This is a genomic window from Roseobacter sp. AzwK-3b (assembly GCF_000170875.1).
GTDB classification, from domain to species: domain Bacteria; phylum Pseudomonadota; class Alphaproteobacteria; order Rhodobacterales; family Rhodobacteraceae; genus Roseovarius; species Roseovarius litoreus.
This window is the reverse complement of sequence record NZ_ABCR01000001.1, coordinates 342,858-452,823: the sequence shown is the minus strand read 5'-3', so window position 1 is coordinate 452,823 and position 109,966 is coordinate 342,858. Positions and strand designations below refer to the sequence as shown.

The following is a 109,966-nucleotide window of genomic DNA, read 5'->3' as shown; positions in this document are numbered from 1 at the left end:
GAGGTGCAGGTCAACACGAGATCGCCAAACCCGGACAAGCCTGAAAGCGTGTCCGGGCGCGCTCCGAGTGCCGTGGCCATCCGGCACATCTCGGCGAAACCACGGGTCATCAGGGCCGCGCGCGCACTTTCTCCAAGGCCCGCGCCCATCACAACACCGCTGCCGATCGCCATGACGTTCTTGAGCGCCCCGCCAAGTTCGGCCCCGATCACGTCGGTCGTCCTATAAAGCCGCAGGGTGCCGGTGCTGAGCAGGGGCTGCAACGCGCGGCCGATTGCGTCATCCGTGCAAGCCAGCGTCAGCGCCGTGGGCAAACCCTTGGCGATATCGGCGGCAAAGGAGGGACCGGTAAGGATCGCTGCAGGCGATTGCGGCAGGATCTGTGCGATGATCTGCGTCGGGCCAAGCCCCGTGGTCAATTCGATGCCCTTGCAACAGGCCACGAGCGGCGGGCCGGCAAGCGCTGCGCCATGATCCTCGAGCAGCGCACGCAACCTCTGCATAGGCACTGCCAGAAGCACGGCATCGGCGGTCTTTACAGTCTCTATTTCAGCGCAAACGCGGATATTTTCGGGCAAGGTCACTCCCGGCAGGCGCCGCGCATTTTCCCGTGTGCCCTGCATCTCCGCGGCATGTTGGGGATCGCGCGCCCAGAGTGTCACCGCATGGCTGCGCGCGAGCGTTATCGCCAACGCCGTCCCGAACGCGCCAGCACCCAGAATGACGATCATGCCTTGGCCCCCTTCTTGCCACCGCCGATCAGGGCCGGACTGCTGCGATCGAGCGGCCATCGCGGTCGCGCGGCCAGTGTCATATCGTCCCGGTGCCCGGCGGCAAAAAGTTCGGCCCCAGCATAGGCGATCATCGCCGCATTATCCGTGCAAAGCGCCAGGGGCGGCGCGACAAACCCGGCCCCTTCGGCGGCACAAACAGTCTCTAAACTGGCCCGAATGGCAGAGTTTGCTGCAACACCGCCCGCGACTGCAAACATCGGCATCGGGGGCGCCTCGGCCAGATAGACCGCCAAGGCGCGGCGGGTCTTCTCGGCCAGAACATCCGCGACGGCGGTTTGAAACCCTGCGCAAAGATCGGCCCGATCCTGGCGCGTCAGACCGCCTTGCGCGGCAATCAGCGTATCGCGTGCTCTCAAAAGCGCAGTTTTGAGACCCGAAAAGGACATGTCGCACCCTGGCCGGTCCAGCAAAGGGCGCGGAAAGCGAAAGCGCGTGGGATCGCCATGTTTGGCCTCCTGCTCGACATGCGGACCACCGGGTTGTGGCAGACCGAGAAGCCGCGCCGTCTTGTCGAACGCTTCGCCGGGGGCGTCGTCGATCGTGCCGCCAAGCCGGGTGAATTCCTCGCAGCCGCGCACGATCAGAAACTGACAATGCCCGCCCGATACAAGCAACATCAGGTATGGATAGGCGATAAGGTCCGTCAGCCTCGGGGTCAGCGCATGACCTGCCAGATGGTTCACCCCGATCAGCGGGAGACCTGTCGCAACGGCGATCCCCTTGGCGCACATCACCCCTGAAAGCACCCCTCCGATCAGCCCCGGGCCTGCGGTGACAGCCACGGCGTCCAGCGCCGAAAGCGTCACATTCGCCTGTGTCAGAGTCTGTTTCACGCAGATATCAAGCTTTTCCGCATGGGCGCGCGCGGCGATCTCGGGCACCACACCGCCATAGGCTTCGTGCAGCGCTGCCTGACCATGCACCACCGACGACAGGATGTTGGGCATGCCATCCTCAACCCGCAGCACCGCGGCTGCCGTATCGTCGCAGCTGCTTTCGATCCCGAGAATGGTGAGGCTGGTGCTCATGAGCCGCCCGTTGCGTGTTGGTCCACAGGCAGGTAACACCTGCGGTGAGTGCAAACAACTCCGGACAGCCGATGGCGCCTGCGATCCTGATTACGCGGCCCGACCCTTCGGGTGCTGCCTTCGCCGATCACGTGCGGGCGCGGATTGGCTGTGCCCCCGAGATTGTTCTGTCTCCGATCATGCGGATCGAGCATTTCGGCGATCTGCCCGACATAAGCCGCTACAAAACCCTGATTTTCACGTCCCGCCACGGGGTTGAGGCGTATCTGGCGCAGGATGGGCCGTGCGACATTCCCGCTTATGCCGTTGGAAATGCCACCGCCGCCGCCGCCCGGCAGGCGGGCATGGACGTGATCTCCTGCGATGGCGATGCAGGCGATCTGATCGCGCGCATCCTTGCCGACAGCCCGACAGCCCCCTGCCTGCATCTGCGCGGCGAACATATCGCTTCGAACATCGCGCAGGCTTTGACTTTGGGCGGAACAGAGACACATGAAGCGACGATCTATCGCCAAATCGAAGGGCAGCTCACCGCGCAGGCCCTTTCTCTTTTGCAGAATGGACAGCCTGTGATCGTCCCTCTTTTCTCGCCAAGAAGTGCGCAGCTGTTTTTCGAGCAGACAGCCGCTGCGGGACCGATACTTGTGGCAGCGATCAGTGATAACGTGCGCCATGCCGTGCCCAACGGCGCTGCGCAACGGATCGATACGGCTGAAAAACCGACGGCAGAGGCGATGCTCGAGGTGATTGTGACACTTTGGAACAGCGCCAAGCGGCTTGAGGGCGGAAACCCGGCAAAGTAAGGTCGTCGGGTGTGTGCCGATGGCAAGATTCGAAAAGGTCGACAGGGGTGGTGAAACGTGGCTGAGAAAAAGCGCTCAAGAAACAAGTCGGACAAGCCGATCGACACATCGGCCGCTGACACCGCGACCGATGCCACAAACACCAACACCCCCGAGTCGGCACCCGAGCACGATCACGATACGGCCGTATCGCAGAGACCGGAAACATCACCTGACGCCACCGACGCCGCGACCCCGGAAGACAGCCAGCCTGCCGAACCCGAACGCGAGCCTGACGCGGACCAACCTTCGGATCCTGAGCCAAAAGGCGATGAGACCGATCTTGGGGATGCAGCGCCGGACCCCACCGACACAGTGGACCAACAGCCAGAGGAAACGCCCGACGCGACCGACGACACCCGTGACAGGGTTGAAAACCCCATGCCTGTCGCTCCCCCTCCCGAACAAGTCGTTGTCCGGAAGGGCGGATTTTCCGCGATGCTTTTGGGCGGTGTCGCGGCAGCGGCCATCGGCTTTGGTATGGCGCGCTATGTCTTGCCGCAGGATTTTCCGTTTCCCGCAAGCGGCGGTGACAGTGCTGCCATCCAGGACCTGACCCAAAGAATCGAAGCGCAATCGCAGGACTTCGCGCAACTGTCCAGCCGCATTGACACGCTTGCCGACGGCTCGGAGCCGGGCGCAATAACCGCCGAGATGGACAGCCTTTCAGCAGCGATAGACACTGTGTCGGGCCGAGTGAACGAGATTGCGACCCGGCTTGACGCGTTCGACGCGCGCCTGTCCGATGTTGAAGCGCGTGGAGCGTCCGGATCCGGCGACTCGCAAGCCGCACTTTCCGCCTATGAACAGGAATTGCGCGAATTGCAGGCGTCCATCGCCCAGCAAAAAGCCGAGATCTCCGCGATCGCAGAAGACGCCCGCGCCAAGGAAGAAAGCGCCGTTGAAACTGCTCAGGCCGCCATGCGCCGCGCCGCGCTGACGCGTATTCAGACGGCTTTGGATGCCGGAACCCCGTTCGACGCGGCACTCGCCGATCTCGAGGCGGCGGATGTCGCTGTGCCCGAAGCGCTGGCCAGTGCCGCTGCCGAAGGTGTGCCGACACAGGCCAGTCTGACCGAAACCTTCCCCGAAGCCGCGCGCCGGGCGCTGGCCGTCTCGCGCACCGCTGTCGACGACGCAGGCGCCGGCGGTCTTGGCGGGTTTCTGCGCTCTCAGCTTGGGGCCAGATCGCTTGAGCCGCGCGAAGGCGATGACCCGGATGCGGTTCTGTCTCGTGCCGAAGCGGCTGCGCGCGAAGGTCGACTGAACGATGCGCTGGCTGAAATCGAAACATTGCCCGAAGAGGGCCGCGCCGAATTGTCCGCTTGGTCGGCCGAGGCCGCGCGGCGTCTGGATGCTCTGGCTGCGGCCGAAGCGCTGGCGCAGGACTTAAACTGACACCGAAAGGGCAAAAAAGATGTTGTGGTCGATTTTAAAGATTGTCGGTTTCATCGCCCTTGTTTCGGCGGCGACACTCGGCGCAGCCCATCTGATCGAGATGGAAGGCGGTGTCAGGATCGTGTTCGGCGGTCAGGAATTCAACCTGACCCCGATCAAGGCGGTGATCGCATTGATCGTTCTGGTGATTGCGCTGTGGCTTTTGCTCAAACTGGTGTCCCTGCTGGTCGCAACGCTCAAGTTCATCAACGGCGATGAAACGGCGATTTCGCGCTATTTCGACAAGAACCGGCAGGAAAAAGGGTTTCGTGCGCTGTCCGAAGGCATGATGGCGCTGGCTTCGGGTGAGGGTGACTTGGCCATGTCCAAGGCCAGCAAGGCGGAAAAATACCTGCGCAAACCCGATCTGACCAATCTTCTGACAGCGCAGGCTGCCGAATTGTCGGGCGACACCCGCAAGGCCGAATTGGTCTACAAGAAGTTGCTCAAGGATGACCGGACCCGATTTGTCGGTGTGCGTGGCCTGATGAGGCAGAAACTGGCAGCCGGCGACACCGAAACCGCGTTGAAGCTCGCCAAGACCGCCTTCGCGCTCAAGCCCCGGCATGGCGAGGTTCAGGATGCCCTCTTGCGGCTTCAGGCCCAGACCGCAGACTGGAAAGGCGCGCGCGAGACCCTGAATGCCAAGTTGAAATACGGCAGCTTGCCGCGTGATCTGCACAAGCGCCGTGACGCCGTTCTGGCCCTTTCCGAGGCCAAGGACGTGCTTGACGAAGGCAAGGACATCGAAGCCCGCGAGGCCGCGATCGAGGCCAACAGACTGTCACCCGATCTGGTTCCGGCAGCTGTTCTGGCGGCGCGAAGCTATATTTCCCAAGGGTCCAAACGCTATGCGACGCGGGTCACCAAGAAGGCATGGGGCGTGCACCCGCATCCCGACCTTGCCGCCGCTTTCGCCGAGATCGAACCCGATGAAACCCCGGCGCAGCGCCTCAAGCGCTTCTCCAAGTTGATCGCGATGCATCCCGATAATCGCGAAACCAAGCTGCTCAAGGCCGAACTGCATCTAGCGGCCGAAGATTTCCCTGCCGCCCGCCGTGCGCTTGGCGATCTGGTCGAAACGGATCCCGATGCACGCGTGCTGACCATCATGGCCGCGATTGAACGCGGCGAGGGATCGTCGGACGCGGTGGTGAAAGGCTGGCTTGCGCGCGCATTGTCCGCGCCGCGCGGCCCGCAATGGGTCTGTGATAATTGCCAGCATATCCATGCGGAATGGGCGCCTGCCTGTGACCATTGCAACGCATTCGATACGCTGACATGGAAGACGCCCCCTGTTTCGACAATGACGACATCCACCGGCATCGAAATGCTGCCCCTGATCGTCGGCGCGATCGAGCAAAAACCCACCGAAGAAGAGCAGACAGAACCGGATGGGGATGACGTGCTCGATGCCGAAGTCGTTGACGAAACCCCCGAGACGACGGACGAGGACTCCACCCGAAAATAGGACTTCCCCCGCCCCCCAGCCGATGCTATAGGCCCGCAAAACAGGGCCGCTGTAGCTCAGCTGGTAGAGCACGTCATTCGTAATGATGGGGTCGGGGGTTCGAGTCCCTTCAGCGGCACCACTTTCTCAGCCAAAATCGTCCAATGACATGCACAACACCTGTGTTCATGGTGGTTTTGTGATGTCGCTTGTCCGATGCCGGTCACCCCGGTCCGCAAGTATCATCCACTGGTGATCGTCACGGACAAGGGGCATGGAATTTGAAAGTGATCGTTGAAATCACGGCCCGGCCCGAGCCGATAAAACACGAGCGCAAGGATCAATTGCTGCGCGCTCTCGGTTGTTGATATTATCCCACCATGATGCAGGATATCTCGCAGGTCGCACATGTGAGGCGGCGTTCGGTATTTTTGGGTTGGTTGGGGCTTGGCGTGATCTTTCTGCTGGGTGTGGGCCTGTTTGTGCATTCACAAGCAACCCGTGTCTTTCTGAACGAAGCCGCTGGTCGCGCCGAGGGAACACTTCAACTCGCGACGACAGCCCTCGATGGCTACCTGGAGCGGTTCGAGCGCTTGCCTCCGCTGATTGCCAAGCAACAACTCATTCTTGACGTGGCGGCCGCGCCCGATGATCCGGCACGGGTTGACGCGGCCAATCTTTTCTTGCGCGACGTGACCAGCGGTCTTGGGGCATCGGACATCTATTTCATGGATGCGACCGGTTTGACGCGCGCAGCCAGCAACTTTGATCTGCCGCGCAGCTTTATTGGCGGCAACTTCGCCTTTCGTCCTTATTTCAGTGATGCCGTTGCTTTTGGGTCGGGCAGTTTCTACGCATTGGGCACCACCTCTCTCAAACGGGGCTATTATTTTGGCGCGCCCGTGCGTGACGGTGACAGAATTTTGGGCGTGGTGGCGCTCAAGGTTGATGTCGACAGCGTCGAAGCGGCGTGGTCGGGCGCGGATTACCACGTGATCGTCACAGATCCGAAGGGTGTCGTCTTTCTGTCCAGCAACCCGGCTTGGCGCTTTGGCCTGACCCGGCCTCTGACCTCCGAAGGTCAGGATCTTCTTGAGACCACGCGCCGCTATGCGGATGCAGCTTTGTTCGACATTGAGTTGCGCGAGCAGACAACCGCGAGCGGCCATGTTCTCTGGGATACATCCATGTCGCGACTGCCGGACGAAGAGACCCGGCGAGAATATCTGCTGGCTTCCGCCGCAATGCCCGAAGCCGATTGGACGCTGACGGTGAGCTGCCCCCAGTGAAGTGGTCCACCAACCGGGATAGGATTATCCCGCAATTTGGAGGACCAGAGAATGGCTGGGAAACGAGAAACGCCAGAAGACATCGTATCGAAACTTCGGCAAATCGAAGTGTTGCAAGGGCAAGGCATGACGGTCGCGGACGCGTCGCGCCATATCGGCATCACAGAGCAAACGTTCTATCGGTGGCGCAAACAATATGGCGGAATGAGCCGCGGGCAGCTGAAGCGGCTGAAGGAACTTGAGAAAGAGAACCAGCGCCTGAGGCGCGCGGTCTCGGATCTGACGCTGGACAAGCTGATCCTCACCGAGGCCGCAAAGGGAAACTTCTGAGCCCTTCACGTCGCCGCAGATGCATCGACCACGTGCGGCAGGCGCTCGGCATATCGGAACGCCGCGCCTGCCGCACCTTGGGACAGCACAGATCCACGCAGCGCAAGGTGCCGCGTGGCCGGCCAGACGAAGAGCGCCTGACCGAGGACATCATCGAATTGGCCAGGCAATACGGTCGCTACGGCTATCGCCCCGTGACCGCGCTGCTCAACCAGTCGGGCTGGCACGTGAACCACAAGCGGGTTGAGCGCATCTGGAAACGTGAAGGGCTGAAGGTTCCACCGAAGCAAAAGAAGAAAAGCCGGCTCTGGCTGAACGATGGATCATGTATCCGGCTTCGACCGGAGCGTCCAAACCATGTCTGGTCCTATGACTTCATGCAGGACCGGACAGCGGACGGCCGCACCTATCGCATTCTCAACATCATAGACGAGTTCACCAGGGAGGCGCTGATGATCCGCATAGACCGAAAGCTCAACTCGACCGATGTGCTTGATGCGCTGACGGACCTGTTCATCCTCCGCGGCCCGCCGGACTACATACGATCCGACAACGTCCTATGCGCGGAATAATTGGCTGATTTGGCATCAGGTCATTGTCGTATCGAGGTGCCTCGACACGTACATAAACTGGCTCAGTTCGGCGATTTGGTCAACGACAGTCTCTCCCATAACAAACACAGAGTACGCTGTTGCGGCTCTCACCGTCCTTAAGACGAGATCATTGGGTCGCTAACACAGAAGGCCTGAACATTATCTACGAGGTCAGATGTCTGCCTCCACGGCCCTTACAGAGAAAGGTCCTTCTGCGATCGATCACCCCTCAAAGAAGGGGCGATAGGGCTCGCCATGTTTAATGATCCCGTGAACTGTTCGGGCCATCTTGGCGGCGATTGCGGTATACGCCTTTCGGCGCAAATGTGTGTTGTGGCGGTCCTTAGCGATGTAGCGCTCGAACTTATCCCGGAAGCTGTTGGTCCGCTGCAGAATGGCAACCTGACCAGCCATCCACAGGGTGCGGCGCAAGCGGGCATTCCCGTATTTTGACAGCTTGGTTTGGCCCCGGAATGTACCGGACTGGATAGTTGCAAGGTCCATGCCACAAAACTTCAAGAACTGCCGGTGGTGTCCAAAGCGGCGCAAGTCGCCAGCTTCTGCGAGGATGGTCAGAGCGTTGATCGGGCCAATCCCAGGTATTGATGTCAGCAACTGATAGTCAGGTAGATCTTTGAGAAGCGCGATGGCGCGATCTTCAATTTGATTGCGTTGCGCAATGAGACTGCGGCCTTCTCCAAGTACCAAGCGGAACATTCTGATCGCATCAGAATCTGGGGCAACCGGCAGTCCCACTGAAGACTTGGCTGTCTCGTAAATATCTGCAAGCAAACGCTCTTTCGCGACCTTGCGCCCAATGACGTCCCAAGCATCAGCGGTGAAAGCGTCTTTGCCCATTGCCGTGATAAAATGTGGTGATGGATAACGCTCAAGGAATGCAAAGAACCAATCACTGCGCGAGCTGCGGTGAAATCGATCCACTTCAGGGAAGTACAGCGGCAGATAATGGGTCAAGACCCGGTGCCAAAGTTCAGTCTTCGACTTGGAGACGATATCGTGGGTTTTGGACAGCTCTTGAATGTCATTCGTGCCGCATACCAGAGGGTCGTGGTAATATTGCTCGCACCCAATCTCCATCATATGCAGGATAACTTGCGCATCCTTTGGGTCATTCTTATCCCAGCTGTTGTTGAGGGCTTCGCGCGTACGCGCCAAAGCTACTGAGGAAACCAGCTTTACCTCAAAGCCAGCAGTTGCCAGATGGTACGCCAAGGCACGGTGATAATTGCCAGTCGCCTCAAAGGCTACACGAACTGGCCGTCCGTATTCCTTCAGTACTGTGACGAGGCGGTTGAAGTCGGCGAGTTCGTTCAAAACGGTTAAGCGACGTCGCCGTTTCTTATCTGGCATAGCGATCAAAACTTCATGCCGGGCCTTGGCGATGTCGATAGCCACCAAAACAGGGGCATCTTGTGCAACAATAATCTTGGTCATAGTCGGTCTCCTTTGCGGTGTGGTTTGTGCAAAACCACTGTAGGGACCCGAGACCCGGCTATGACCACCTGCTGCGCTATTTGGGGGCTGCGCAGGCGGTCATAGCCTCATAATCAGCATCATTCCGAAGGTGTTACGGTCCCGAGTTCGTGGCTCAGAAGGTCCGGGACTGGATCGCCGCAGTAGGTGCCAAGGCTGCGTTCATCGAGCCAGGATCGCCTTGGGAGAATGGATACTGCGAGAGCTTCAATGCACGCTTCCGGGACGAGTTGCTCAATGGCGAGCTCTTCTACTCAATAAAGGAGGCAAGGATCATCATCGAAGACTGGAGAAGACACTACAACACCGTTCGGCCTCACAGCGCCCTTGGATACCGGCCTCCCGCACCGGAAAGCATCGTTCAGATGGACCAGAGGCCGGTCATGCACTAACAATCAACTTGGACCACTTAGTGGGGGCAGCTCACGAACACAAGCAGCATGAGGGCGATCCGCACATGAAACAGGAACGCCGTCAGCGTGCCAGCCGCCTGGCGAGTGATCAGACGATCGCCGATGTCCCGAATGCAGATGTCGTGATCGTCAACCCGACGCATTATGCCGTTGCCCTGACCTGGAGCCGCGCGCCCAATTCCGCCCCGGTCTGCGTCGCCAAGGGTGTCGATTATATGGCCTTGGCGATCCGCGAGATGGCTGAAGATCACGGTGTTCCGGTGCGCAGCGATCCACCCACCGCGCGGGCCATCCATGCCACGACAGAGATCGGAATGGAGATCGACCCGGGACAGTATCAGGCCGTGGCTGCAGCAATCCGGTTCTCCGAAGCGATGCGCCGCAAAGCGAGAGCGCGCGGATGACGGACCCGTCCTTGAAGGATCTTGCCGCGTTGACTGACGCCGCCTACCGCGCGGAGCAGGCCAGATTGATGGAAATCCTTGCCGAAGAAGCGCGCTTGCGCAGTGCACTTTCCGAGCTCGACCATCAGGTGCGCGCGAATACCGGATTGCCGGCGCAAGGTGCGCGAGAGATCGGCGCCGATATGCGCTGGCAGGGCTGGGTTCGGCGAATGCGCGGCGATCTTCAGGCGCGCCTGGCCATGGTTCTTGCACGCAAGGGGGCGATGAGCGAGGCGCTGCGCCGCGCGCATGGACGCAAGATCGCGGCGGAAAACCTCTTGGAGCAGCAATGGGCCGCGGCGGCAAAAGTCCGTCAGAAACATCGAAATGAGCAAGATCAGAGCCTAATCCTGTATCAAGAGGCGCTCTCCCGCAGGGGCTGCCCGGATCAGATATCCTGACGCCCGATATCGGTGATCAGTATGCCTTTTGCGTCAGCTCCCAGGATGGATTGGGCGACCTCGGTCAGGGACATGCGCAATACATCCATGTTGCCGGAATTGGTGAACGCGCCGGCGAACCCACCCATATTCGCGTGATCGAACAGCACCTGCAAAAACGCGTCCCGCAGCTTGGGCTCACTTTCATAGACAAGCCCGGACTGTCCTGCGGTGACTTCAATGCTGAGCGCCAGAACCACCAGTGCATCGATCCTTTCGGCTTTGACAACCGGAACCACGAACTGATTGTTCAGCTTCACGTATTCTGCCGCCGCCTGTTCCGCAGCGCCGTCCTCTTTTTCGGAGGCGCCTGCAAAACCCGTTTGCGCTTCGGTGTCGCCACAAGGATTGATTTCCACTGTTTCGGACGGATCCGGTCGCATGGCGTATCCGCCGCCCACGCCACCGGCAACGCCGATGACCGTCAGGGCAACAGGCAGGATCAACTTGATCATCGGGATCTCCTAGAAGGGTAAAATCATGTCCAGCACCTGTTGTCCGTAACGTGGCTGCTGCATGTCGCTGATCTGTCCTCGCCCGCCATAGGAAATCCGGGCGGCGGCGATCTTGTCATATGTGATTTCATTCTGACGCGAGATATCCTCAGGCCGGACATATCCTGTCACAAGAAGCTCGCGCAGCTCGAAATTGACGCGCACTTCCTGTGACCCTTTGATTGCGAGCACTCCGTTGGGAAGAACTTCCATGACCGTGGCCGCCAACCGCAAGGTCAGCTCTTCGCGGCGGCTGACCGATCCGTCGCCATCAGACCGGCTGTTGGAATTGAGCGAGACCGCATCCGCCATGCTGGCGCCCTCGGGAAGCTTTTCGTTCAGTCTTTGCGGAAGACCGAAAAGCTGTGGAATCCCCAGACTGTCCGAACCGCTGCGAGAGCGCGAGGTCGAGTTGGATATTTCCGCCTCTTCGTCGATCTCGATCCGCACGGTCAGGATGTCGCCCTTCTGCAGGGCGCGCCTGTCCCCAAGCAGGGAGGTTCGGCCGGCGCGCCACAAGGACGCCTGATCGACAAGACGTTGCGGCTCGGCCACCAATGGCAGACCGGGATCCATCATCGCGGTGTGCTCAACCGCGTTCTTGGTCGGCGTGAAGGTCGGTGCCCGACCAAGGTGATCGGCACGCGCACAGGCACCAAGAAGGAAAATCAGGCTAAAACAGAGACAGTTTTTCATGGTCCGCAACCCGTCATTCTACTGCATCACACGGATGCGGCCATCCGGCAAAACCTCGCCCGAGACAGTGGCGCGTGATGACATGTTCATCACGCGAATCATCTCACCCACACCGGCCCTGTCCAGCGCGCGGCCTTCCGTCGCGATCCGCAGTCCGTGGCTTTCGAAAATCAGCGACACCATCTGATTGCGGTCGACAACAGCCGGTTCGCCGATATCCGTCAAACGGATGGGGCGCCCCGCATAAAGCGCGACGCGGGCTTCCTGGCCGATCACCTGATCAAGGCGGTTGGCGATCCCTGCAATCTCCCCTGCCTGGAAACCGACATCACCCAATGTGATGATTTCCTGTGGGCGGATCGTGCGTGCCGCCACGATCATATCGGCGCTCACCGGCCCGGCGGCGAGCAGCAGGATCAGGCTCACCCGAAAGATCATCTGACCTGTGCCGTGGCGCCAAGCATCTGATCTGCTGCCGAAATCACCTTGGCGTTCAATTCGTAGCCGCGCTGCGCCTCGATCAATTCGGTCACTTCGCGCACCGGGTCTACCGAACTGTCCTCCAGATACCCTTGCCGGAGAGTGCCAAGACCGTCCTGTCCGGGTGTCGAGACAAGGGATGGCCCCGACGCCTCGGTTTCCAGAAACAGGTTGTTGCCTGCCGCTTCAAGGCCCTTGGGGTTGCTGAAGCCCGCCAGCGTGATCTCTCCGATTTGTTGCGCTTCCGTCGTTTCCGCGAAATAGGCAAAGACCTCGCCAGCGGCGTTGATCGAAATGCTGCGGACGTCTGCAGGTATCGTGATCTCGGGCACCAGAGAAAAGCCGTCTGATGTGACGATCAGCCCGTCAGCCGAGCGTTTCAGCGCCCCGTCACGCGTATATGCGGATTGGCCCGAGGGCAGCGTGACTTCCAGATATCCATTACCGTCGATCGCAAGGTCCAGATCGCCATTGGTGGCCGAAAGCGAGCCTTGGGCCAGATGAATCGACACGGCTGCAGGCCGCACGCCAAGACCCAGTTGCACACCTGTCGGCAGGACGGTGCCATCCGAGGCATTCACGGTGCCGGGCCGGGCCATCTGTTGATAATGCAGGTCCGAAAACTCTGCCCGACGCGTGTTGTAGCCGGTCGTCGACATGTTCGCGAGGTTGTTCGAGATGGTTTCCACCCGCAATTGCTGGGCGGTCATGCCCGTGGCGGCGATCTTCAAGGCGCGCATGGTGTTCTCCTCATGCTCAACGGATCATTGTCTTCAGGGTTTCGCGTATTCGAGTGTTTTCGTTTTCAAGAAAACTCTGTCCCATCTCGTAAGCGCGCTGCACCTCGACCATGCGGGCCACCTGCGCGATCGGATCGACATTCGAACCCTCCAGAAACCCTTGCAGGATGCGACTGCCCTCGACCGGCTTGGTCCCGACATCGGTGCGGAACAGGGTGCCGCCCTCGCGGATCAGGTCATTGGGATCCAGTGGCCGGACCAGCCCGATCTGGCCAATCAACCGGCCCTCGGCACTGATGGTGCCATCTGCGGCAACCCGCAGGTCGGTTGCATTCGGAGGCAGGAAAACCGGCGCACCGCCTGCATCCAGAACCCGATGCCCATCATGCGTGGCCAATTCGCCGGCTGCGGAAAGCGAGAAACTGCCCGCGCGCGTCAGCCTGTTGCCGTCCGCAGCTTCGATCAGGAAGAAACCGTCGCCTTCGATGGCAAAGTCCAATGTGCCGCCAGTCGGCTGAAGGCCGCCCTGCAGGCTCGAAATGCTGCGCGCCGAGGGGGTGGCCATCGAAATCGAAGGGCCATTTTCGACCCGTTTCACATATTCGGCAAAAATTAGGCTTTCTTCCCGATATCCGGTTGTCGCGGCATTCGCTATATTGTTGGCGATCACCTGAATTTCACGCAGCAGGCCGGATTGCCGGGTCAGTGTGGTGTATCCGGTGTTTTCCAATTCACCCTCCTGTAATCAGCGGGATGATCCTGTCCTGAAAGAACGAGACCAGTGTTTGAGTCATGAAGCCCATGGAAAGCCAGAACACGAGAACGATGGCGCCCAGCTTGGGGACGAAGGTCAGGGTCAATTCCTGGATCGAGGTCAGCGCCTGAAAAAGTCCGACAATCAGCCCGGCCAGAAGCGCCATTGTCAGGATCGGAACCGAGATGATGAGAGAGACCCAAAGCCCTTCCCGCATCGTGTCGAAAAAGACGACCTCGTCCAGCATCGCTCAGACCGGCATGCGCAGAATTTCCTGATAGGCTTCGACCACCCTGTTGCGCACGGTGACAGCCGCCTCGACTGCCAATTCCGTCTGTGCCAGCGCCTGCACCAGGGCATGGGGGTCCGCGCCGCCAGTCATCGCCGCCTTGGCCGTCGCCCCTCCGTCTTGCAGGGTCGCGGCGAAATCCCGTGCGAGGCCCATCATGGCCTCAGCCGGGCCGCCCGCGCCGGCCTTTGGCTCGGTCGCGGGACGGGAGGCTGCATATTTTTGTACAGCATTGAGGGAATTCATATCCATTCTGGATCTCCTTCTGTGGTTTAGCGGCGCAACAGATCCATCAGGCTGGACGACATTTGCCGTGCCTGATCGAACATTTTAAGGTTCGCCTCATAACTGCGCTGCGCTTCGCGCGCGTCAGCTATCTCGATCACAAGCTGGACGTTCGAGCTGTCGAAATGCCCGGTTTCGTCGGCCATGGGGTGGCTTGGCTCGTAAACTCTTGCAAGGTCGCTGCGGTCCAGTCTGACCCGTCCGGTTTCGACATGATGCACGCCGCTCATACCGGCGGCTCTCGCCTCGAACGACACTGTCTTGCGCCGATACCCCGGTGTGTCGGCATTGGCGATATTTTCCGAAACATGGCGCAGTCGTTGCGCCTGCGCCTTGAGACCGCTGGCTGAGACAGAAAGAGACTCCGAGAATCCGCTCATGATTTTCCCCTTATCTGACGCTCACTGCCGTGCGCAGCAGGCCAAGAGCTGATTTGTAGATTGCGACGGCGCGGTCATGCTGGCGTTTGACGCTGACCGCATGAAGCATCTCGCTTTCGACAGACACGGAATTGCCGTTGGGGTCCGTCTGGGCGTCATTCCGGGGCGACACGTCGATCTGTAGTGGCCCGGAGGACGCATTTAGATGCGTGACGCGTGTGGCCTTGCTGGTGAATTGCGGCGCATCCGTGCCGATTAACGTGCTGAACGGCGCGACATCGCGGGCCGCGTAGCCCGGAGTGTCGGAATTCGCGAGGTTCTGTGCAATCACCGCCTGCCGGGTTCCGGCATGGACCGCCATTGCGTGCGACAGTCTGAAAACGTCCAGGTTCTGGAACATCGGGGCTTCTCCCTCGATTGGCTTCAATCAAGGCTTAACCGTGATTCCTTTAGAAATTGTTTTCAGACAATTGCAGGAGCGCACGATGACCGGAAAAAACCTGATCGGCCTTGAAACCGAAATCGCCCGGCTGCGGCGGGCATGCGACATTGGCCGCGTCAGCGCCATCCAGAGCCAGCTGCTTGGAATCGCGGGGCTTTCTCGGGTCGCCAAACTCGGTGACAGGGTCGAAATCGCCTGCAGGGACGCGGTGATTCTTGGGGGAGAGGTTCTCCGACTTGACGGTGATTTGGCCAATGTGATGCCCGATTTCCCCCCTGATCGTGTTCATATCGGGGACCGAGTCAGGATCGCTGATTCGGCTTTGATCCGACCGAGCGATCGCTGGATTGGTCGTATTGTCGACCCGTTCGGGCAGCCTCTGGATGGGCGCCCCCTGCCCAAGGGCGCCACAGGGTCTGCCCTGCGCGCCGATCCTCCATCGGCGGCATCCCGTCGCGGTTTTGGTCCGCGTCTGGAAACCGGTCTCGCAGCCTTCAACACGCTTTTGCCCATCGTTCGTGGCCAGAGGATCGGTCTTTTCGCGGGGTCCGGCGTCGGCAAATCCACGTTGCTTGCAACGCTTGGTCGCAACACGCAGGCCGATGTCGTCGTTTTCGCTCTGATTGGGGAACGCGGGCGCGAGCTGCGCCATTTCATTGAAACCGGCCTGGGGCCTGAGGGCATGTTGCGCTCTGTTGTGGTGGCGGCAACATCCGATCAATCGCCGTTGGCGAGGCGCCGTTGCGCCTGGACGGCGATGGCCGTGGCCGAGTATTTTCGCGATGCCGGAAAACAGGTTCTTCTGATGTTCGATTCCATCACCCGTTTCGCCGAGGCGCATCGTGAAGTGGCCATCGCCGCCGGCGAGTTGCCAACCATGCGTGGGTTTCCGGCATCGACCAGCCACATGATCATGTCGTTGTGCGAGCGGGCGGGTCCGGGGGCGCAGGGCTGCGCTGACATCACGGCGCTGTTCAGTGTTCTCGTGGCCGGGTCTGACCTCGACGAGCCGGTCGCCGATATCCTGCGCGGGGTTCTTGATGGGCATGTGGTTCTAGACCGGCAGATCGCCGAGCGTGGGCGATATCCGGCGATCGACTTGCTTCGATCCGTTTCCCGCAGTTTGCCACAGGCGGCAAGCGACGCCGAAAATCAGATGATTCTTCGGGCGCGCGCCCTTTTGGGCGCCTATGCCAGGTCAGAGACCATGCTGCGCGCTGGTCTCTATAACGAGGGCAGCGATCCGGAACTGGATCAGGCGATACGCGCATGGCCCGAACTTGACGCTTTTCTGTCCGAAACCGAGCCTGTTTCGGCACAAAACAGCTTTGACAGGCTCAATCTCATCCTTCGTCGTTCCGGTCTGGCGAGAACCGGATCTAGCGTCATGGCGCGCGCGGTCGGACATGGCAGCAACCCGGGAACACGTGCTCCAATCGCACCATCGGCAGATATCAGGGTGGGGTAATGCTCTTTTTTTGCCGCCAGCTTTTTTGGATGGACCGGCCCCTGGGGCACGCGCTTCACTCAGCCGCTTCCGCATTGCGTCGGTCAGCGAAACGGTTGAACGGCCTGCAACAACGTCAAGGCAATCGCGCTTGAACTTTGAACCGTGATGCCCCGGATCTGATCCTGCAGAAGAAACCTTTCCACCAGTTTGTCACGTTCTCCTTCGTCCGCAAGTTGCCGCAAATCGGTGATGCCGAGCCGATCCGCTGCGCGCGCCTTGAACACATCCAATTGCCTGTCGAGGTCCAGTTGCGCAAATCCGTCGGGCAGGCCAAGCGCCGTTTCGAATACTTTGCGCAGCGGGGGCGTGCCCATGATCCTCAGCCATCCGGTATCGCCTTGCCCCGTGTCATTGGCCAAGATGGCAAGCTCCCGTTGCGCGTTCAGGGCAAGTCGAAGGCCCTGATCGCTTTCGCCGACCGCATTCTCGAAAGATCGACGACGGAACAGATCCACGATGTCCTTTCCAAATCCCGGCGATTGGGTTTCCGGTCCGCCCGTGGCGCCAAACCCGAACGCATCCGCCAAATCTTTGTAGCGCCGGTCCGTCAGCCGATTGGCCAGAGCATCCGGGTCCGCGGTCCCGCCTTCCAGAACCTTTCGGATCAGAAAACGACTGTCGATATCGTCCTGTAGCCCGAATGCCCCGAGCGCGACCCGCAGCAGCCGGCGATCATTCACCAATTCCTCCGCCGTGCTGATGTCGCGGATACGCGCTTCGAAATATGCGGTATCGCTGCTGATCCGCGGGCCGGCATCGAATGCTTTGCGCTGCGCGTCCATCGTGGCATTGAGAAACACCCAGCCTCCCAGCCCGCCGCTTGGAACGATCGGTTGAAAGCTCATGGAGCACCATTCGCCAAAAGCCGCTCTTCCCTTGGCAACAACGTCCGCAGGGCCTTGAGGCATTGGTAATATTGCTCATCCAGCAGTGTTTCCGTCGCACGTGCCAGTTGAGCGCGGCTGTCCGGATCCGTCAGTGCCTGACTGAGCGCTTCGATCTGATGCAACAACTGCCGGCGCGCGATCTCGGGATTGGCATCGCCCGACAACAACAATTGCGCCGTATAGCAAACCCGCCGCACAGGTGTCCCGGCCTCTTCGGGATGGATCGCATCCCTCAAACGCAGGATATTGGCGTTTGCAGTGAGAATCGACAACCGGGTGCGCCGGTCGCCATTCTCGACGACTGCGCCATTTATCAGCAGGCGTTCTCTTGGGCTCAATTTCAAAACAAGGCCGCTCATTGCCCAGGGCTCCTGTTTTGCAGGCCTTGCATGACAGCCCTGTTGACCTCGATCAGCGGCTCGGCCGTGGCCTTGCCCGCCAGCACCTTCCGGCCGTGCACCTCTGCGAATTCGGCAAGATAGATCAACCGGGCTTTCAGATCGCCAGGCAAGGGATTGCTTTTCAAAGCCACATCCGAGGCAAGGATCATCCAAAGTCTGCGGTTGTCATAGAGGGCGGCTGCGAGTTCCGGAACGTCGCCCGGTGTCTTTGCCGCGGCGGTCAATCGCCGCGTGACGCGGGCGAAGGCATCGTATTCCGTATCTCTCGGGGTGTTCGTGGCGCGGGCATGATGGCCGTAGGCGGTTTGCGCCCTTTGTATGGCGTTCACACTATGTCCTTCCGAAAATGCGACTGTCAGGAGGCGGCGTCAGGGGCGCCCATCAAAGGCGCCCCTGCCCGGATCACCGGAAGAGCTGCAGGATCGCCTGCGGCGCCTGGTTGGCGATCGTCAGCGACTGGGTCGCCAACTGCTGCTGCACCTGAAGCGCCTGCAAGCGGGCTGACGCCTCTTCCATGTTGGTATCGACCAGCGCGCCCATGCCCGATACCATCGCATCCGAGACCTTGCCGACGAATTCCGACTGATCTGACAGCCGCTTGGCCGATGCGCCCAGTGCCGCGGCGCCATCGATGGCCGACTGGATATGCGTCTCGAGTGCGGTGAGCGACGTATCCGCAGCTGTCGCGCTCGACACGTCGATATCGCCAAGAATGTTTGCCGCGAGGATCGGATCCTCGACATCGGCGACCGCAGTGCCGCCGCCAAGCAGACCTGCCTGAAAATCGACCGATTCCACAGTGATCGACAGGTTCGAGACCCCGCCCGCGCCATCCCGGTTGATCGACGCCAGAACATCGATGTCACCGCCCGCCGTGTCCAGCAGGTTTGAGCCGTTGAACTGCGATCCACGAATGATCGCACCGATCTGTTCCTTCAGTGCATCGACATCTGCCGTCAGCTTGTCATGATCCACATTGCTGCCGGTCGCGGCAACCACGCGTTCCTTCATGTCATTGAGAAGGTTCACGATTTGCTCGGCGCCCGCTGCCGCCACGGCAACAGTCGATTCGCCCAGGGCCAGCGCATCTTTTACGGCGTTGAAGCCTGTGACATCGGATTCCATCACCTTTGAAATGGCCCAGATCGCGGAATTGTCCTTGGCCTGGCCAATTTCCTTGCCGGTCGAGATCATATTCTGGGTCTTCGCGAGGTTCTTGTTGACGGATTGCAGCGTTTGCAGCGCGACCATGGCGCTGTTGTTGGTCAAAATACTGGACATAGCGTGTTCCTTTAGCCTGTGGTGCTTTGCACCAGTTTGCGTCCCGCCCCCGTGGGAGACGGCTATGGCGTCTTTCTGACGTATGCGGCTGCCGGGTCACCCCCCGAGGCCGCGCCAACCGCTTCCGGCTGCACGATCACCATCGCCGCCAATTGCTAAGGGAGTGCTAAATCCGCCTGTCCATATGATCTGCATTTGAGACAACTTGCTCAGGCTCGTTTTTCGATCTTGCGCACCACCGCGCCATCGACCGTCTGTCTTTTCCCGCGTTGGTCATAGGTCTCCAGTGCCTGCCGCACTTGCCGCATCGCGGCCATCCGTGCGGCGACCTTTCTGATCCCGTCCAGCGCTCCGTCCAGAAGTTCCTGATTGCGCACCAGCTTTCTGTGAACCGACTCAAGCTCGGGTCCGCGTTCCAGATCGAGCGCATTGAACCGGTCGATCAGCTTTTGCTTGTCCTCGAGAAGCGGACCGATCTTTTCCAGATTGCCAGACAGAAGACTGCTCCGTTCACTCTCCAGAAGATCGTCCAGCCGATCAATCAGACCCTGCATGTCATTCGCCGCCATTTTGGGCCTCCATCATTGCGCGATAGAACGCCTGCGTCAGGCCGATTCCCCCGCTTTTCACCATTTGGTCCGCGATGGCCTGTCTGTGGAAAGAGGCGAAATGATCCTCCGTCTGTTCGCTGGACAGGCTGTTTTGCTGTTCGCCCAGTCCCGTCGATTTGAGCATTTCCGCCAGAAATGTCGCTTCCAGTTTCTGGGCGGCATCCAGCGCCCTGGCCTTTTTTTCCGAGCCGGAAGGCAGGGCCATTGACGGGGGAATCGATAAAAGATCAGTCACTGTTTCACCTCAAATTGACGATATTGATGATCATTTCACCTCAATCTGGTAAAGATCCGGTAACCAGCAGCTGTCATGGTCCGGGCATACTGTGGAAGAAATCCCGGAGATCCTGATGATTCTGCCTGATACCGTCTCCATACCGGCTGCTGCGCCACGACCCGCACAAGATCCTGTCAGGATCGGGCTTTCGTCCGATGCCGCGGCACATGCCAGTTTTCAGGTCGTTTTTTCGGAATTGTCCGGCGCTATGACCAAGGATGTTCCGGTTGAAGCAGCACCGGCTGATGACATCGCCCCGCTGCGCGCGGATGCGTCCACGCTGCCCGAGCCGGACATTCCCGAAACCCCAATTCAGCCTGATACCGAAGTGTCTCTGGCCGCCGATCCGGCGCATGACGCGCGATCGCACGGTGATCCCGTCCCACCGCGTGGTCCCGGAACAGTCCCGACTGACCCGCAAGCAGAGGTCCGGCCTCGTGATGCGCAAAGTCCTGTGCTCGCGGTTGCCCCAAAGATCCGGCCGATCGGCTTCAATCAACCTTCCCCAACGCTCCCGGACATGGAAGATAGGTCCGGCCAATCTGCGGTGTCAGTCTCGACTCCGGCTAACGGATCAGTCTCCAATTCATCTGCTCCGTTGGTTCCCACGCCCGCTGCCCCATTGGCGCCAAATACGGCTGGACCCTTGGCGTCCGACCTGCCGGCCTCGTTTGCCCCTGAACCGACTGCCCTGCCAGCTTCCGATCTCGCGCCCGACACGGACGCCAAGGACGATCCTCGCGTGCCGGATCGGGCATCTACTCAAGCCACCCTCTTGCCACCTGCCGGACCGCTTCGACCCGAGCAGCCCGCGCCCTTCACGGCGGAACCGGCTCGTGTGATTGCGCCACCCGCGCAGGGACCCGGCCCTGATGCCGCCGCCGTCTCCCTGACCTCGCCGACCTTGACCCCTCCTCCAGCGCTCAACACGACCGAGGCCCGGTTTGTCCTGCCTCCGGCTCCGCATGCTCCCCTGCCTGAACCGGCCGCTGCATCGCTGCCGCTCGGGGCGATCATCGACCCTTCCGTCGCACGCCGACCTTCAGAGCAACCCTCAGGTTCAGGGGCGCCACCCGCGACCCTTGCGCAACCCTTGCAGCCCTTTTCGCCCATTCTAGCGCCGAAGACCGATCCGGGCGCAATCGCGCCAAAAGAACGTCTCGCGCCCAACGATCCGGTCCAAACCGCGCAGGCGCCTGTCACCCCTCAGATCGCCTTGCCGATACCTCAGCCGCTTGCCAATCAAGCCGCGCATCCGTTCGTCGCACAGCCCGTTCAATCGGTGCCGCAGCCACTCGTTGACGGTTGGAGCGATCCTCAGACATTTGTCTCTGATCCGGCCCAAAATGCCGAAATTCGCCCCGCATCGGACATGCCCAACGCAGCCCGCGGTTTCCATGACATCTTCCATCGCCCCGAACTGCCCCGGCAGGTTCTCACGCAACTCGCTGCCGCCATTCAGCGCGCGCCGGGCGAGAAAAATCTGGACCTCACGCTGAACCCCGCCGAACTCGGCCGCGTGCGTATCAGCCTGGCGCACGGGGATGCCGGAATCGTCGTGACCATCATCGCGGAAAGGCCCGAAACCCTCGATCTCATGCGCCGTCATGCCGAAACGCTGGCGCAGGATTTCCTCGGGATGGGGTACGGACGTGCCGAATTCAACTTTGGTCAGACGCCGCAGCATTCCGGACAGCGTGGTGCCGCCGGGACCGACACAATCGACCGCCAAGCCACCGCGCCCGAGCCTCCGGCTCACAGCGTCGCATCTGTCCGAATCTCGAACGACCGCGTCGATATCAGACTCTAAAGCGTTCCGCCTTTACCCTGCGGCAGCAGCCAAAGGCGGAACGCGTGCACTGATTGAACAAAGCACTGCATGTCGCGAAAATCCCTGAGTCAGGTTTTTCGCGAAACGCTTTAGAAAGGCCAGACATGGAACCGATCACAGCACCGATCACCCGACCTGCATCTCAGGGGCCGGGCTCATCGATACCCTCTGCCAGCGCGAACACCACCGCCGAGGCACCTCCCAAACCCGCGCTCAGCTCTGATTTCGAGACATTCTTGAAAATGCTGACCGCTCAGATGCGCAATCAGGACCCTCTCAATCCGGTCGAATCCGCTGATTTCGCGGTCCAACTCGCCACCTTTTCGACCGTGGAACAGCAGGTTCGCACCAATGATCTGCTGGAAACACTCGGCGACCGGATGGGGGCCATGGGCATGTCGCAACTGTCCGGCTGGGTCGGGATGGAGGCGCGCGCCATCGCCCCTGTCCAGCTCGATGGCGCTCCCGTCACGCTGACTGTGCCGCCTGTGCCGCTCGCGGATGCCGCACAGATCGTCGCGCGCGACAGCACCGGCACAATCGTTCAGCGCAGCGACGTGTCAATCGAAGGTGGAACCCTGCAATGGGCAGGTGTCGGGCCGAATGGCGCGCCGCTGCCCTCCGGGCGCTATGATCTCGCGGTCGAATCCTTTTCCAACGGCGAAAGCCTTGGGGAAACCCCGGTGCAGGTGCATGGCCGTATCGTCGAGGCCCGCAATGACGCAGGCGCAATCACCCTCGTCCTCGCCGGTGGACAGGACGTTCCCGCCGAAAGCATTCTTGGCCTGCGCCATCCCGATCCCTGACCCTCCCTTGCCCCCGGCGGCCTGCTGCTCTAGCGTCCGGCGCTCCGATGCTTGATTGCGGATGCCGCTTTGCCAATGACACGAACCGGGACATTTCCACCGGAAACGCTCGCCACGGAACTGGCGCATCACGGCGTCCTGACGCCCGAGGATGACTGGACACCGCTGCCTGACCGTCGGGGGATGCGCCTGTGGCGCGTGGATCGCAGCAGCGCACCTTCCCTGACGGTCAAGCTCTACACCGTCTCGGAACCCGACCCGCTCTTTGCCGACGATCCCGCAGTCGACGCCGAGATCCTTGAGCATCTGGCCGCGCGCCAATTGGCGCCGCGCCTTGTGTTCCGGTGCTCCACACCTTTGGGTATTTGCCTCGTGCACGAGGATGTGCCCGGCGCACCTCAGCGGAGCGGTGCATTCCTCGTCGCTCGCGCGCTGCACAAATTGCACGGGACCTTACAGCCCGCCTGTCTGCGCCAGGCCCCGGATGGCAGCGACGAACTCGCCGAACAGACGGGGGCCATCCTGTCGGACTGCGCGTCGCCCGCGGCAACGGCCGCCCGCAATCTGGCGCCTCAAGGCAAAGTGCCGCCCTTGCAGCGCCCGGTCCTTCTGCATGGCGATCCGGTGCCCGACGCCATGATCGTCACCGAAACCGGCTTTCGTTGGACCGGCCTTGGGTCTGCCGCGTCTGGCGATCCATGCACGGACCTCGCCCTGTTCCTGTCTCCGGCCATGCAGGTGTTGCGCGGTGCCACACCGCTTGGCCGGGCCGAACGTGCCGCCTTTCTGGCCAGCTATCCCTGCCAGCAGACCGTTGCGCGCTACCGGACCTTGGCGCCTTGGTATCACTGGCGCATGCTGGCCTATTGCCTGTGGCGGCATGAACGCGGCGATGCCTTGGCGCGCCATGCCGTTCGCGCCGAAGAAACCGGCCTGAAACAGTCTCAACTCGTCTGACGCAGGTCACCGCGCCATCGGCGCGGTCCCCTCGGCTCGACACGAAAAAGCGAAACGCCGATTGTCAGATGAGCCAGAACGCGGCAAAGCTTGCCGCTATTCCCGCCGCAGCACCGCCTGCCGCCCACAAGGCTGGCACAAGACGGCTGGACGCGGGCGGTGGGGTGTTCGGCGCCGAGCTTCGGATCAGCGCGTTTTCCACGATTCCCGGCAGGCGGGGGCCATAGCGTACCAGAACCTCGAGCGTCTTTTGCAGATCCCGCGCCGCCGCGCGCGGTCCGATATTCTTGCGGATGTAATCCTCGACAACCGGGCGGGCGACCTGCCAGATGTTGATCTGCGGGCTCAGCGACCGCGCGACGCCCTCGACCACCACCATCGTGCGTTGCAGCAAAATCAGCTCGGTGCGGGTTTCCATTCCGAACCGCTCGGTCACTTCGAATAGGTAACTCAGCAGTTTGCCCATGGAAATCTTGCTGGCATCCATCCCGAAGATCGGCTCGCCGACCGCGCGCAGCGCCCGTGCAAAGGCATCCACATCCCGGTCTGCGGGCACATAACCGGCTTCGAAATGTACCTCCGCCACGCGTCGATAATCGCGCTTGATAAAGCCATAAAGGATCTCGGCATAGACCTTGCGGGTATATTCGTCGATATGGCCCATGATACCGAAATCATAGGCGATGATATCTCCCGAGGCCGCCACCTTCAGGTTGCCCTGATGCATATCCGCATGGAAATACCCGTCGCGCAGCGCGTGGCTCAGGAACAGCTGCAGAACCCGTTCGCCCAACTCATCTCGATTATGGCCTGCCGCATCCAGCGCCGCATTGTCGCCCAAGGGCAGACCGTCGGCCCAGGTCATCGTCATGACGCGGCGGCCCGACAGCGGCCATTTGATCGCTGGCAGATCGAAGCCCGCATCATTGGCCGTATTGGCCGCGAATTCCCCTGCTGATGCGGCTTCAAGCCGTAAATCCAGCTCACCCATCACCACGCCTTCGAAATGCGCGATCACATCGGTCGGACGCAGCCGCCGTGATCCCGGCGACAGGAACTCGATCGTGCGCGCGGCGAAATAAAAGGCGTCGATATCCCGGCGAAACGCCCGTTCGATCCCCGGCCGCAGCACCTTGACCGCGACGACCTCGCTTGATGCGCGCAACGTGGCGCGATGCACCTGCGCGATCGAGGCCGCAGCCACCGGCTCGCTGAAATCGGCAAACACCGTCTCCACAGGCTGACCCAGCTGCTCGGCCACCTGCCGTTTCGCTTCCGCCACCGAGAAGGGCGGCAGCTTGTCCTGCAAGACGCGCAACTGCGTCGCCAGCTCCTCGCCCACCAGATCGGGCCGCGTCGACAGGATCTGACCGAACTTGATATAGGCCGGCCCGAGGGCCGTGAGCGCCCGTGTCGCGGGCGGCACCGACGAATCACCGCGATAGCCCAGCCACTGAAACGGCCAGGCCAGCACCCGCATCGCCACCCGCACCAATGGCGGGGCGTCGAACGCGGCCATCACCTGGGCCATGGCGCCCGTGCGCTCCAGCGTGGCGCCGGTCACGATCAGCCGCAGGATATTGTGCGGACCCCTCATTCAGATCTTCCAGCCGGAATGCAAACAGGCAATGCCAAGGCTCAGATTGCGAAACTTCGCGTTTTCGAACCCCGCCGCCCGGACCATCTCCAGAAAGGTCTCCTGATCCGGAAACTTGCGGATCGATTCGACCAGATACTGATAGCTGTCCCTGTCCCCGGCGATCATCTGCCCCATGCGCGGAATGATGTTGAACGAATAAAGATCATAGGCCCATTGCATCAGGTCATTGGGAATCTGGCTGAACTCCAGCACCATCAGCCGCCCGCCGGGCCTGAGCACGCGAAACGCCTCGTTCAGCGCCTCTTGCGGGCGCGTCACGTTCCGGATGCCGAAGCTGATCGTGTAGACGTCGAAACTGTTGTCCTCGAAGGGCAGGGCCATCGCGTCGCCCACCATCCAGTCAAGCTGGTCCTGCATCTGCGCGGCCTCGGCCCGTTTGCGGCCCTCCACCAGCATCGGCTCCGTCAGATCGAGCACTGTCGCATGGCCCGACCCGGCCCGCTTGAGAAACCGAAAGCTGATATCGCCGGTGCCGCCCGCCACATCCAGCAGTCGCTGACCGGCCCTCGGGGCAAGCCAGTCCATCATCGCATCCTTCCAGATGCGGTGGATGCCAAAGGACATCGCATCGTTCATCACATCGTATTTCGACGCAACCGAGCCGAAAACGCCCCGCACGCGGCCCGCCTTCTCGCTTTCGGGCACATCCTGGAATCCGAAATGGGTGGTTTTCTCGCTCATTGTCGCGTCCGGGCCTTGCCGTTCATTCGTCACGACCTTCTTATAGGGCGCCCGGGGGTGGATACAATGCGCCCCTTTCGCAGAAGGTCCGCAGCATGCCCGAATTGCCAGAGGTCGAGACAGTCCGCCGCGGGCTTACCCCCGCGATGGAAGGCGCGGTCATCGCCCGCGCCGATGTGAACCGCCCCGATCTGCGCTGGCCGCTGCCCGTGGACATGGCCACGCGCCTGAGCGGAAAGACCGTTCTGTCGCTGCGCAGGCGGTCGAAATACATCCTCGCCGACCTGTCCTCGGGCGAAACGCTGCTCATTCATCTGGGCATGTCGGGCCGGATGACCGTTTCGGGCGATCCTCTGGGTGCGTTCCACCACGATCACCCCGCCCCCGCCAAACACGATCACGTCGTCTTCCACATGGCCAATGGCGCGCGCATCACCTTCAACGATCCCCGGCGCTTCGGGGCGATGGACCTGATCTCCACGCCCAAGGCCGACACCCATCCGCTGCTGGCCAAGCTGGGGCCGGAACCCTTGGGCAACCAGTTTGATGAAAGCTATCTGGCCGATGCCCTCTCTGGCCGCAACACGCCGATCAAATCCGCCCTTCTCGATCAGCGAATCGTCGCGGGCCTCGGCAATATCTATGTCTGCGAGGCGCTCTATCGGGCTCGGATTTCCCCAAAACGCCGCGCGCGCAACCTGTCTCGGGCGCGCGCCGCCGCACTGGTTCCGATCATCCGCGACGTGCTGCGCGACGCGATCGAAGCAGGCGGTTCCTCGTTGCGTGATTTCCGGCAAGCCGACGGCGAACTCGGTTATTTTCAACACAGTTTCGACGTCTACGACCGTGAGGGCGACCCCTGCCGCACCCCCGGCTGCACCGGCACCATCACCCGCATCGTGCAGTCCGGCCGATCCAGCTTCTATTGCACGTTATGCCAAAGATGAGGTTGATCCGCGCGCGAACGATGGTAAGGAATCCGTCCTGACAGAAACAAGCGAAAGCAGATTTCATGGCCTATGAGACGATCATCGTCGAAATAGAAGACCACGTCGCCCTCATCAAACTCAATCGCCCCGACGCCCTGAACGCGCTCAATGCGCAGCTGATGACCGAGCTGTGCACGGCCCTCAAGGACGCGCAGGCGAATGACAAGGTGCGCTGCATCATCCTGACTGGTTCGGACAAGGCCTTTGCCGCCGGCGCCGATATCAAGATGATGAACGAGAAGACCTTCGTCGATGTGTTTTCCGAAGACCTGTTCGGTCCGGAAAGCGATGCGATCATGCGCGTGCGCAAACCCATCATTGCGGCAGTTTCGGGCTATGCGCTCGGCGGCGGCTGCGAGCTGGCGATGATGTGCGATTTCATCATCGCGTCCGACACCGCGAAATTCGGCCAGCCCGAGATCAATCTCGGCGTCATGGCGGGCCTTGGCGGAAGCCAGCGTCTGACCCGCTTCATCGGCAAGTCCAAGGCGATGGACATGAACCTGACGGGCCGTTTCATGGATGCCGAAGAGGCCGAGCGCTCCGGGCTGGTCAGCCGCGTCGTGCCCGTCAAGAAGTTGATGGAAGAGGCGCGCAGCGCCGCCGACAAGATCGCCGAGAAGTCGATGATCACAGTCATGGCGGTCAAGGAATCGGTGAACCGTTCCTATGAAACGACCCTGCGCGAAGGCCTGTTGTTTGAACGCCGTGTCTTTCACTCGCTCTTTGCAACCGAGGATCAGGCCGAAGGCATGGCCGCATTTGTCGAAAAGCGCGAGCCTCAGTTCCGCGACAAGTGATATCAATTGGGCAAGGCCGTTCGCGCGGCCTTGCTCCGGCGCCCGATCTTGGCTCCCCGATCATGGCCCAATGCCGCGACGCTGCCCGCCGGTTTCAAACTCGTCCGCTCAGTTTCGGCTTTGCAATCTTGTCGAACTTGGCTATAGGCCAGCGTCATACATGCGCGTGCGGCCCGCTCTGGCCAGAATCACCTCCGGTTGATACGTCGCCCGTTCGGGTTGCCTCCGCGCTACAGAGACAATGAAAACCTGACAGAGGTCCGATTCAAAATGGCAAATACGCCCCAGTCCAAAAAACGCGCTCGTCAAAGCGAAACTCGCCTGACCGTCAACAAAGGACGCCGTTCGCGCATCCGCACCTTCCTCCGCAAGGTCGAAGAAGCGATCGCTTCGGGCGACAAAGAAGCCGCCCAAGCCGCCCTGCGCGCGGCTCAGCCCGAACTGATGCGCGGTGTGACCAAGGGTGTGTTCCACAAGAACACCGCGTCGCGGAAAATGTCGCGTCTTTCCGCCCGCGTGAAGTCGCTCGGCTAAGGCGCCGCGCGCCACATCGCTAAATCATTGATACAAAAGGCGCCGGTCAATCCGGCGCTTTTTTGCGTTTGTGGCTTTCGCGAACGGTCCGGAGATTCTTTTGGCCCAAACCTTCTGTCAAGCGCGAAGTTCAGTTGCCCGCGCGCCTTCGGACTTGGTAGTTTCCCTGAGCGATTCAAGCTTGGGGGGACAAGTGGCGCAGCGGTTCGGGGACACATCGTGTATGTCTCCCGCGTGTTAGGTGTAAGCCTGCGTCATGTCCGGCAAGTCTTTGCGCAACATATGCTGAAAACGCGGTATGGGACTGTCCCGCGGAAGTCGGCAGGTTGCGTCTATTTGAATATACGGGTCCGGTCAGGGCCGCTCTTCCGTTGCAGTTTCTTGCAGTGGACACGGTGGTGTTTTGCCTGATTCCCCTCTCGGGTCGCGAGCCATTATGGCGCACAAGAAATGTCGCGATGTCGAGACGGGGGAAAAATGACGCAGGAACAATGGGGCCAATTAAAGCAGGACCTTCTGAAATCGATTGGTAAAAACAACTATACCAACTGGATCGAGCCTCTTGAGCTTGCGGATGTCAACGAAGGCGTCGCCACCTTCAGCGTCCCGACCAGCTTCCTTGGCAATTACGTGTCCCAGAATTTCGGGGATCTCATTCTCTACAAAATGAACACGTTCGCGCCCGATATCCGCCGGGTGCAGTTCCGTGTCGCCGCCAATTCCGCGGCGCGTCCCGCGATGGCGTCCCCTGCAGGCGCGCGCCCGGACGTGGACGGCGCTGCAGATGCGCCCGCCTCTGCCGCCCGGTCCGGCGTGACGACCGATGCCGGTCAGCCGCAATCCGCCTCTGATATCCGCCTCAACACAGCACCACTTGATGAAAGATTCACGTTCGACAGTTTCGTGGTCGGCAAACCCAACGAGCTGGCCCACGCCGCCGCGCGCCGTGTCGCCGAAGGCGGCCCGGTCACCTTCAACCCGCTTTTTCTTTATGGTGGCGTCGGCCTCGGCAAGACGCACCTGATGCATGCCATCGCCTGGGAGCTGAAACAGCGCAGCCCCGAGCTGACGGTGCTTTACCTCTCGGCCGAGCAGTTCATGTACCGTTTCGTGCAGGCGCTTCGTGACCGCAAGATGATGGATTTCAAGGAATTGTTCCGCTCGGTCGATGTGCTCATGGTCGATGACGTGCAGTTCATCGCCGGCAAGGAAAGCACGCAGGAGGAGTTCTTCCACACCTTCAACGCGCTCGTGGACCAGAACAAGCAGATCGTGATTTCCGGCGACCGTGCTCCCGGCGAGATCGCCAATCTCGAGGATCGCATCAAGTCGCGTCTGCAATGCGGTCTGGTGGTCGATCTTCACCCCACCGATTACGAATTGCGCCTCGGCATCCTGCAGTCCAAATCCGAGCATTACGCCCGCCAATATCCCGATCTCAAGCTGTCCAACGGCGTGCTTGAGTTCCTCGCCCACCGGATCAGCACCAATGTCCGCGTTCTCGAAGGGGCTCTGACCCGGCTGTTCGCCTTCGCCTCGCTGGTCGGTCACGAGATCACCCTCGAACTGACCCAGGATTGCCTTGCCGACATCCTGCGCGCCTCCGAACGCAAGGTCAGCGTCGAGGAAATCCAGCGTCAGGTGGCCGATCACTACAACATCCGCCTCAGCGAGATGATCGGCCCCAAACGCCTGCGCGCCTTCGCCCGGCCCCGTCAGGTGGCGATGTACCTGTGCAAGCAGATGACCAGCCGGTCGCTGCCGGAAATCGGCCGGCGCTTCGGTGGCCGCGACCACACCACCGTCATGCACGGCGTCAAGCGGATCGAAGAGTTGCAGATGCAGGACGCGCAGATCGCCGAAGACCTCGAAATTCTGCGCCGCACTCTCGAAGGCTAGGCATCCGCGCCCCTTTGGCAACACCGGCCCCGCCCCTGCGCGGGGCCGCACTTGACCCGTGCCCCATTAACACCGAAAACGTCAACAAAAGGCTTGAGCCGTAAGGGGATTTTGCTAACGTGCCCCTCCCGGTGTGACGCCGGTATCCTATGCAGGGAGCGAGTGGATGAAACTCAGCATTGAACGCGGCACGCTGCTCAAGGCCGTAGCGCAGGCGCAATCCGTCGTCGAGCGGCGCAACACCATTCCGATCCTTGCCAACGTCCTCATCGAAGCCGAGGGCGACACCGTGCAGTTCCGCGCCACCGATCTCGATATCGAGGTGGTCGACAAGGCCCCCGCCAAGGTCGAACGCGCTGGCGCCACCACCGTCAACGCCGTGATGCTCCACGAGATCGTTCGCAAGCTGCCCGATGGCGCGCTGGTCACCCTGACCGATGACAGCGCCACGGGCCGCCTCACCGTCGAGGCGGGGCGCTCGAACTTCAACCTCGCCACCCTCCCGAAAGAGGATTTTCCGGTGATGGCGTCGTCGGAATATGCCAGCAATTTCAGTGCCCCCGCGCCTGTGTTGCTTCGCCTTTTCGACAAGTCGAAATTCGCCATTTCCACCGAAGAGACCCGCTATTACCTCAACGGTGTCTACATGCATGTCGCCGATGCCGAAGGCGGCAAGGTGCTGCGCTGCGTGGCTACCGATGGCCACCGTCTTGCCCGCATCGACGCCGATCTGCCCATCGGCGCCGAGGACATGCCCGGCGTGATCGTGCCCCGCAAAACCGTGGGCGAGCTGCGTAAGCTTCTGGAAGATGACGACATGAAGATTGCCGTCTCGGTCTCGGAAACCAAGGTGCGCTTCGCGACCCCCGACATCACCCTGACCTCCAAGGTGATCGACGGCACGTTCCCCGACTACACCCGCGTCATTCCCCAGGGCAACACCCGCAAGATGGAAGTGGACGCCGCCGAATTCGCAAAGGCCGTGGACCGTGTGGCCACCGTCAGCTCCGAACGCTCCCGTGCCGTGAAACTGACTCTGGACGAAGACCGCCTCATCCTGTCGGTCAACGCTCCCGACAGCGGCGCCGCCGAGGAAGAGCTTGCCGTGGCTTACGGCGACGAACGTCTGGAAATCGGCTTCAACGCCAAATACCTGCTGGAAATCGCAAGCCAGGTGGATCGTGAAAACGCCGTGTTCATGTTCAACTCGTCGGGCGACCCCACCCTGATGCGCGAAGGCAACGATACCAGTGCGGTCTATGTCGTCATGCCGATGCGGGTTTAACCCTGGCTGTCATGCTTCAGAATAACGGGACGGCAAGCGATGCTTTGCCGTCCCTTTTTCTTGTTCTCTGGACGTAATCGGGCCGATGGGATCTCTCCACATCTCCAGACTGACGCTCTCGCATTTCCGCTCGCACAAGGGCGCAAGGCTGGATGTCGATGCGCGCCCCGTGGCGATTTACGGCCCCAACGGCGCGGGCAAGACCAACATTCTCGAAGCGGTGTCGCTGTTTTCTCCGGGTCGCGGCCTTCGTCGGGCGGCCGCGCAGGATATGGCCCGCCGCCCCGAGGCGCTTGGCTGGAAGGTGACCGGTATCCTGCACTCTCTGCATCAGCTGCACGAGGTCGAGCTGTGGTCCGAGGAAGGCGCCGCCCGTCAGACCCGGATCGATGGCAAGCCCGCTGCGCAAACCGCCCTTGGCCGGATCGCGCGTGTGCTGTGGCTGGTGCCCAGCATGGACCGGCTCTGGATCGAAGGCACCGAAGGCCGCCGCCGCTTTCTCGATCGCATGACGCTCAGTTTCCGGCCCGATCATGCCGATATCTCGCTGACTTATGAAAAAGCCATGCGCGAACGCAACCGCCTGCTCAAGGATCAGGTGCGTGATGCGCATTGGTATGTGGCTCTGGAACGGCAATTGGCCGAAACCGGCGCGGCGATCCACGCCAATCGCCTCTATGCGCTCGATCAGTTGCGCGAGGCGCAGGCTCAGGCTGAAACAGCCTTTCCCGCCGCCGACCTCGATCTGATCTCGACCGAGGCCGACATGCCGGACACCCCCGCCGATCTGGCCGAGGCGCTGGCCGAAAGCCGGTTTCGCGATCTGGCCGCTGGCCGCACCCTGATCGGGCCGCACCGCGCCGATCTTTACGGGGTCTATGCCGCCAAGGGCGTGCCCGCCCGCGATTGTTCCACCGGCGAGCAAAAGGCCCTTCTGGTCTCGCTGATCCTGGCCAATGCCCGGGCGCTGGCCCGAGATTTCGGCGCACCGCCGCTCTTGCTGCTCGATGAGGTGGCAGCCCATCTTGACGCCGGTCGCCGTGCGGCGCTCTATGACGAAATCTGCGCGCTTGGCGCTCAGGCGTGGATGACGGGCACCGGGCCAGAGCTGTTCTCGGACCTGGGCGACCGCGCGCAATATATCGAAGTGACCGAAACCGATGGCATCAGCCGGATCGACGAAAGGCTCGCCCCGTGACATCCCCTGTCCTGCCCCCTCAGCGCGTGACGCTCGTCACCCTTGGTGTCGATGATTTTGAGCGGGCGCCTTGGTATCACTCGGCGCTTGGCTGGACGGCCCCTGCATGACCCTGAGCCTGTCCGATCTGGCGCTCTATGCCGGTGCGCTGCTGATCCTGTTCCTGACGCCGGGTCCGGTGTGGCTGGCGATGCTGGCGCGGTCGATGTCGGGGGGCTTTCATGCCGCATGGCCCTTGGCGCTTGGCGTCGTGGTGGGCGATATGCTCTGGCCGTTTCTGGCCATTCTCGGCGTCACATGGATCGTGTCGGTGTTTTCCGGCTTCATGATCGCGCTGCAGGTGCTTGCGGTCCTGATGTTCGTCGGCATGGGGGCGCTTTTGATCCGCAATGCCGACCGCTCCATCGCCGCCGACAGCCGCCTGACCCGCCCCGGCAAATGGGCGGGGTTCATGGCCGGTCTGGCGGCGATCCTCGGCAATCCCAAGGCGATCCTGTTCTACATGGGCGTGCTGCCGGGGTTCTTCGATCTTCAGCGCATCACGCCCCCCGACATCGCCGCGATCGTGTTCTTGTCCTTCGCCGTGCCGCTCGTGGGCAACCTGTCGCTGGCGCTGTTCGTGGACCGCATCCGCCGGGTGATGAATTCCCCCGCCGCGATCCGTCGCACGAATGTCATTTCCGGCTGGCTTCTGATCGGCGTCGGTGTCCTCATCGTCTTCACCTGACCCGCTTTTCGCACCCGCGGCACCGACACGATACCGACGTAATACCGACGTGATACCGATGCGGTTTTTCGCCCTTCCTCCACGGACCCGAATTGTCGCCCATAACCACAAAATATTGGGGTAAACGCGTGACATCCCCCCTATAAAATCGTATAAAATCATAAAAGTACGAAGGATGATACGGATGGCCGAAGCAGTACCGTCGCCTGACGAATATGGCGCCGATTCGATCAAGGTTCTCAAGGGGTTGGAGGCCGTCCGCAAACGCCCCGGCATGTATATCGGCGACACCGACGACGGCTCCGGCCTCCACCACATGGTCTACGAAGTCGTCGACAACGGCATCGACGAAGCCCTCGCCGGCCACGCCGATGCGGTCAATGTCACGATCCACGCGGATTCCAGCATTTCCGTCAGCGACAACGGCCGCGGAATCCCTGTCGAAATCCACGAAGAAGAAGGCGTTTCCGCAGCCGAGGTCATCATGACCCAGCTTCACGCCGGTGGTAAATTCGACCAGAATTCCTACAAGGTTTCAGGCGGTCTGCATGGCGTCGGTGTCTCGGTCGTCAACGCCCTGTCCGAATGGCTGGAATTGCGGGTCTGGCGCAATGGCAAGGAACACTACGCGCGCTTCGAAGGCGGCGATACGGTCGAACATCTGCGGGTGGTTGGTGACGCCAATGGCCGCAAAGGGACCGAGGTGCGTTTCCTTGCATCGACTGAGACATTCTCGAACCTCGAATACAGTTTTGACACGCTGGAAAAGCGCCTGCGGGAATTGGCCTTCCTGAACTCCGGTGTGCGCATCATCCTGCGTGATGAACGCCCCGCCGAACCTTTGGTGACTGAGCTGCACTATGATGGCGGCGTGCAGGAATTTGTCAAATATCTGGACCGTCACAAAACCTCGATGATCGCTGAGCCGATCTCGATCAACGGGGAAAAGGACGGTGTCGGTGTCGAGGTGGCGATGTGGTGGAACGACAGCTATCACGAAACGGTTCTGCCCTTTACCAACAACATTCCGCAGCGTGATGGCGGCACCCATATGGCGGGGTTCCGCGGGGCGTTGACCCGGACGATCCAGAAATACGCTCAGGAAAGCGGCATCGCAAAGCGCGAAAAAGTCACCTTCACAGGGGATGATGCCCGCGAAGGGTTGACCTGTGTGCTGTCGGTCAAGGTGCCCGATCCAAAATTTTCAAGCCAGACAAAAGACAAGCTGGTCAGTTCCGAAGTGCGACCGGCGGTCGAAGGGCTGGTTTACGAAAAGCTGACCGAGTGGTTCGAAGAAAATCCCAACGAAGCCAAGCAGATCGTCGGCAAGATCATCGAGGCTGCAATGGCCCGCGAAGCGGCCCGCAAGGCCCGTGACCTGACCCGTCGCAAGACGGCGATGGACGTGAATTACCTTGCCGGAAAACTCAAGGATTGTTCCGAAAAAGACCCGTCGAAAACCGAATTGTTCCTTGTCGAGGGCGACAGCGCCGGTGGCTCGGCCCAGACTGGCCGGGATCGCTCGACACAGGCTGTTCTTCCCCTACGAGGCAAGATCCTGAACGTGGAGCGCGCACGATTTGACCGGATGCTGGGCAGCCAAGAGATTGGTAATCTTGTCGTGGCCCTCGGAACCGGGATTGGCCGGGATGAATTCAATATATCGAAACTGCGCTACCACAAGATCGTCATCATGACCGACGCTGACGTGGATGGTGCGCATATCCGAACGCTCTTGCTGACGTTTTTCTATCGCCAGATGCCGGAACTTATTGAAAATGGGTATCTCTATATCGCGCAACCACCCCTCTACAAGGTGATGCGCGGTAAGTCCGAAGTGTATCTCAAGGATGAACCCGCGCTTGAGGATTACCTGATTCAGCAGGGCACGGATGATGCGATGCTGCGCCTTGGATCGGGTGAGGAAATCGTCGGGCAGGATCTGGTTCGGATCGTTGAGGAAGCCCGTCAGACAAAGCGTATTCTTGAAGCGTTTCCAACCCATTACCCTCGCCACATCCTTGAGCAGGCCTCCATCACCGAGGCCTTCATGCCCGGACGTGCCGATGCCGATCTGCAAGGGGTGGCCGATGCGATTGCGAAACGGCTGGATTTGATCGCTCTGGAATACGAGCGTGGCTGGCAAGGCCGCGTGACGCAGGATAATGGCATCCGCCTCACCCGCAGCCTGCGCGGTGTCGAGGAAATTCGCACGCTCAATGGTCCCATCCTCAGGGGCGGCGAGGCGCGCAGACTGGGCCAGTTGACTGCATCACTGCGCGAAATCTATGAGTTTCCGGCCAAGCTGGTTCGCAAGGATCGCGAACAAGCGATTTACGGGCCTCTGGACCTGCTGGATGCAATTCTGAAAGAAGGTGAAAAAGGTCTGACCTTGCAACGCTACAAGGGTTTGGGCGAAATGAACCCGGGTCAGCTGTGGGAAACCACGCTGGATCCGGACGCCCGTACGCTGCTGCAGGTGAAAATCGACGATGTCGCAGAGGCGGATGATCTGTTCACCAAGCTTATGGGCGACGTGGTGGAGCCTCGACGCGAGTTCATTCAGCAAAACGCGCTGAATGTCGAAAACCTGGATTTCTGACACCACGTCCTGACATAGCGGCACCGATGCAAACGGATGAAACCGGGCCGGGCCCTGCAAGATGCAGGCCCGGCCCGGTTGATTTAGGCGCCAGGGGTCAAGCAACCGAAAGCCGCTCGACCTCCTTGATCTGCGGTATCCAGGACCCGCTGTCATAGCGCCACGCGATCTGGCCCTGATCGTCCATGGCACTCAGCGCAAGCCAGCCATTGTCGAACAGGGCCCTGACATCGGGGTTACGGTCCAGTACTGCGGAAATTGCCTCGGTCGGGGCTTCCAGCACCACGTGAAGCCGCAAGGGCTCGTGCCGCAAGCTGTCCCCATCATGCACGGACTGCCACGGCAGGCCGGCACGCAGCAGGCCGCCATTACCCTCGACCACACCGATGCCGCCGGTGACATTGTGGATCAGTTTGTTGCCCGCCCCAAAGGCCTCGGGTGCGACCGATGAGCCGTAATACTGAAGCGAAATCCAGCTTGCCACGACCACAGGCGCGGTCAGGATCAGTTCCAGTGTGCCAAACCCCTTGTCTGCATGCCAATCGTAGCTGTGCAGGAAGCTGCGCCCCCCAAGGTCCCGCCCGACACTGCGATGCCGCGGTGCCGCGATGAACGCGCTACATCCGGCAAGCCCCCATTCGGGCCGCAGATCCGACCAATCGCCGCCCCGGAGCGCCAGCTGCTCGGCATCATTCGCCCGGGGCAGAACCACCGAGCGTTCCAGCCGCGCAACCGCGCCGGCCTTGGCCAGCACCGCTTCGAGGCGCTCGATATCCTTGCCATGCTCGGGCATGGCAAGATCATGAAACAAGGTGACATGATCGGACACCGTATCGTGCAGACCGGCCATAAAGACGGTATCCTCGGGGATCTCGATCCCCTTGCCGACCAGACCTCCGCGGACAACCGGATCGTTCAACAGCGCCGCCAAAAGCCTTGCGTTCACATCGCCTGCATGTCCACCGCAAGCGCCGCATTGTAGGGCGCTGGCATGTGGTGCGTTCGTGACCGACGAGCCGTGTCCGGCAATCAGAACCACCCGTGCAAAGCCCTCGGTCAACGACATCGCCCTTAGCACCTGTTCTCCGGCGGCGATCCGTGCCTCGTCAGGCAGATCCACACTCGGCGCATCGCCATAGCTGACCGCCTTCACATGCGACCGGGAATCCTTGACAAGCTTGGCCACATAGAGTGGGCCGGCCGCTTCGACGAAGGCAAAAGCCGACACTGCCGCCATCTTGAAGCGGCCCCAGGCGCGCACCGCCCGGCGATGAAGCCTTTCGGCCCAATCCGCATCAGGATCACCCGAAGACACAGACTCCAAACCGGCATTCAGTAGAACAGGCGCTCGCATTTCGACGATGTCCGAAGCCTTTGCCCGATGCGCCACGGGCAACCCGAAGAACCCTGCGAAACCGATGGTCTCGACCTCTGGACCGGACTGCTCCAACGCACGCCGGAACACCTCGGAGCGGACATCGATGCAGAAGGCGGCCTGAATTGCGGGCCGTTCTTCGGTAGCGTCGGGGCTTGGGGTTCCACAGAGCGTCGTGGCCAGCGCATCTTCTGAGGCTCTGTCCGCGGCATCTTGAAGGGCTGCGTCAAGGATGTGATCCTTGCTCGGCGCCAAGTCTTCGGCATAAGCCGAAAGGGTTTTGTGCCACTTGGCCTTGACCTTGTCGTCATGAACCTCAAGCAAGGCCGCGTCCCAGACCAGCCGCACCGCCAGCAGATCAAAGCAACTGTCGTTGCGTGTGCCGTCCCGCTCAGCAAGCCAGCCTTTGCTGCGGGCAAGCTGTGCCCAGCCACCCAGGGTCATCAGCAGCCGATGGAAATAGAGCGGTGCGGATTGCGGCGCGAGGTCCAGTTTCTCGCAGGCCATAGCAAGCGCCATCCGTGGATCATCGGGCATGGAAGCCACATGCGCCGCAAAACCGGGCAGCCCGGCGATACCCGTGCTGAGATCGCGGCTGGCAAAGGCGCGCCATGATGCGAATACCCCGCCCTTGGGCGCAGGCCAAAGGGCCTGACCTTCATCGAAATGCACCGCCGCCCAAAGGCTGATCCTGTCCGCAACGAAGCCGGGCCATTCAATGCCTGTCTCTTGCGCAACAAGATCCGCAACCGTGGGAAGCGCGGTATCGATCGGCGTGGCCCGCTTGGCAGCGTCCCGCAGATCGGCCACCGACACGCCCGCGCTCGATGCCGTAGCCGCAAGATGACCCTCCTTGATCCGACCATCTGCGATACGCGCAGCATAGTCGCTGCGCTCGGGGAAAATGCGAATTCCGGCCGTTTTGGATAGCCGCGCGGCTGTCAGCGCCCGCGACTCGTGCAGCTGTCCGAGGAATGGGTTCACAGCGACCGTGGCATCCAGCGGAAAGGCTGGAGGAATTTGACCGATTGCGCCTTTTGCAGCGTTGAACAACTCAAGCGTGGCACCCGGAAAGTTGAGATACTGAAACGTCATGGTTTATCCTTTCTTCGGAGCCCAACGCCCGGCCATCCGGTCGCTAAGTGCATTGAGATAAAGACCGTTCATCAGGTGAACCCGCATGCCCGTCGCGGCGGGATGACCCGCCCAAAGCGGGAAGGTGGCCTGTGCGATGGCCGCAAGGCCAAAGCTTGCAACCGCCAGAACAATCACTGCCCAGATCAGCCCGTCAGGCACCGGCGGCGGTGGAAGCGTTCCTGCAGACAGGGCCGTGGAGCCAGCTTGAAAGCCGAAATAGGCAAGTGTCGCAAAGCCCGACATCACGGCTGTGCGCCAGGTGAGTGCCCGAGGTGCTGCATCCGCAAGCCCCTGCGCAATGAGATACGCCACGCCGAAGATGAGGATTGCACCAAGCGCGATAGCCTGTGGCGGTTTTTCCCACATCACGAACCCTGCACCGATACACAGGAAGATCGCCAGCGAGATCGCGAAAGCCTTGGTCACGGCCTTGAGCCCGGGAACAGCGACCGGTCCGGGCCTGCGGATCGACGCGACCTGCTCGACAGCACCTCCTGACGCGAGGAAGGCATGGGCCTTGTAAAGCGAATGCGCCACGATATGCAGCAGCGCCAGCGGAAACAGGGCGAGGCCGATCTGCAATACCATGAACCCCATCTGTGCACAGGTGGACCATGCCAGTGCCGTCTTGACCGACGGTTGCGTCAGCGCGACCGCAGCACCGACCAGGGCGCTGAAGCCACCAATCAGGGCCAGAAGCGCAAGAACACCAGGAGCCATCAGAAGGACATCGGCAAAGCGGATCAAGAGGAAGCCGCCCGCATTGACGACACCTGCATGAAGCAGGGCTGATACCGGCGTGGGGGCTTCCATGACCTCGGTCAGCCAACCATGTGTCGGGATAAGCGCCGATTTGAACACCGCCGCAACCGACAACAGCACCGCCGCCAGCCAGATGGTGCCGGGCACGCTGCCCGACCGGGCCGCTTCCGTGATCGTGGCGATATCGGCGGTGCCAAACCCTTGGATCAATATGCCTGCCGCGGCCAGCAAAGCGCCGCTTCCGATAAGGCCGCAAACGGTTTTCTTCCTTGCTGCGCGCTGCGCCTGTTTGCGGTCGGGATAGAATAGCAGCAACCGATGCAGGCCCACGCCCACGGCCACCCATGCAACAACCAGTTGGACAAGGTTCCCCGATGTCACCAGAAGCAGAACGCAGGCTAGGGTGACGGACATGCCGATCATGAAACGCCCGTGCCGGGCCTCGCCGTCAAGCGCCGTGCGCGAGAACCGAAGCACCACCCAGCCGACAAACGCAACCGTTAGCGCCATACTGACGCTCACGATATCCGTACGCACTGAAAGCCCGGCGCCGCCGACCCCCATGACTGGGCTTGTGCCCGGGCCATTTGCCCACAGCATGAAGCCTGTTGCCACGCCAACACCAACAGCGACCAGCGCCGCCCATTCAGGCAGGCGAAGGGACCAATGCGCACGCGAAGCGGGCCTGAGATACAGCGCGAGTGCGGCCATCAAAAGTGTGAGCGGGGCAACAAAGGGAAGCAGCGACATGAGAAACCTCCGAAATGATTTCAGCCGGTTTAGCTGCGTTGCAGCATAAGTAAAAATACATTGTAAAGCTAATACCGTTCGATAAAATAGAACTATGGCAGATTTGAATTATCATCACCTGAGGTATTTCCGGGCCGTGGCGCATGACGGCAACCTGACCCGTACCGCCGAACGTCTGAACCTGTCGCAATCGGCGCTGTCGACCCAGATCAAGCAGCTTGAAGCGCGCATGGGTCACAAGCTGTTCGAGCGGCAAGGGCGGGGGCTTGCCCTGACTGAAGCGGGGCGGATCGCGCTGGATCATGCCGACAGGATTTTCACTGCAGGTGACGAGCTTGTGGCCACCCTCAACCGCACTGGCGCCGCGCGCCAGCCCATCCGGATTGGTGCCCTTTCGACACTTTCGAGAAACTTCCAGCTTGAATTTCTGCGCCCCATCATAGGGCGGGATGATCTTGATATCATTCTGCGATCCGGTGGCGCGACGGTCCTTCTCGAAGCCCTGCAATCGCTGACTTTGGATGTGGTGTTGACCACCGAACCGCCGGGACGCGACGCTTTTTCCGGCTTCACCTCGCACCGCATTTCAGAACAACGCGTGGGGGTCTACGGAACGGCCCGACGGATGCACCACACGTCTCTAGGATCCCTTCTGGCGTCCGAGCCGGTGATCCTTCCCACGGAAAGTTCGATCAGGACCGGATTTGACAGCCTCACCGCGCGTTTGGGTGTGACCGCGCAAATCGCCGCCGAGGTGGATGACATGGCTATGGTCCGCCTTCTGGCCCGAGAGGATGCGGGCCTTGCCATCACGCCTGCGGTGGTCTTGGCCGATGAGATCGCCAACGGTCTGCTGCAAGCGGCCCCGTTCGATCTGGATATCGTCGAAAGCTTCTATGCGGTGACGGTCAATCGCAGCTTTCCCAACCCGGTGGTGAAAGACCTGATCGGGCGCTGATGCGCGTCAGGGGATCACCACGATCTTGCCGACATGGCGCTTTTCCTCGAACGCGGCCTGGGCCTTGACCAGATCGCGCACCGCATAGGTTTCGGCCAGAAGCGGTTTGATCTCACCGCGTTCAATGTATGTGACCACATCTGCGAAAATATTGGCCGGTATGACCGTCGATCCAAGAAGCGTCAGATCCCGGAGATAGACCTGCCGCAAGTCCAAAGTCACCTCCGGCCCGGCGATCGCCCCCGAGCAGACATAGCGCCCACCGCGTTCCAGCACGCCGATCAACTGGGGCCACAAGGAACCGGCGACCACATCGGCGATAACCGTTACGGCTTCGTTCCCAAGCGCCAAGCGCAGGTCGTCGGGCGCGCGGGGCAGGATCAGGTCAGGCTCCAGAACGCCGAGCTCCGGGTGTTTTTCTTCGGATGCAAGTGCGATCACACGCGCTCCGCGTCGTTTGCCCAACTGCACCAAAGCGCTGCCAACCCCGCCCGAGGCACCCGGCACCAGAACCGTATCCGCAGCACCCACATCGGCCCGCGCCAACATGGCCTCGGCGGTGGTATAGCTGCACTGGAACGTGGCCAGTTCCGCGTCACTCAGCGGGCTGTCCACGATCATCATGTTGCGCGGATCGACCCGTGCATACTCGGCGAACCCGCCGTCACACTCGCTGCCGAAATACAGCGCGCGGTTCATGTCCTCGGGCGCTTTCCAATCGCGCTGCCAACCGTCGATCATGACCCTTTTGCCGATGAGGCTGGGGTCTGTCCTGTCGCCGACCGCTGCGATTGTGCCGACGGCATCAGCGCCTTGGATCAAAGGGAACCGGACCGGGCGGCCCGACCAGCCGGTCTTTCCATACCACCCGGTTCGGGTATTCACATCGGTCGCATTAAGGCCACAGGCACCGATCTTGACAACCACTTCGCGCGGACCGGGCAAGGGTGTGGGCCAGTCCTCGTGCCACTCGTATTTCTCCGGTCCGCCATGTCCCGTAAGGACCATGGCTTTCATCGTCGCTGGCAGAAGCATCCCGCGATATTCCCTTGTCCTCGTGTCATGTCGTCGCTTGTCCACGATCAACAGCCATGCCGCGAATTATAGGGATCCGGGAGCGTCTGAAAACAGAGGCTTGCGCCAAATCGGCGCCGAACTGCGTCAGACCGGGCCGTAAGGCCCGGACTGTCAGTTGATCGAAGAGGTCACGCCAGCCGGTTGGCCCACGACCACAAAAGTCAGGCGCGAGGGGTCCAGAAGCCCTTGGGCGACCCGGTTCACGTCATCCAGCGTGACCGCGTTCACCATGTCGTTCCGGTTGGCGATGTAATCTGTGGACAGGCCCTGCATCTGCATGTTCACGGCAATCCGCGCGATCGGGGCATTGCCATCGAACCGCAAAGGATAGGCGCCGGTCAGGAAGGTCTTCGCGTTTTCCAATTCTTCGGCGGTAACCCCGGTATCGCGCATCCGTGCCCATTCCGAACGGATCACGTCAATCGTCTCGGCGATCCGATCATTGGCGGATGCAACGCCACCCATCAACAACTCGGCGCTGTCGCGATCCATGAGGTAGGACGAAATCCCATACGTCAGGCCGCGTTTCTCGCGCACTTCATGCATCAACCGGCTTTCAAACGAGCCTCCACCAAGAATGTGGTTAAGCACGAACGCGGGAAAGAAATCGGGATGTTCCTGATCTATACCGGGTTGCGCGAAAACGGCGACCGCCTGAGGCGTCTCGAATTCGACAACCTGAATGCCGCCGGGCAGGTTGAGGTCGGCAACCCCCGGCAACGGCGCGCCCTCTGCCGGCAGATCGAGAAGCAGACCGTCGAGCAAGGCAACAAGCTCGTCGCGGGTGATGTCACCAACCGCGCTGACATAAAGCCGGTCGCGGGTCATGGATGCCTGATGGGCGGCAACGATATCCTCACGGGTCAGGCTGGCCACGCTCTCCAACGTCCCGGAAAGCGAGCTTCCATAGGGATGGTCGCCAAAAACAAGCGCATCGAAGGCCGTGCTGGCGATGTCCTGAGGGTCTTTTGCGCTCGACCTGATGCCGGAATTCACCTGCTCGCGGACACGGTCGATGGCGTCCTGATCGAACCGCGGATTCACAAGGCTCTTGCGTAGCAAAGTCATAGCCTGATCCCGATTTTCGGTCAGAAATCGCGCCGAAACGCTCAAGGTGTCGTCCGAAACGTCATATCTGAAGGACGCGGCAAGCGCTTCGGTCGCGCGGGCAAAGGCGCGGGAATCCATGTCTCCTGCGCCTTCCTCCAGAAGACCGACCATGAGATTTGTAACACCGCGCTTGCCTTCGGGGTCCAGTGACGCGCCGCCTCTGAACCGCAATTCAAGCGCGACGAAGGGAATGGAATGATCCTCGACCAGCCAGGCGTCGATGCCGCCAGGGGTCGTCACTTCCTCGATCTCGATGGTCGCCCATGCGGGCATAGCCGCAAAAAAAGCGGCGAAGGCAAAAACAAAACGCATCATTGGGTCACCTCGGGTGCTTTCAGCCATCCGGTTACCGACTTGTCGCGGTCGAACACCTCGTGTGCTGCCTCGACGATCTGCTCAGGGGTCACCGCCTGCAGGATATCCGGCCAAGCCTGGACATCCTCGACGGTCAGTCCTTGGGTCAGTGCGCGACCATAGCGATTGGCCAGCTGGCCGACATCGTCACGTGCGTAGATCTGCGAGGCGCGGACCTGCATCTTGATCCGCTCCAGCTGTTCGGGATCGACGCCGGTTTCGAGGAAGCTGACGATCACTTCGTCCATCGCATCCTCGGCCTGCTGCAAGGTCACACCGGGCGCCGGGACTACGACCATCGTGAAGGTCGTGTCGTCCAGTGACGTACCCCAGTAATATGCTGCAGTATTGACCGCCCGCTGCGTTTCGAACTGCAGCTTTTCCGCCATGAGCGACGTCGTTCCGCCCCCGAGGATTTCTGCAAGAAGCGTGAGCGCCGCCGCTTTTTCCTGCTCGCCGCTGTCGCGTTCGGGCGCAAGATAGGATCGGGTGACATAGGGCTGCGCCACACGCGGATCTTCGAAGATCATCCTGCGCTCGGCCATTTGCCGGGGTTCCTGCGGGCGGCTCCGCTCGGGGAGGTCGGGATTTGCCGGGATCTTGCCGTAATGCGTTTCGGCAAGCGCGCGCACCTCGTTGGGCTCCACGTCTCCGGCGACGATCAGGACGGCATTGTTTGGTGCGTAATAGGTCTTGTAGAAGTCCAGAGCATCCTCCATCCCGAGATTGGACATCTCGTGCTGCCATCCGATGATCGGATCGCCATAAGGATGGTTGAGATATTGCAACGCGCTTTTTTGCTCGCGGAACAGACCGGCGGGATTGTTTTCGACTCTCTGGTTGCGCTCTTCGATGATGACGTTCAATTCCGTCGCGATATCCTCTTCGGTCAGACGCAGGTTAACCATGCGGTCGCTTTCCATCTGCATCATCAGCCCAAGCCGATCAGCGGCGACCCTCTGAAAGTACGCGGTGTAATCATAGCTGGTGAACGCGTTATCCGAGCCGCCGTTCTTTGCCACAGTCGCCGAAAACTCGCCCGGCTCCAGCGAATCCGTGCCCTTGAACAGCAGGTGTTCGAGATAATGCGCGATGCCCGATGATCCGGGCGGCTCATCCGAAGAGCCGGCACGATACCAGACCATATGCACGACGACCGGCGCGCGATGGTCTTCGATCACAACCACATCCATGCCGTTATCCAGCGTGAAGGAGGTGACCTGATCCGCGGCTGCCACCGGGAGTGCGGTCGCAACCATAAGACTCAAACTGGCAATCAACTGGCGCATAGAGCGTCTCCGTTTCCCTGCAGGTGTCGCGCAGTAGATACGGTGCCGCGACGGCGAATCAAGCGTCTTGACGCGGATGTGAGCGGCTGCGTCAGTCCTCTTTCGGCGGCGCGCTCGGTGTATCTATGCCGCTGCGGCGTAGGCGTTCTTCTTCGGCGTGGGAATCCAGCCACTGATCCTTGTAGGCGTCGGCATAATTGTCTCGGGGACCGATGCGCAGAACATTCACACGCCCATAGCTGCGCCGGATATCGGCGTCTTCCGCCGCCAGCGTTTCACGAATGGCCGGTTGTGTCCCGTTGCGCGAGGCATAGCGCAGCAATCCGGCATCCGACGCTGCAGGTGTGGTGACAGCCAATGCCGCCGGGTTTCCACCAAGTGCGGCCACGCCGTCAGCCTTGGGATCCTGATCGGTCAGGTTCCGTGCGCCCGGCGTGGGCGCGGGAAGCGCCGAGTAGCTTTCGGGTGTCTGCAGGGGTTTCGAGGGCAAGATCGAAAACTCGTCAGGCCCGTCCCCGGTATTCGTGATCCGGGTCAGCGTCACGTCTTCGCCGCGGTTGCCGCAGGCGGTCAACAGACCCAGTGTGACGATCATTACAGTGCAGCGCGGCAAGATCATTGCCAGTCTCCTTGGATGTCGCCGACAGATGTATCGTATCCTGAGCCCGAGGTCACGAGGCGTTTTTCTCGGACGGCGTGAACAGAACCAGCCCGATCGCACCGGCAAAAACCGAAATGTCGGCAACATTGAAAGCATAGGGATTGTTGAGCCCGCAGCAGGACATGTTCAGGAAGTCCGCCACCGCGCCATAAATGATCCTGTCGATCACATTCCCGATTGCGCCGCCCACGAGCAGTCCGGCCGAGATCGCCTGCCAGCGACCACCCGGCTCCCGATGGACCCACCACAGGACTCCGCCTGAAATGAACAGCGCCACAAGGATCAGCGCCCAACGGGTTGTCGGACTGTCCTGTGACAGCAGACCGAAATTGATCCCGTAATTCCACGCCATGCGCAAATTCAGGTAGGGCGGAAACACGTCGATCGCACCAAGGCGCGCAAGGTCGAGACCATGCACGATCCAATACTTGGTCACCTGATCCAGGATGAAGATGAAGATCGCAACCCAGAACACCAAACGCATAACCTGTCCCCTTAATGCCGGAAATGGCGCATGCCGGTCATGACCATGGCAAGCCCGGCCTCGTCGGCGGCGGCGATCACCTCGTCGTCGCGCATCGAGCCACCGGGCTGGATCACGGCTGTGGCGCCGGCTTCGGCAGCGGTCAGGAGGCCGTCGGCAAACGGGAAGAACGCATCGGAGGCCACGACGCTGCCTTGGGTCAACGGGGCGTCGAGACCCAGTGTCGCGGCCATGTCCTCGGCCTTGCGGGCGGCGATACGGCAACTGTCTACACGGCTCATCTGTCCGGCGCCGACGCCGACGGTGGCCCCGTCACGAACATAGACGATGGCATTGGATTTCACATGCTTGGCGACGCGCCAGGCAAACAGCATATCGGCCATTTCGCGATCAGTCGGCGCGCGCTTGGTCACGACCTTCAGCTCGCTTTCCTGCAAGCGGCCATTGTCCTTGTCCTGCACCAGATATCCACCCGAGACCTGCCGCAGCATCAGACCCGCCTCGGAGGGATTGGCCAGACCCGGCGTCGTCAGAAGGCGCAGGTTCTTCTTGCTGGCAAAGACGTCCCGAGCCTCCTGATGGGCGCCGGGCGCGATCACCACCTCGGTGAAGATCTGGCAGATTTCCTCGGCGGTTTCACGATCCAGCGTCATGTTCAGCGCGATGATCCCGCCGAAAGCCGATGTGCGGTCGCAGTCGAAGGCGCGGGCATAGGCCTCTTTCAACGTCGCGCCGCGGGCCACGCCGCAGGGATTGGCGTGCTTGATGATCGCGCAGGCCGGACCGTCCTTGGGAAGAAACTCGCTGACCAGCTCGAAGGCGGCATCGGTGTCGTTGATGTTGTTGTAGCTCAGTTCCTTGCCCTGATGCTGGGTGGCGGTGGCCACGCCGGGGCGGTTGCTGCCATCCACGTAGAAGGCAGCGCGCTGATGTGGGTTTTCGCCATAGCGCAGGGTTTGTGCAAGCTTGCCCGCGACGGCGCGACGCCGCGGCGCTTGCTCGTCCAAGGCATCCGCCATCCAGGTGGAGACCGCCGCATCATAGGCCCCGGTGCGCGCATAGGCGGTGAGCGCAAGGCGCTGTCGGAACGCATAGCTTGTCTGCCCGTCATTGGCGGCAAGTTCGTCGAGAAGCGGTTGATAATCCTCGACATCCACGATGACATTGACGAATGCGTGGTTCTTGGCGGCGGCACGGATCATGGCAGGACCGCCGATGTCGATATTCTCGATGCAGGTGGCATAATCGGCGCCCTTGGCCACGGTCTCTTCGAAGGGGTAGAGATTGACCACCAACAGATCGATGGGCTGGATGCCATGTGCGGTCATCGCGGCCATGTGCTGATCGTTGTCGCGCAGGGCCAGAAGCCCGCCATGCACGCCGGGATGCAGGGTCTTCACGCGCCCGTCCATCATCTCGGGGAAGCCGGTGACATCTGCCACATCCCGAACAGTCAGACCGGCCTCGCGCAGGGTCTTGGCGCTGCCGCCGGTGGACAAAAGCTCGACCCCCCGATCGGCAAGGGCCTGTCCCAGTTCGACCAGTCCGGTCTTGTCGGAAACGGAAAGAAGGGCTCGGCGCACGGGGGCGAGATCGGTCATGGGCAGCGGATCCTCGGGTCTGTCTGTGTCAGTCTTGGGTCGGTTCAATCGATATCGGTCACCGGCTCGGGCGTGTCTTGCGCCAGGTCGCGGATGCCGATTGGCGTCTCCTGCGCCTTGGCGAGTGACCATCTTGTGCGCGTCGCATACTCCATCACGCGACCGGATAGAACGATTTGTTTGGTCGCACGCGGCTTGAGGCGGTTTTTTTCAAGATAAACACTGGGTTCAAGCGACAGTTTCACTGTCCCATCGGACCGGAACACCCAGATCTCACCGCTTTTGAGGGCCATGGACACGGCGGCTCCCCCCATGTCGAGGCTGGCATCCACATCGGGGTGCAGGTGGAACCGGATCTCGAATGTGACGCCCTGTAGCGTCACAGCATCCATCGCCCTGTCGAAACGGCGGCGGTCGGTTTCGTTGAGCGTCCGCAACATGTCCTCACCGGCCACGCCGCGCCCGTCGAAGGTCAGATCAAGGCTGCGGGCATGGGTGAGGCCGTGACTGCCGGTATAGCCATCATGCCCACCCTCGAAGCGGATGCCATCCGAGGCGCGGCTGAGCTTGACCGGCACGTTTCGGGGGGCGTCGATCAACAGGGCGTGCCGTTCGGACCCCTTGGTGAGCCGGGCGCTGGACCGGCCGGCAAGGATCAGGGTGGAGTGCGACGGTGTGGCACGGCCCGCGCGGCGCCATTGCAGGCCGAAGCTGGCGCCGGAGCCGCAGTTCACGATCAGCGGGCGGCGGCCCGAGGTCAGCTCGAACGCAAGTGTCGAGGCATGGGCATTGCCCGAAGCCTTGCCCGAAGGAGGCGGCGCGGCGTCCACGATGATCGAGGTTCGACCGGCGCTGAGACGGGCGTAACCCATTGATAACCCGTCAGGTTGCTGCGTCTTGACGCCGCTGTTGGCAAGCGCGTTGTCCAGCCGGCCCTCAAGCCCCTTGCCGCCGCCATGAAACCGCGCCAGCCCGCCATCGGCATGGCGCAGGGTGCGCAGGGTGGGGGCGATGCGTTCGATGGCGGACCAATGCGCCTCGGACGGGGCGCGGCCCGATTCGCCCAAGGCGACCGAGGCCCATGTCAGAAGGGTGAAAACCTCGAGCAATTCCTCGGGGTTACGGGTGGCTAGGCCACCGGCGTCGTCGATCTGGCGGTCGCATTCGCGGGCCAAAGCGGCCACGGCGGGGGCGATATGGGTTTCCATGCCCTCAAGCGACAGTCCGGCATAGACAAGCCCGGTTAACGCTTCGAATCGCGGCAGGCCGGGGCGCGAGGCCTTCCAACGGCGACCAAGAAAAATTGTCTGTTGTGCCAAGGACTTGTAGAAAGCCTTGGTGCGGTCGGCGGACTGACCGCTGAGCACGAAAAGCGCGTGATTTATCCAGCGGATCAGTCGGCGACCCGCGAGATCCGGGGTCCAGCCGGGGCCACGACCGGCACCATAGCGGTCAATCCATGTCCAGAGCCAATCCTGAGCGCAGGATCGGCAGCGCGGATCGGCGGCGGCGGCCAGATCATCGAGCCAGCCAAAGCCGTGCATCGCATCCGAAAAAGCCGCATCCGGCGGATCCAGATCCCAGATGCTTGTCTCGGGCTGTTGCAAAAGATGGCCGGAAAACAAGAAGTTGCCAGCGGCCAACTGCCGACCGCGCGCATAGCTTCCGATGGTGCGGGGTTCGGGCTGCGACACGAAAGCGGTGATCGGGCGCGACCAAGTGGCGCGCCTTGCGGCGGCGCGGTTCATGAGGCGCGTCCAGCGCGCCGACAGGGTATCGGGTTGTAACATTTACCGTGCCTCTGCACGCTCTTGCTGGCGTTGTGGCGAAACTATAGCCGCCGAGACCGGGCAAGTCACCGACGGATTGCGTGCCGGGCGGCGAGTTTAGTACGAGTTGTACGAAACCGACACGCATTCAGGACCAAATTCGAGTCCAAGCCGCAGATTTGTGTCCATCCCGTACGCAAATCGGCCCAAGCCTGCCCGGATCGCGCCCGGCTCAGGACGCCGGAGCGGGCCGCAGACAGGCGATGTAGAAGCCGTCCATCCCGCCCAGATCGGGCCAGTGGTCGGGACGCAGACGCAACCCGCCCTCGTCGGTGATCCATGCAGGGTCGATCCCCGGCAGACCGGCAACGGCGCCCCGGTCGACCGAGAGGCCCGGATGACGACCGAGCGCTTCGTCAACCTGGCATTCACCTTCGTCCGGTAGAAGCGAGCAGGTGCAGAACACCAGCCGCCCACCCGGCTTGAGAAGGGACAGAGCATGATCCAGCATCGCCGCCTGCAGCGCGATCAGCGCGCCGAACTCGGACCCGTCCTTGGCGAAGGGCAGATCGGGATGGCGGCGGATCGTGCCGGTGGCCGAACAGGGCGCATCCAGCAGCACCGCGTCATAGGGGCCGCCCGCATGTTCAAGCGCGTCGCCGGTGATGCAATTGGCCGAATATCCGCAGCGTTCAAGGTTCTCGCGCACACGGGCCATGCGTTTTTCGGACAGATCGAGCGCCGTCACATTGGCCCCGGCGGCGCAAAGCTGCAGGGTCTTGCCGCCCGGTGCGGCGCAGAGATCCAGCACCGCCTCATGCGGTTGGGGGTCCAGCACGCGGACGGGCAAGGCGGCGGCGGCATCCTGCACCCACCAGTCGCCCGACGTGTACCCCGGCAGCGCCGAGACCTGCCCGGCGTCGGACAGGCGCACCGAGCCGGTGGGCAACAGCGTGCCCTGCAGGCGTTCGGCCAAGGCGACGGCATCGCCGCGCGCGGTCAGATCGAGCGGCGCACCGGCGAATTGCGCTTGCTCCATCTGCGCCACGGCCCCGGCCCCCCAGGCCGAGACCAGCGGTTCGCGCAGCCATCGCGGCAGGCGCGGCACCCGAAGATCGTTCCAAGTGCCCGGCCCGTCAGCGGCCATCTTGCGCAGCACCGCGTTGATCAACCCCTTGAGGTTGCCATAGCGGCGGTGAGAGCCGACAAGGGCGACCAGATCGTTGACCACGCCATGCGCATCGCCGCCCATGCACAGCTCGACCGTGCCGAGACGCAGGATGTTGAACACATGCAGGGGCGGGGGTTTGCGCAGGTGACGCTTGAGCAGACGGTCGGCGCGTTCGATGCCGCGCAGCGTGTCGGTGGCAAGGCGCTGGGCGCGGGCGCGGTCAGCGGGATCGAGCCGGTCCAGCGCCCCGGAGGAGATGAGATCGGACATCAGCCGCCCTTCGCCCAGCACCTGATCGAGCAGATGGACCGCGCTGCGGCGGGCGGACGGTGCGGGCTGTGACATCTGGCATCCTTGGCTTGGGGCAAGGCTGGCATATATCAAGGGGCGAAGAGCAAAGGAACCCCGACGATGAGCGATGACATCTCCGATCTGCCGCCCGCCGCGCAACGCGCCCTGGCCGAGGCCGAGGAACGTCGGCGCAAGGCCGAAGCGCTTGATCTGCCCAAGGAACTTGGTGGGCGGCGCGAAGGGCTTGAGCCCGTGCGCTATGGCGACTGGGAGAAGAAGGGCCTTGCGATAGACTTCTGATCGCGGGCCGCGTGGCTATTGCAGGCGAAGATCGGCGAAATCGCCGGTTCCTTGATCGGAAATGAAGCGCAGCGTCTGGTTCTTGACCTGAACCGCCTGACAATTGGCGCCGATCTCGTAATCGCCCCAATAGATGTTGCGGCAGAAATAGCCCGAACGCCAATCCCAGGCGCCGGTCACGTTACGACCGAAGGCGCGACCCTTGATCTGGCCATCGTCGGTCACATCCAGCTGGATGCCGAAGCGCGTGAGCTTGCGCCCATCCACCAGCGAGACGAATGTCTTTTCATCCGAGATTTGAGAAAATCCTTCAGCGGCAGCGGGCAGGGGCGCCGCGACGGCAAAGCTCAGAAAAGTGAGGGCACAGAGACGCATAATCCACGATCCTTCACGCTAACAAACGAGTCGGTCTTGGATACTATACGGGTCAGCGCCCCATGCGGATCAATTTTCGTTGAGCCCCAGCACATCCATCATGTCATATTCGCCGGGTTTGCGCCCCTGACCCCAGAGGGCCGCCTTGAGAGCGCCGCGCGCGAACACGGCCCGGTCGGTGGCGATGTGGCGCAGGATCACACGCTCGCCGGTGGCTGCGAACATCACGTCGTGTTCGCCCACGATATCGCCGCCCCGGATCGCGGAAAATCCGATATCGCCGCGCCGCCGCTTGCCGGTGATCCCGTCGCGGCCCCGATCCGAGACGTCGTCAAGCCGCACACCGCGCCCAAGGGCCGCCGCCTCACCCAGCATCAGGGCGGTGCCCGAGGGGGCATCGACCTTCTGGTTGTGATGCGCCTCGATCACCTCGATGTCGAAGTCCTCGTCCAGGGCTGCGGCGACCTTGCGGGTGAGCTGCACCAGAAGATTGACGCCAAGGCTCATGTTGCCGGCGCGGATGATCGTGGCGTGGCGCGCGGCGGCGCCGATGGCGGCGAGATCGTCATCACTGAGACCGGTGGTGCCGATCACATGCACGCAGCGCGCCTGAGCCGCGATCCCGGCAAATTCCACGGTGGCGGCGGGGGCGGTGAAATCGATCACCGCATGGGCGCGGGCAAAGGCTTCGAGCGGATCGTCCGTCACGGCGAGATTGATCGGCGCGCCACCCATCGCCTCGCCCAGATCGCGTCCGATCCAGTCATGCCCCGTGCGTTCCAGCGCGCCGACAAGCTGCGCGCGCGGACTGTCGAGCACGGTGCGGATCAGCATCTGGCCCATGCGCCCCGAGGCGCCGGTGATCACAATGCCGGGCAGGTCTGTCATGTCGCGGTCTCCGGTTGGCAAACGGGTCTGGTGTCTGGTGGGTTGTGTAACGCGGGCCGGGGGCGGCGCACAATGGGGAACAGGGCGCGGCAAGGGCCGGGCGCGCGCATTCGTCTTGGCAAAGGCCCGCAGAGCGATTAGATGCGCTGCATGGCAAAGAACAAGTCTCATGATGGTCAGGGCCCTTCTCAGCGCCAGCTTCGCGTGGGCGAGCTTGTGCGCCGGACGCTGTCGGACCTGCTGATGCGCGGCGATGTGCATGACCCCGAGCTGAACCGCATGTCGGTGACCGTGGGCGAGGTGCGCGTGTCGCCCGATCTCAGGATCGCGACGGCCTATGTGCTGCCTCTGGGCGGTGACGGGCAGGAGCAGGTGATCGATCTGCTGGCGCGCAACCGGGGCGAATTGCGCCGGCTGATCGGCAAGAAGCTCGACCTGAAATATGTGCCCGATCTGCGGTTCCGCATCGACGAGACCTTCGACCGCATGGACGAGACCCGCCGCATGTTCGCCGATGAAAAGGTGCGACGGGATGTCGAAAGCTAGGGCGTTGCGCTGGGCCGCGGTGCTGTGTGCCTTGGCCGGGCCTGCGGCGGCTGTCGAGTGCGCAGCGGTCGAGCATCTGGGGCAATCCTTCACGGTCTGCACGGTGGATGCAACTTCGTCCGATCTGCGGCTGTTCCTGCGCGATGCGGAGACGGGGCGCCCGTTGGCCAGTTTCGGCAATGTCGAGGAACGGCTGGAAGCGGCGGGCGAGCGTTTGGTCTTTGCGATGAACGCGGGCATGTATCACAGCGATCGCCGACCCGTGGGCCATTACGTCGAGGATGGTGTGGCGCTGGCGCCGGTGATCTCGTCGGCGGGACCGGGGAATTTCGGGATGCTGCCCAACGGGGTGTTCTGCATCGCGGAGGGCTGGGCCGATGTGGTGGAAACGCTGCGCTTCGTCGAAGAGGCGCCCGCTTGCCGCCATGCGACCCAGTCTGGGCCGATGCTGGTGATCGACGGCGCGCTGCATCCGCGTTTCCTGCCCGATAGCGACAGCCGGCATGTGCGCAACGGGGTTGGAAGCTCAGACGATGGGCGCACGGTCTGGTTCGCGATTTCCGAGGCGCCGGTGACCTTCCACGACTTCGGCACGCTGTTTCGCGATATGCTGGGGGCAGAGCAGGCGCTTTACTTCGACGGCAGCATCTCGCGGCTCTATGTTCCGGCGCTCAACCGCCATGATGGCGGCTTCCCGATGGGACCGATCGTCGGCGTGGTGGCGCCGCAGGGCTGATCGGGCACCTGCCGAATTGACAGCGCGCGGGGCTTGGGCTACGCCCGCGCCTCCACCCCGGATGAAGGACAGGACCATGGCACGCAAACGCAAGGGGCGCGATCTTTCCGGCTGGCTGGTCGTGGACAAGCCCGCAGGGCTGACATCCACCGCCGTGGTCAACAAGGTGCGCTGGGCGCTGCAGGCGCAAAAGGCGGGGCATGCCGGCACGCTCGATCCCGAGGCGACCGGCGTTCTGGCCGTGGCGCTGGGCGAGGCCACCAAGACCGTTCCCTATATCACCGAGGCGCTGAAAGCCTATGACTTCACCGTGCGTTTGGGGCAGGCCACCAATACCGATGACGCCGAAGGCGAGGTGATCGCCCAGAGCGACGCGCGCCCCGATGATGCCGCCATCAAGGAGGCGCTGCATGGCTTCGTCGGCGAGATCATGCAGGTGCCCCCGAAATATTCCGCCGTCAAGATCGACGGCCAGCGCGCCTATAAGCTGGCCCGCGACGGAGAGACGTTCGAGGTCGAGGCCCGCCCTCTCTGGGTCGAGGAACTGGTGATGATCGCGCGCCCCGATGTCGATCACGTGGTGCTGGAAATGACCTGCGGCAAGGGCGGCTATGTGCGCGCGATCGCCCGTGATCTGGGCGCGGTGCTGGGATGTTTCGGCCATGTCACAAAGCTGCGGCGCATCTGGTCGGGACCGTTCCGCGCCGAGGACGGGCTGAGCCTCGACGAGATCGACAGGCTGGCGCGCACGCCCGAGCTTGACGCCTTTGTGCGCCCTCTGGAAGAAGGGCTCGGTGAGTTGCCCGAACTGCGCTGCACCGATGTGGGGCTGGCGCGGCTGAAGAACGGCAATCCCGGCATGGTGATCGCCTCGGATGTCGAATATGGCGAGGAATGCTGGGCCTCCTATGACGGTCGGGCCGTCGCGGTGGGCCGCTACAAGGCGGGCGAGCTGCACCCCAGCCGCGTCTTCAACCAGTGACCGGGTCAGCCACCGGACCGGAAGGGCACGACCCGGGCGGCAAGGTCCGCCTCAAGTTGCCCGACGGGGTGACCGGCGGCGCGCGCTTTTCCGACTGCGGCCGCTACCGCCAGATGCTCAGCCGCGACTGGACACCGACGGATGCCGTGCCGCGCGCGGTGCTTTTCGTGGGCATGAACCCATCGGTCGCGGCGGCCGAGGTCTCGGACCCGACATGCCACCGCGAATTGATCTTCGCGCGCGACTGGGGCTTTACCCGCTATCTCAAGGGCAATGTGCTGGACTGGCGCGCCACCGCGCCGCGCGACCTGCCCGCCGATCCCGATCTTGCTTGCAGCCCGGCCAATATCCCGGCGCTGACCGAGATGGCGCAGGAGGCCGAGCTGATCGTCATGGCCTATGGCAAATTGCACACCCGCTTCCAGCCGGTGGTGCGCGCGGTGCTGGCGGCGATGTCGGGCACGGGCAAGCCGATCAAATGCCTCGGTCTGAACAAGGACGGATCGGCAAAGCACCCGCTCTACCTGCGCAAGGACACGCCGCTGATGGATTTCCCCATCCCGGCGTGAGTGCATGTGTCCGACCATGGATGCCTCCGGCGGGAGTATTTGGGGAACGATGAAAGACGCGCCGCGCGCGCGTTTCTTCTGGCCGGAAATATCCCGGGGGTTTGGGGGCTGGCCCCCAATCCGCACCGACGAAAAAGGGCGCCCCGGAAGGCGCCCTTGATCATTCATTGGCCAAAAGCTCAGTTCTCGCTGTCGATCGGCAGCGCCACGAAGCGCGGTTCGCCGGAGCGGCGGATCAGAAGCAGGATGGATTTGCGTCCCGCGTCGCGCGCCTCGCTGATGCGGTCCTCGAGATCGCTGATGCTCGCCACGTTTTGCTGACCGGCTTCGGTGATCAGGTCACCCGCGCGCACGCCTTTTTCATAGGCTTCCGAGAGGTCGTCCACATCGGTCACGACAAGCCCGGTCACATCCGAGCCGAGATCGAGCTGGCCACGCAGCTCGTCATCGAGGGGGCTGATGGTGAGGCCCATCATTTCCTGCTCGGAGGGTTCGGCGGGCGTGTCCGGGCCGGGCTGGGCGGTCGGCACGGCGCCCTCTGCAACCTCGCGGCGGCCGAGCGTGACCTTGAGCGTCTGGGTCTTGCCCTCGCGGAACACGGTGACACGCACGGCTTTGCCGACCTCGGTATTGCCGACCTGACGCACGAGGCCGCGGGTGTCGTTCACTTGCGTGCCGTCGAAGCTGAGGATCACGTCGCCGGCTTGCATGCCGGCTTCGGATGCGGGGCCTTCGGGCACGTCGGTGACAAGCGCGCCGCGGACCTCTTCGAGGCCCATGGCTTCGGCCACATCCTCGGTCACGTCCTGGATGCGCACGCCGAGCCAGCCGCGGCGGGTTTCGCCGTATTCCTTGAGCTGGTCGATCACCCGCGTCACCACGTTCGAGGCCATCGAGAAGCCGATTCCGATCGAGCCGCCGGTGGGCGACAGGATCGCGGTGTTCACGCCGATCACCTGCGCGTCCATGTTGAACAGCGGTCCACCCGAATTGCCGCGGTTGATCGCCGCGTCGGTCTGGATGTAGTCGTCATAGGTGCCGCTGAGGGCGCGGTTGCGCGCCGACACGATGCCGGCGCTGGCCGAGAAGCCCTGACCGAGGGGGTTGCCCATGGCCATCACCCAGTCGCCCACGCGGGCGGTGTCGCTGTCGCCGAAGGTGACGAAAGCCAAGGGCTGATCGGCTTTCACCTTGAGCAGGGCGATATCGGTCTTGGGGTCGGTGCCGATCACCTCGGCCACCAGTTCCTCGCCCGAGAAAAACTCGATGATGATTTCGTCGGCGGCTTCGATCACGTGGTTGTTGGTCACCACGAAGCCGTCTTCGGAGATCACGAAGCCCGAGCCCAAGGCCGAGCTGCGGCGCGGGCGGTCGCCATCGCCGTTGCGATCGCGGAATTCACGGAAGAAATCTTCGAAGGGCGAGCCTTCGGGCACGATGGGGGAGGGGCCGGCGCCTTCGGCGACCACGGTCGAAGTGGTGATGTTGACCACTGCGGGGCTGACCCGGTCGGCCAGATCGGCGAAACTTTCGGGGCGCGCCAGCGCGACAAGCGCCTGAGCGACGATCAGCGCCATGGTCAGTGCTGTCAGCCAGAGCGCCCGGAGGGCGGAGGGGCTGACTTTGGGGATGGATGCGGATTGGCCTGTCACAGCGGAATCTCCTTGGCTTTGTCCGGAAGCGCGCGGACCTCTGCCCGCACGCCCTGTGGTCCTATGACCATCATTTAGGCGTTGTCCGCGCAAACGCAAAGATCGCAACACGGTGTCACGGCCATGTGAAAGGCAAGTGAACGGGAAATCAAGCGCCAAGCGTCTTTGCAGCCCAGACCATCGCCACCCCGAGCGCCAGCGCGATCAGCCCCATCAGGCGGCGCTGCTCTTCGGAGAGGGTGGTCAGGGCCAGAAGCATCCGCTCCAAAAGCGAAGGGGCCAGCGCATAGACCAGCCCCTCCACGATCAGCACCAGCCCGAGGGCCAGAAGCAGCGTTTCGATCAATTCGTCACTCCGCTGGCCGCGTCACCGGAACCGGATTGCGATTCTTCTTCCATCCGCTGGCGTTCCATCTCGGGCAGATCGGGAGAGATCTGCACCTCGGGGGCCATGTCGCGCAGGCTGTCGATGTCGACGCCCAGATTTTCGACCGCGATCAGGCCGTCGGCGCGCACCGCGTTGAACATCTCGGACAGGAATTCGCTGTCGGGCGAGAAGACCAGCGTGGAGTTGTCACCCTGCAAAGACCGCTCCATCGCAGAGAGCGAGCGGTAGAAGGTGAAGAACTCGGGGCTGTCACCGAAGGCTTCGGCGTAGATCCGGGTGCGTTCGGCATCGGCTTCACCGCGGGTGATCTCGGCCTCACGCTCGGCTTGCGAGACGGTTTCCACCACGGTCCGGTCGGCGGCGGCGCGGACGCGCTGGGCGGCCTCGTTACCACGGGCGATTTCGTCGGCGGCTTCGCGTTCACGTTCGGCGCGCATCCGGGCGAAGGTGGCGTCGAGGTTCTGCTGGGGCAGGTTGGTCTGCTTCAGCCGGACGTCGACAATCTCCAGACCGAGGCTTTCGGCGCTGGCGCGCGCATTGGCGCGGATGCGGCGGGCCAGATCGCCCCGCTGTGGCGAGAGGATCGTGTCCGACGTGACCTGATCGGCACCCAGAACCTCGCGGATCTGGGCATTGAGGATCGACGAAAGACGATCCTCGGCGGTGCGGATACCGCCGACGCCCACGGCTTGACGGAACTGGACCACATCGGTGATCCGGTAGCGCGCGAAGGCATCGACCACCAGACGGCGGTCGTCCGAGGGCGTCACCTCGATCGTGTCGGTGTCGAGCGACAGGATACGGTCATCGTATTTGACGACTTCCTGAATGAGCGGCAGCTTGAAGCCGAGGCCCGGTTCTTCGACGACCTGTTTGATCTGGCCGAACTGGAGAACCAGCGCCTTTTCACGTTCGTCCACGATAAAGATCGAGGCCATGAAGCCGACGACCGCGATGGCCAGAATCGGCAGAAGCATTGCGGATTTACGCATCAGTTCGAGCCCCCGTTGCTGGAGTTGGACGTGCCGCGACGCAGCTCGTTGAGCGGCAGATAGGGCACGACGCCTTGTCCGTTGCCTGCGCCGCTGTTTTCATCGATCAGGATCTTGTCGAGCTGACCAAGCGTGCGTTCGACGGTTTCAAGATACAGGCGGCGCTGCGTCACTTCCGGTGCCAGGTTGAACTCCTGGCTGACGGCCACGAAGCGGCTGGCTTCACCGATGGCTTCGTTCACCACGCGGGCGCGGTAGCCTTCGGCCTCTTCGATGATCCGGGCGCCTTCGCCGCGGGCTTCGGCCAGAACGCGGTTGGCATAGGCATCGGCCTGACGCTGCAGGCGGTCGCGTTCCTGTTCGGCGGCCTGCACCTCGCGGAAGGCGTCGATCACCTCTCGCGGGGGGTCGGCCGTATCGAGGTTGACCCGCACGATGTTGATGCCGCTGTCATAGTCGTCCAGCGTTGCCTGGATATTTTCCCGCGCGGTGTCGGCGATCAGACCACGATCCCGGTTGAGAATCGGCGCCAGCGTGCTGGCGGCGATGATCTCGCGCATGACGGATTCGGACACCGCCTGCACGGTCAGCTGCGGGTCACGCATGTTGAACAGAAGCTTGGCCGGGTCCGAGATGTTCCAGACAACCTGGAAATCGATATCCACGATGTTCGCATCGGTGGTCAGCATGAGGCCATCATTGCCGCTGCGACCGCCGCCCACTTCTTCGGTCCGTTCCGAGGTCACGTTGACGACTTCGTAGGTCATCACGGGCCAGGGCGCGAAATTCAGGCCGGGATTGCCGATTGCGGCATATTCGCCCAGAAACAGTTCGACCGACTGCTCTTCGGGTTTGACCGTGTAGAAGCTGGCCGCGCCCCAGAGCACCACGGCGATCACGCCACCGAGCAGGATCGAACCCCGCCCGAATGCCGGGCCGCCACCGCCGCCTGAGCCACCGGCACCGCCGCCCGTGCCACCGCCGCGACCGCCCATCAGGACGCGCAGCTGATCCTGGCCCTTGCGGACCAGTTCGTCGATTTCCGGGATCTGCGGGCCGCCGCCTTCGGGGGGTCTGCGACCGCCCCTGTTGCCACCACGGTTGTCATCCCCGCCGCCGCCTGAATTACCTCCGCCGCCCCATGGGCCGCCAGATTGTCCAGCCATGTGTTACCTTCCTTTACTGTCGTCCCTCCGGGACGTTGTGTCTAACCTGTGCAGCGCGTGCGAAAAATCAAGCGCTGCGCACCGGTTCCCGCATGGTTACGATTTCTTCGGCCATCGTGGGGTGTACCGCAACGGTCCGGTCGAAATCCTCTTTGGTTGCACCCATTTTGACGGCGATCCCCGCCAGTTGGATCATTTCTCCTGCCCCGGGCGCGACGATATGACAGCCCAGAACCCGCCGGGTTTCCTGACTGACGATCAATTTCATCAAGACGCGGTCTTCACGTCCTGCGAACGCCTGCTGCATCGGTTTGAACGAGGTGCAATAGACCTCGATCGGTTCCTGATCGCGGGCCTCTTCCTCGCTCAGGCCGATGGTGCCGAATTCGGGCTGGGTGAAGATCGCCGTCGGGATCAGAGCGTGATCCACCGGGGTGGGGTTGCCGTTGAACACCGTTTCCACAAAGGCCATGCCCTCGCGGATGGCCACGGGGGTCAGGTTCACGCGGTCGGTCACGTCGCCGATGGCATAGATCGACGGCACCGAGGTCTGGCTGTAGGCGTCCACCTCGATGGCGCCGTTGCGGCCCAGCTTCACGCCGGTACGTTCCAGCCCCAGTTCGGGGGTGTTGGGCGCGCGGCCGGTGGCGAACATCACCTGATCGAACACGCGTTCGTCGCCATTGGTGGATTTGACGCGGAAGCCGTGGTCCAGCTTTTCCATCTCGATGATATTGGTGCCCAGATGCAGGCCCACGCCATTGCGGATCATCTCTTCGGAAATCAGCCCGCGCGCCTCTTCGTCGAAGCCGCGCAGGATTTGCGCGCCACGGTAATATTGCGTCACCTCGACGCCGAGCCCGTTCAGGATGCAGGCGAATTCACAGGCGATATAGCCGCCGCCGACAATCAGGATGGAGCGCGGCAATTCATCGAGATGGAAAATCTCGTTGCTGGTGAGCGCATGTTCGGCATCCGGCAGATCGGGCAGCACCGGCCAGCCGCCAGTGGCGATCAGGATATGTTTCGCCGTCTTCGTTCCGCCCGAGGCCAGCTCGACCGTGTGGGCGTCGGCCACCGAGGCGCGGGTGTCGAAGGTCTCGACCCCGCTATTGGCCAGCAGGCGGCGATAGACCCCTTCGAGCCGGTCCAGTTCGGCATGCAGCTTGCCGCGAAACGCGGGCCAGTCGAAGCCGCCGGAATGGACGGTCCAGCCGTAGGATTGCGCATCGGCGATCTGACCGGGATATTCGCTGGCGAAGACCATCAGCTTCTTGGGCACGCAGCCGCGCTGCACACAGGTGCCGCCATAGCGGTCTTCCTCGGCCAGGGCCACCTTTGCGCCGCCCTGCGCCGCAACACGCGCCGCGCGCACGCCGCCCGAGCCGCCGCCGATCACGAAAAGGTCGTAGTCGAAAGTCATGGTCTGCCCTTATTCGGTGTTGGGTTCAGTCCTGCAGATCGGAAAACAGATTGTCGGATTCAAGAAAATCCAGACGATCCTCGGCCACCGTGCCTTCGTTGATGTCGCGGGTTTCCACCCGGCCATCGCCATAGCCCACGATCACGATATCACAGATGTCGATGAACAGCCCGTTTTCCACCACGCCGGGCATCTGGTTGAGCACCATGGCAAGCTGATTGGGCTTGCCGATCCGGCCCAGATGCAGATCGAGAATGTAATTCCCCTCATCGGTGACGAAAGGCCGGTCGCCATTCATCCGCAGGGTCGCGTCGCGGCCTAGCACATCCATCGAGATCAGCATCTCTTCGACCAGCGACTTGGTGGTTTCCCAGCCGAAGGGGATCACCTCGATCGGGAGGGGGAAGGCGCCGAGGGTCTCGACCTCCTTGCCGACATCGGCGATCACGATCATCTGGTCGCTGGCGGTGGCCACGATCTTTTCCTGCAAGAGCGCGCCGCCGCCGCCCTTGATCAGGTTGAGGCTGGCGTCGAATTCATCGGCGCCGTCGATGGTCAGGTCCAGCCAGCGCGCCTCGTCGAGGCTGATGACTTCGATGCCGACCTCGCGGGCAAGATCGGCGGTGCGGGTCGATGTGGGCACGCCCTTGATCTTCAGCCCGTCCTCGCGCACGAGCTCGCCCAGACAGCGGACCATCCAGGCGGCGGTCGATCCTGTGCCCAGCCCGACGCGCATCCCGTCCTCGACATAGTCCACGGAACGTTTGGCGGCGACGAACTTGGCCTTGTCGATGGGCGACAATTCTCCGGTCATGGCAGTGCTCCCCACAGGTTTCGGGGTGTTTATAGGCAAGTTGCGCGCCGGGTGCGAGGGGCAATGACCACGATCTGACACCAGAAAACCGGGTGATCGGGGGGCAATCGCTTGCGAAAGCGATGGGCGGGGGCGTTCGAGGCGCCCCGAGCCGTTGCACCAGCGTCACGGCCATGTCGGTTTCGGGCTGGCGCGGGGCGGGGCGCGCGCTAGGGTGCGGCCATGACACAAAGCTACCGTTTGCATTACGCGCCCGACAACGCCTCGCTTATCATCCGGCTTGCGCTGGAAGAGCTGGGCGTGCCCTATGACACCGCGCTGGTCGACCGCGCCGCACGGGCGCAGCGCTCGCCCGATTACCTGCGGCTCAATCCGATGGGGCTGATCCCGGTGCTGGAAACGCCTGATGGCCCGATCTTCGAGACCGGTGCGATCCTGCTGTGGCTGGCCGACCGGCATGGCGCGCTGATCCCTGCGCCCGATGCACCGGGGCGGGGGGCCGCGCTCAAATGGCTTTTCTTCGTGTCCAACACCCTGCATCCCACCTTGCGCATGACGTTTTATCCCGACGCCTATACCGACGGCGACGCGGACGAACAGGCCCGGCTGCGCGCCCATGCGCAGGTCCGCATCAAAGGGCATCTGGACAAGCTGGATGTGGCGGCGGGCGATCATCCCGATCTGTTCAACGGGGACAGGCCGGGGATCATCGCGCTCTATCTGGGCCCGATCCTGCGCTGGATGGCGCTTTACCCGGAGGATCACACCGCGTGGTTCGATCTTTATGACTGGCCGCGCTTGCGGGCGCTGGCGCTTGGCCTTGAGCGCCGCGCCAGCACAGCCGCCGCCATTCGGGCCGAAGGGCTGGGGCCGCACCCGTTCAGCGATCCGCACCCCGCCGATCCGCCCGAAGGCAGCGCCACCTGACCGGGTGCTGCGCGGCTGAATTTCGGGCAGGGGCGTTAAAATCCGGGCCGTGCATGTCTACATGACAGGGATTGGCGCAGATTTGGATGCTTCGGTCGCTTTTGCGCGCGGCGCGGCGTGCGCTTCGGGTCATAGAGAGATCGGCGACGCCCCAAAGGGCCACCCGGCACATAGCGCAGGAAGGATCACATGTTTCTGTCCGTATTCGAGATGTTCAAGGTCGGGATCGGGCCATCCTCGTCGCATACGATGGGGCCGATGGTGGCTGCCGCGCGCTTTCTGGACAAGATGCGCGCCGCCCCCTTCGAGGCGCATGGCCTGCGCGCATCGCTGCATGGCTCGCTGGCTTTCACCGGCGTGGGACATGCCACCGACCGGGCCACGATCCTTGGGCTGGCGGGGTTCTGCCCCGACGATTACGACCACCACAAGGCCGAAGCCGTGCTTGAGCAGATCCGCGAGACGCATACGCTGCGCCCACCGGGGCTTCCGGAGCTGGCCTTTCACCCCAAGGATGATCTGATCTTCGATTTCGGCCCGAACCTTCCGGGCCATGCCAACGGGATGATCCTGATGGCGACGGACGCGCAGGGCGATGTGATCCTGCAGGAGACCTATTATTCCATCGGCGGCGGTTTCGTGATGACCGAGGGCGAATTGGCCCAAGGGCGCAATACCGACGAGGGCGATCCTGTCCCCTATCCGTTCAAATCCGCCGCCGAGATGCTGGACATGGCGGACCGTTCGGGCAAGACCATCGCCCAGATGAAGAAGGCCAACGAGATTTCGCGTGGCGGGCCGGAAAACCTGCGCTCGGGCGTGGCGCGGCTCTGGCAGGTGATGAATGACTGCATCGAACGCGGCATGCAGACCGATGGCGAATTGCCCGGCGGGCTGCGGGTGCGCCGCCGCGCCAAGGGTATCCGGGACGCGCTGCTGGCCGAACGCGGCACCAACCTGCAGGCGCCGCACAAGATCAATGACTGGATCAGCCTCTATGCCATGGCGGTGAACGAGGAAAACGCCGCGGGCGGGCAGGTGGTGACCGCGCCCACCAATGGCGCCGCCGGGGTGGTGCCTGCCGTGATCAAATACTGGCTCGAGCATGTGCCCGGCGCCTCCGAGGCGCAGATCGAGGATTTCCTGCTGACCGCCGCGGCGATAGGCGGGCTGGTGAAATACAACGCGTCAATTTCGGGCGCCGAGGCCGGGTGTCAGGCCGAGGTGGGCAGCGCCGCGGCGATGGGGGCTGCCGGACTGGCCGCCGTTCTGGGCGGAACGCCCGCGCAGATCGAGAACGCCGCCGAGATCGCGCTTGAGCATCACCTTGGCATGACATGCGATCCGGTCAAGGGGCTGGTGCAGGTGCCTTGCATCGAACGCAACGGGCTGGGTGCGATCAAGGCGGTGTCGGCGGCCTCGCTTGCGCTGCGCGGCGATGGCACGCATCTGGTGCCGCTGGATGCCTGTATCGAAACCATGCGCCAGACCGGCGTCGACATGAGCGAGAAATACAAGGAAACCTCGCTTGGGGGGTTGGCGGTCAACGTGCCCAACTGCTGAAGGACCGCGCCCCGGTTTGACAGGCTGGCGTCACAGATCGGGCCAGACCGCGCGCGATGACAAAAGCGCATCGGCGGCGCGTTCCATCATTGTCTGGGGCAGGATCACCAGCATCTTGGGCGCGGTAAGTGACAGCGTCACTGGTCCTAGCGCCGTGTTCGACGTACCCACCCGCCCATCCGGGGCAAAGTTCAGCCCGTTGATGGCGTATTTCAGCCCGTCCGATATCCCCTCGACCGCGCCCATGGGAAACAGCGACACTGCGCACCCTTCGGGCAGGTCCAGCCGCAATTCGGGGGGTGCCAGGAACACCAGCTCTTCGGTGCCAAGCAGAAGGCAGCGCCGATGGGCAAAGCGCACCAGCGTGTTGTAGGCGGCCAGTTGATGATCCAGACGCGCGCCGGAAAACCCCACGCCGACGATCAGGGGGGCCGCGACATTGGCCATGCATTTGTCGAAATCGGTGCTGTCCTGATCCGGGATATGGTGCAGACTGCCGGGGGCAAGCTGTCCGCGCGCCCAGTCCGACAGCGAATCGAAATCGCCGATCACCGCCTCGGGCCGTGCCCCGTTCACCAGCGCCGCATCGGCCCCGCCATCCGCCGCGATGACCCTTGGCGCCACCGCGCGCGCGCGGTCGAGCATGGATTTATCCACCTCTGCGCCACCGATCAGGGTCACTGGCTCTGTCGCGTTGACAATCATCTCATTTTCCCCGGATTACCTCATTTTAAGGAAACGGATCACATTCTCACCATGAAATGATACGGTAAACTTCTAAGAATCGGGCGTCTTTGGTCTTGGGAAGGATGGTAAACACGAATGTCGCAGGCAAAGCAAAGCGAGCATTCTTATGGTTAGCGGAAGCAAGATATTAACAGTTTCGTATGGCACCTTCTCGTGCACCCTCGAGGGATTCGACGATTCCTTCGAGACGATGAAGGCCATAGCAGAGTATTTCCGCGATCTCGCGGCAGATGATCGGTATTTCGGCGCGGAACCTCCGACGCCGGATGCCGAGATGCTCGCCCGGATCGCCGAGCGTGAGATTTCACGCCGGGTCGACGCCTATCAGAGCGACGGCAGCATCGTGCTGCGCGCCTCGGATGCGGCGGCGCTGACCGGGTTTTCCGGGGTCCGTGTGGCGCCGAAGCCCGCGGCACCTGAACCGGCACCCGAACCAGCGCCAGAAATGACAGCGCCCGCCGCCCCTGATCCGCAGGTGCAGCCCGAGCAAAGCCCGGCCCCCGAGGCGGAGGTCGCGGAAAAAGCGGCGGACCATGCGCCCGAGCCGGTTGCTGCCACTGAACCTGAGGCCGCTGTGGCCGAGGCTCCGGTGGAGGACGCTCAGGTTGAAGAGGCTCCGGTGGACGAGACGCCGGCCAAGCCCGAAGAGGCCGAGGCGCCAGAAGCGCCCGCAGATGCGGTGCCGCCTGTCGATACCGAGGAACCCACCCGGGGCGAGACAGCCGAGACCGCAGCCGCCAGCGCGCTCGAGGAGAGCGCAGAGGATGTCGCCCTTGCCGAGGGTGACGCGATTGCCGAGGAGCCAGAGCTTTCGGACCGCGCCCCCGACGCCCTTGAAGCGCCCGAAACCGAGGAACAAAAGCCGGAGGCGCCCGAACCGCAGGCGCTGCACGAGGCGGATATCGCCGCTCCCGCGCCGCAACAGGCGAGTGACGAAGGGGACGAGGGCGACAGCATCGCCGCCAAGCTGCGCCGCATCCGCTCGGTCGTTCTGCAGTCCGAACGCACGGATACGGGCGATGAATATACCGAGGATCAGCACGCCGAGGTTACCTCTGATCCGCAGGCGTTCCTTGACTCGGCAACCGCCGATCTCAACGCGGCATTGGCCGAGGATGATCTGACCGAAACCGCTGCCGGGTCTGAGGCTCTGGATGTGCCGCAGGATGATCTGGACTCGATCCTTGCCCGGTTCCGCATGGAAGAGGCCGCAGCGGATGAAGCTGAGGCAGAAGAGCCTGTCGAAGATTCTGCCGAGGCGGAAGAGCCTGAGGCAGAGGAGGTTGAGGCAGAAGAGCTTGCCGAAGACCACGCTGAACATTCTGAAATCATTGACGAAACACTGGAAGACGATGAGCAGCCCGAGGCCGGGTCCACTGCCCCTCTCGTTCTGTCGCAGGATAAGCTTGCGCAGCTGAGAGAGGATGCCGTTCCCGCGTCTGACACTCCGCTCGAGCCGCGTGCCGCGGCGCAGCCGGTCGCGGTTGAAACGCCGCTTGATGGGGACACGACCAAGGCGGCCCGCGTCCGGGCGCGCGTCGTCAAGATCAAGCGCAGCGACTATGAGGCCGCGATCGTCGAAGGCTATATCGAGGAAGACGCGTCCGACTCTGACGAGCCCGACACCGACGAGGCCAATGCCAATGTCTTCAACGAGGACATCAACGACTCGACCCTCAGCCCCGAACAAGAGGCCGAGCTTCAGCGTGAACTGGCCGAGGTCGAAGCCGAGATGCGCCAGGGCGAGCGTTCGGATGACATCGACGACGCAGACGATGACCTGTCCTGGTTCTCCGATGATACCGTCTACGAGATCACGGAACCCGCCACCGAGAGGGCGACCGACAGCGAGGCCGATACTGACGCCGATACCGATGCCGACGCAGGGCATGCCGCTGCTGCGCCGGAAATCAAAGGGCGCGACAAGCTTGCCGCCGGGGGTCCGCAGAACGATGTCAGCCGCATGTTCCAAGAGGCCGACAATCAGCGCGACGAGCCTGAATCGAACCGCCGCCGCAGCGTGATCCAGCATCTTCGCGCTGCCGTCGCTGCCACGCGCGCCGACAAAAAGGCTGGGGTCGAGTCCGATCTGGGCAAGGATCAGTCGCCCTACCGGTCGGATCTGGCCGATGTCGTGCGTCCGCGCCGTCCCAATCTCGACGGGGAGCCTGCGCGCACCCGCTCATCGCGCCCCGAGGAAACCCGCCCCGCCCCGCTCAAGCTGGTGGCCGAACAGCGGGTCGATGTGGAAACCCCGCGCGAAGCGATCATGCCGCGCCGGGTGTCGTCCAGCGACCTGCAGGCGGGTCAGATCGGGGATACCGGCTTTGCCGATTTCGTCGAACAGTCCGGCGCGTCCTCATTGCCCGAACTTCTGGAGGCGGCGGCGGCCTATCTGTCGGATGTCGAAGGGCGCCCGCAATTCTCGCGCCCGATGCTGATGGGCAAGCTGCGCGAAGTGACCGGTAGCGACTTCTCGCGCGAGGATGGGTTGCGCAGTTTCGGCAAGCTGTTGCGCGACGGCAAGCTACAAAAGCTCAAAGGCGGGCGGTTCGCGGTCACGGACGACACTGAATTCCGCACGCAAGAGGCTCGCAACGCAGGCTGACTGCCAACCTGCGAACCCTGGGGGGCGCCCGGTCGGGATCATATCCGGCCGGGCGCTTTGCGTTTCGCACAGGTGTCAGGCGCCGTAAGGCAGCCAGACCGTCTTGATCCGCGTCGCCTGCTCCAGAAAGTCGCATGCCTCGCCCTGTGGGCCGAACCAGTCGCGCGCCATGGTGTTGTTCACCCATGTCCGCTTGAGGCTGTCGGCGCTGTCGGCCTCGATCTGCCCCGACAGATCGGTCGACGAAAAGCACCATAGCGCATCCAGATCGGTATGCAGCGCCAATGTCGGCGCCAGATCGGCATGACAGCCGGTCAAGACGTTCACCACACCGGGCGGTATGTCCGAGGTTTCAAGAAGCTGGACAACATCCAGCGCCACCAGCGGAAACGCCTCGGACGCGACAAGCACCGCGCGGTTGCCCATCGCAAGGATCGGCCCCAGCACAGACACCAGCCCCAGAAGCGGCGCCTCGTCCGGGCAGATCGCGCCGATCACGCCCACCGGTTCGCGCAGCGCCAGCGTCATGCTCGGCTGTGGCACATCCAGAGCGCGTCCAGCGAACTTGTCCGCGCGCGCGGCCCATGTGAACAGCCGCGAAATCGTGGTCTCCACCTCGGCCATGCCTTGGTCTTCACCGGTCAAGTCGTTGATAAGGGTTGAAAAATAAAGCATCCGGGCTGACAGGTTCTCGGCCATGAAATACAGGATTTGCGCCCGGCTGTGCCCGCTGCTGCGGGACCAGCCCGAAGCGCCCCGCGCCGCCTCGACCGCGTTGCGGATGTCCTTGCGCCCGGCGACCGGCGCATGACCCAGAAGCCTGCCCGTGCGGTCATGCACCGCCCGGCTATAGCCGCCATCGGGCCGCACCTGCTTGCCCCCGATATAGAGCTTTCCGGTGCGGTCGATCAGCGGCTCCGCCGCTGTCGGCGCGTCTCCTGTGTCTTCGAATGGCTCGACCGGGCGCAAGGGCGCCCCGAAAACATTCGGTTGCGTATAGTCCCGAAGCCCCTCCCATCCGCCATCCCGGCCAAAGCCGCTTTCCCGCATGCCGCCAAAGGGGGCTGCCGCGTCGAACATATTGGCGCCATTCACCCAGACCACCCCCGCTTCGAGCCGCCGCGCCACCTCGAGCGCCCGCCCGATGCCTTCCGACCAGACCGACGCCGCCAGCCCGTACCGGGTGTTGTTGGCCATCTGCACGGCCTCGTCTACGGTTCGGAACGTGGCCGAGACCAGAACCGGCCCAAAGATCTCGTCCTGCATCAAGGGGTCCGACGGGGCGAGGCCGGTGATCAGAGTGGGCGCGTGATAACACCCCTCCGGCACCGCGCCGGCGGTGAACACCTCGCCGCGTGACCCGGCGATCATGTCGGCCACCTGGTCGCGTTGAACAGGGTGCACCATGGCGCCGATATCGGTGGTCTTGTCCATTGGATCGCCGACGCGCAGCTTTTCCATACGCTTGCGTATCTTATCATGCAGCCGATCGGCGACGCTCTCCTGCACCAGAAGGCGCGAGCCGGCACAGCAGACTTCGCCCTGATTGAACCAGATCGCATCCACCAGCCCTTCGACCGCGGAATCGAGATCGGCATCGTCGAACACCAGATAGGCGGACTTGCCCCCCAGCTCGAGCGTGAGGGCCTTGCCACTGCCCGCGGTCACTTCGCGGATGCGGCGGCCCGTGGCGGTCGATCCGGTAAAGGCGATCTTGTCGATGCCGGGATGCGCGGTCATCATCTCGCCCACCTCCGCGCCGCCGGTCACGATATTCACGACACCGGGCGGAAGCGCCGCCTGCTGGCAGATATCGGCGAAGAGAAGCGCTGTCAGCGAGGTCCATTCGGCGGGTTTCAGCACCACGGTATTGCCCGCCGCAAGCGCCGGCGCCACCTTCCAAGCCAGCATGAGCAAAGGGAAATTCCACGGGATGATCTGCCCGCAGACCCCGATCGGCGCGCGGTCCGGCATGTCCGATTCCATCAGCTGCGCCAGCCCCGCATGGTGATAGAAATGCCGCTGCGCCAGCGGGATATCGACGTCGCGCGCCTCGCGGATCGGCTTGCCATTGTCCAGCGTCTCGAGCACGGCAAAAAGCCGCGCGTGTTTCTGCAAGAGCCGCGCCAGCGCATAAAGATACCGCGCCCGCTCATGCCCACCAAGCGCGGCCCAACCCGGCAAGGCGTGCCGCGCGGCCGCCACCGCAGCATCCACATCCTGTGCGGTGGCCTCGGTCAGCGTGGCCAGAACCTCGCCTGTCGCGGGGTTCATGGACTCAAGCCCGTTGCCCGGTTCGGTAAAGCCGCCGTCGATGAACAATCCAAAGCGGTCTCCCTTGTCCACCAGCCAGGCCAGCGCCTCGGCGGCGCTCTCGGGGGCATTTCCATACGGCATCGTCTGGTATAGCTCTCTGACGGTCATGCGTGTCGTTCTCCCGGCCTTGCGCGGCGCTTTCCTCTAGGCCAGCCCATGCCGCCAGCCTGCCGAATAGGCGCCTGTCACATGATGCTCGAGCTGGCGCTCGATATCCCCCAACAGGGACGAGGCGCCAAACCGGAACAGATCCGGCTCGAGCCACCGGTCGCCCAGTTCTTCCTTGACCATCACCAGCCAGTTGAGTGCGTCCTTGGCCTTGGATATGCCGCCCGCCGGTTTCATGCCCACCCTTTGACCGGTGCGCTCGTGATAGTCCCGGATGCAGCGCAGCATCACCAACCCCACGGGCAGGGTGGCATTGACCGGCTCCTTGCCGGTGGACGTCTTGATGAAATCGGCCCCCGCCATCATCGCCACCAGCGAGGCGCGCGCGACCTGACCCAGATCGCCAAGCTCTCCGGTGGCAAGGATCGCTTTCATATGCGCGGAACCACAGGCCTCGCGGAACCGGCGCAGCTCGTCATGCAGCGCGCCCCAATCGCCCTCCAGCACATGCCGGCGCGAAATGACGATGTCGATCTCCTGCGCCCCGGCGGCGACGCTTTCCTCGATTTCGGCCAGTCGCAGGTGCAACGGCGACAGCCCCGCCGGAAACCCGGTCGAGACCGCCGCAACCGGGATGCCCGAGCCCTCCAGCGCCTCCAGCGCCGGGCCGATCATCTCGTGATAGACACAGACCGCGCCCACCTGCAGCCCCTCCATGCCAATGGCCTGCAGCAGATCGGCGCGCACTGGCTGGCGGGCCTTGGCACATAGCCTGCGCACCCGCGCGGCGGTGTCGTCCCCCGACAGCGTCGTAAGGTCCATGCAGGCCACCGCCTTGCACAGCCACGCGGCCTGATGCGCGCCCTTGACGCTGCGCCTTGTCGGCAGGGTGACGGAGCGGCGCGCGACCGCAGCATTGTTGATCCGCACCGACCGCACCCAGCCCAGATCCAGCGCGCAGCCCTCGTTTCGCGGCCCGATGGGTTTGGGCGCGAGACTGGCGTGATCCTGTCCGAGGGTCTTCATGGCTGATCCGGGAAAAACATGACGATGTCGACAGCGTTACACGGCACTACGGGCTTGGCAAGCGGGCCCGATTATACTCCTGCAAATGAGAATAATTATCAAGTGCATTGACAGACCCACACCCCCGCCTCATATTCACAGGCGATGATCCACAGGAGCATGACTGCCATGACGACCATGACGACCATGACACGCCGCCGGATGATCGGGGCGTCCGCCACGGCCCTTGCCTTTGCCGCGCTGCCCGGCCACGCCCGGACCGCACCGCTTTCCGTTGTCGCCACCACCGGCATGATCGCCGATGCCGCCCGCAACGTGGGCGGCGATCTGGTGACCGTGCAGGCCCTGATGGGGCCGGGCGTCGATCCGCATGCCTATCGCCAGACCCGCAGCGACATCGTGGCGCTCACCCGCGCCGATGCGGTGCTCTGGCATGGTCTCTATCTCGAAGCGCAGCTCGAAGAGCTGCTGGTCGATCTGTCTTCTCGCGGCAAGGTCACCGCGGTGGGCGAAACCGTGCCTCAGGAGCTGCTGATCGCGCATGAGGACTATCAGGGCAAGTTCGACCCGCATGTGTGGATGGTCCCTGCGCTTTGGGCGCATGTGGTGACGGGTGTGCGCGACGCGCTGAGTGCCGCGGCCCCCGATCACGCCGCCGTCTTCGACGCGAACGCGCAAGACCATCTGGATCAGATCGCCCGCCTCGGCAGCTATGCGCGCGAGGTGCTGATGACGGTGCCCGAACCCTCCCGCGTTCTGTTGAGCGCCCATGACGCGTTCGGCTATTTCGGCCGCGCCTATGGGTTCGAGGTGATCGGCATTCAGGGCATCTCGACCGAATCCGAGGCCGGCCTGAACCGCATCGGCACGCTTGTCGAGCTACTGGTCACCCGCGATATCCGTGCGGTCTTCGTCGAAACCTCGGTCTCCGACCGCAACATGCGCGCCCTGATCGAAGGGGCCGCCGCGCGTGGTCACACGGTCGCCATCGGCGGCGAGCTGTTCTCGGATGCGATGGGGCCGCCCGACACCTATGAAGGCACCTATATGGGCATGATCGACCACAACGCCACCACCATCGCCTCGGCGCTCGGCGGCACGGCCCCCGCCCGTGGCATGGACGGCAGACTGAGCGCGGGGCTCTAGACAATGCAGCTTGAACTCGCCCGCCTCGACGGCCAGGCGCCGGGCACCGCCACCACGCCACAGGACAGCCCCTTGGCGATTCGCGGGCTGACCGTCTCCTATGGCGAAAAACCGGCGGTCTTCTCGGTCGATGCCACGTTCCGGCCCGGCTCGATGACGGCGATCATCGGCCCCAACGGCGCGGGCAAATCCACGCTCCTGAAATCCGCCCTCGGCATCGTGACGCCGCTTTCGGGTCAGGTGACCTCTTGGGGCCGCCCCCTGAACAGCCAGCGCCACCGCATCGCCTATGTGCCGCAACGCGCCAGTGTCGACTGGGATTTTCCCACCCGTGTGCTCGATGTGGTGCTGATGGGGCTCTACCGTGATCTGGGGCTTCTCGGCCGGGTCCGCACGCGGCATCTGGAAAAGGCCATGTCGTGCCTCTCGCGGGTCGGCATGGAAGGGTTTGCCGACCGCCAGATCGGCCAGCTCTCGGGCGGTCAGCAACAGCGGGTCTTCCTCGCCCGCGCCCTCGCGCAGAGCGCCGATCTCTACCTTCTCGACGAACCGCTCGCCGGGGTCGACGCGGCCACCGAGAAAGCCATCATCGCGGTTCTCAAGGAGCTGCGTGCCTCCGGCTGCACGGTGATCGCCGTGCATCACGACCTGGCCACCGTGACCGACTATTTCGATCACGTGTTCCTCATCAACACCACCGCCATCGCCGCAGGCCCCGTGGCCGAGGCCTTCACCGCCGCCAATCTGCACCGCGCCTATGGCGGCCGGCTGGCGCAGACCCCTGTCGGACCCGTCGCATGACCGGCGCAACCGTCCCAAACCACGGTATTTGGCGTTTCTTCTGGCCGCAAATATCCCGGGGAGCGCGAGGGGCTGGCCCCTCGCTTCTCCGCCGCTCACCCCGACGCACGGAATGCTGATCGACGCTCTGACCCTGCAACTGGGCTACAATGCCAGCCTCGTGGCGATCGGCGCGGGGCTGCTCGGCATTGCCGCCGGCGCCACCGGCACGTTTCTGTTTCTCGGCAAGCGCGCCCTGGTGAGCGATGCGGTCAGCCATGCGACCCTGCCCGGCGTGGGGCTTGCCTTCATCCTCATGGTGGCGCTTGGTGGCGACGGGCGCAATCTGCCGGGGCTTCTGGCAGGCTCGGCCCTGTCGGCGGGCCTTGGGCTGTTATGCGTGAGCTGGCTCACCCGGCGCACCCGGCTGAGCGCCGACGCCGCCATCGGGGCGGTTCTGTCGGTGTTTTTCGGCGCGGGTGTGGTGCTGCTCACGGTGATCCAGACGATGAGCGGCGGGCGGCAGGCGGGGCTGGATTCCTTCCTGCTCGGCTCGACGGCGGGGATGCTGCGCTCTGACGCGCTGATCATCGCCCTCGGCGGTGCGCTGGTGCTGGCCGCGGTGCTGGTGCTGCGCCGGCCCATGGCCCTCGTGGCCTTCGACGCCGAGTTCGCGGCGGCACAGGGCATGAACGTCAAACGGATCGATCTTGCGATGATGGGGCTTGCGATGGCGATCACCGTGGTGGGCCTCAAGATGGTCGGGCTCATTCTGATCGTGGCGCTGCTCATCATCCCGCCGGTGGCCGCGCGCTTCTGGTCCGAGAGGGTGGACCGCGTGGTGCTGCTCGCCGGTGTGTTCGGCGGTCTGTCGGGCTATGTCGGGGCGGCAATCTCGGCCACGGCGCCTGACCTGCCCACGGGGCCGATCATTGTGATCATGGCCTTCGGGCTTTTTGCGCTCTCGTTGATGGCTGCCCCCGGCCGAGGCGTTCTGGCCGCTTTGCTGCGCCATCGCCGCTTCCAGACGCGGGTGCATCTGCGCCAGGGGCTTCTGGCGCTGGCGCAGGGCCAGCCGATCTATGAACCCCTGACGCTGCGCCTGATGCGGCGCGCGGGCTATGTGCGCGCCGATGGTGTCGCGACCGAGGCGGGGCGCGCAAAGGCCACGCGCGCCGCACTCGACGAGCGCCGCTGGCAGATGCTGCGCGGCGATCCCCGGCACGAGGCCGCCGCCGCCCGCTATGACGGGCTGACCCCGTTGGAACGAGTCCTCACCGCGGACCAGATCACCGAACTGGATCGTGGCCTTGGCCCCGAGGCGGCGCGCTGATGGGTGCGGAATTCGTCTCGCTCTCGCTGACGCCGATGCTCATCGGCATATGCGCCGCCATTGCCTGCGCGCTGCCGGGCAATTTCCTGCTGCTGCGCGGGCAGGCCCTGATCGGCGATGCGATCAGCCATGTGGTGCTTCCTGGGATCGTGCTGGCCTTTCTGGTGACCGGCACGGTGGCGGCCTGGCCGATGATGCTGGGCGCAGGTGCCGCGGCCCTTGTCGCAGTGCTGCTGATCGAGGCGATCCGCCGCCTTGGCCGGATCGAGCCGGGTGCCGCGATGGGTGTGGTGTTCACCGCGATGTTCGCCGGTGGCGTGCTGCTTCTTGAGCAAAGCGATACGTCCCAGGTGCATCTCGGTGTGCAGCACGCGCTTTACGGCAATCTGGAAAGCCTGATCTGGCTGGATGCGACCGGCTGGTCCTCGCTCACCGATCCCGAGGCGCTCCGCGCCCTGCCGCCGGAATTGCCACGGATCGTGCTGACGCTGGGGTTTGTCACGCTGTTCACCGCCATTCTGTGGCGACCGCTGAAACTGTCGACCTTCGACGAGGGTTTCGCCCGCACGCTTGGCCTTCCGGTCCGGGCCTTGAGCCTCGGGCTGGTGATCGTCGCGGCCATCGCGGCGGTGGCGGCATTCGATGCGGTGGGATCGATCATCGTGATCGCGATGTTCATCTGTCCGCCCGCCGCCGCCCGGCTGATGACCGACCGGCTGGAAGCGCAGATCGGCTGGAGCGTGCTTTTCGCGGCCATGTCGGCGGTGCTGGGCTATGTGCTGGCAGGCTACGGCCCGCTTTGGCTGGGTGGGCAGCACGCCATCAGCGCCGCTGGCATGATCGCCACGCTGTCGGGTGTCATCCTCGGGCTGGCGGCGCTCTTTGGGCCGCATCGCCACCGTTCGGGCGCCCCGGCGGACGGCTGAGGCCGCGCCGCAATCCGGCATTCCGCGCGCCTTTGGCAAGTGGCGGAGCGAGGGGCCAGCCCCTCGCGCTCCCTGGGATATTTTGGGCCAGAAGAAACGTCAGGCATCAAGGCTGAATGCCCCGGCAAGCGCCGCCAGCCCGTCCGCGACAAGCTCGGAGGGGGGATGGATCGTCGCGGGGACGCCCTGAGCCGCCAATGCGGTGGCATGGCCGGTGGGATCGTCCGGTGACGTCAGCACCGCCACCTGCTGACCCAGCCAATAGGGCCGCGCCGCGGCCAGTTCCGCGCCAAGAAGATGCCCGGTCAGGGCATCGCTGCGGTGCGAGACCTGAGCGGCCCGTAGATGCGCGGCCAGCCGTTCGGGCCGGCTGAGGCTGTCATCGAGAGCCTCGCGCGAGGGCGGCACCGTGCCGCCAAGCGCCGAGACCAACTGCTGTGTCAGGAAGCTTTGCGCGCTGACGGCCTCGCCCGCGCTCAGATGCAGCCAATGGCTGATATCGCCGTCGATGGCGCAGATCACCCCGTCCCAGCCTGGATTGAGGCGCAGCACCCCGGCGATCCAAAGCCGGACCTGCGCACCGATGACATCCGCAGGACTGACCTGCACGAAGCCCGGCAGGCCATGGCCGCCCTGCGGCAGGATGGCGGCGGGCAGGCTGTCGGGCGGGCCGTCGCCGATATGGAGGATGCGGCCCGCGTCATACGCCAGATGCGCGAGGGCCGCGGCCTCGTCGATGCCCTTGGCATGGCGCAGATGGCGCGCGCCCTCCATCGCATGTGCGGTGACACCGGCATTGTCCCGGCAGATGGCGATCCAGGCGGTCATTACAAGTGCTCAGCGCCGTTCGAGCTGCCGGACGAGGCCCGCCATGTCATAGCCCGCAGCACGGGTCGCGTCCACGATCCGCGCGCCGCCCAACTCGTCGAATTTCGTCAGGCTCCAGAGCATCGTGCAGCGCGTGCCCGAGCGGCAATAGGCCAGGATCGGTCCCGGCATCTCGTCGAGAGCCGCGCGAAAGGCCTCGGCGGCGTCGGGCGTGACCATGCCCGATATGATCGGCACCCAGCGCATCTCGAGCCCGGCGGCGCGTGCCGCCTCGGCCACCTCGTCCTGCAGGGGCTGGCCGTAATCCTCGTGATCGGGGCGGTTGCACAAGATCGAGCGAAAGCCGGCGGCCTTGATCTCGGGGATGTCTTCGGGCGCGATCTGCGGGCTGACCGCGAAGTCTTCGGTGATGCTGCGTATATCCATCGCGCGTCCTCTCTGGCTGGCCGTTCCATATGCGCCCAGATCGCACGCAATTTCAATGCTCCGCCGTCATTGACATTTGCCGGGGTTGCACCAAACCATGTTATGTCAATGACTTAAGGGAACGGTCATGAGAGACGCCTGGGAATTCTGGATCGATCGGGGCGGCACGTTCACCGATATCGTGGCGCTTGATCCGCAGGGTCGCGTGCGAACGCACAAGCTTCTGTCCGAAAATCCCGAGCGCTACCGCGATGCCGCCGTGCAGGGGATGCGCGAGATCATGGGCGTCAAGGGGCCGTTTCCCAAGGGCGCCATCCGCGCGGTGAAGATGGGCACCACAGTCGCCACCAACGCCTTGCTCGAGCGCAAGGGCGAACGCGTCCTGCTGCTCATCACCAGGGGGTTCCGCGACCTTCTGAAGATCGGCTATCAGGCGCGGCCGCGGCTCTTCGACCTGCAGATCACCCGACCGGACCTTCTGTATGTAGAGGTGGTCGAGATGGACGAAAGGCTGGATGCCGACGGTGCTGTGGTGCGGCCGGTTGACCTTGATGAGCTGCGCATCGCGCTGCACGCCGCATATGACAAGGGCATCCGCGCCGTGGCCATCGCCGGGCTGCACGCCTATCTCAACCCCGAGCATGAACGCCGCGCAGCCGATCTGGCTGCCCAGATCGGATTTACCCAGATCACCGCCAGCCATCAGGTCAACCGGCTGGCCAAGCTGGTGGGGCGGGGCGATACGGCGGTGGTCGATGCCTATCTCTCGCCGATCCTGCGGCGTTATGTCGATCAGGTCGAGGATGCCCTGGATCTGGGTCGCGCCTGCGAGGCGCTCTTGTTCATGCAATCCTCGGGAGGGCTGACCGATGCGCGGCTCTTTCAGGGCAAGGATGCCATCCTCAGCGGTCCGGCGGGGGGCATCGTGGGCATGGTCCGCACGGGGCAGGCGGCGGGGCATGACCGGCTGATCGGCTTCGACATGGGCGGCACCAGCACCGATGTCAGCCATTTCGCTGGCGATTTCGAGCGCAGCTTCGACACCGAGGTGGCGGGCGTGCGCATGCGCGCGCCGATGATGGATATTCACACCGTCGCGGCGGGTGGCGGCAGCATCTGCACATTCGAGGATGGCCGCTTTCAGGTTGGTCCCGAAAGCGCCGGCGCCGATCCCGGACCGGCCTGTTACCGGCGCGGCGGGCCTCTGACGGTGACCGATTGCAACGTCATGCTGGGCAAGCTGACGCCCGCGCATTTTCCCGCGGTGTTCGGCCCGGATGGCGACGCGCCGCTCGATCTGGATGCGGTGCGCCGGCGCTTTGCCGAGCTGGCCGAAACCGTCGCGTCAGAGACGGGCGAGGCGCCCCGCAGCCCCGAGGACATGGCCGAAGGCTTCCTGCGCATCGCCGTCGACAACATGGCCAACGCCATCAAGAAGATCAGCGTGCAGCGCGGCCATGACGTCACCGGCTATACGCTGCAGTGTTTCGGCGGTGCGGGCGGGCAGCATGCCTGTCTCGTGGCCGATGCGCTGGGCATGCGCAAGGTGCTCATCCATCCCCATGCCGGGGTGCTGTCGGCCTATGGCATGGGCCTGGCCGAGATCCGCGCCATGCGCGAGACCCAGATGGATGCCCCCCTGAGCCAGATCGACCGCGCCCGTGATCTTGCCGCCACCCTGGCGCGTCGCGCCCGTGGCGAGGTCGAGGCGCAGGGCGTGACCGATATCGACACCGAAATCCGCGTGCATCTGCGCTATGATGGCTCGCATCAGGCGCTCGAGGTGCCTTTTGCCGACGCCTCCACCATGCAGGCCACCTTCGAGGCGGCGCATCGCCGCCGCTTCGGCTTTCACAGCCCCGAACGCGCCATTTTCTTCGACATGCTCAGCGTCGAGGCCATCGGCCGCACCGGCCATGCGCCGATCGCCGATCGCCCCTCGGGCGAAGGCCGGCCCGAGGGCCATGTCCCGGTGCATCTTGAGGGCGCACGCCGCGATGTGCCGCTGTATCACCGCGATGCGCTCGATCCTTCCGCCACCATCACCGGCCCTGCGATCATCACCGAACCCACCGGCACCAACATGGTCGAACCCGGCTGGTCGGCGCGCATCGACCATATGGGCAATCTTCTGCTGGAACGCACCGGGGCCATGTCCCGCGCCCATGCCGCGGGCACCCGGGCCGATCCCGTGCTGCTCGAGGTGTTCAACAATCTCTTCATGTCGGTCGCCGATCAGATGGGCGCCACCCTCGCCAATACCTCGTGGTCGGTGAATATCCGCGAGCGGCTGGATTTTTCCTGTGCGATCTTCGATGCGGCGGGCGATCTGGTGGCCAATGCGCCGCATGTGCCGGTGCATCTGGGCTCCATGTCCGACAGCATCAAGACGGTGATGCGCCGCAATCCCGATCTGCGGCCCGGCGATGCCTTCATGCTCAACTCGCCCTATCATGGCGGCACGCATCTGCCCGATGTCACCGTGGTGACACCTGTTTTCGTGGATGGGGCGCCCGCCTTCTGGCTGGGCTCGCGCGGGCACCACGCCGATATCGGCGGGCGCACCCCCGGCAGCGCTCCGCCCGACAGCACCCGGATCGAGGAAGAAGGCGTTCTGATCGACAATTTCAAGCTGGTCGATCAGGGCCGCCTGCGCGAACACGAGGCCGAGGCGATTTTGTCCTCGGGGCGCTGGCCCTGCCGCAACATCGCGCAGAACATGGCCGATCTCAAAGCCCAGATCGCCGCCAATGAAACCGGGCGGCAGGCCTTGCTCAAGGTGGTCGAGACCTACGGTCTGGACGTGGTGCAGGCCTATATGGGCCATGTGCAGGACAATGCCGAAGAAAGCGTGCGCCGGGTGATCGACCGCCTGCGCGATTGCAGCTTCAGCTATCCGATGGATCACGGCGCAAGGATCGAGGTGGCGATCACCGTCGATCACACCGCCCGCGCCGCGCGGATCGATTTCACCGGCACCAGCCCGCAGCATTCGGGCAATTACAACGCGCCCAAATCCATCGCGCGGGCGGTCGTGCTCTATGTGTTCCGCACGCTGGTGGGGGCCGATATTCCGCTCAACGAAGGCTGCCTCAAGCCTTTGGAAATCGTGGTGCCCGAAGGCTCCATGCTGAACCCCGCCTATCCCGCCGCCGTGATTGCCGGCAATACCGAAGTCAGTCAGGCCACCTGCAACGCGCTTTATGGGGCGCTCGGCGTGATGGCCGCGTCTCAGGCGACGATGAACAATTTCATCTGGGGCAATGACATGTTCCAGAATTACGAGACGATTGCCGGCGGCACCGGGGCGGGGCCGGGCTTTGACGGGTGCGATGCGGTGCAAAGCCACATGACCAACACCCGCATGACCGATCCCGAAATCCTCGAAAAACGCTTTCCCGTCCGTCTTGAGGAGTTCAGCATCCGCACCGGCTCGGGCGGGGCAGGGCAATGGCGCGGCGGTGACGGGGTGCTGCGGCGCCTGCGGTTTCTGGCGCCGGTCACGGTCACGACGCTTGGCTCTCATCGCATTGTGCCGCCTTTTGGCGCAGATGGCGGAGCGCCGGGGGCGACGGGGCGCGATTGGGTCGAATGGCCCGACGGCACCACCCGCGAGATGCAGGGCAATGACGAGATCGACCTGCCCGCCGGGGCCGCCTTCTGCATGGCCACGCCGGGGGGTGGCGGCTGGGGTGTGCCGCCTGACCCGGATCAAGTGTCCTGATCAATGTGAACGGACCAGTTCAGATCGCCGTGATCTCGCCTCATGGTGGAAGGACTGACTCGTTCTGGCCGCTCTCTTCAGGAGATTTTCCCGTCATACGCCGCCTAAAAGGAAGAATGCACAGAGCGGCTATGATACCGTCTGGAGTATCCGTTATATCGCATGTTGGTCCTAACGGAGAGGATCTTAACGAGTTTTCGGACCTCTTGTCCGGTTGGTTTCCTACCCTGTGACCTCTCTGGGCTGGCTGGCGTGTTAATCCCTTGATCGCCATAAGGCCAATCGAGGACCAACGTCGCAAACCGCGAGTATGTGCGGGTCGCGATGAGGTATGGTGGTTTATTTCGAGATTGTAACGAGTGATCGGCCGGCGCATCGCGTCGGCCCTTTTCTGTGTGATATCCCGTTTGCATTGACCACGCCCATTGATGCCCGGCGCTCTCTTTCTTACATCGATTGTACATTGATTGACGAAATGAAGCGTTCCGCCTTTGACCTGAACCATCAGCCAAAGGCGGAGCGCGTACAACGATTGAGCGGAGCACCGCATTTCGCGAAAATCCGTGGTCCCGGTTTTTCGCGAAACGCTTTGAAAGGAGCGATCTCATGGACGAGAAACAAGCATATCAGCAGAAACTCGACGCCAAGCTCGACGAATGGAAAGCGGAAATTTACAAGTTGCGCGCCAAGGCCGAAGGGGCCAGCGCCGACGCCAAGCTGCAATATCACGATCAGATCGACGATCTGAAGAAACGCCGCGACGAGATGGAAAAGGAGCTGGAGAAGATCCAGAACGCCAACGCGGCCGCGTGGAACGATCTCAAGGCCGGCGCCGACAAGGCTTGGGAGGCGATGTCCGACGCCATGAAGGACGCCTGGCGCCGCTTTGGCTGAGGGCATAGGCCCCAATCTGGCGTGGGCGGCCGGGGCACAGACCCGCCGCCCATGCCCCGTCAGTCCCGGTGTCAGGCCGCCGCGAACCCCGCGTCCAGCGCGCTCAGGATGCGGTTCACCTCATCCTCGGTGATGGTCAGCGGCGGCGACATCAGCACGTTATGCGCCCCCAGCCGCACCATCGCCCCCGCCTCATAGGCGGTCTGGTGGATGCGCTTCATGGTGGCCGCGTCCATCGGCGTCTTGGCGTCGCGGTCGCTGACGATCTCGATCCCGGTCATCAACCCGTGCCCGCCGCGCACATCGCCGATGATGTCGTATTTTTCCGCCAACCGGCACACCCCGTCATAAAGCTGCGTGCCGCGCGCCGCCGCATTGGTCTTGGTGTCCAGCCTCAGCGTCTCCGATAGGCACGCCACCACCGCCGCAGCACCCACCGGATGCGCCGAATAGGTATAGCCGTGCCAGATCGCCCCCTCAGGCCCGGCATTCTCGAATACATCGGCCACCTTCTCGCTCAGCAGCGTGGCGCCCACCGGGAAATAGCCGCTGGTGATGCCCTTCGCACAGGTCATCATGTCGGGCTTCACACCCCAATGCCGTGCGCCCGACCAGTCGCCGCTGCGCCCGAACCCGGTAATCACCTCGTCCGAGATCATCAGGATCCCGTATTTGTCACAGATCTCGCGCATCAGCTTCATGAAGCTGGCATCCGGCACGATCACCCCGCCCGCGCCCTGGATCGGCTCCATGATGAAGGCCGCGATGGTGCTGGGATCCTGGAACTCGATCTCGTCCACCGCCGACGCCGCGATCTTCTGCGCCAGCAACTCGGGGTCGATCGCCCCGAACGGGTTGCGATAGGTATAGGGGCTGGGCAGGTGGAAACAGCCCGGCAAGAGCGGCTCATAGGTGATCCGGAACCGGTTGTTGCCATTCACGCTGGCGCCACCGAAATGCGTCCCGTGATAGCCTTTCTTGAGGCTCAGGAACTTGGTCCGTGTCGGCTCTCCGCGCAGCCGGTGATATTGCCGCGACAGGCGTAGCGCGGTCTCCACGCTGTCCGATCCGCCGCTGGTGAAGAAGGCGCGCACCATGCCATCCTCGGCAAAGAACTCCTGCACCGCATAGGACGCCTCGATCGCGGGCGGGTTGCTGGTGCCGGCAAAGGCCGAGTAATAGGGCAGCTTCCACAGCTGGTCCGAGATCGCCTGCTTGATCGCGTCGTTCGAATAACCAAGGTTGACGCACCACAGACCGCCCACCGCATCGACGACGCTATGCCCGTCGATATCGGTGATCTCGACGCCTTGGGCGCTCTTGATGATCTTGGGCGCGTTCTGATGCGCCTCCCCGGGATGGCCCATCGGATGCCACAGGTGGCGGGCGTTCATCTCTCGCAGGAAATTGTCGTCTTTCATCGGAAGGCTCCCTCTGAGGCCTGAGTCGCGGATTTGATCAAACTGTTGCACCCGTGCGGCCCGCCTGTCCAGAGCCCGCGCCGCCCCTGCGTGCCACCCCCGGCCAAAGGCGCCGGAAACTTTGCAAGTTTCCGCCCCGATGTCTTTTCAAGACATCGCCCCGCTCCCGGCCCACCCCGAAGCGCATCATTCCTCTCGCCTTGCCGTCTTCGTTCCTCACGAGCCGCCTCCCCCGGTGGGAGCAACGTCCCTCAACCCAGCCCGCCACCGCCTGTCCGCCCCCCCGGTCAGGCGATAGGGTGACGCAAGCGCGCCGACGGAATGAAGCGATGACACGGCAACCATCAAGCGCCCCGATCCACGGTCGCATTGCCAGCCGACGCCCCACGTCATCCTTCCGCCCAATACCCTCACCCGGCGGAATAGCGGCCTTTAGGCCGCCCGCCACCGCCTGTCCGCCCCCCGGGCAGGCGATTGGCTGACGCAAGCGCATCGACTGAATGATGCGATGACACGGCAGCCATCAAGCGCCCCGATCCAAGGTTATATCGCCAGCCCGCGGACAGGCGAGGGCGGTCTTGTGCTTTGACGTGGAGGGCTTGCCGGGGGGGTGGGGTGATGGGTTGATTTTGGATCGGTTTGACCAGAGCGGCAACTCTGCTATCGACAGAAAAATGCACGAAACAGCAATTGCAAGTTTCCAAAACCTAATTGGTATTTTCTATTCTGGTGCGCGGTTCTAGCAGTAAGCGTTTAAGATTTTATCGCCTGATTTTTCATACGCAAAACGCGTTCAATGGACGCAAGGCAGGACGGACTAAAAACAAACCTAGCCACAAAAAGAAGATCGCTAACCTCATGGTACATCGCCTCGGCGTATCCAGCATAAAGCGTACTATAGCCTTCGAGTGCCTTCTTATCGTCTTGCAAATGCTCAAAACGTGAAAATCTTAGGTTGTGAGCTGCGTGGTTTCTTATGTTTTTTATGGCTACTAAGTCTCTATAGTCTTCGGCTTGGGTCAAGACACCCTTCTCCTTAAGTTGTTGAATTTTCGCACCAAGCGTCTTGCCAACGGCGTCACCTGGAAGCCTTGACCGAATGACTTCCCCGAGCGCGATCTCCAACAAAGCACTCCAGACAAGGACAATGCCACGCGGTGTACCGCGTGAGTTCTCAAGGTTGCCTTCCTGTATCCCTTGCAACATAAGTTTAATGGATTGTTGCGACAGACTTATTTCTCTAGGACTCTTCACGGCACTAGAAATCCGGGCGAAACTGCCCTTCGGGTGACTTTTTCCAAACTCGCCAGCTCTCAGACGTTTGTAGAGGCTTCGACCGTGCGCCTCGCTGTCCGTGGCCATAGCAGTGAACGGTACCTCAATCTTGCAATGATTGAACTTAACGCAACAGTCTAAGCTATCTGGAGCATCCGTCTCACTTATTTTATGAGCAGACTCGATTTCGTAGGGTATCTTGATCATCTCGGGAACATCCTAACCCGTTTGTTTTGTTCTCAGAACAATAAAGCCACTGCAGCCCTAGTCGGTATTAGGCGGATCATGCTATTTGTGTATTTACCTAGCGATCCTATCGGTCGCGATTGAGCCAACGTCAAATCACCCCCCAATCACCCCACCAAAATCCCGCTCACCTTCAGCGCCCGTTGCGCGCTGCCCTCGACCTTGAGCTTGCCGCCCATCACCGCCATCACCGGGTTCTGATCGCCCGACAGGATCGCCCGGAACACCGCGTCGCTGGCGATCAGCGCCACGTCGGCTTCATCGGCCACATCGCAGGCCCGCGCGCCGGTCTCGTCCAGCATCACCGCCCCCTCGCCCGAAATCACCAGTTTCGCCGTCCCGCGCAGCGTGCCGGCCACCTTGGGCGTCAATGCCTCGACATAGTTCTGGATCAACGCGCTCATGGCCTCGTCCCCTGTCTGAAATCCGGACAAGACGTGACCCGGATCAGCGGCTCCGGCAAGCGAAACCTCGGGTCACATCCAGTGCATCAGGACGTCAGCGCCCTGGAACGCTTCAATCGCTTTGCGGCCCGAGTGATCCAATCTATGAATGGGTCATGACATTCGATCAGATCAAAACATTCCTCTGGGTGGCCCGTCTTGGCGGGTTTCGTCGCGCGGCAGAGCGGTTGAACCTGTCGCAACCCGCCATCTCCACGCGCATCGCCAAACTGGAACAAGAGCTGCGGGTGCCCTTGTTCGAGCGCGGCATGGGTGAGTTGGTCCTGACCAAACACGGCACATTGCTGTTGTCCTATGTCGAACAGATGCTGTTCGTCGAGGAAGAGATCAAGCAGCGCGTCGCCAACCCCTCCGAGACCGAGGGCCTGTTCCGCGTCGGCGCCTCCGAGACGATCGCGCAAGCCTGGTTGCCGGATTTCCTCAAGGCGCTCAGCGAACACTACCCCCGGGTGAACGTGGATCTTACGGTGGATATCTCTCTCAATCTGCGGTCATCGCTGCTGGAGCGGAAGCTGGACCTTGCCCTTTTGATGGGGCCGGTGTCGGAATTTTCGGTGGAGAACGTCGATTTGCCGTCTTTTGATCTGCATTGGTACCGCGCCGCCGCCAACACGCAGACCGACCTCACCCAGATCCCGGTCATTTCATACTCCAGCCAGACACGGCCCTACCGTGAACTGATGTCGGAATTGTCGCGCCGGGTGGGGCCGAAATTGCGGGTGTTCACCTCGGCTTCGCTGTCAGCGAGCCTGAAGATGATCGCGGCGGGAATCGCTGTCGGGCCGTACCCCCGCGCGCTGGCGAATGATTTCCTTGCCTCCGGGCAGATCGTGGAATTCGATCCGGGGTTCCGGCCAAAGCCGCTGTCGTTCACGGCGTCCTATTTATCCGAGCCCCGGAGTTTTCTTGTTGAAAAAAGTGCGGACATGGCGCGTGCGGTGGCTGTGGACTGGGACAGGTCGCATCCGAAGTAGATATAAAAAATCTATCACCACAGATATAAAATGATAATTTGATTGAGGGCCTGACGCCATGTGATGCTGAGACGGATAATCGGGGGGCCAGCGTGACCACAACCGCAGTTTCACATAGCGATCTGATTGGCGCCTCTGCCGCAGATGTCCGTGCCGCGATCCGCAGCGGTGCCTATACAGGCCACACGGCCGGGTTGGCGGCTGGAAAGCTGCAATGCAACCTTGCCATTCTGCCGGAGCAATACGCGCTCGATTTCCTGCGGTTTTGTCTGCGCAATCCCAAGCCCTGTCCCATTGTGGGCGTCGGTGACAGCGGTGATGCCACGCTGCCCACACTGGGCCGCGACATCGACATTCGCACGGATGTCGCCCGGTACCGCGTGTTTCGGGGCGGCACGTTGAGCGAGGAAGTCACCGATATTTCGGACGTCTGGACCGCCGATCTGGTGACGGTGGCTTTGGGGTGTTCGTTCACCTTTGAAAATGCGCTGGTGCGGCATGGTATTCCCGTGCGCCATCTGGAAACCGGCCGCAACGTGCCCATGTTCAAATCCAACATCGATCTGGTGCCTGCGGGGCGGTTTGGCGGGCAGATGGTGGTGACCATGCGCCCGATCCCCGCCGAACAGGTTGACGCCACGCGCGAGATCAGCCGCCGTTATCCGCAAGCCCACGGTGCGCCCATCGCGGTCGGCGACCCCGCAACCATCGGCATTTCCGATCTGTCCGCCCCTGATTGGGGCGACGCGGTCGAGATCAGGGACGGTGAAATCCCCGTCTATTGGGCTTGTGGTGTCACCCCGCAGAACGTGCTGCTGGAGGCCGCACTGCCGATCTGCATCACGCATTCGCCCGGTCACATGCTGATCGCCGATGTGGCCGAAGACGCCGAAACAACAATCCTCACGTGAAGACCAAAAAACCAACAAGGAGACGAAGACCATGAAGAAAATGATCCCGATTATCGCCGCAACAGCGGCACTGGCCGCGCCGGCTTATGCGGAAAACCTGTCCGTTGTGGGCAGCTGGTCCGGCCTGCCACTGCACAAGGAATACGAAACGCCGTTCTGGTCCACCACCCTGCCCGAAGCGTCGGGTGGCGCCATCACGGTCGAGCTGACGACCCACAACCAGATGAGCCTTGGACTGGGCGATATCTATCCGCTGCTGGGACAGGGCGTTTACGATGTCGCCATGACCGTGGCCGATTATGCGGTGGCCGACGCGCCCGAGCTTGAAGGGCTTGATGTGCCGCTTGTGGCGCTGACCGCGGATGAGGCGCGCGCCATGGTGGACGCGGCCCGCCCCATGGTCTCGGACATTTACCGTGATCGTTTCAACAGCCACGTGCTGGCCATCGCGCCCTATCCGCCGCAGGTCGTGTTCTGCAACCACGAGATTTCGAGCCTTGCCGATCTCGAAGGTCTCAAGGTGCGCGCATCAGGCCGTATGACCGCCAAACTGCTCGAGGCTCTGGGGGCCGAGGGCGTGAACGTGTCCTTCGCCGAAGTTCCGGGCGCATTGCAGAACGGCGTCGTCGATTGCGCGGTCACCGGTGCAGGCTCGGGCTACAGCGCGGGCTGGTGGGAAGTGTCCACACACCTGTTGCCGATCCCGCTGGGTGGCTGGGATTCGGTGGTCACCGCGATCAACCTGGACAAATGGAACAGCCTCGATGCCGACATGCAGGCGCTGATCACCAGCGAAATCGCCAGCGGCTTCGAAGACCCCGCATGGGACAGCGCGCAGAACGCTCTGGTCAACGACATCGCCTGCCTGACCGGCAATGGCGAGTGCCCGGCGGGTGAGGCACGCTCCATGACCCTCGTGGAGGTGAGTGACGCCGATTTCGCCCGTGCACGCGAGATCCTCACCAGTGAGGTTCTGCCGGAATGGGCCGAGCGCGCGGGCGGCGACTGGGCACAACGCTGGAATGACAGCGTGGGCCAGGTTGTCGGCGTGACAATCAAGTAAGGTCTTGCGACCTTGAGCGACTGACAGGGGACGTACTGAGCATGGAACGCAAGATGATTCACGGCCTTCGGGTGATCAACAGGGGGGTGGCGCTGGCCGTTGGCTTTGGCCTGCTTGCCTGCGCGGCCTTTGTGCTGCTCGATATCATCATGCGCCAAACAGGTGCGTCCCTTGGCGGGACCGAGGAAATCGCAGGTTACGCCATGGCGCTCGCGACCTCGTGGGGCATGTCCTACACGCTGCTGGAGCTGGGGCATGTCCGCATTGACCTGCTGCGGTCACGCTTTCAAAGTTTCGGGCGCGCCTTGATGGATGTGTTTTCGATGATCGTGATGTCCGGTGTGATCATCACCATCGCGATCAAGGCGTGGCCGGTTCTGGAACGTTCCCTGACCATGGGATCGCGGGCCAATACGCCGCTCGAGACGCCGCTCGCCTGGGTTCAGCTTCCCTGGTTTGCAGGCTGGGTCTGGTTTGCGGTCATGTCATGCCTGACAACGCTCGCCGCGCTCAGCCTGCTCATCAAACGCCGCTATGAGGACAGCGAAGCCATGGTCGGCGCCTTTGCCGAGCAGGAGACACTGCAATGATCGGGTTTGTTTCTGTCGGGCTTCTGGGATTGCTGGCCCTGTCCATTCCGGTTGGCATCGTCCTTTTCCTGCTGGGCTTCGGGGTTGATACCTTCTTTTCGAGTTTTCCATTGACGCGCGGTCTGGGCAACATGGTCTGGTCCTCGTCCAATTCCGCGACGCTGATCGCCATCCCGTTTTTCGTGCTGTTGGGAGAAGTGCTTGTGCGCAGCGGGGTCGCCACGCGCACCTATGCCGCGCTTGATCGCTGGGTCAGCTGGCTGCCCGGTGGATTGGTCCATGCCAATGTGGCGACCGCCACGATGTTTTCGGCAACCTCGGGGTCGTCTGTCGCGACGGCAGCCACGGTGGCGACCGTGGCCATGCCACAGGCCGAAAAGCTTGGCTATGATCCCAAGCTCTTTTCGGGGGCGATTGCGGCTGGCGGCACGCTGGGGATCATGATCCCGCCGTCGATCAACCTGATTGTCTATGGCTTCCTGACACAGTCTTCGATCCCGCAACTGTTTCTCGCGGGTCTGATCCCCGGTATCGCGCTGGCTTTGGCGTTCATGGCTGTGACGGCGATCATCTGCACCATTCGCCCGGAGCTGGGCGGTGTACGCCGGACATTCCCGTTTGCGCAGATGCTGCGAGCGCTGGTCGACCTGATCCCGATCCTGATCCTGTTCGGGCTGATCGTCGGGTCGATCTATCGTGGCTGGGCCACCCCAACCGAGGCCGCCGCCGTGGGCGTTGCAGGCGCGTTCCTGATCGCTTTCGCCTTTGGCGGCGTGTCATGGGAAATGCTGAAGAAAAGCCTGACCGGGACCATCAAGATCACCTCGATGATCATGCTGATCGTCATGGGCGCGGCGTTCCTGAATTTCACGCTGGCATCGGCCGGATTGGGCCGCGAGCTGACGGCATTCATGGAAGGGCTGGGCCTGTCGCCCTTGGGCTTCATCCTTGTGGTGGTCGTCCTTTACATCGTGCTGGGCTTTTTCATCGAAACCCTGTCGCTCATGGTGGTGACGATCCCGATCATCGTGCCCATGGTCCTTGTGCAGGGCTATGATGTGATCTGGTTCGGTATCCTGATGATCGTGCTGATCGAAATGGCGCTGATCACCCCGCCCGTCGGTCTGAACCTTTACGTTGTGCAAGGGGCGCGCAAGTCAGGAAGCCTGAACGAGGTCATGCTGGGCGCAATCCCCTACTGCCTGACGATGCTGGCCATGGCGCTTTTGCTGATCGCGTTCCCCAACATCGCGTTGTTCCTGCCCACCACCTTGCAATAGGACTTAGGCCATGCGCATCGACCTGAATTCGGATTTGGGCGAAGGATTCGGCCCTTGGGACATGGGCGATGATGCGCAGATCCTGTCCATCGTCACCTCTGCGAATATCGCCTGTGGCGGTCATGCCGGTGATCCCGAAACCATGTTTCGCACGCTTTCGCTGGCGCATGACAAGGGCGTGTCCGTGGGTGCCCATCCGGGATACGCTGACCCGATCGGGTTCGGACGGCGGGTGATCCCCATGTCCCTGGATGAGATCACGCGCATGTGCGCGGCCCAGATCGGCGCCTTGCAGGGCGTGGCCGCATTGGTTGGCGTGCCGGTGGCCTATGTCAAACCGCATGGCGCGCTGGCGACCTTGCCGCAAGGGATCGTACCGTGGCCGATGCCATCATGGCTGCCGTTCACAGGATCGACCGATATGGCGGTTCTGCGATCTCCGGCACCCAGACCGAACACGCGGCCCGTGCGGCAGGCTTGAGCGTCTATTCCGAGATCTTTGCAGATCGCGGCTATCTGTCATCGGGCCAACTGGTGCCGCGCGACCAGGCGGGTGCCATGATCCACGATGCCGGCGAGGCGGCGGCGCGTCTGGTGTCGTTCCTTGAAACCGGGAGGATGCCCGTGGTCGACGGTGACCCGATCGAGCTTGCGGCGCAGTCGATCTGCGTGCATGGCGACAGTCCCGGTGCCTTGGCGATGGCCCTTGAAATCCGCGATCGGTTGATGGCGCAAGGCGTTCAAATCGCATCTTTCATGGGCACCTGAGGATCACATGAGCCCAGAGTTCAAAGCCATCGCCGATCACGCATTGCTTGTGACCTTCGCTGACGAAATCTCGGACAGCGCGCATGGCGCGGTGCTGGCGCTGGATGCGGCGCTTGGTGCAGACCCGCCAGAGGGCATGATCGAAACCGTCCCTGCCATGGTCAACCTGCTGGTGTCCTTCGATCCCATCGCGACGGATCATGACGCCATCAAGACCCATGTGGAGGGCTGCCTGCGGGCGACGATCGAGGCCCCGTCTGCGGGAACGTCCCGCATAGTGCAGGTGTGTTACGACGCGCCGTTTTCGCCCGATCTGGAGGCCGTGAGCGCGGCAACGGGCCTTGCGCCGGAGGCGGTGATCAAGGCCCATCTGGCCGGGGATTTTCGCGTGCTGATGTACGGTTTCGCACCGGGATATGCGTACTTGTCGGGCATCCCGGACGCCATTCAGGTCCCCCGCAAACCCGCGCCGGTGCGCGATGTGCCCGCCGGCAGCGTGATTATCGCCGGGCCGCAATGCCTTGTCACGACGCTGACAATGCCCACTGGCTGGTCGATCATCGGTCGCTCCCCCACGGCGATCCTGACAGGCGATCCGGATCATCCGTTCCTGTTCGATGTCGGGGACCGGGTGACCTTCGAAAGGATCGACGCCGCGACCTTTGCAAAGCTGACCAAGGCAGGCGCCGATGGCTGAGGCAGCGTTCACCGTCGCCTTCGCAGGCCCGCTGGTCACGCTGCAGGATGCGGGCCGACCCGGTCACATGCGGTTCGGCGTTCCTGCATCCGGGGCCATGGACCGGCTGGCGTTTGACGCAGCCAATGCCGCCCTTGGCAACGAAAGCGGGCAGACGGGGATCGAAATCTCGTTGGGCGGATTGATCCTCCAATGCACCCAAGGGCCGGTGACAGTGGCCATTGCGGGGGGCGATTTTACCGTCCAGCTTGGGACTCAGAAGACCCGCTCGTGGACGGTGCTGACGGTTCAAAAGGGCGAGCGTTTGTCGATCACCGCAGGCAAGGCGGGAAGCTGGGCCTATCTTGCCGTCGCGGGTCGGATCATGGCGCCCGAGTGGTTGGGCCGTCAGGCGACGCATTCGACATCCGGTTTCGGCGGCGGGGCCTTGCAAACCGGACAAACGATCACCCTGTCCGACGCATCCCTGCGCGAGGATCGTCTGGGGGACATCCAGAAGCCGGACTTTCAGGCATCCGGGCCAATCCGGGTCGTGACCGGTCCGCAAGATCAGCATTTCGCGAAAGAGACCGTGGCGCGGTTTCTGTCGGACAGCTTTACCGTCTCGGACGCCTATGACCGGATGGGAATGCGCCTGAAAGGGCCGACGCTGCCCTTGGCCGGGGCGCTTTCCATCCCGTCGGAACCCATCGTGCGCGGGTCGGTGCAGGTCTCTGGAGACGGCGTGCCGACGGTGCTGTTGGCCGACCATCAAACCACAGGCGGCTATCCCAAGATCGCCACCGTCATTTCGCCTGATATCGACCGGTTGGCACAGTATCGCGCAGGCCAAAGCCTGCGCTGTGTGGAGATCACCAGCGCACAGGCCGTGGCCGAGGCCCGCAGCTATGCCCTTTGCAAGACGGCCTATCTGGCCGAGGTTTCCGTCGCGCGCGGGACTTTGGCGCAGCGGTTAATGCGCGACAACCTCAATCATGGCTGTGTTTTCGACTGAAGCGCTTCGTGATGCGCCTTGGCACGTCAGGCAACAATCGGCAGCGTCTCGACGGTGTAGGACAGGCTCATGGTTTTGCCGCGGTGCGGGTCCGACACCTCCATGCGATAGGACAGGGCGGGGCGCACCCCTCCGATTGCGGGGAAGGTGCCGCATAGCATGGCTGTCCCGTCGGCAAACCCGGCCCCGGCGCACAGCTCTTCGAGCGGGCGAATGCCGGCCAGGGTTCCCTCCTGATACAGAACCTCTTGCCCGTTCTCTTCGATCCAGCAGCGCAAGCGGATATCATCGAGATGACCGGCAATGTCGTCAAAGTCCCACAAACTGGATGAGACAGGTTTGGCACAAGCCTGCTTGGACGCGGCAACCGAATAAGCCTCCAGATCGCGATCGGTATGATCGGACGCAAGGCCGAAATAGGTTTTGCCGCCCGCCCGGATCAACAAGGGCTCCACCTCGCCCGAAGAGCCTTCGCCCAGAACCTCGATCCTGTCCGATTGGGTCAACAGCGCGGTTGAGACGCGATAGTACAGCGGCACCGAACTGGGTGGCGCGATGCCAAGCTCGGACAGCTCATCAATGTGGTGCTGCACCGCCGCGTGGTCTCGCCCCGTCCATCCGGCGACGACAGCCGAGGTTAGCGTCAGGGTGATGCTCGGGTTTTCAAAATTGAAAACTATTCCCACGGTGTCAGATCCTTTCATGATCGTCGATGTGATTGGCGGTGCCGAAGGTAGGCGGCGTGATGATCCATCGGACCGTAAATTTGCCGGTTGAGCAAGCGGCAGCAGCAGCGGCGGTTCACCTCATTGCTGCAAAAGTCCGGAAAAGCCCGGCTCGCAGGGCCTTGTCCCCCGTGTGAAACCCGCACAAGCGGTGACCCGGATCAGCGGCCCCGGCAAGCGGAACCTATGGTCACTCAGGGGCACCAAAAGGGCATTTGTGTACGGGATGGACACAAATGCGCAGGATGACCCGTCGGATCGTCCCAAACCCGCGTAGGTTTCGTACGAACCCTACGCAAAGCGCCTGCTCACCAACGGCTCAGAGCGTCCTCATCCTCGTCGCGTGCCGCGACCCAGGCCGCCTCCTGCCCGGTGACTTCCTTTTTCCAGAACGGCGCCCGGGATTTCAGGAAATCCATAAGGAATTCAGCGCCTTGGAATGCATCGACCCGATGCCGCGCCGAGGTGGCCACCATCATGATAAGATCATCTGGCCGCAGCCGCCCATAGCGATGAATCACCAGAATATCACCAAGATTCCAGCGGCTTAGCGCCTCTTGTCCGATCTTTTCAATCGCCGCTTCGGTCATTCCGGGGTAATGCTCGATCTCCATCACGTCCAGATCGCCCCCATCCAGATCCCGCACGATCCCGGTAAACGTCACCACAGCCCCCATCCCCCTTTGCCGTTCGGCAAAGGCGCGGGCCTCGTCCCCAAGATCGAAAGTGGCCTCTTGAACACGGATGTCCATATCGCCTAACCCCCTGTCATTGGTGGGAAAAACGCCACTTCCCTGACCCCGGCCAGAGAGGCGTCGAAATCCGAAAGCTCCTGATCCACCGCCACCCGCAGCGCGCTCAGATCCTCGAACGCGGCGGCATAGCGCTCTTCGCGGGCGCGCAATTCCTCGACCAGATCGCGCACCGTGGCCGCCTGCGTCTCGATCCGGTCCTTAGGCCGCCCGATCCGTTCCCTGACCCATGCGAAATAGAGCACATCCATGATCTTAGTCCTTCAGGTAAGGCGTTGATTTTCTGAGGTAATCATAGCCTGTCACCAATGTCAGCGCAGCTGCGATCCACAACAGCCACAACCCTGCATGGCCCAGCAACACCGCGCCCGGCGTATCCGCACCGAAATAATGCTCGAACACACCCTGTGCAAACAAGACCGCAATCGCCACCATCTGCGCCGTGGTCTTCCACTTGGCCAATTGCGTGACCTTGAGCGTTCCGGCCGTATCCCCCAGATATTCCCGCAGCCCACTCACGAAAACCTCGCGGAACAGGATGACGGTCGCCGGCAACACCAGCCATGGCGACATGCTCGAATATCCCACGATCACCATCAGAGCGATCACCACCATCGCCTTGTCGGCGATGGGGTCCAGCATCGCTCCCAGCTTTGTCGTCTGTTTCCAAGCCCTTGCAAGATAACCGTCGAACCAGTCTGTGATCGCCGCGCTGATGAACAGCGTCAGCGCGAACCAGTCCGCCCAGGGCCGGTGGAAATACAAGAACATCACCGCCACGCCGGGGGCGGCCAGCAGCCTCAGAACAGTCAGCAGATTGGGCAGGTTCCACGTCATGCGTGAGGTTCTACCCGCAACGCGACCAAAGGGAAAGCGCCACGGGATCAGCCTTTTTCATGGAAGAAATCATAGACTTTCTGGGCCAGCCCCTCGGACACGCCCTCCACGGCCTTGAGGTCGGACAGATTGGCGCGACTCACCGCCTTGGCGCTGCCGAAATGCGCGAGCAAAGCGCGTTTGCGTGCGGCCCCCACACCGGGAATGTCGTCCAGCGGCGTGGCGCCCATAGCCTTGGCCCGTTTCGCGCGATGGGTGCCGATGGCAAAGCGATGCGCCTCGTCGCGCATCCGCTGGACGAAATACAAGACAGGGTCATTGCGCTGCAACGCCATGGGGCGTTTGCCGGTGCGGTGGAATTCTTCCTTGCCGTGGTCGCGGTCCACCCCCTTGGCCACGCCGACCATCGGGATGTCCTCGACCCCCAGCTCGCGCATGATCTGAGCCACGGCACTGACTTGTCCCGCCCCCCCATCAATCAGCAGAAGATCGGGCCAATGGCCCTGATCGCGCTCGGGGTCTTCCTTGAGCAGGCGTTTGAAACGTCGCGTCAGCACCTCTTTCATCATCCCGAAATCGTCCCCCGGCGTCAGCTCATCACCCCGGATGTTGAACTTGCGATAGCTGTTCTTCATGAAGCCGTCTGGCCCCGCCACGATCATCGCGCCCACCGCGTGTGCGCCCTGGATATGCGAGTTGTCATAGACCTCGACCCGCTTGGGAGGATCCGGCAGATCGAACGCCTCGGCCAGCCCCTTGAGCAGCTTTGCCTGTGTCGCCGTCTCGGCCATCTTGCGGGCAAGGCTTTCGCGGGCATTGCGCAGGGCGGCATCCACCAGCTCGGCCTTTTCACCACGCTGCGGGACCAGAAGCTCGACCTTGCGGCCCAGTTTGCCGCTCAGCGCCTCGGTCATCAGATCGGCATTTTCGATCGGGTGCGACAGGATCAACTGTCGTGCGGGGTCCTTGCTGTCATAGAACTGGCCGATGAACGCCTCGAGCACCTCGGCCTCTTCCACATCGGCTCCGACGCGCGGATAGAAATCACGGTTGCCCCAGTTCTGCCCGGCCCGGATGAAGAACACCTGAACGCAGGCCTGCCCTTTTTCCAGATGCAGCGCCAGGATATCTGCCTCGGTCACGGTGCGCGGGTTGATGCCCTGTGCGGTCTGGACCTGCGTCAGCGCCTTGATCCGGTCGCGCAGCGCCGCGGCGCGTTCGTATTCCATCGCCTCGGCAGCTTCGGCCATCTCGGCCTTCAGCTTGGTCTGGATCTCGGTGGAGCGGCCCGACAGGTAGCGTTCGGCATCCTTCACCGCCGCCGCATAATCGGCCTTGTCGATATAGCCGACACAGGGCGCGGTGCAGCGCTTGATCTGGTATTGCAGGCAGGGTCGGGTGCGGCTTTCGAATTGCGTGTCGGTGCAATTGCGCAGCTGAAACGCGCGCTGCAAATGCGACAGGGTCCGATTCACCGCGCCAGCACTGGCGAAGGGGCCGTAGTAGTGGCCTTTCTCCTTCTTGGCGCCGCGATGCTTCTTGATCATCGGAAACTCATGCCCGGTCACAAGGATGTTCGGAAAGCTCTTGTCGTCGCGCAAGAGCACGTTGTAGCGCGGCTTGAGCTGCTTGATGAGGTTCTGTTCCAGAAGCAGCGCCTCGGTCTCGGTCGAGGTCGTTAGGAACATCATCGACGCTGTCTCGCGGATCATCCGGTCGATGCGCGCGGTATGCCCCGACGGGCGGGCATAGTTCGACACCCGCGCCCGCAAATTGCGCGCCTTTCCGACATAGAGCACCCGCGCCTGCGCATCGAGCATGCGGTAGACCCCCGGCGACGAGTCGAGCGTCTTCAGGTAAGACTGAATGACGTCGTGGCCGGTCTTGGGCGCGATATCAGATGTCTGCTCGGGCATGAGGCTGGGATATGATTCTCTGGTGTGCCTGCAATCTTATCGCGCTGTGGACAAGAGAAAAGCTGTCCACGAAACCTGTGGATAACTGTGGGGGCAAGTTTGGGGGCAGGGGAAATTTTCTTTGTGCTGACATGCCTTCCTTGGCTTGCACAAAAAATAGGCGCTTTTGCAACTCTTTGAAATCAAATAATAAATACTTTTGACCTGTGCAAAATATTGAAAACATTAAAATTTTTGTAACAAGTTTTTCAGGCTCATCTTTGAAGTGCACAACTCCGGCCCGCGGTTGCACGACGTGTGTCATTCGACACCCAGAACATCCGGTGTCTGCCAGCCCAGATGCTGCCCGCCATCAACGCAGAGCAATTGTCCGGTAACTGCCGGTGCATCAAGGAAATATGCCAATGCGGCGGTGATGTCGGCGGGGTTGGCGCCGCGTCCCAGAACGGTGGACTGGCGCTGTCTCTGGAAATGCGTCTCGGTCTGTCGATGCCCCTGCAGGGTCGGACCGGGGCCTATGGCATTGACCCGGATATGGGGGGCAAGCGCCTGTGCAGCGGTCTGGGTGAAGGCCCAAAGACCCATCTTGGCCAGCGTATAGGTCATGAACTCGGGCGTCAGCTTGCGCACCCGCTGGTCGATCATGTTGATGACCAGCCCGCGCGCCACCGGCTCGCCCATCTCGCACTGGTCGGGCGCGGGCACCTGGGCCGCCATCGCCTGCGTGAGTACGAAGGGCGCGCGCAGATTGCTTTCCATATGCCGATCCCAACTGTCGCGGGTGGCGCTCTGGATAGTGTCATACTCGAAAATCGACGCGTTGTTGATCAGGCAGGTGATCGGCGCCCCGAGCCTGCTGGCGGCATCTGGCAAAAGGCGCTGTATCTGCGCCTCGTCCAGCAGATCGGCCTGCACGGTTACGGCGTTTTGCCCAAGGCCGCGGATCTCGGTGGCGACGGCCTCGGCTTCATCGCGGCTCGAGGCGTAATGCACCGCCACATCATGCCCGCGCCGCGCCAGTTCCAGCGCCATCGCGCGCCCCAGCCGTTTTCCGGCCCCTGTCACCAATGCTGTCGTCATGCCGCGCCGCCTTTCTTCATGAGAGCACGATCACGACATAGGCCACATAAAGCCCCGTCAAGATCACACCCCACACGCGGCCGATATCCTGCTTGAAAAAGACGAACGGAACGATCAGCAGCGACGCCGCCAGCATCACCCACAGATCGAACCGGAGGAACTCTGGATCGACCGGGATCGGCCCGATCACCGCAGTGATGCCAATGATCGCCAGCAGATTGAACATATTCGAGCCGATTACGTTGCCAAGCGCGACATCCGCCTGCTTGCGCAGCGCGGCCATGACCGTGGTGGCCAGTTCGGGCAGCGATGTGCCAAGTGCCACCAGCGTGAGGCCGATGACCGTGTCGCTGACCCCGTATTGCCGCGCGATGATCGAGGCATTGTCCACCAGCAGATCGGCGCCAAGCGGCAGGCCCACAAGCCCCAGCACCAGAAAGACGCTGATCTGCCACCAGGGCATGTCCGGGTCCGCACCCTCTACGTCCTCGATCCCGTCGGCCTCGGACAGGGCAAGGGCCGCATTGGCGCTGCGATGGCGGCCAGCTTCCAGAAAGGCATCGGTCAGAACGAAGGCCAGCGCCGCCAAAAGGATCAGCCCCGAGACCAGCGTGAATTCCCCAAGAAACGCCAGCCCGATGAACAGGACCGACGCCACCAGCATAAAGACATAGGTCTTTCGCGTATCACACTCGCTTGTGTGAAGAACCGACAGGATGGCGGGCACCCCCAGAACCATCAGGATATTGGCCGTGTTCGACCCCACAACATTGCCAAGCGCCAGCCCCGGCTTGTCGTCCAGCACCGCGTTCACCGAAATCAGCAATTCCGGCGCCGAGGTGCCGAAGGCCACGATGGTCAGGCTGACGATCAGGGCCGGAATCCCCACCCGCAGGCTCAGGTTGACCGCACCCTTGACCAGCGCATCACCGGCCAGAAGCAGGATCACCAGCCCCAAAACCGACAGTAACCAAGGCATCATTTGCTTTTGCCTTTTGTACAGGGGCAGGGGCCCTTGCCGATACGGAACCGCCCGCATTTACGACATTTGGCCGAAGCCAGCTTTTGCTGACCCGGAAAGCGCAGCTTCCCGAACATCGCCAGAACACCCATGGCGACAAGGAAAAGTATGACGATCTTGACGATCACGTCAGAGGCCGAAACGTGCGTAGGACGCCCGCTCCTCGATGGCGGCGATGCCGTCCTGTGCGAGGCTCATACCGAACCGTTGGAACAGGCCCCGTTTGCGCCCGTATTGCGCAAAGCGCACCTTGTCGCCGTAAAGCTCTTTCATCTTCGGGGCCACATGCCCGATCCCGTCCACAAGACCCAGCTCCACCGCGCGCTGGCCCAGCCAGAACTCGCCGGTGAACAGATCGTCGTTCTGCGCAAGCTTATCGCCCCGTCGCGAGGTGACCTGCGCCTCGAACACCTTGTGCATCTGCTCGAGGATATCCTTGAGACGGCTCACATCCTCGTCCTTCTGCGGCAGGAACGGATCGAGGAAGCTTTTCGATTTGCCCGATGTGTGCACCCGGCGTTCCACGCCCTGCCGTGCCAGCAGGACCGGCGCACCGAACCCGGCCGAGATGACACCGATCGACCCAACGATCGAGGCCGGATCGACCCAGATGTCATCCGCCGCCGTCGCCAGCCAATAGCCGCCCGAAGCCGCCACATCCTCGACGAAGGCATGCACGGGGATGTCTTTTTCCTCGGCCAGCCGCCGGATGCGCGACGCGATCAGCGAGGATTGCACCGGCGATCCGCCGGGCGAATTGATCAACAGCGCGACCGCCTTTGGCTTGCCGCGCCGGAACGCCTTTTCGATCGACGGGGCCAAGGCCTCGTCGCTCAACTGTGCGCGGCTGCCGGCGCCGATCGTGCCGCTCAGCCGGATCACCGAGACCACCGGCCCGCGGTTCAGGAAGGGGATACGCTCTTTCATGATGACGGATGTAGATTGCCCTCCTTGCACAAACAAGGCGACCGGACCGGCCATTTGGCGCGCTGACACAAAAACTGCGCCTTATCGGGCAAATAAGTCACGCCAAGTGCGGTCTCAGGACTTGATCTTGTACCCCGTCTTGAAGATCAGCCAGACGATCAGCAGGCAAATTCCCGTAAACGCCGCAATCGCCAGCAGGCTCAGCCCCACAGGCACATCCGCCTGCCCGAAGAACGACCAGCGGAATCCCGAGATCAGGTAGACCACCGGATTGAAGTAGCTGACGGTTTGCCATGCCTCGGGCAGCATCGAGATCGAATAGAACGATCCGCCCAAAAACACCAAGGGCGTGATGACCAGCAGCGGAATGATCTGCAATTGCTGAAAGTTTTCGGCCCAGATGCCGATGATGAACCCAAAGAGCGAGAAGGACAGGCAGGTGAGCACCAGAAACCCCAGCATCGCGGCGGGGTGCAGCACGTCGATCTCCACGAAGAACCCCGAGGTGATAAGGATCACCACCCCGATCAGCAGCGATTTGGTCGCTGCGGCGCCGACATATCCCAGCACGATCTCCAGAAAATTCACCGGCGCCGACAGAAGCTCATAGATCGTGCCGATGAACTTGGGAAAGTAGATCCCAAAACTGGCATTGCTGATCGCCTGCGTCATCACAGTAAGCATGATCAGCCCGGGCACGATGAACGCGCCATAACTCACCCCTTCGACCTGATCTATGCGGCTGCCGATGGCCGATCCGAACACCACGAAATAAAGCGTGGTCGAAATCACCGGCGACAGCAGGCTTTCCATCAGCGTACGCATGAAGCGCTTCATCTCGTAGATATAGATCGCCCGGATCGCGCGAAGGTTCATGCCACGTCCTCCTTGACCAGCCCGACGAAGATCTCTTCGAGGCTCGATTGCGAGGTATGCACGTCGCGCAACGTCAGTCCCTCGGCAGCCAGCGCCTGCAACAGCCGGGTGATCCCGGTGCCGTCCTGCCCGCGCGTTTCATAGTGATAGCTCAGCGCGCAGCCCTCGGGCGAGAGTTCCAGATCATAATGCGCCAGCCCCTCTGGCACGGCATCTATCGGCGCCGACAAGTCGATGCGCAGCGTCTTGTGGCCCATGCGCCGCATCAGATCGGCCTTGTCCTCGACCAGCAATATCTCACCGCGGTTGATGACGGCGACCCGGTCGGCGATGGCCTCGGCCTCTTCGATGTAATGGGTGGTCAGGATGATTGTGACCCCTTCCGCCTTCAGCCCCTCGACGACGCGCCACATATCACGGCGCAGCTCGACATCCACACCGGCTGTCGGCTCATCCAGAAACAGCACCTTGGGTTCGTGCACCAATGCCTTGGCGATCAGCACCCGCCGCTTCATGCCGCCCGACAATTCGCGCGTGCGGCTGTTGCGCTTGTCCCACAGCGAGAGCTGTCGCAACAGCTTTTCGATCAGCGCCTCGTCGCGCGGCTTGCCGAAAAGACCGCGTGAAAAGCGCACCGTGTTGATGACTTTCTCGAACGGCTCGAGCGCCACCTCCTGCGGCACCAGCCCGATCATCGCGCGGGCCTTGCGATACTCGCTCACGATGTCATGCCCACCGACGCGCGCGGTCCCGCCTGTCGGCGTGGTGATGCCGCAAAGCGCCGAAATCAGCGTCGTCTTGCCCGCGCCATTCGGGCCAAGCAGGGCAAGGATCTCGCCCTCTTCGATCCCAAGCGACACGCCCCTGAGCGCCTCGAACCCGCCGTCATACGTTTTCTGCAGGCCCTCGACCTCGACTATGGATGCCATGGCGCACCTCCGTTTCCTGACCCGAAGCTAGGCGTTTCATGGCCGAGTGCAATCCGCCGGAGGCGCAGGCTTTTGTGTGCGCCACTGCAGAATGATAAAACTCCTGTCCGATTAACCGTTCATTAACCTCTACGGACTGATATCAGGAAAGCATGCAAAACGGATGACCCGGCCCAACATGATGACCCGCCTGCTTTCGCTTGCTGCCCTGATCCTGCTTGCCGCTTGCGGCGAACCCGTCACCAAGGACTCGCGCATCCTTCTGATGGGCGACTCGCTTCTGGCGTTCCACAAGGGGCAGGGACGCGCGGTGTCCCATGCGATCGAGGCCGAATTGTCCGAGCCTGTCATTGATCGCTCGGTCTCGGGTGCGCGGTTCTTCTATGCCCTGCCGATCTCGGGCAGCGCCGGGTTGAATATCGCGCAGCAATACCGTGAAGGGCCTTGGGACTGGATCGTGCTGAATGGCGGCGGCAATGACATCTGGATGGGGTGCGGCTGTGGCGCCTGCGGAAACCGGATCAATCAGCTTGTCTCGAAAGACGGGCGCAGCGGTCGGATACCGGGCTTTGTCTCGACCCTGCGCGCGACCGGCGCGCAGGTGATCTTCGTGGGCTATCTGCGGACGCCGGGTGTGCGATCCCCGATCGAAGGCTGCGCCGACGAAGGCGACGAAATGGACCGCCGCCTGTCTCGTCTTGCCGCCTTGGACGCGGGCGTGCATTTCGTGCCATTGGCCGATCTGGTGCCGAAGGGCGACCGGTCCTATCACGCGATCGACCTCATTCACCCCTCGCAGAAGGCCAGCCGCGAAATCGGCGCACGGATCGCCGGGATCATCGCGCGCAACGACTGACCCCGTCGCCGCCTTACTTCTTGATCAGCCGCTTCAGCCAGCCCTTCTTTTCGGCCTCCTCGGGCGCGTCTTCGTCCTTGGGGCCTTCGATCACCTCAGCCAGCCGGACAAAGAAACTGTCGGCCATCTTCTTGGCGAACCCGTCAACGATCCGGCTGCCAAGCTGCGCCAGCTTGCCGCCCACCTTGGCCTCCACGTCATAGATCAGCCTTGTACCCTCGGGCACTTCTTCCAGACGCACATCCGCGCCACCCTTGGCGAAACCGGCGGCACCGCCTTTGCCTTCACCGCTCAGGGTCAGGCTTTCATGCTCCACGATATTCGAGATCGTCACGGCCCCCTTGAAGGTGGCTTTCACTGGTCCGACCTTCTGGGTCACGGTGGCCTCATACCCGTCTTGCGGATTGCCCGTCACCTCCTGCGCGCCGGGCACACATTCCTTCAGAACATCCGGGTTCAGCAGCGCCGCCCAAACGGTCGCGCGGTCGGCCTCGATAATACGTTCGTCACTCATCTTCATGGGGCGGCTCCTTGTGTCGCGTCTTCCGGACCGAGGTTAGACCAACCGCGCAACAGCGCCAAGCGGCCATTGCACCTGTCCCGCAGCCCGCTAGGCTGGGCGCACCGCACCACCTGGGGGCAATTGGGGACAGAACATGATGTTGCAGGGCATCCGCGTGATCGAGATCGAAGGGCTCGGCCCCGGCCCCTTCGCCGCGATGATGCTGGCCGATCTGGGCGCCGAGGTGATCGTCATTCACCGCCCCGGCGCGGGCAATCCTGTGGCCGGCGATGTGAACCTGCTGGACCGGGGCAAGAAATCCATCACGCTCGATCTCAAGGACCCTGCCGATCTGGCCATTGCTCGCGCGCTCATTGCGACCGCCGACGCCCTGATCGAAGGCTTCCGCCCCGGCGTGATGGAGCGTTTGGGCCTTGGTCCCGACACCTGCCGCGCCGACAATCCTCGGCTTGTCTATGGTCGTATGACCGGCTGGGGGCAGTACGGGCCCAAGTCGCAGATGGCGGGGCATGACCTGAATTACATCGCCACCTCGGGCGCGCTCTGGTATGCCTCGGCCCCCGATGCGCCACCGCTGACGCCCCCGACCCTGGTCGGTGATGTGGGGGGCGGCGCGCTGTATCTGGTGGCGGGGATTCTGGCCGGGCTCCTCAATGCGGCGCGCAGCGGGCAGGGGACGGTGGTCGATGCCGCGATCGTCGATGGCTCGGCCCATATGATGGCGCTCTTGATGTCGATGGCGCCCTCCGGAAACCTGTCGGACAGGCGTGGCCAAAGCCTTCTGGACGGCCCGCATTGGTGCCGTACCTATGCTTGCGCCTGCGGCGGGCATATCGCCGTACAGTGCCTCGAGCCGAAATTCTATGCCGCCTTTCTCGACCTGATGGGCTTGTCTGACGATCCGGCCTTTGCCGAGCAGATGGATGCCGCCCAATGGCCCGATCAGACCGCGCGCCTTGCCGCGTTGTTCGCCGCCAAGCCCCGCGATCACTGGGCCGCCCTGTTCGAGGGAAGCGATGCCTGCGCCGCCCCGGTCCTGTCTCCGACCGAGGCCGCGTGCGATCCGCATATGGCTGCGCGTGGTGCCTGGACCGATGCGCAAGGCTTGCGGCAACCCGCGACAGCACCCCGTTTCGACGGTGCCTCTGCTGTTCCCGGCCCCGTGCCGGCGCGCGGCGCGCATGGGTCCGAATTGCGCGCCGATCTGGCGCGCCGCGGCCTCATCTGACATCGCCTGCGCGCGCCCCCTTGGATCATCCCGGCCAAGCCGTTATCTTGGCCCTTCGCATTGCCGCGCCACAGGACACCCGACATGGCCAAGCCGAAGGACAACCCCAACTACAAGGTCGTCGCCGAGAACCGGCGCGCGCGCTTCGATTATGCCATCGAGGACGATCTGGAATGCGGCATCATCCTCGAAGGCTCCGAGGTCAAATCGCTCCGCCAGGGCGGCGCCAACATCGCCGAAAGCTATGCGACCGTCGACAATGGTGAATTGTGGCTCATCAATGCCTATGTCGCGCCCTATGAGCAGGCCAAGACCTTCCAGCACGAGGAACGCCGCCGCCGCAAGCTGCTGGTCTCGCGCAAGGAACTCGCGCGTCTCTGGAACGAGACGCAGCGCAAGGGCATGACGCTCGTGCCGCTGGTCCTCTATTTCAACCATCGCGGCATGGCCAAGCTGAAGATCGGGATCGCCAAGGGCAAGAAAACCCATGACAAGCGCGAAACTCAGGCCAAGCGCGACTGGCAGCGCCAAAAGCAGCGCCTGCTGAAAGAAAACAACTGAGCGCGGCGCATGGAGCTTCTGATCGCCCTTTTCTCAGGCGCCGCAGGCGGCATTCTGGCGGCGGCGGTCTATCGCGCGCTCGGTTTGGGGTTCGTGGTGAATGCCGCCGCCGGTGTGCTGGGCGGTCTGCTGGGCTGGCAGGCGGCCCAGACCCTTGGCACCGATGCCCTGGCCCGTTTGCTGGGGGGCGGCGATACCGGTGTGATCGCGACGCAGGCGCTGGCGGGCGGGCTTGGGGGCGCGGTTGTGCTGATGTCTTTCGGGATGGCGCGCAGGCTCGTGGTCAAATAGGCGCTGACGGCACCGGGGCGCTTGCCCTTGACCGCGCTGCGCGATAGGCATGAAGCGTCCGCAAACCGGGGGCTGACCATGGCACATGACGATCCGAAGACGCTTGTTTCAACCGACTGGCTGGCCAGCCATCTCAAGGATCCGGATCTTCGCGTTCTGGACGGGACATGGTTCTTGCCCGGTGACGGGCGCGATGGCCGGTCCGCATATCTGGCCGCACATATCCCCGGCGCCCGGTTTTTCGATATCGACGATATCAGCGATCACCGATCCGAGCTGCCGCACATGGCCCCGCCGGTCGAGAAATTCATGTCCCGCCTGCGCGCCATGGGCGTGGGCGATGGCCATCAGGTGGTGGTCTATGACGCGCATGGCCTGTTTTCTGCGGCGCGCGTCTGGTGGCTGTTCCGCCTTATGGGTCAGGACAATATCGCCGTTCTGGACGGTGGCCTGCCCAAATGGCAGGCCGAGGGCCGCCCCGTGGATGACATGCCCCCCGTCGTGCGCGACCGGCACATGACCGTGCGCCGCCAGAACCAGATGGTCAAGGACGTCACGCAAGTGGCCGCAGCCTCCAAGCTGGGCGATTACGAAATTCTCGATGCCCGCTCTCCCGGCCGATTCCGTGGCGATGACCCCGAACCGCGCGCCGGGCTGCGCTCGGGCCATATCCCCGGCTCGAAGAATGTGTTTTACCGTGACCTTCTGAACGATGACGGCACCATGAAGGATGCCGACGGCCTGCGCGCCGTGCTGGCCGCGTCAGGCGCTGCCCTGGACAAGCCGGCCATCACCACCTGCGGTTCGGGCGTGACCGCTGCCATCATCAACCTTGCGCTGGAACGGATCGGCAAGACCGACCATGCGCTTTATGACGGATCATGGACCGAATGGGGCGCCTTCCCCACCGTGCCCGTCGCCACCGGAGACAAGTGATGTTCGAACATCTCAACGAACAACCCAAAGACAAGATCCTCGCCCTGATGCAGGCGTTCAAGGACGACCCCCGCGAGGACAAGATCGACCTTGGCGTCGGCGTCTACAAGAACGCCGAAGGCGTGACCCCCATCATGCGCGCCGTCAAACAGGCCGAGCGTCAATGGTGGGAGCAGGAAACCACCAAGGCCTATACCGGCCTTGCCGGCGATCCGGCCTTTTCGGACGCGATGATCGGCCTTGTGCTGGGCGATGCCGTGGCCCGCGATCAGGTCGCCGCCGTGGCCACGCCCGGCGGCACCGGCGCGGTGCGCCAGGCCTTCGATCTCATCCGCATGGCCAACCCCTCTGCGCGTGTCTTCGTCTCTGATCCGACATGGCCCAACCATCTCAGCATTCTCAAGCATATGGCGATCGAAACGGTGATGTATCGCTATTTCGACGTTGAAAGCGGCGGGGTCGATTTCGCCGGCATGATGGAGGATCTGGGCCAGATGCGCGCCGGCGACGTGGTGCTGCTGCATGGCTGCTGCCACAACCCCACCGGCGCCAACCTCACCGGCCCTGAATGGCAAGCGGTGATCGATCTGGTCAATGCCAAGGGCGTCGTGCCGATGATCGACATTGCCTATCAGGGCTTCGGCGATGGTCTCGAGGCCGATGCCGTGGCGACCCGGATGGTCGCCTCGGGCTGCCCCGAGGTGCTGATCGCGGCCAGCTGTTCCAAGAATTTCGGCATCTACCGCGAGCGCACCGGCCTTCTGATGGCCGTGGCGCAAGAGCGCGGTCTGCATGCCGTGACACAGGGCAATCTGGCCTATCTCAACCGGCAGAACTATTCCTTCCCGCCCGATCACGGCGCGCGCATGGTGTCCTTGGTGCTGACCGATGACGCCCTGCGCGCCGATTGGCAGGCCGAACTCGAAGAGGTCCGCAACGGGATGCTGGCGCTGCGCGAACAGCTGTCGTCCGAATTGCGCCGCCTCGCCGGATCCGATCGCTACGGCTTCATCGCCCAGCATCGCGGGATGTTCTCGCGGCTCGGTCTCTCGCCCGAGATCGTCGAACGTCTGCGGGCCGAGCATGGCATCTACATGGTCGGCGACAGCCGCATCAACATCGCCGGTCTGAACCGCGACACGGTGCCGAAACTGGCCCAAGCGATCATCGAGGTGGGCGCCTGACCGGGCGCCCCTTCCGGCATCCGGGTCGGGTCTTGGGCGCGGTCGACGATCAGGCGCCGTAGCGCGCCAGGAACATCTCGACCACGCCTGTGACCACCCGTTCGATATCTGCTTCGCTGGTCTCCTTGCTGATCCCGCACAGGCGGCGCACGAACAGATCGCTCTTGCAGAGTTGTCCAAACTGGTCAGCCGCCAGATCCATGTCCTCGATCTTCAACTCGCCCCGGTCGATATAGGGCTGCAGGATCGCCGACAGCCGTTCGCGCACCAGCGCCGGGCCCGACGCGTAGAACCGCTGGCCAAGCTCGGGAAAACGATAGGATTCCGCAACGCAGATGCGATACACCTGTTGCCCGAAATCCGACAGGAAGAACCGCACGATCCGGTCCGCGACCTCGTGCAGCACACTATCGACCGGGTCGCTCAGATCGAACTCGGCCATCGCCTCTTCGGCCTGCCGGTTGCATTCGATGCGGGCGACTTCCGAAAACAGCAGCCGTTTGTCCGGAAAATAGCTGTAGAGCGTCGCCTTGGACACCCCTGCCACCCGAGCGATCTCATCGACACTGGCCCCTTCAAAGCCGTCGCGCATGAACACCTCGCGTGCGCCGTCAAGCACCTGATCGAATTTTCGACCCTTCTTGATTTCAGCAGCCATGGCCGTCATGCGGTGATCCCCCAAGCTGGATCAATCTAGTCTTGCACAGACTGTATCGCAAGCGTCTCGACACCCCTGACCGCCTGCACGCACAGATCGCACTTGCACCTTTTCCGAATTTCGCTACCTTAGAATCATTCTAAACGAGGATGTTCGCCATGATCCCCGGAGTGATGTCACGCCGCCGCTTTTCCGACCTTTCCGAACAAGAGGTGCTGGCCCTCGCCATTTCCTCAGAAGAAGATGACGCCCGCATCTACCGCAGCTACGCCGAACGCCTGCGCGCCGATTTCCCCGACACTGCCGCGATCTTCGATGGCATGGCCGCCGAGGAAGACACCCACCGCCGCGCCCTGATCGACCTGCATGACACCCGCTTCGGCGGGGTGATCCCCCTCATTCGCCGCGAGCATGTGGCAGGCTTTTATGCCCGCCGCCCCGTCTGGCTGATGGAAAATCTCGGGCTGGACCGCATCCGCGCCGAAGCCGAAGCGATGGAGCACGACGCCGAAGCCTTCTACCTCAAGGCCGCCCAACGCAGCACCGATGCCGGCACCCGCAAGCTTCTGGGCGATCTCGCCGCCGCCGAGGCCGGCCACCAGACCCGCGCCACCGATCTTGCCGAAAGCCATCTCGACGCGGCCAGCCGCGACAGCGAAGACAGTTCCGCCCACCGCAAGTTCATCCTGACATGGGTGCAACCCGGCCTTGCCGGGCTGATGGATGGCTCGGTCTCGACCCTGGCGCCGATCTTCGCCACCGCCTTTGCCACCCAGGATACCTGGACGACATTCCTCGTGGGGCTCGCGGCCTCTGTGGGTGCGGGCATCTCGATGGGCTTCACCGAAGCGGCCAGCGACGACGGCGAGCTGTCGGGCCGCGGCAGCCCGGTCAAGCGCGGCCTTGCCTCGGGTGTGATGACCACGCTCGGCGGGCTCGGCCACGCGCTGCCCTACCTGATCCCCGATTTCTGGACCGCTACCGTGATCGCCGTGATCGTCGTCTTCATCGAGCTGTGGGCCATCGCCTGGATCCAGAACCGCTACATGCAGACACCTTTCTTCCGCGCCGCCTTCCAGGTGGTGCTCGGCGGCGCACTGGTGTTCGCCGCCGGGGTGCTCATCGGCAGCGGCTAGACCGTCTGGCGTTTCTTCTGGCCTGAAATATCCCCGGGGGAGTCGTTGAAATCCACCGGGATTTCAACGGCGGGGGCTGGCCCCCAAATCTCCGAAGTCAGATTGACCGCCCGATCCAACGTGCTACGAAGCGGTCATGTTGGATGTCTTTCTTCAGACGCTGCCCTTCTTCCTTATCGTCGGGTTGGGATATGGCGCCGGGCGCACCGGGTTCTTCACCGAATCCGCGACCGCATGGCTTACGAAATTCGTGTTCTACTTTGCCCTCTCGGCGATGCTGTTCCGCTTCTCCGCCAATCTCAGCTTCGCCGAGGTGCTCGACTGGACGTTCGTGGCCGCCTATCTCTGGGGCACCGCCTTCGTCTATCTGATCGCCACTCTAGTGGCCTTCCTGCGCCGCCTCAGCATCGAGGAAACCGCGATCGAGGCGCAATGCGCCGCCATCGGCAACACCGGCTTTCTCGGCGTGCCGATGCTGACGCTGCTTCTGGGGCAGGCGGCGATCGGCCCGGTGATGCTGGTGCTGGCAGTGGACTTGATTGTGTTCGGCTCGCTGGTGGTGATCCTGGTGACAGGCTCTCGGGACGGCCGGATGAATCTGGGCATTCTGCGCACCGTCGGGCTCGGGCTGGTGAAAAACCCGATGATCGTGTCGATCGTTCTGGGCTTCGCATGGTCCGGGCTTCGCCTGCCGATCCCGGATCCGATGAACCAGTTCCTGTCGATCCTCGGCGGTGCCGCGACGCCGGGGGCTCTGTTTGCCATCGGCGCGTCGCTGGCCTCGAAATCGGCCGAACGTCCCATGGTGGCCGGCTGGCTCAGTTTCTGCAAACTGGTGCTGCATCCGGCCCTGGTGGCGCTGGCGGCGCTGGTGCTCTTCCCGGTCGAGCCTTTCGCCGCCGCCGTGATGATCTCGGCCGCCGCCCTGCCGGTCGCGGGCAATGTCTATATCCTCGCGCAGCATTACCGCGTGGCGCCGCACCGGGTCTCCGCCTCGATCTTGATCTCCACCGCCGGCGCTGTGGTCACCGTCTCTCTGGTGATCGGTTGGGTGTCGGGTCTTCACTGACACATGCCGCCTGCGGGGTTGCCAAGCGACCCCGCCCCGTGGTCATTGTCGCGCCAACCGCAAGACGCACCGCACGCAACTCGCAAAAAGGGGATGACCAATGAAAACCGTATCGGAAAACGCCTGCTTCGGCGGGGTTCAATCTGTCCATACCCATGCCTCCCGCGCCACCGGCTGCGACATGACCTTCGGCCTCTTTCTGCCCGCCGAGGCGCGCGATGGCCCGGTGCCGGTGCTCTGGTATCTCTCGGGGCTGACCTGCACCCATGAAAACGCCATGACCAAGGCCGGCGCTCAGGGCTGGGCCGCCGAACAGGGCATCGCTCTGGTGTTTCCCGACACCAGCCCCCGGGGCGACGGCGTGGCCGACGATGCCGCCTATGACCTGGGGCAGGGTGCCGGCTTTTACGTCAACGCCACGCAAGACCCCTGGGCGCCGCATTACCGCATGTGGGATTACATCGCCGACGACCTGCCGCGCGTGCTGACCGCCAATTTCCCGATCGATCCCGATCGTCAGGCGATCACCGGGCATTCCATGGGCGGGCATGGCGCGCTCACGCTGGCGATGTCCCTGCCGGGCCGCTTCACCAGCGTCTCGGCCTTCGCGCCGATCTGCAACCCCACCGCCAGCGATTGGGGCCGCAAGCAGTTCACCGCCTATCTCGGCGAAGACGAAGCCACCTGGGCTGCCCATGACGCAAGCCTCCTGATGCGCGACCGGGGCTTCGACGGTCCGGTGCTGATCGATACCGGC

Annotated in this window: 109 protein-coding genes, 1 tRNA gene and 3 pseudogenes (2 of these 113 only partly in view); 54 read left to right on the top strand and 59 right to left on the bottom strand. The window is 62.7% G+C overall.

From position 1 onward, the window contains the following. On the bottom strand, window positions 1-731 hold the 5' portion of the coding sequence (locus RAZWK3B_RS02025; RefSeq protein WP_007811748.1) for an NAD(P)H-dependent glycerol-3-phosphate dehydrogenase. The gene continues 229 nt to the left of window position 1, outside the view; only the first 731 of its 960 coding nucleotides appear in the window; it begins with the start codon at window positions 729-731; its stop codon lies beyond the left edge, outside the window. Next, window positions 728-1,822: a tRNA (adenosine(37)-N6)-threonylcarbamoyltransferase complex transferase subunit TsaD gene (tsaD, locus tag RAZWK3B_RS02020; protein WP_007811747.1), complete on the bottom strand. Its 1,095-nt coding sequence runs from the start codon at window positions 1,820-1,822 to the stop codon at window positions 728-730. The genes RAZWK3B_RS02025 and tsaD overlap by 4 nt, the downstream gene beginning before the upstream one ends. 71 nt (window positions 1,823-1,893) lie before the next feature. Here tsaD and RAZWK3B_RS02015 point away from each other — a divergent pair, with 71 nt between their 5' ends. From RAZWK3B_RS02015 to RAZWK3B_RS20390, 6 genes and pseudogenes are all read left to right on the top strand, one after another. Further along, on the top strand, window positions 1,894-2,625 hold the full coding sequence (locus RAZWK3B_RS02015; RefSeq protein ID WP_007811746.1) for a uroporphyrinogen-III synthase: 732 nt from the start codon (window positions 1,894-1,896) through the stop codon (window positions 2,623-2,625). A 57-nt stretch (window positions 2,626-2,682) separates the two neighbouring features. Next, window positions 2,683-4,062, top strand: coding sequence for a hypothetical protein (locus tag RAZWK3B_RS02010; protein ID WP_007811745.1), 1,380 nt, complete (start codon window positions 2,683-2,685; stop codon window positions 4,060-4,062). A 19-nt stretch (window positions 4,063-4,081) separates the two neighbouring features. Beyond that, a complete protein-coding gene (locus RAZWK3B_RS02005) occupies window positions 4,082-5,572 on the top strand; it encodes a heme biosynthesis protein HemY (protein ID WP_007811744.1) in 1,491 nt (496 codons plus the stop codon). Between the two features lie 45 nt (window positions 5,573-5,617). After that, window positions 5,618-5,693 (top strand) — tRNA-Thr (locus RAZWK3B_RS02000). Between the two features lie 238 nt (window positions 5,694-5,931). Continuing rightward, window positions 5,932-6,840 (top strand): cache domain-containing protein, encoded by a 909-nt coding sequence (locus tag RAZWK3B_RS01995; RefSeq protein ID WP_007811742.1) that lies wholly within the window; start codon window positions 5,932-5,934, stop codon window positions 6,838-6,840. 51 nt (window positions 6,841-6,891) lie between these two features. After that, window positions 6,892-7,724 (top strand): annotated as a pseudogene (locus RAZWK3B_RS20390) (IS3 family transposase); the annotation flags it as partial. 261 nt (window positions 7,725-7,985) lie between these two features. Here RAZWK3B_RS20390 and RAZWK3B_RS01980 read toward each other — a convergent pair. Continuing rightward, window positions 7,986-9,218 (bottom strand): IS110 family RNA-guided transposase, encoded by a 1,233-nt coding sequence (locus RAZWK3B_RS01980; protein ID WP_007811738.1) that lies wholly within the window; start codon window positions 9,216-9,218, stop codon window positions 7,986-7,988. Between the two features lie 137 nt (window positions 9,219-9,355). Here RAZWK3B_RS01980 and RAZWK3B_RS01975 point away from each other — a divergent pair. The 3 genes and pseudogenes from RAZWK3B_RS01975 to RAZWK3B_RS01965 form a co-directional block, all read left to right on the top strand. Next, window positions 9,356-9,649, top strand: a pseudogene (locus RAZWK3B_RS01975) (integrase core domain-containing protein); the annotation flags it as partial. Window positions 9,650-9,669: 20 nt separating this feature from the next. After that, the gene (locus RAZWK3B_RS01970; RefSeq protein ID WP_353611277.1) at window positions 9,670-10,074 is read left to right on the top strand and encodes an EscU/YscU/HrcU family type III secretion system export apparatus switch protein; all 405 of its coding nucleotides are present in this window, start codon (window positions 9,670-9,672) and stop codon (window positions 10,072-10,074) included. Beyond that, window positions 10,071-10,514 (top strand): hypothetical protein, encoded by a 444-nt coding sequence (locus RAZWK3B_RS01965; RefSeq protein ID WP_007811733.1) that lies wholly within the window; start codon window positions 10,071-10,073, stop codon window positions 10,512-10,514. Before RAZWK3B_RS01970 ends, RAZWK3B_RS01965 begins: the two co-directional genes overlap by 4 nt. Here RAZWK3B_RS01965 and RAZWK3B_RS01960 read toward each other — a convergent pair. Genes RAZWK3B_RS01960 through RAZWK3B_RS01920 form a run of 9 tightly spaced genes read right to left on the bottom strand, consistent with a single transcriptional unit; the run spans window position 10,502 to window position 15,071 of the window. Next, window positions 10,502-11,008: a flagellar basal body-associated FliL family protein gene (locus tag RAZWK3B_RS01960; protein ID WP_007811731.1), complete on the bottom strand. Its 507-nt coding sequence runs from the start codon at window positions 11,006-11,008 to the stop codon at window positions 10,502-10,504. The genes RAZWK3B_RS01965 and RAZWK3B_RS01960 overlap by 13 nt on opposite strands. Before the next feature lie 9 nt (window positions 11,009-11,017). After that, the gene (flgH, locus tag RAZWK3B_RS01955; RefSeq protein WP_007811729.1) at window positions 11,018-11,743 is read right to left on the bottom strand and encodes a flagellar basal body L-ring protein FlgH; all 726 of its coding nucleotides are present in this window, start codon (window positions 11,741-11,743) and stop codon (window positions 11,018-11,020) included. An 18-nt stretch (window positions 11,744-11,761) separates the two neighbouring features. After that, a complete protein-coding gene (flgA, locus tag RAZWK3B_RS01950) occupies window positions 11,762-12,181 on the bottom strand; it encodes a flagellar basal body P-ring formation chaperone FlgA (RefSeq protein ID WP_007811727.1) in 420 nt (139 codons plus the stop codon). After that, entirely contained in the window at window positions 12,178-12,963 is a 786-nt protein-coding gene (gene flgG / locus RAZWK3B_RS01945) for a flagellar basal-body rod protein FlgG (protein WP_007811725.1), read from the bottom strand. The genes flgA and flgG overlap by 4 nt, the downstream gene beginning before the upstream one ends. Window positions 12,964-12,979: 16 nt before the next feature. Continuing rightward, a complete protein-coding gene (locus tag RAZWK3B_RS01940) occupies window positions 12,980-13,693 on the bottom strand; it encodes a flagellar hook-basal body complex protein (RefSeq protein ID WP_007811724.1) in 714 nt (237 codons plus the stop codon). Between the two features lies 1 nt (window position 13,694). Then, window positions 13,695-13,964 carry a flagellar biosynthetic protein FliQ gene (locus RAZWK3B_RS01935; protein ID WP_007811723.1) on the bottom strand — a complete coding sequence of 90 codons (270 nt, stop codon included), beginning with the start codon at window positions 13,962-13,964 and terminating at the stop codon, window positions 13,695-13,697. A 3-nt stretch (window positions 13,965-13,967) separates the two neighbouring features. Next, the gene (gene fliE / locus RAZWK3B_RS01930; RefSeq protein ID WP_007811721.1) at window positions 13,968-14,258 is read right to left on the bottom strand and encodes a flagellar hook-basal body complex protein FliE; all 291 of its coding nucleotides are present in this window, start codon (window positions 14,256-14,258) and stop codon (window positions 13,968-13,970) included. Window positions 14,259-14,278: 20 nt separating this feature from the next. Then, window positions 14,279-14,671 (bottom strand): flagellar basal body rod protein FlgC, encoded by a 393-nt coding sequence (gene flgC / locus RAZWK3B_RS01925; RefSeq protein ID WP_007811719.1) that lies wholly within the window; start codon window positions 14,669-14,671, stop codon window positions 14,279-14,281. A 10-nt stretch (window positions 14,672-14,681) separates the two neighbouring features. Further along, window positions 14,682-15,071, bottom strand: a complete 390-nt coding sequence (locus RAZWK3B_RS01920; protein ID WP_007811716.1) for a FlgB family protein — start codon at window positions 15,069-15,071, stop codon at window positions 14,682-14,684. A gap of 85 nt (window positions 15,072-15,156) precedes the next feature. On the opposite strand from RAZWK3B_RS01920, the gene RAZWK3B_RS01915 reads away from it, so the two are divergent. Continuing rightward, complete coding sequence (locus RAZWK3B_RS01915) at window positions 15,157-16,581, top strand: FliI/YscN family ATPase (protein WP_007811714.1); 1,425 nt, start codon at window positions 15,157-15,159, stop codon at window positions 16,579-16,581. An 83-nt stretch (window positions 16,582-16,664) separates the two neighbouring features. Here the strand turns inward: RAZWK3B_RS01915 and RAZWK3B_RS01910 are convergent, their stop codons facing one another. The 6 genes from RAZWK3B_RS01910 to RAZWK3B_RS01885 all read right to left on the bottom strand — a co-directional run bounded on the left by RAZWK3B_RS01910 (window position 16,665) and on the right by RAZWK3B_RS01885 (window position 20,038). After that, window positions 16,665-17,468, bottom strand: a complete 804-nt coding sequence (locus tag RAZWK3B_RS01910) for a DUF1217 domain-containing protein (RefSeq protein ID WP_007811713.1) — start codon at window positions 17,466-17,468, stop codon at window positions 16,665-16,667. Continuing rightward, window positions 17,465-17,869, bottom strand: coding sequence for a flagellar biosynthesis repressor FlbT (gene flbT / locus RAZWK3B_RS01905; protein WP_007811711.1), 405 nt, complete (start codon window positions 17,867-17,869; stop codon window positions 17,465-17,467). The genes RAZWK3B_RS01910 and flbT overlap by 4 nt, the downstream gene beginning before the upstream one ends. After that, window positions 17,866-18,240: a flagellar biosynthesis regulator FlaF gene (flaF, locus tag RAZWK3B_RS01900; protein ID WP_007811710.1), complete on the bottom strand. Its 375-nt coding sequence runs from the start codon at window positions 18,238-18,240 to the stop codon at window positions 17,866-17,868. Before flaF ends, flbT begins: the two co-directional genes overlap by 4 nt. A 73-nt stretch (window positions 18,241-18,313) precedes the next feature. After that, complete coding sequence (locus RAZWK3B_RS01895) at window positions 18,314-19,192, bottom strand: flagellin N-terminal helical domain-containing protein (RefSeq protein ID WP_007811709.1); 879 nt, start codon at window positions 19,190-19,192, stop codon at window positions 18,314-18,316. A 209-nt stretch (window positions 19,193-19,401) separates the two neighbouring features. After that, window positions 19,402-19,761, bottom strand: coding sequence for a flagellar export chaperone FlgN (flgN, locus tag RAZWK3B_RS01890; protein ID WP_007811708.1), 360 nt, complete (start codon window positions 19,759-19,761; stop codon window positions 19,402-19,404). Continuing rightward, window positions 19,748-20,038, bottom strand: coding sequence for a rod-binding protein (locus tag RAZWK3B_RS01885; protein ID WP_232279466.1), 291 nt, complete (start codon window positions 20,036-20,038; stop codon window positions 19,748-19,750). The genes flgN and RAZWK3B_RS01885 overlap by 14 nt, the downstream gene beginning before the upstream one ends. Window positions 20,039-20,129: 91 nt before the next feature. Here RAZWK3B_RS01885 and RAZWK3B_RS20385 point away from each other — a divergent pair, with 91 nt between their 5' ends. From RAZWK3B_RS20385 to RAZWK3B_RS20070, 3 genes are all read left to right on the top strand, one after another. Further along, entirely contained in the window at window positions 20,130-21,890 is a 1,761-nt protein-coding gene (locus tag RAZWK3B_RS20385; protein WP_083798943.1) for a flagellar hook-length control protein FliK, read from the top strand. A gap of 125 nt (window positions 21,891-22,015) precedes the next feature. Next, a complete protein-coding gene (locus RAZWK3B_RS01875; RefSeq protein WP_007811704.1) occupies window positions 22,016-22,717 on the top strand; it encodes a flagellar hook capping FlgD N-terminal domain-containing protein in 702 nt (233 codons plus the stop codon). 75 nt (window positions 22,718-22,792) lie between these two features. Continuing rightward, window positions 22,793-23,674 (top strand): phosphotransferase family protein, encoded by an 882-nt coding sequence (locus RAZWK3B_RS20070; RefSeq protein ID WP_007811703.1) that lies wholly within the window; start codon window positions 22,793-22,795, stop codon window positions 23,672-23,674. Window positions 23,675-23,738: 64 nt separating this feature from the next. Here the strand turns inward: RAZWK3B_RS20070 and ubiB are convergent, their stop codons facing one another. Next, the gene (gene ubiB / locus RAZWK3B_RS01865) at window positions 23,739-25,271 is read right to left on the bottom strand and encodes a 2-polyprenylphenol 6-hydroxylase (RefSeq protein ID WP_007811702.1); all 1,533 of its coding nucleotides are present in this window, start codon (window positions 25,269-25,271) and stop codon (window positions 23,739-23,741) included. After that, window positions 25,272-26,015: a bifunctional demethylmenaquinone methyltransferase/2-methoxy-6-polyprenyl-1,4-benzoquinol methylase UbiE gene (ubiE, locus tag RAZWK3B_RS01860; RefSeq protein WP_007811699.1), complete on the bottom strand. Its 744-nt coding sequence runs from the start codon at window positions 26,013-26,015 to the stop codon at window positions 25,272-25,274. Between the two features lie 95 nt (window positions 26,016-26,110). Here ubiE and mutM point away from each other — a divergent pair, with 95 nt between their 5' ends. From mutM to gyrB, 8 genes are all read left to right on the top strand, one after another. Beyond that, window positions 26,111-26,962: a bifunctional DNA-formamidopyrimidine glycosylase/DNA-(apurinic or apyrimidinic site) lyase gene (gene mutM / locus RAZWK3B_RS01855; RefSeq protein ID WP_007811697.1), complete on the top strand. Its 852-nt coding sequence runs from the start codon at window positions 26,111-26,113 to the stop codon at window positions 26,960-26,962. A gap of 65 nt (window positions 26,963-27,027) precedes the next feature. Next, on the top strand, window positions 27,028-27,804 hold the full coding sequence (locus RAZWK3B_RS01850) for an enoyl-CoA hydratase (RefSeq protein ID WP_007811695.1): 777 nt from the start codon (window positions 27,028-27,030) through the stop codon (window positions 27,802-27,804). Between the two features lie 270 nt (window positions 27,805-28,074). Further along, complete coding sequence (rpsT, locus tag RAZWK3B_RS01845) at window positions 28,075-28,338, top strand: 30S ribosomal protein S20 (RefSeq protein WP_007811694.1); 264 nt, start codon at window positions 28,075-28,077, stop codon at window positions 28,336-28,338. A gap of 477 nt (window positions 28,339-28,815) precedes the next feature. Then, entirely contained in the window at window positions 28,816-30,237 is a 1,422-nt protein-coding gene (gene dnaA / locus RAZWK3B_RS01840) for a chromosomal replication initiator protein DnaA (protein ID WP_007811692.1), read from the top strand. A 166-nt stretch (window positions 30,238-30,403) separates the two neighbouring features. Beyond that, on the top strand, window positions 30,404-31,522 hold the full coding sequence (gene dnaN, locus RAZWK3B_RS01835) for a DNA polymerase III subunit beta (RefSeq protein WP_007811689.1): 1,119 nt from the start codon (window positions 30,404-30,406) through the stop codon (window positions 31,520-31,522). Window positions 31,523-31,607: 85 nt separating this feature from the next. Next, window positions 31,608-32,720, top strand: coding sequence for a DNA replication/repair protein RecF (gene recF, locus RAZWK3B_RS01830; protein WP_007811687.1), 1,113 nt, complete (start codon window positions 31,608-31,610; stop codon window positions 32,718-32,720). A gap of 106 nt (window positions 32,721-32,826) precedes the next feature. Beyond that, window positions 32,827-33,447: a LysE family translocator gene (locus tag RAZWK3B_RS01825; protein WP_007811685.1), complete on the top strand. Its 621-nt coding sequence runs from the start codon at window positions 32,827-32,829 to the stop codon at window positions 33,445-33,447. 184 nt (window positions 33,448-33,631) lie between these two features. Next, entirely contained in the window at window positions 33,632-36,049 is a 2,418-nt protein-coding gene (gene gyrB / locus RAZWK3B_RS01820; protein ID WP_007811683.1) for a DNA topoisomerase (ATP-hydrolyzing) subunit B, read from the top strand. Between the two features lie 97 nt (window positions 36,050-36,146). Here the strand turns inward: gyrB and RAZWK3B_RS01815 are convergent, their stop codons facing one another. Together RAZWK3B_RS01815 and RAZWK3B_RS01810 are read right to left on the bottom strand one after the other, a co-directional pair. Further along, entirely contained in the window at window positions 36,147-38,519 is a 2,373-nt protein-coding gene (locus RAZWK3B_RS01815; RefSeq protein ID WP_007811681.1) for a YbcC family protein, read from the bottom strand. 3 nt (window positions 38,520-38,522) lie between these two features. After that, window positions 38,523-40,073 carry a proton-conducting transporter transmembrane domain-containing protein gene (locus RAZWK3B_RS01810; RefSeq protein WP_007811678.1) on the bottom strand — a complete coding sequence of 517 codons (1,551 nt, stop codon included), beginning with the start codon at window positions 40,071-40,073 and terminating at the stop codon, window positions 38,523-38,525. A 94-nt stretch (window positions 40,074-40,167) separates the two neighbouring features. Here RAZWK3B_RS01810 and RAZWK3B_RS01805 point away from each other — a divergent pair, with 94 nt between their 5' ends. Then, entirely contained in the window at window positions 40,168-41,031 is an 864-nt protein-coding gene (locus RAZWK3B_RS01805; protein WP_007811676.1) for a LysR family transcriptional regulator, read from the top strand. A gap of 6 nt (window positions 41,032-41,037) precedes the next feature. Here RAZWK3B_RS01805 and RAZWK3B_RS01800 read toward each other — a convergent pair whose 3' ends face one another. From RAZWK3B_RS01800 to RAZWK3B_RS01765, 8 genes are all read right to left on the bottom strand, one after another. Next, window positions 41,038-42,048 (bottom strand): alcohol dehydrogenase catalytic domain-containing protein, encoded by a 1,011-nt coding sequence (locus RAZWK3B_RS01800; protein WP_157132137.1) that lies wholly within the window; start codon window positions 42,046-42,048, stop codon window positions 41,038-41,040. Between the two features lie 171 nt (window positions 42,049-42,219). Then, window positions 42,220-43,533 carry a M16 family metallopeptidase gene (locus RAZWK3B_RS01795; RefSeq protein WP_050774152.1) on the bottom strand — a complete coding sequence of 438 codons (1,314 nt, stop codon included), beginning with the start codon at window positions 43,531-43,533 and terminating at the stop codon, window positions 42,220-42,222. After that, entirely contained in the window at window positions 43,530-44,861 is a 1,332-nt protein-coding gene (locus RAZWK3B_RS01790; RefSeq protein ID WP_007811669.1) for a M16 family metallopeptidase, read from the bottom strand. Before RAZWK3B_RS01790 ends, RAZWK3B_RS01795 begins: the two co-directional genes overlap by 4 nt. 91 nt (window positions 44,862-44,952) lie before the next feature. After that, window positions 44,953-45,480, bottom strand: a complete 528-nt coding sequence (locus RAZWK3B_RS01785; RefSeq protein ID WP_007811667.1) for a DUF3035 domain-containing protein — start codon at window positions 45,478-45,480, stop codon at window positions 44,953-44,955. Window positions 45,481-45,532: 52 nt separating this feature from the next. Further along, a complete protein-coding gene (lspA, locus tag RAZWK3B_RS01780) occupies window positions 45,533-46,006 on the bottom strand; it encodes a signal peptidase II (protein WP_007811665.1) in 474 nt (157 codons plus the stop codon). Between the two features lie 11 nt (window positions 46,007-46,017). After that, window positions 46,018-47,607 (bottom strand): bifunctional phosphoribosylaminoimidazolecarboxamide formyltransferase/IMP cyclohydrolase, encoded by a 1,590-nt coding sequence (gene purH / locus RAZWK3B_RS01775; RefSeq protein ID WP_007811664.1) that lies wholly within the window; start codon window positions 47,605-47,607, stop codon window positions 46,018-46,020. 44 nt (window positions 47,608-47,651) lie between these two features. Next, window positions 47,652-49,397 (bottom strand): heparinase II/III family protein, encoded by a 1,746-nt coding sequence (locus RAZWK3B_RS01770; RefSeq protein WP_037294785.1) that lies wholly within the window; start codon window positions 49,395-49,397, stop codon window positions 47,652-47,654. A 211-nt stretch (window positions 49,398-49,608) separates the two neighbouring features. After that, on the bottom strand, window positions 49,609-50,892 hold the full coding sequence (locus tag RAZWK3B_RS01765; RefSeq protein ID WP_007811660.1) for an RsmB/NOP family class I SAM-dependent RNA methyltransferase: 1,284 nt from the start codon (window positions 50,890-50,892) through the stop codon (window positions 49,609-49,611). A 66-nt stretch (window positions 50,893-50,958) separates the two neighbouring features. Between RAZWK3B_RS01765 and RAZWK3B_RS01760 the strand changes: the two genes are divergently transcribed. After that, window positions 50,959-51,138 carry a DUF1674 domain-containing protein gene (locus RAZWK3B_RS01760; RefSeq protein ID WP_007811658.1) on the top strand — a complete coding sequence of 60 codons (180 nt, stop codon included), beginning with the start codon at window positions 50,959-50,961 and terminating at the stop codon, window positions 51,136-51,138. A 15-nt stretch (window positions 51,139-51,153) separates the two neighbouring features. Here the strand turns inward: RAZWK3B_RS01760 and RAZWK3B_RS01755 are convergent, their stop codons facing one another. Further along, window positions 51,154-51,513 carry a hypothetical protein gene (locus tag RAZWK3B_RS01755; protein ID WP_007811657.1) on the bottom strand — a complete coding sequence of 120 codons (360 nt, stop codon included), beginning with the start codon at window positions 51,511-51,513 and terminating at the stop codon, window positions 51,154-51,156. A 69-nt stretch (window positions 51,514-51,582) separates the two neighbouring features. Continuing rightward, window positions 51,583-52,401, bottom strand: coding sequence for a 4-hydroxy-tetrahydrodipicolinate reductase (gene dapB, locus RAZWK3B_RS01750; protein WP_007811656.1), 819 nt, complete (start codon window positions 52,399-52,401; stop codon window positions 51,583-51,585). A 150-nt stretch (window positions 52,402-52,551) separates the two neighbouring features. Between dapB and rbfA the strand changes: the two genes are divergently transcribed. The 4 genes from rbfA (at window position 52,552) to RAZWK3B_RS01730 (ending at window position 55,234) form a co-directional block, all read left to right on the top strand. Then, window positions 52,552-52,947, top strand: a complete 396-nt coding sequence (gene rbfA / locus RAZWK3B_RS01745; RefSeq protein WP_037294954.1) for a 30S ribosome-binding factor RbfA — start codon at window positions 52,552-52,554, stop codon at window positions 52,945-52,947. After that, on the top strand, window positions 52,934-53,683 hold the full coding sequence (locus RAZWK3B_RS01740) for a phosphodiester glycosidase family protein (RefSeq protein ID WP_157132104.1): 750 nt from the start codon (window positions 52,934-52,936) through the stop codon (window positions 53,681-53,683). The genes rbfA and RAZWK3B_RS01740 overlap by 14 nt, the downstream gene beginning before the upstream one ends. Before the next feature lie 76 nt (window positions 53,684-53,759). Next, window positions 53,760-54,665: a tRNA pseudouridine(55) synthase TruB gene (gene truB / locus RAZWK3B_RS01735; RefSeq protein ID WP_007811653.1), complete on the top strand. Its 906-nt coding sequence runs from the start codon at window positions 53,760-53,762 to the stop codon at window positions 54,663-54,665. Next, entirely contained in the window at window positions 54,662-55,234 is a 573-nt protein-coding gene (locus RAZWK3B_RS01730) for a DUF1643 domain-containing protein (RefSeq protein WP_007811652.1), read from the top strand. Before truB ends, RAZWK3B_RS01730 begins: the two co-directional genes overlap by 4 nt. Window positions 55,235-55,413: 179 nt before the next feature. Here RAZWK3B_RS01730 and RAZWK3B_RS01725 read toward each other — a convergent pair whose 3' ends face one another. The 6 genes from RAZWK3B_RS01725 to rpiA form a co-directional block, all read right to left on the bottom strand. Beyond that, complete coding sequence (locus RAZWK3B_RS01725; RefSeq protein WP_083798940.1) at window positions 55,414-56,811, bottom strand: Do family serine endopeptidase; 1,398 nt, start codon at window positions 56,809-56,811, stop codon at window positions 55,414-55,416. A gap of 223 nt (window positions 56,812-57,034) precedes the next feature. Continuing rightward, on the bottom strand, window positions 57,035-57,232 hold the full coding sequence (locus RAZWK3B_RS01720; RefSeq protein ID WP_007811649.1) for a DUF2065 domain-containing protein: 198 nt from the start codon (window positions 57,230-57,232) through the stop codon (window positions 57,035-57,037). Beyond that, complete coding sequence (hflC, locus tag RAZWK3B_RS01715; protein ID WP_083798938.1) at window positions 57,229-58,266, bottom strand: protease modulator HflC; 1,038 nt, start codon at window positions 58,264-58,266, stop codon at window positions 57,229-57,231. The genes RAZWK3B_RS01720 and hflC overlap by 4 nt, the downstream gene beginning before the upstream one ends. Further along, window positions 58,266-59,432, bottom strand: coding sequence for an FtsH protease activity modulator HflK (gene hflK / locus RAZWK3B_RS01710; RefSeq protein WP_007811647.1), 1,167 nt, complete (start codon window positions 59,430-59,432; stop codon window positions 58,266-58,268). Before hflK ends, hflC begins: the two co-directional genes overlap by 1 nt. A gap of 67 nt (window positions 59,433-59,499) precedes the next feature. Then, window positions 59,500-60,855 (bottom strand): glutathione-disulfide reductase, encoded by a 1,356-nt coding sequence (gor, locus tag RAZWK3B_RS01705; protein ID WP_007811646.1) that lies wholly within the window; start codon window positions 60,853-60,855, stop codon window positions 59,500-59,502. 25 nt (window positions 60,856-60,880) lie between these two features. Beyond that, window positions 60,881-61,669: a ribose-5-phosphate isomerase RpiA gene (gene rpiA / locus RAZWK3B_RS01700; protein WP_007811644.1), complete on the bottom strand. Its 789-nt coding sequence runs from the start codon at window positions 61,667-61,669 to the stop codon at window positions 60,881-60,883. Between the two features lie 222 nt (window positions 61,670-61,891). On the opposite strand from rpiA, the gene RAZWK3B_RS01695 reads away from it, so the two are divergent. Beyond that, window positions 61,892-62,596 (top strand): glutathione S-transferase family protein, encoded by a 705-nt coding sequence (locus RAZWK3B_RS01695; protein WP_007811643.1) that lies wholly within the window; start codon window positions 61,892-61,894, stop codon window positions 62,594-62,596. Window positions 62,597-62,785: 189 nt separating this feature from the next. Further along, the gene (locus RAZWK3B_RS01690) at window positions 62,786-64,159 is read left to right on the top strand and encodes an L-serine ammonia-lyase (RefSeq protein WP_007811641.1); all 1,374 of its coding nucleotides are present in this window, start codon (window positions 62,786-62,788) and stop codon (window positions 64,157-64,159) included. Between the two features lie 30 nt (window positions 64,160-64,189). Here RAZWK3B_RS01690 and RAZWK3B_RS01685 read toward each other — a convergent pair whose 3' ends face one another. Further along, window positions 64,190-64,864, bottom strand: a complete 675-nt coding sequence (locus RAZWK3B_RS01685; RefSeq protein ID WP_007811640.1) for a thiamine diphosphokinase — start codon at window positions 64,862-64,864, stop codon at window positions 64,190-64,192. A 148-nt stretch (window positions 64,865-65,012) separates the two neighbouring features. Here RAZWK3B_RS01685 and RAZWK3B_RS01680 point away from each other — a divergent pair, with 148 nt between their 5' ends. Beyond that, window positions 65,013-67,514 (top strand): hypothetical protein, encoded by a 2,502-nt coding sequence (locus RAZWK3B_RS01680; protein ID WP_007811638.1) that lies wholly within the window; start codon window positions 65,013-65,015, stop codon window positions 67,512-67,514. A 75-nt stretch (window positions 67,515-67,589) separates the two neighbouring features. Here RAZWK3B_RS01680 and RAZWK3B_RS01675 read toward each other — a convergent pair whose 3' ends face one another. Together RAZWK3B_RS01675 and deoC are read right to left on the bottom strand one after the other, a co-directional pair. Continuing rightward, window positions 67,590-69,938: an aldehyde dehydrogenase family protein gene (locus RAZWK3B_RS01675; protein ID WP_007811635.1), complete on the bottom strand. Its 2,349-nt coding sequence runs from the start codon at window positions 69,936-69,938 to the stop codon at window positions 67,590-67,592. Between the two features lie 36 nt (window positions 69,939-69,974). After that, window positions 69,975-70,964: a deoxyribose-phosphate aldolase gene (gene deoC / locus RAZWK3B_RS01670; protein WP_007811632.1), complete on the bottom strand. Its 990-nt coding sequence runs from the start codon at window positions 70,962-70,964 to the stop codon at window positions 69,975-69,977. Between the two features lie 168 nt (window positions 70,965-71,132). On the opposite strand from deoC, the gene RAZWK3B_RS01665 reads away from it, so the two are divergent. The 4 genes from RAZWK3B_RS01665 (at window position 71,133) to RAZWK3B_RS01650 (ending at window position 75,149) form a co-directional block, all read left to right on the top strand. Continuing rightward, window positions 71,133-72,110, top strand: a complete 978-nt coding sequence (locus RAZWK3B_RS01665) for a metal ABC transporter solute-binding protein, Zn/Mn family (RefSeq protein WP_007811630.1) — start codon at window positions 71,133-71,135, stop codon at window positions 72,108-72,110. A 3-nt stretch (window positions 72,111-72,113) separates the two neighbouring features. Continuing rightward, window positions 72,114-72,911 carry a metal ABC transporter ATP-binding protein gene (locus RAZWK3B_RS01660; RefSeq protein WP_007811629.1) on the top strand — a complete coding sequence of 266 codons (798 nt, stop codon included), beginning with the start codon at window positions 72,114-72,116 and terminating at the stop codon, window positions 72,909-72,911. A 112-nt stretch (window positions 72,912-73,023) separates the two neighbouring features. Then, window positions 73,024-74,223: a metal ABC transporter permease gene (locus RAZWK3B_RS01655; RefSeq protein ID WP_007811627.1), complete on the top strand. Its 1,200-nt coding sequence runs from the start codon at window positions 73,024-73,026 to the stop codon at window positions 74,221-74,223. Further along, complete coding sequence (locus RAZWK3B_RS01650; RefSeq protein ID WP_037294779.1) at window positions 74,220-75,149, top strand: metal ABC transporter permease; 930 nt, start codon at window positions 74,220-74,222, stop codon at window positions 75,147-75,149. The genes RAZWK3B_RS01655 and RAZWK3B_RS01650 overlap by 4 nt, the downstream gene beginning before the upstream one ends. Window positions 75,150-75,248: 99 nt before the next feature. On the opposite strand, the gene RAZWK3B_RS01645 is transcribed toward RAZWK3B_RS01650, so the two are convergent. Both RAZWK3B_RS01645 and RAZWK3B_RS01640 read right to left on the bottom strand, forming a co-directional pair. Continuing rightward, window positions 75,249-75,977: a 2-dehydro-3-deoxygalactonokinase gene (locus tag RAZWK3B_RS01645; RefSeq protein ID WP_007811621.1), complete on the bottom strand. Its 729-nt coding sequence runs from the start codon at window positions 75,975-75,977 to the stop codon at window positions 75,249-75,251. A gap of 9 nt (window positions 75,978-75,986) precedes the next feature. Continuing rightward, window positions 75,987-76,403 (bottom strand): protein tyrosine phosphatase family protein, encoded by a 417-nt coding sequence (locus tag RAZWK3B_RS01640; RefSeq protein WP_007811618.1) that lies wholly within the window; start codon window positions 76,401-76,403, stop codon window positions 75,987-75,989. 127 nt (window positions 76,404-76,530) lie between these two features. Here RAZWK3B_RS01640 and RAZWK3B_RS01635 point away from each other — a divergent pair, with 127 nt between their 5' ends. Together RAZWK3B_RS01635 and RAZWK3B_RS01630 are read left to right on the top strand one after the other, a co-directional pair. Continuing rightward, window positions 76,531-80,127, top strand: coding sequence for a hydantoinase B/oxoprolinase family protein (locus tag RAZWK3B_RS01635; RefSeq protein ID WP_007811617.1), 3,597 nt, complete (start codon window positions 76,531-76,533; stop codon window positions 80,125-80,127). Window positions 80,128-80,733: 606 nt separating this feature from the next. Beyond that, on the top strand, window positions 80,734-81,021 hold the full coding sequence (locus RAZWK3B_RS01630) for a sll1863 family stress response protein (RefSeq protein ID WP_007811616.1): 288 nt from the start codon (window positions 80,734-80,736) through the stop codon (window positions 81,019-81,021). A gap of 71 nt (window positions 81,022-81,092) precedes the next feature. Here the strand turns inward: RAZWK3B_RS01630 and RAZWK3B_RS01625 are convergent, their stop codons facing one another. The 3 genes from RAZWK3B_RS01625 to RAZWK3B_RS01615 form a co-directional block, all read right to left on the bottom strand. After that, on the bottom strand, window positions 81,093-82,442 hold the full coding sequence (locus RAZWK3B_RS01625) for an aminotransferase class III-fold pyridoxal phosphate-dependent enzyme (protein WP_007811615.1): 1,350 nt from the start codon (window positions 82,440-82,442) through the stop codon (window positions 81,093-81,095). Window positions 82,443-83,195: 753 nt separating this feature from the next. Then, window positions 83,196-83,924, bottom strand: a complete 729-nt coding sequence (locus tag RAZWK3B_RS20065; RefSeq protein WP_007811613.1) for a DUF4145 domain-containing protein — start codon at window positions 83,922-83,924, stop codon at window positions 83,196-83,198. Window positions 83,925-84,070: 146 nt separating this feature from the next. Then, on the bottom strand, window positions 84,071-84,367 hold the full coding sequence (locus RAZWK3B_RS01615) for an SCP2 sterol-binding domain-containing protein (protein ID WP_007811611.1): 297 nt from the start codon (window positions 84,365-84,367) through the stop codon (window positions 84,071-84,073). Between the two features lie 155 nt (window positions 84,368-84,522). Here RAZWK3B_RS01615 and RAZWK3B_RS01610 point away from each other — a divergent pair, with 155 nt between their 5' ends. From RAZWK3B_RS01610 to RAZWK3B_RS01575, 9 genes are all read left to right on the top strand, one after another. Further along, window positions 84,523-85,401 (top strand): LysR family transcriptional regulator, encoded by an 879-nt coding sequence (locus RAZWK3B_RS01610; protein ID WP_007811610.1) that lies wholly within the window; start codon window positions 84,523-84,525, stop codon window positions 85,399-85,401. 92 nt (window positions 85,402-85,493) lie between these two features. Continuing rightward, window positions 85,494-86,312 carry a putative hydro-lyase gene (locus RAZWK3B_RS01605; RefSeq protein ID WP_037294778.1) on the top strand — a complete coding sequence of 273 codons (819 nt, stop codon included), beginning with the start codon at window positions 85,494-85,496 and terminating at the stop codon, window positions 86,310-86,312. A 31-nt stretch (window positions 86,313-86,343) separates the two neighbouring features. After that, window positions 86,344-87,375: a TRAP transporter substrate-binding protein gene (locus tag RAZWK3B_RS01600; protein WP_007811606.1), complete on the top strand. Its 1,032-nt coding sequence runs from the start codon at window positions 86,344-86,346 to the stop codon at window positions 87,373-87,375. Between the two features lie 41 nt (window positions 87,376-87,416). Then, entirely contained in the window at window positions 87,417-87,965 is a 549-nt protein-coding gene (locus RAZWK3B_RS01595; RefSeq protein ID WP_007811603.1) for a TRAP transporter small permease subunit, read from the top strand. Then, window positions 87,962-89,245, top strand: a complete 1,284-nt coding sequence (locus RAZWK3B_RS01590) for a TRAP transporter large permease (RefSeq protein ID WP_007811601.1) — start codon at window positions 87,962-87,964, stop codon at window positions 89,243-89,245. Before RAZWK3B_RS01595 ends, RAZWK3B_RS01590 begins: the two co-directional genes overlap by 4 nt. A gap of 10 nt (window positions 89,246-89,255) precedes the next feature. Beyond that, window positions 89,256-89,726 carry a 5-oxoprolinase subunit PxpA gene (locus RAZWK3B_RS21780; RefSeq protein WP_007811599.1) on the top strand — a complete coding sequence of 157 codons (471 nt, stop codon included), beginning with the start codon at window positions 89,256-89,258 and terminating at the stop codon, window positions 89,724-89,726. Beyond that, window positions 89,639-90,013: a LamB/YcsF family protein gene (locus RAZWK3B_RS21775; RefSeq protein ID WP_286131755.1), complete on the top strand. Its 375-nt coding sequence runs from the start codon at window positions 89,639-89,641 to the stop codon at window positions 90,011-90,013. The genes RAZWK3B_RS21780 and RAZWK3B_RS21775 overlap by 88 nt, the downstream gene beginning before the upstream one ends. Window positions 90,014-90,020: 7 nt before the next feature. Further along, window positions 90,021-90,710: a 5-oxoprolinase subunit B family protein gene (locus RAZWK3B_RS01580; protein WP_007811595.1), complete on the top strand. Its 690-nt coding sequence runs from the start codon at window positions 90,021-90,023 to the stop codon at window positions 90,708-90,710. After that, window positions 90,703-91,704, top strand: a complete 1,002-nt coding sequence (locus tag RAZWK3B_RS01575; RefSeq protein ID WP_007811593.1) for a 5-oxoprolinase subunit C family protein — start codon at window positions 90,703-90,705, stop codon at window positions 91,702-91,704. Before RAZWK3B_RS01580 ends, RAZWK3B_RS01575 begins: the two co-directional genes overlap by 8 nt. Window positions 91,705-91,730: 26 nt before the next feature. Here RAZWK3B_RS01575 and RAZWK3B_RS01570 read toward each other — a convergent pair whose 3' ends face one another. The 11 genes and pseudogenes from RAZWK3B_RS01570 to RAZWK3B_RS01520 form a co-directional block, all read right to left on the bottom strand. Further along, window positions 91,731-92,408, bottom strand: coding sequence for a DUF2848 domain-containing protein (locus RAZWK3B_RS01570; protein ID WP_007811592.1), 678 nt, complete (start codon window positions 92,406-92,408; stop codon window positions 91,731-91,733). 329 nt (window positions 92,409-92,737) lie between these two features. After that, a complete protein-coding gene (locus RAZWK3B_RS01565; RefSeq protein WP_007811590.1) occupies window positions 92,738-93,181 on the bottom strand; it encodes a molybdenum cofactor biosynthesis protein MoaE in 444 nt (147 codons plus the stop codon). 5 nt (window positions 93,182-93,186) lie between these two features. Then, window positions 93,187-93,432, bottom strand: a complete 246-nt coding sequence (gene moaD / locus RAZWK3B_RS01560) for a molybdopterin converting factor subunit 1 (RefSeq protein WP_007811588.1) — start codon at window positions 93,430-93,432, stop codon at window positions 93,187-93,189. Between the two features lie 4 nt (window positions 93,433-93,436). Beyond that, on the bottom strand, window positions 93,437-94,018 hold the full coding sequence (gene pgsA, locus RAZWK3B_RS01555) for a CDP-diacylglycerol--glycerol-3-phosphate 3-phosphatidyltransferase (protein ID WP_007811586.1): 582 nt from the start codon (window positions 94,016-94,018) through the stop codon (window positions 93,437-93,439). Between the two features lie 47 nt (window positions 94,019-94,065). Further along, entirely contained in the window at window positions 94,066-95,934 is a 1,869-nt protein-coding gene (uvrC, locus tag RAZWK3B_RS01550; protein ID WP_007811583.1) for an excinuclease ABC subunit UvrC, read from the bottom strand. Beyond that, window positions 95,915-96,238, bottom strand: coding sequence for a hypothetical protein (locus RAZWK3B_RS20970; protein ID WP_157132103.1), 324 nt, complete (start codon window positions 96,236-96,238; stop codon window positions 95,915-95,917). Before RAZWK3B_RS20970 ends, uvrC begins: the two co-directional genes overlap by 20 nt. Beyond that, window positions 96,235-97,020, bottom strand: a pseudogene (locus tag RAZWK3B_RS01545) (SDR family oxidoreductase); the annotation flags it as partial. The gene RAZWK3B_RS20970 and the pseudogene RAZWK3B_RS01545, both read right to left, overlap by 4 nt. A gap of 10 nt (window positions 97,021-97,030) precedes the next feature. Beyond that, entirely contained in the window at window positions 97,031-97,996 is a 966-nt protein-coding gene (locus RAZWK3B_RS01540; RefSeq protein ID WP_007811579.1) for a calcium/sodium antiporter, read from the bottom strand. Between the two features lie 168 nt (window positions 97,997-98,164). After that, window positions 98,165-98,962 carry a S49 family peptidase gene (locus RAZWK3B_RS01530; protein ID WP_007811577.1) on the bottom strand — a complete coding sequence of 266 codons (798 nt, stop codon included), beginning with the start codon at window positions 98,960-98,962 and terminating at the stop codon, window positions 98,165-98,167. 114 nt (window positions 98,963-99,076) lie between these two features. After that, window positions 99,077-99,838, bottom strand: a complete 762-nt coding sequence (locus RAZWK3B_RS01525) for an ABC transporter permease (RefSeq protein WP_007811575.1) — start codon at window positions 99,836-99,838, stop codon at window positions 99,077-99,079. After that, entirely contained in the window at window positions 99,835-100,767 is a 933-nt protein-coding gene (locus tag RAZWK3B_RS01520) for an ABC transporter ATP-binding protein (protein WP_007811573.1), read from the bottom strand. The genes RAZWK3B_RS01525 and RAZWK3B_RS01520 overlap by 4 nt, the downstream gene beginning before the upstream one ends. Before the next feature lie 163 nt (window positions 100,768-100,930). On the opposite strand from RAZWK3B_RS01520, the gene RAZWK3B_RS01515 reads away from it, so the two are divergent. Continuing rightward, a complete protein-coding gene (locus RAZWK3B_RS01515) occupies window positions 100,931-101,623 on the top strand; it encodes an SGNH/GDSL hydrolase family protein (RefSeq protein ID WP_007811572.1) in 693 nt (230 codons plus the stop codon). 13 nt (window positions 101,624-101,636) lie between these two features. Here the strand turns inward: RAZWK3B_RS01515 and RAZWK3B_RS01510 are convergent, their stop codons facing one another. Then, window positions 101,637-102,143, bottom strand: coding sequence for an SRPBCC family protein (locus tag RAZWK3B_RS01510; RefSeq protein ID WP_007811570.1), 507 nt, complete (start codon window positions 102,141-102,143; stop codon window positions 101,637-101,639). A gap of 139 nt (window positions 102,144-102,282) precedes the next feature. Between RAZWK3B_RS01510 and RAZWK3B_RS01505 the strand changes: the two genes are divergently transcribed. The 5 genes from RAZWK3B_RS01505 (at window position 102,283) to RAZWK3B_RS01485 (ending at window position 106,346) form a co-directional block, all read left to right on the top strand. Further along, entirely contained in the window at window positions 102,283-103,374 is a 1,092-nt protein-coding gene (locus RAZWK3B_RS01505) for a CaiB/BaiF CoA transferase family protein (protein ID WP_007811568.1), read from the top strand. Window positions 103,375-103,458: 84 nt separating this feature from the next. After that, on the top strand, window positions 103,459-103,935 hold the full coding sequence (smpB, locus tag RAZWK3B_RS01500) for an SsrA-binding protein SmpB (RefSeq protein ID WP_007811566.1): 477 nt from the start codon (window positions 103,459-103,461) through the stop codon (window positions 103,933-103,935). Window positions 103,936-103,944: 9 nt separating this feature from the next. Next, window positions 103,945-104,226 (top strand): hypothetical protein, encoded by a 282-nt coding sequence (locus RAZWK3B_RS01495; protein ID WP_007811564.1) that lies wholly within the window; start codon window positions 103,945-103,947, stop codon window positions 104,224-104,226. Between the two features lie 78 nt (window positions 104,227-104,304). After that, complete coding sequence (sseA, locus tag RAZWK3B_RS01490; protein ID WP_037294941.1) at window positions 104,305-105,162, top strand: 3-mercaptopyruvate sulfurtransferase; 858 nt, start codon at window positions 104,305-104,307, stop codon at window positions 105,160-105,162. Further along, window positions 105,162-106,346, top strand: a complete 1,185-nt coding sequence (locus RAZWK3B_RS01485) for an amino acid aminotransferase (RefSeq protein WP_007811560.1) — start codon at window positions 105,162-105,164, stop codon at window positions 106,344-106,346. The genes sseA and RAZWK3B_RS01485 overlap by 1 nt, the downstream gene beginning before the upstream one ends. A 49-nt stretch (window positions 106,347-106,395) precedes the next feature. Here the strand turns inward: RAZWK3B_RS01485 and RAZWK3B_RS01480 are convergent, their stop codons facing one another. Further along, entirely contained in the window at window positions 106,396-107,013 is a 618-nt protein-coding gene (locus RAZWK3B_RS01480) for a TetR/AcrR family transcriptional regulator (RefSeq protein WP_007811558.1), read from the bottom strand. Window positions 107,014-107,162: 149 nt separating this feature from the next. Here RAZWK3B_RS01480 and mbfA point away from each other — a divergent pair, with 149 nt between their 5' ends. The 3 genes from mbfA to fghA all read left to right on the top strand — a co-directional run. Continuing rightward, window positions 107,163-108,140, top strand: coding sequence for an iron exporter MbfA (mbfA, locus tag RAZWK3B_RS01475; protein ID WP_007811557.1), 978 nt, complete (start codon window positions 107,163-107,165; stop codon window positions 108,138-108,140). Between the two features lie 136 nt (window positions 108,141-108,276). Further along, window positions 108,277-109,209, top strand: coding sequence for an AEC family transporter (locus RAZWK3B_RS01470; RefSeq protein ID WP_007811556.1), 933 nt, complete (start codon window positions 108,277-108,279; stop codon window positions 109,207-109,209). A 100-nt stretch (window positions 109,210-109,309) separates the two neighbouring features. Continuing rightward, a protein-coding gene (gene fghA, locus RAZWK3B_RS01465) for an S-formylglutathione hydrolase (RefSeq protein ID WP_007811549.1) crosses the window boundary here: on the top strand, window positions 109,310-109,966 show its 5' portion. The gene runs 177 nt beyond the window's last position; only the first 657 of its 834 coding nucleotides appear in the window; it begins with the start codon at window positions 109,310-109,312; its stop codon lies off the right edge, out of view.

What these genes read in the sequence shown, in the direction of transcription:
- tsaD (WP_007811747.1), bottom strand. Translation starts at nt 1,822, where the DNA reads ATGAGCACCAGCCTCACCATTCTCGGGATCGAAAGCAGCTGCGACGAT.
- RAZWK3B_RS02015 (WP_007811746.1), top strand. Translation starts at nt 1,894, where the DNA reads ATGGCGCCTGCGATCCTGATTACGCGGCCCGACCCTTCGGGTGCTGCC.
- RAZWK3B_RS02005 (WP_007811744.1), top strand. Translation starts at nt 4,082, where the DNA reads ATGTTGTGGTCGATTTTAAAGATTGTCGGTTTCATCGCCCTTGTTTCG.
- RAZWK3B_RS01995 (WP_007811742.1), top strand. Translation starts at nt 5,932, where the DNA reads ATGATGCAGGATATCTCGCAGGTCGCACATGTGAGGCGGCGTTCGGTA.
- RAZWK3B_RS01980 (WP_007811738.1), bottom strand. Translation starts at nt 9,218, where the DNA reads ATGACCAAGATTATTGTTGCACAAGATGCCCCTGTTTTGGTGGCTATC.
- RAZWK3B_RS01965 (WP_007811733.1), top strand. Translation starts at nt 10,071, where the DNA reads ATGACGGACCCGTCCTTGAAGGATCTTGCCGCGTTGACTGACGCCGCC.
- RAZWK3B_RS01960 (WP_007811731.1), bottom strand. Translation starts at nt 11,008, where the DNA reads ATGATCAAGTTGATCCTGCCTGTTGCCCTGACGGTCATCGGCGTTGCC.
- flgH (WP_007811729.1), bottom strand. Translation starts at nt 11,743, where the DNA reads ATGAAAAACTGTCTCTGTTTTAGCCTGATTTTCCTTCTTGGTGCCTGT.
- flgA (WP_007811727.1), bottom strand. Translation starts at nt 12,181, where the DNA reads ATGATCTTTCGGGTGAGCCTGATCCTGCTGCTCGCCGCCGGGCCGGTG.
- flgG (WP_007811725.1), bottom strand. Translation starts at nt 12,963, where the DNA reads ATGCGCGCCTTGAAGATCGCCGCCACGGGCATGACCGCCCAGCAATTG.
- RAZWK3B_RS01935 (WP_007811723.1), bottom strand. Translation starts at nt 13,964, where the DNA reads ATGCTGGACGAGGTCGTCTTTTTCGACACGATGCGGGAAGGGCTTTGG.
- fliE (WP_007811721.1), bottom strand. Translation starts at nt 14,258, where the DNA reads ATGGATATGAATTCCCTCAATGCTGTACAAAAATATGCAGCCTCCCGT.
- flgC (WP_007811719.1), bottom strand. Translation starts at nt 14,671, where the DNA reads ATGAGCGGATTCTCGGAGTCTCTTTCTGTCTCAGCCAGCGGTCTCAAG.
- RAZWK3B_RS01920 (WP_007811716.1), bottom strand. Translation starts at nt 15,071, where the DNA reads ATGTTCCAGAACCTGGACGTTTTCAGACTGTCGCACGCAATGGCGGTC.
- RAZWK3B_RS01915 (WP_007811714.1), top strand. Translation starts at nt 15,157, where the DNA reads ATGACCGGAAAAAACCTGATCGGCCTTGAAACCGAAATCGCCCGGCTG.
- RAZWK3B_RS01910 (WP_007811713.1), bottom strand. Translation starts at nt 17,468, where the DNA reads ATGAGCTTTCAACCGATCGTTCCAAGCGGCGGGCTGGGAGGCTGGGTG.
- flbT (WP_007811711.1), bottom strand. Translation starts at nt 17,869, where the DNA reads ATGAGCGGCCTTGTTTTGAAATTGAGCCCAAGAGAACGCCTGCTGATA.
- RAZWK3B_RS01895 (WP_007811709.1), bottom strand. Translation starts at nt 19,192, where the DNA reads ATGTCCAGTATTTTGACCAACAACAGCGCCATGGTCGCGCTGCAAACG.
- flgN (WP_007811708.1), bottom strand. Translation starts at nt 19,761, where the DNA reads ATGGCGGCGAATGACATGCAGGGTCTGATTGATCGGCTGGACGATCTT.
- RAZWK3B_RS01875 (WP_007811704.1), top strand. Translation starts at nt 22,016, where the DNA reads ATGGAACCGATCACAGCACCGATCACCCGACCTGCATCTCAGGGGCCG.
- RAZWK3B_RS20070 (WP_007811703.1), top strand. Translation starts at nt 22,793, where the DNA reads ATGACACGAACCGGGACATTTCCACCGGAAACGCTCGCCACGGAACTG.
- ubiB (WP_007811702.1), bottom strand. Translation starts at nt 25,271, where the DNA reads ATGAGGGGTCCGCACAATATCCTGCGGCTGATCGTGACCGGCGCCACG.
- ubiE (WP_007811699.1), bottom strand. Translation starts at nt 26,015, where the DNA reads ATGAGCGAGAAAACCACCCATTTCGGATTCCAGGATGTGCCCGAAAGC.
- mutM (WP_007811697.1), top strand. Translation starts at nt 26,111, where the DNA reads ATGCCCGAATTGCCAGAGGTCGAGACAGTCCGCCGCGGGCTTACCCCC.
- RAZWK3B_RS01850 (WP_007811695.1), top strand. Translation starts at nt 27,028, where the DNA reads ATGGCCTATGAGACGATCATCGTCGAAATAGAAGACCACGTCGCCCTC.
- rpsT (WP_007811694.1), top strand. Translation starts at nt 28,075, where the DNA reads ATGGCAAATACGCCCCAGTCCAAAAAACGCGCTCGTCAAAGCGAAACT.
- dnaA (WP_007811692.1), top strand. Translation starts at nt 28,816, where the DNA reads ATGACGCAGGAACAATGGGGCCAATTAAAGCAGGACCTTCTGAAATCG.
- dnaN (WP_007811689.1), top strand. Translation starts at nt 30,404, where the DNA reads ATGAAACTCAGCATTGAACGCGGCACGCTGCTCAAGGCCGTAGCGCAG.
- recF (WP_007811687.1), top strand. Translation starts at nt 31,608, where the DNA reads ATGGGATCTCTCCACATCTCCAGACTGACGCTCTCGCATTTCCGCTCG.
- RAZWK3B_RS01825 (WP_007811685.1), top strand. Translation starts at nt 32,827, where the DNA reads ATGACCCTGAGCCTGTCCGATCTGGCGCTCTATGCCGGTGCGCTGCTG.
- gyrB (WP_007811683.1), top strand. Translation starts at nt 33,632, where the DNA reads ATGGCCGAAGCAGTACCGTCGCCTGACGAATATGGCGCCGATTCGATC.
- RAZWK3B_RS01815 (WP_007811681.1), bottom strand. Translation starts at nt 38,519, where the DNA reads ATGACGTTTCAGTATCTCAACTTTCCGGGTGCCACGCTTGAGTTGTTC.
- RAZWK3B_RS01810 (WP_007811678.1), bottom strand. Translation starts at nt 40,073, where the DNA reads ATGTCGCTGCTTCCCTTTGTTGCCCCGCTCACACTTTTGATGGCCGCA.
- RAZWK3B_RS01805 (WP_007811676.1), top strand. Translation starts at nt 40,168, where the DNA reads ATGGCAGATTTGAATTATCATCACCTGAGGTATTTCCGGGCCGTGGCG.
- RAZWK3B_RS01800 (WP_157132137.1), bottom strand. Translation starts at nt 42,048, where the DNA reads ATGAAAGCCATGGTCCTTACGGGACATGGCGGACCGGAGAAATACGAG.
- RAZWK3B_RS01795 (WP_050774152.1), bottom strand. Translation starts at nt 43,533, where the DNA reads ATGATGCGTTTTGTTTTTGCCTTCGCCGCTTTTTTTGCGGCTATGCCC.
- RAZWK3B_RS01790 (WP_007811669.1), bottom strand. Translation starts at nt 44,861, where the DNA reads ATGCGCCAGTTGATTGCCAGTTTGAGTCTTATGGTTGCGACCGCACTC.
- RAZWK3B_RS01785 (WP_007811667.1), bottom strand. Translation starts at nt 45,480, where the DNA reads ATGATCTTGCCGCGCTGCACTGTAATGATCGTCACACTGGGTCTGTTG.
- lspA (WP_007811665.1), bottom strand. Translation starts at nt 46,006, where the DNA reads ATGCGTTTGGTGTTCTGGGTTGCGATCTTCATCTTCATCCTGGATCAG.
- purH (WP_007811664.1), bottom strand. Translation starts at nt 47,607, where the DNA reads ATGACCGATCTCGCCCCCGTGCGCCGAGCCCTTCTTTCCGTTTCCGAC.
- RAZWK3B_RS01770 (WP_037294785.1), bottom strand. Translation starts at nt 49,397, where the DNA reads ATGTTACAACCCGATACCCTGTCGGCGCGCTGGACGCGCCTCATGAAC.
- RAZWK3B_RS01765 (WP_007811660.1), bottom strand. Translation starts at nt 50,892, where the DNA reads ATGTCACAGCCCGCACCGTCCGCCCGCCGCAGCGCGGTCCATCTGCTC.
- RAZWK3B_RS01760 (WP_007811658.1), top strand. Translation starts at nt 50,959, where the DNA reads ATGAGCGATGACATCTCCGATCTGCCGCCCGCCGCGCAACGCGCCCTG.
- RAZWK3B_RS01755 (WP_007811657.1), bottom strand. Translation starts at nt 51,513, where the DNA reads ATGCGTCTCTGTGCCCTCACTTTTCTGAGCTTTGCCGTCGCGGCGCCC.
- dapB (WP_007811656.1), bottom strand. Translation starts at nt 52,401, where the DNA reads ATGACAGACCTGCCCGGCATTGTGATCACCGGCGCCTCGGGGCGCATG.
- rbfA (WP_037294954.1), top strand. Translation starts at nt 52,552, where the DNA reads ATGGCAAAGAACAAGTCTCATGATGGTCAGGGCCCTTCTCAGCGCCAG.
- RAZWK3B_RS01740 (WP_157132104.1), top strand. Translation starts at nt 52,934, where the DNA reads ATGTCGAAAGCTAGGGCGTTGCGCTGGGCCGCGGTGCTGTGTGCCTTG.
- truB (WP_007811653.1), top strand. Translation starts at nt 53,760, where the DNA reads ATGGCACGCAAACGCAAGGGGCGCGATCTTTCCGGCTGGCTGGTCGTG.
- RAZWK3B_RS01725 (WP_083798940.1), bottom strand. Translation starts at nt 56,811, where the DNA reads ATGGCGCTGATCGTCGCTCAGGCGCTTGTCGCGCTGGCGCGCCCCGAA.
- hflC (WP_083798938.1), bottom strand. Translation starts at nt 58,266, where the DNA reads ATGCGTAAATCCGCAATGCTTCTGCCGATTCTGGCCATCGCGGTCGTC.
- hflK (WP_007811647.1), bottom strand. Translation starts at nt 59,432, where the DNA reads ATGGCTGGACAATCTGGCGGCCCATGGGGCGGCGGAGGTAATTCAGGC.
- gor (WP_007811646.1), bottom strand. Translation starts at nt 60,855, where the DNA reads ATGACTTTCGACTACGACCTTTTCGTGATCGGCGGCGGCTCGGGCGGC.
- rpiA (WP_007811644.1), bottom strand. Translation starts at nt 61,669, where the DNA reads ATGACCGGAGAATTGTCGCCCATCGACAAGGCCAAGTTCGTCGCCGCC.
- RAZWK3B_RS01695 (WP_007811643.1), top strand. Translation starts at nt 61,892, where the DNA reads ATGACACAAAGCTACCGTTTGCATTACGCGCCCGACAACGCCTCGCTT.
- RAZWK3B_RS01690 (WP_007811641.1), top strand. Translation starts at nt 62,786, where the DNA reads ATGTTTCTGTCCGTATTCGAGATGTTCAAGGTCGGGATCGGGCCATCC.
- RAZWK3B_RS01685 (WP_007811640.1), bottom strand. Translation starts at nt 64,864, where the DNA reads ATGATTGTCAACGCGACAGAGCCAGTGACCCTGATCGGTGGCGCAGAG.
- RAZWK3B_RS01680 (WP_007811638.1), top strand. Translation starts at nt 65,013, where the DNA reads ATGGTTAGCGGAAGCAAGATATTAACAGTTTCGTATGGCACCTTCTCG.
- RAZWK3B_RS01675 (WP_007811635.1), bottom strand. Translation starts at nt 69,938, where the DNA reads ATGACCGTCAGAGAGCTATACCAGACGATGCCGTATGGAAATGCCCCC.
- deoC (WP_007811632.1), bottom strand. Translation starts at nt 70,964, where the DNA reads ATGAAGACCCTCGGACAGGATCACGCCAGTCTCGCGCCCAAACCCATC.
- RAZWK3B_RS01665 (WP_007811630.1), top strand. Translation starts at nt 71,133, where the DNA reads ATGACGACCATGACGACCATGACACGCCGCCGGATGATCGGGGCGTCC.
- RAZWK3B_RS01660 (WP_007811629.1), top strand. Translation starts at nt 72,114, where the DNA reads ATGCAGCTTGAACTCGCCCGCCTCGACGGCCAGGCGCCGGGCACCGCC.
- RAZWK3B_RS01655 (WP_007811627.1), top strand. Translation starts at nt 73,024, where the DNA reads ATGCTGATCGACGCTCTGACCCTGCAACTGGGCTACAATGCCAGCCTC.
- RAZWK3B_RS01645 (WP_007811621.1), bottom strand. Translation starts at nt 75,977, where the DNA reads ATGACCGCCTGGATCGCCATCTGCCGGGACAATGCCGGTGTCACCGCA.
- RAZWK3B_RS01640 (WP_007811618.1), bottom strand. Translation starts at nt 76,403, where the DNA reads ATGGATATACGCAGCATCACCGAAGACTTCGCGGTCAGCCCGCAGATC.
- RAZWK3B_RS01635 (WP_007811617.1), top strand. Translation starts at nt 76,531, where the DNA reads ATGAGAGACGCCTGGGAATTCTGGATCGATCGGGGCGGCACGTTCACC.
- RAZWK3B_RS01630 (WP_007811616.1), top strand. Translation starts at nt 80,734, where the DNA reads ATGGACGAGAAACAAGCATATCAGCAGAAACTCGACGCCAAGCTCGAC.
- RAZWK3B_RS01625 (WP_007811615.1), bottom strand. Translation starts at nt 82,442, where the DNA reads ATGAAAGACGACAATTTCCTGCGAGAGATGAACGCCCGCCACCTGTGG.
- RAZWK3B_RS20065 (WP_007811613.1), bottom strand. Translation starts at nt 83,924, where the DNA reads ATGATCAAGATACCCTACGAAATCGAGTCTGCTCATAAAATAAGTGAG.
- RAZWK3B_RS01615 (WP_007811611.1), bottom strand. Translation starts at nt 84,367, where the DNA reads ATGAGCGCGTTGATCCAGAACTATGTCGAGGCATTGACGCCCAAGGTG.
- RAZWK3B_RS01610 (WP_007811610.1), top strand. Translation starts at nt 84,523, where the DNA reads ATGACATTCGATCAGATCAAAACATTCCTCTGGGTGGCCCGTCTTGGC.
- RAZWK3B_RS01600 (WP_007811606.1), top strand. Translation starts at nt 86,344, where the DNA reads ATGAAGAAAATGATCCCGATTATCGCCGCAACAGCGGCACTGGCCGCG.
- RAZWK3B_RS01595 (WP_007811603.1), top strand. Translation starts at nt 87,417, where the DNA reads ATGGAACGCAAGATGATTCACGGCCTTCGGGTGATCAACAGGGGGGTG.
- RAZWK3B_RS01590 (WP_007811601.1), top strand. Translation starts at nt 87,962, where the DNA reads ATGATCGGGTTTGTTTCTGTCGGGCTTCTGGGATTGCTGGCCCTGTCC.
- RAZWK3B_RS21780 (WP_007811599.1), top strand. Translation starts at nt 89,256, where the DNA reads ATGCGCATCGACCTGAATTCGGATTTGGGCGAAGGATTCGGCCCTTGG.
- RAZWK3B_RS21775 (WP_286131755.1), top strand. Translation starts at nt 89,639, where the DNA reads ATGGCTGCCGTTCACAGGATCGACCGATATGGCGGTTCTGCGATCTCC.
- RAZWK3B_RS01580 (WP_007811595.1), top strand. Translation starts at nt 90,021, where the DNA reads ATGAGCCCAGAGTTCAAAGCCATCGCCGATCACGCATTGCTTGTGACC.
- RAZWK3B_RS01575 (WP_007811593.1), top strand. Translation starts at nt 90,703, where the DNA reads ATGGCTGAGGCAGCGTTCACCGTCGCCTTCGCAGGCCCGCTGGTCACG.
- RAZWK3B_RS01570 (WP_007811592.1), bottom strand. Translation starts at nt 92,408, where the DNA reads ATGAAAGGATCTGACACCGTGGGAATAGTTTTCAATTTTGAAAACCCG.
- RAZWK3B_RS01565 (WP_007811590.1), bottom strand. Translation starts at nt 93,181, where the DNA reads ATGGACATCCGTGTTCAAGAGGCCACTTTCGATCTTGGGGACGAGGCC.
- moaD (WP_007811588.1), bottom strand. Translation starts at nt 93,432, where the DNA reads ATGGATGTGCTCTATTTCGCATGGGTCAGGGAACGGATCGGGCGGCCT.
- pgsA (WP_007811586.1), bottom strand. Translation starts at nt 94,018, where the DNA reads ATGACGTGGAACCTGCCCAATCTGCTGACTGTTCTGAGGCTGCTGGCC.
- uvrC (WP_007811583.1), bottom strand. Translation starts at nt 95,934, where the DNA reads ATGCCCGAGCAGACATCTGATATCGCGCCCAAGACCGGCCACGACGTC.
- RAZWK3B_RS20970 (WP_157132103.1), bottom strand. Translation starts at nt 96,238, where the DNA reads ATGACACACGTCGTGCAACCGCGGGCCGGAGTTGTGCACTTCAAAGAT.
- RAZWK3B_RS01540 (WP_007811579.1), bottom strand. Translation starts at nt 97,996, where the DNA reads ATGATGCCTTGGTTACTGTCGGTTTTGGGGCTGGTGATCCTGCTTCTG.
- RAZWK3B_RS01530 (WP_007811577.1), bottom strand. Translation starts at nt 98,962, where the DNA reads ATGAAAGAGCGTATCCCCTTCCTGAACCGCGGGCCGGTGGTCTCGGTG.
- RAZWK3B_RS01525 (WP_007811575.1), bottom strand. Translation starts at nt 99,838, where the DNA reads ATGAACCTTCGCGCGATCCGGGCGATCTATATCTACGAGATGAAGCGC.
- RAZWK3B_RS01520 (WP_007811573.1), bottom strand. Translation starts at nt 100,767, where the DNA reads ATGGCATCCATAGTCGAGGTCGAGGGCCTGCAGAAAACGTATGACGGC.
- RAZWK3B_RS01515 (WP_007811572.1), top strand. Translation starts at nt 100,931, where the DNA reads ATGACCCGGCCCAACATGATGACCCGCCTGCTTTCGCTTGCTGCCCTG.
- RAZWK3B_RS01510 (WP_007811570.1), bottom strand. Translation starts at nt 102,143, where the DNA reads ATGAAGATGAGTGACGAACGTATTATCGAGGCCGACCGCGCGACCGTT.
- RAZWK3B_RS01505 (WP_007811568.1), top strand. Translation starts at nt 102,283, where the DNA reads ATGTTGCAGGGCATCCGCGTGATCGAGATCGAAGGGCTCGGCCCCGGC.
- smpB (WP_007811566.1), top strand. Translation starts at nt 103,459, where the DNA reads ATGGCCAAGCCGAAGGACAACCCCAACTACAAGGTCGTCGCCGAGAAC.
- RAZWK3B_RS01495 (WP_007811564.1), top strand. Translation starts at nt 103,945, where the DNA reads ATGGAGCTTCTGATCGCCCTTTTCTCAGGCGCCGCAGGCGGCATTCTG.
- sseA (WP_037294941.1), top strand. Translation starts at nt 104,305, where the DNA reads ATGGCACATGACGATCCGAAGACGCTTGTTTCAACCGACTGGCTGGCC.
- RAZWK3B_RS01485 (WP_007811560.1), top strand. Translation starts at nt 105,162, where the DNA reads ATGTTCGAACATCTCAACGAACAACCCAAAGACAAGATCCTCGCCCTG.
- RAZWK3B_RS01480 (WP_007811558.1), bottom strand. Translation starts at nt 107,013, where the DNA reads ATGACGGCCATGGCTGCTGAAATCAAGAAGGGTCGAAAATTCGATCAG.
- mbfA (WP_007811557.1), top strand. Translation starts at nt 107,163, where the DNA reads ATGATCCCCGGAGTGATGTCACGCCGCCGCTTTTCCGACCTTTCCGAA.
- RAZWK3B_RS01470 (WP_007811556.1), top strand. Translation starts at nt 108,277, where the DNA reads ATGTTGGATGTCTTTCTTCAGACGCTGCCCTTCTTCCTTATCGTCGGG.